The organism is Variovorax paradoxus, assembly GCF_902712855.1.
GTDB lineage: Bacteria > Pseudomonadota > Gammaproteobacteria > Burkholderiales > Burkholderiaceae_C > Variovorax > Variovorax paradoxus_Q.
This window is the reverse complement of record NZ_LR743507.1, coordinates 2,760,684-2,870,377: the sequence shown is the minus strand read 5'-3', so window position 1 is coordinate 2,870,377 and position 109,694 is coordinate 2,760,684. Positions and strand designations below refer to the sequence as shown.

109 protein-coding genes, 1 tRNA gene and 1 pseudogene (2 of these 111 cut by a window edge) are annotated in these 109,694 nt (G+C 68.3%); 42 read left to right on the top strand and 69 right to left on the bottom strand.

What is annotated here, in order from left to right:
• From tcuA to AACL56_RS13095, 9 genes are all read left to right on the top strand, one after another.
• Window positions 1-290: the end of an FAD-dependent tricarballylate dehydrogenase TcuA gene (gene tcuA, locus AACL56_RS13135; protein ID WP_339090253.1), read on the top strand. 1,138 nt of this gene lie to the left of the window's left edge; the window shows 290 of its 1,428 coding nt (coding positions 1,139-1,428); its start codon lies off the left edge, out of view; it ends in the stop codon at window positions 288-290.
• On the top strand, window positions 274-1,506 hold the full coding sequence (tcuB, locus tag AACL56_RS13130; RefSeq protein WP_425337010.1) for a tricarballylate/citrate utilization 4Fe-4S protein: 1,233 nt from the start codon (window positions 274-276) through the stop codon (window positions 1,504-1,506). The genes tcuA and tcuB overlap by 17 nt, the downstream gene beginning before the upstream one ends.
• A 34-nt stretch (window positions 1,507-1,540) precedes the next feature.
• Window positions 1,541-2,329 (top strand): class II aldolase/adducin family protein, encoded by a 789-nt coding sequence (locus AACL56_RS13125; RefSeq protein ID WP_339090252.1) that lies wholly within the window; start codon window positions 1,541-1,543, stop codon window positions 2,327-2,329.
• A gap of 40 nt (window positions 2,330-2,369) precedes the next feature.
• Window positions 2,370-3,335 (top strand): tripartite tricarboxylate transporter substrate binding protein, encoded by a 966-nt coding sequence (locus AACL56_RS13120; protein WP_339090251.1) that lies wholly within the window; start codon window positions 2,370-2,372, stop codon window positions 3,333-3,335.
• 15 nt (window positions 3,336-3,350) lie between these two features.
• Window positions 3,351-4,250 (top strand): amidohydrolase family protein, encoded by a 900-nt coding sequence (locus AACL56_RS13115; protein WP_339090250.1) that lies wholly within the window; start codon window positions 3,351-3,353, stop codon window positions 4,248-4,250.
• Window positions 4,251-4,315: 65 nt separating this feature from the next.
• Entirely contained in the window at window positions 4,316-5,275 is a 960-nt protein-coding gene (locus AACL56_RS13110; RefSeq protein ID WP_339092866.1) for a tripartite tricarboxylate transporter substrate binding protein, read from the top strand.
• Window positions 5,272-6,249, top strand: coding sequence for a D-2-hydroxyacid dehydrogenase (locus AACL56_RS13105; protein ID WP_339090249.1), 978 nt, complete (start codon window positions 5,272-5,274; stop codon window positions 6,247-6,249). The genes AACL56_RS13110 and AACL56_RS13105 overlap by 4 nt, the downstream gene beginning before the upstream one ends.
• 162 nt (window positions 6,250-6,411) lie before the next feature.
• Window positions 6,412-7,386 (top strand): tripartite tricarboxylate transporter substrate binding protein, encoded by a 975-nt coding sequence (locus tag AACL56_RS13100; protein ID WP_339090248.1) that lies wholly within the window; start codon window positions 6,412-6,414, stop codon window positions 7,384-7,386.
• An 82-nt stretch (window positions 7,387-7,468) separates the two neighbouring features.
• Window positions 7,469-9,757, top strand: coding sequence for a glycoside hydrolase family 3 N-terminal domain-containing protein (locus tag AACL56_RS13095; RefSeq protein ID WP_339090247.1), 2,289 nt, complete (start codon window positions 7,469-7,471; stop codon window positions 9,755-9,757).
• Window positions 9,758-9,797: 40 nt separating this feature from the next.
• Here AACL56_RS13095 and AACL56_RS13090 read toward each other — a convergent pair whose 3' ends face one another.
• From AACL56_RS13090 to AACL56_RS13065, 6 genes are all read right to left on the bottom strand, one after another.
• Window positions 9,798-11,549, bottom strand: a complete 1,752-nt coding sequence (locus AACL56_RS13090; protein ID WP_339090246.1) for a YadA family autotransporter adhesin — start codon at window positions 11,547-11,549, stop codon at window positions 9,798-9,800.
• A gap of 25 nt (window positions 11,550-11,574) precedes the next feature.
• On the bottom strand, window positions 11,575-13,827 hold the full coding sequence (locus AACL56_RS13085) for a phosphocholine-specific phospholipase C (RefSeq protein WP_339090245.1): 2,253 nt from the start codon (window positions 13,825-13,827) through the stop codon (window positions 11,575-11,577).
• 81 nt (window positions 13,828-13,908) lie between these two features.
• Window positions 13,909-14,115: a hypothetical protein gene (locus tag AACL56_RS13080; protein WP_339090244.1), complete on the bottom strand. Its 207-nt coding sequence runs from the start codon at window positions 14,113-14,115 to the stop codon at window positions 13,909-13,911.
• Window positions 14,116-14,273: 158 nt separating this feature from the next.
• Complete coding sequence (phnE, locus tag AACL56_RS13075) at window positions 14,274-15,272, bottom strand: phosphonate ABC transporter, permease protein PhnE (RefSeq protein WP_339090243.1); 999 nt, start codon at window positions 15,270-15,272, stop codon at window positions 14,274-14,276.
• The gene (gene phnC, locus AACL56_RS13070) at window positions 15,269-16,093 is read right to left on the bottom strand and encodes a phosphonate ABC transporter ATP-binding protein (RefSeq protein ID WP_339090242.1); all 825 of its coding nucleotides are present in this window, start codon (window positions 16,091-16,093) and stop codon (window positions 15,269-15,271) included. The genes phnE and phnC overlap by 4 nt, the downstream gene beginning before the upstream one ends.
• An 11-nt stretch (window positions 16,094-16,104) precedes the next feature.
• Window positions 16,105-17,043 carry a phosphate/phosphite/phosphonate ABC transporter substrate-binding protein gene (locus AACL56_RS13065; protein ID WP_339090241.1) on the bottom strand — a complete coding sequence of 313 codons (939 nt, stop codon included), beginning with the start codon at window positions 17,041-17,043 and terminating at the stop codon, window positions 16,105-16,107.
• 150 nt (window positions 17,044-17,193) lie between these two features.
• Here AACL56_RS13065 and AACL56_RS13060 point away from each other — a divergent pair, with 150 nt between their 5' ends.
• Window positions 17,194-18,054: an HAD-IIA family hydrolase gene (locus tag AACL56_RS13060; RefSeq protein WP_339090240.1), complete on the top strand. Its 861-nt coding sequence runs from the start codon at window positions 17,194-17,196 to the stop codon at window positions 18,052-18,054.
• Here the strand turns inward: AACL56_RS13060 and AACL56_RS13055 are convergent.
• Window positions 17,991-18,944: a MurR/RpiR family transcriptional regulator gene (locus tag AACL56_RS13055; protein ID WP_339090239.1), complete on the bottom strand. Its 954-nt coding sequence runs from the start codon at window positions 18,942-18,944 to the stop codon at window positions 17,991-17,993. The two genes, AACL56_RS13060 and AACL56_RS13055, sit on opposite strands and share 64 nt — an antisense overlap.
• Before the next feature lie 70 nt (window positions 18,945-19,014).
• Window positions 19,015-19,362: a hypothetical protein gene (locus tag AACL56_RS13050; protein ID WP_339090238.1), complete on the bottom strand. Its 348-nt coding sequence runs from the start codon at window positions 19,360-19,362 to the stop codon at window positions 19,015-19,017.
• Between the two features lie 182 nt (window positions 19,363-19,544).
• On the opposite strand from AACL56_RS13050, the gene AACL56_RS13045 reads away from it, so the two are divergent.
• The 3 genes from AACL56_RS13045 to AACL56_RS13035 are packed head-to-tail and all read left to right on the top strand — an operon-like array spanning window position 19,545 to window position 20,722.
• Window positions 19,545-20,024, top strand: a complete 480-nt coding sequence (locus AACL56_RS13045) for a hypothetical protein (protein WP_339090237.1) — start codon at window positions 19,545-19,547, stop codon at window positions 20,022-20,024.
• A 57-nt stretch (window positions 20,025-20,081) separates the two neighbouring features.
• A complete protein-coding gene (locus AACL56_RS13040) occupies window positions 20,082-20,375 on the top strand; it encodes a hypothetical protein (RefSeq protein ID WP_339090236.1) in 294 nt (97 codons plus the stop codon).
• Window positions 20,372-20,722 carry a VOC family protein gene (locus AACL56_RS13035; RefSeq protein WP_339090235.1) on the top strand — a complete coding sequence of 117 codons (351 nt, stop codon included), beginning with the start codon at window positions 20,372-20,374 and terminating at the stop codon, window positions 20,720-20,722. The genes AACL56_RS13040 and AACL56_RS13035 overlap by 4 nt, the downstream gene beginning before the upstream one ends.
• Before the next feature lie 15 nt (window positions 20,723-20,737).
• Here AACL56_RS13035 and AACL56_RS13030 read toward each other — a convergent pair whose 3' ends face one another.
• Window positions 20,738-22,036, bottom strand: coding sequence for an aspartate carbamoyltransferase (locus AACL56_RS13030; protein WP_339090234.1), 1,299 nt, complete (start codon window positions 22,034-22,036; stop codon window positions 20,738-20,740).
• Window positions 22,037-22,138: 102 nt separating this feature from the next.
• Window positions 22,139-22,489 carry an alpha/beta hydrolase gene (locus tag AACL56_RS13025; RefSeq protein WP_339092865.1) on the bottom strand — a complete coding sequence of 117 codons (351 nt, stop codon included), beginning with the start codon at window positions 22,487-22,489 and terminating at the stop codon, window positions 22,139-22,141.
• A 306-nt stretch (window positions 22,490-22,795) separates the two neighbouring features.
• On the opposite strand from AACL56_RS13025, the gene AACL56_RS13020 reads away from it, so the two are divergent.
• Together AACL56_RS13020 and AACL56_RS13015 are read left to right on the top strand one after the other, a co-directional pair.
• Window positions 22,796-23,566, top strand: coding sequence for a TIGR04325 family methyltransferase (locus AACL56_RS13020; RefSeq protein WP_339090233.1), 771 nt, complete (start codon window positions 22,796-22,798; stop codon window positions 23,564-23,566).
• 150 nt (window positions 23,567-23,716) lie between these two features.
• Window positions 23,717-24,541, top strand: a complete 825-nt coding sequence (locus AACL56_RS13015; RefSeq protein ID WP_339090232.1) for a substrate-binding domain-containing protein — start codon at window positions 23,717-23,719, stop codon at window positions 24,539-24,541.
• Between the two features lie 7 nt (window positions 24,542-24,548).
• On the opposite strand, the gene AACL56_RS13010 is transcribed toward AACL56_RS13015, so the two are convergent.
• From AACL56_RS13010 to AACL56_RS12985, 6 genes are all read right to left on the bottom strand, one after another.
• A complete protein-coding gene (locus tag AACL56_RS13010) occupies window positions 24,549-25,445 on the bottom strand; it encodes an alpha/beta fold hydrolase (RefSeq protein ID WP_339090231.1) in 897 nt (298 codons plus the stop codon).
• A 114-nt stretch (window positions 25,446-25,559) separates the two neighbouring features.
• Window positions 25,560-28,103, bottom strand: a complete 2,544-nt coding sequence (locus tag AACL56_RS13005; RefSeq protein ID WP_339090230.1) for a response regulator — start codon at window positions 28,101-28,103, stop codon at window positions 25,560-25,562.
• Window positions 28,096-28,554 carry a response regulator gene (locus AACL56_RS13000; RefSeq protein ID WP_339090229.1) on the bottom strand — a complete coding sequence of 153 codons (459 nt, stop codon included), beginning with the start codon at window positions 28,552-28,554 and terminating at the stop codon, window positions 28,096-28,098. The genes AACL56_RS13005 and AACL56_RS13000 overlap by 8 nt, the downstream gene beginning before the upstream one ends.
• Window positions 28,547-30,811, bottom strand: coding sequence for an ATP-binding protein (locus AACL56_RS12995; RefSeq protein WP_339090228.1), 2,265 nt, complete (start codon window positions 30,809-30,811; stop codon window positions 28,547-28,549). Before AACL56_RS12995 ends, AACL56_RS13000 begins: the two co-directional genes overlap by 8 nt.
• A gap of 100 nt (window positions 30,812-30,911) precedes the next feature.
• Window positions 30,912-31,571 (bottom strand): biliverdin-producing heme oxygenase, encoded by a 660-nt coding sequence (locus AACL56_RS12990; RefSeq protein WP_339090227.1) that lies wholly within the window; start codon window positions 31,569-31,571, stop codon window positions 30,912-30,914.
• Window positions 31,568-31,984: a response regulator gene (locus AACL56_RS12985; protein ID WP_339090226.1), complete on the bottom strand. Its 417-nt coding sequence runs from the start codon at window positions 31,982-31,984 to the stop codon at window positions 31,568-31,570. The genes AACL56_RS12990 and AACL56_RS12985 overlap by 4 nt, the downstream gene beginning before the upstream one ends.
• Window positions 31,985-32,178: 194 nt before the next feature.
• Here AACL56_RS12985 and AACL56_RS12980 point away from each other — a divergent pair, with 194 nt between their 5' ends.
• Window positions 32,179-32,928 (top strand): transporter substrate-binding domain-containing protein, encoded by a 750-nt coding sequence (locus tag AACL56_RS12980; protein ID WP_339090225.1) that lies wholly within the window; start codon window positions 32,179-32,181, stop codon window positions 32,926-32,928.
• 33 nt (window positions 32,929-32,961) lie between these two features.
• Here AACL56_RS12980 and AACL56_RS12975 read toward each other — a convergent pair whose 3' ends face one another.
• The 23 genes and pseudogenes from AACL56_RS12975 to alaS form a co-directional block, all read right to left on the bottom strand.
• The gene (locus AACL56_RS12975; RefSeq protein ID WP_339090224.1) at window positions 32,962-33,378 is read right to left on the bottom strand and encodes a hypothetical protein; all 417 of its coding nucleotides are present in this window, start codon (window positions 33,376-33,378) and stop codon (window positions 32,962-32,964) included.
• A 96-nt stretch (window positions 33,379-33,474) separates the two neighbouring features.
• Window positions 33,475-35,721 carry a M1 family metallopeptidase gene (locus tag AACL56_RS12970; protein WP_339090223.1) on the bottom strand — a complete coding sequence of 749 codons (2,247 nt, stop codon included), beginning with the start codon at window positions 35,719-35,721 and terminating at the stop codon, window positions 33,475-33,477.
• Between the two features lie 646 nt (window positions 35,722-36,367).
• Window positions 36,368-37,684 carry an MFS transporter gene (locus tag AACL56_RS12965; protein WP_339090222.1) on the bottom strand — a complete coding sequence of 439 codons (1,317 nt, stop codon included), beginning with the start codon at window positions 37,682-37,684 and terminating at the stop codon, window positions 36,368-36,370.
• Between the two features lie 42 nt (window positions 37,685-37,726).
• On the bottom strand, window positions 37,727-38,833 hold the full coding sequence (locus AACL56_RS12960; protein WP_339090221.1) for a porin: 1,107 nt from the start codon (window positions 38,831-38,833) through the stop codon (window positions 37,727-37,729).
• A gap of 44 nt (window positions 38,834-38,877) precedes the next feature.
• Window positions 38,878-39,846, bottom strand: a complete 969-nt coding sequence (locus tag AACL56_RS12955) for a PDR/VanB family oxidoreductase (RefSeq protein ID WP_339090220.1) — start codon at window positions 39,844-39,846, stop codon at window positions 38,878-38,880.
• Window positions 39,847-39,971: 125 nt separating this feature from the next.
• Window positions 39,972-40,994: an aromatic ring-hydroxylating oxygenase subunit alpha gene (locus tag AACL56_RS12950; protein WP_339090219.1), complete on the bottom strand. Its 1,023-nt coding sequence runs from the start codon at window positions 40,992-40,994 to the stop codon at window positions 39,972-39,974.
• Between the two features lie 11 nt (window positions 40,995-41,005).
• A complete protein-coding gene (locus AACL56_RS12945; RefSeq protein ID WP_339090218.1) occupies window positions 41,006-41,230 on the bottom strand; it encodes a recombinase-like helix-turn-helix domain-containing protein in 225 nt (74 codons plus the stop codon).
• A gap of 32 nt (window positions 41,231-41,262) precedes the next feature.
• On the bottom strand, window positions 41,263-42,420 hold the full coding sequence (locus AACL56_RS12940) for an FAD-dependent monooxygenase (RefSeq protein WP_339090217.1): 1,158 nt from the start codon (window positions 42,418-42,420) through the stop codon (window positions 41,263-41,265).
• A 10-nt stretch (window positions 42,421-42,430) separates the two neighbouring features.
• The gene (locus AACL56_RS12935) at window positions 42,431-43,426 is read right to left on the bottom strand and encodes a tripartite tricarboxylate transporter substrate binding protein (RefSeq protein WP_339090216.1); all 996 of its coding nucleotides are present in this window, start codon (window positions 43,424-43,426) and stop codon (window positions 42,431-42,433) included.
• Window positions 43,427-43,440: 14 nt separating this feature from the next.
• Entirely contained in the window at window positions 43,441-44,412 is a 972-nt protein-coding gene (locus AACL56_RS12930; RefSeq protein WP_339090215.1) for a VOC family protein, read from the bottom strand.
• Between the two features lie 348 nt (window positions 44,413-44,760).
• Window positions 44,761-46,239, bottom strand: a complete 1,479-nt coding sequence (locus tag AACL56_RS12925; RefSeq protein ID WP_339090214.1) for an aldehyde dehydrogenase — start codon at window positions 46,237-46,239, stop codon at window positions 44,761-44,763.
• A gap of 29 nt (window positions 46,240-46,268) precedes the next feature.
• Window positions 46,269-47,078: an aspartate dehydrogenase gene (locus AACL56_RS12920; protein WP_339090213.1), complete on the bottom strand. Its 810-nt coding sequence runs from the start codon at window positions 47,076-47,078 to the stop codon at window positions 46,269-46,271.
• An 18-nt stretch (window positions 47,079-47,096) separates the two neighbouring features.
• The gene (locus AACL56_RS12915; protein WP_339090212.1) at window positions 47,097-48,794 is read right to left on the bottom strand and encodes a thiamine pyrophosphate-binding protein; all 1,698 of its coding nucleotides are present in this window, start codon (window positions 48,792-48,794) and stop codon (window positions 47,097-47,099) included.
• Window positions 48,787-49,626, bottom strand: a complete 840-nt coding sequence (locus AACL56_RS12910) for an SDR family oxidoreductase (RefSeq protein ID WP_339090211.1) — start codon at window positions 49,624-49,626, stop codon at window positions 48,787-48,789. The genes AACL56_RS12915 and AACL56_RS12910 overlap by 8 nt, the downstream gene beginning before the upstream one ends.
• Window positions 49,627-49,640: 14 nt before the next feature.
• Complete coding sequence (locus AACL56_RS12905) at window positions 49,641-50,477, bottom strand: IclR family transcriptional regulator (RefSeq protein ID WP_339090210.1); 837 nt, start codon at window positions 50,475-50,477, stop codon at window positions 49,641-49,643.
• Window positions 50,478-50,515: 38 nt separating this feature from the next.
• Window positions 50,516-51,376 (bottom strand): alpha/beta fold hydrolase, encoded by an 861-nt coding sequence (locus AACL56_RS12900; protein WP_339090209.1) that lies wholly within the window; start codon window positions 51,374-51,376, stop codon window positions 50,516-50,518.
• 8 nt (window positions 51,377-51,384) lie between these two features.
• The gene (locus AACL56_RS12895) at window positions 51,385-51,933 is read right to left on the bottom strand and encodes a cupin domain-containing protein (protein WP_339090208.1); all 549 of its coding nucleotides are present in this window, start codon (window positions 51,931-51,933) and stop codon (window positions 51,385-51,387) included.
• Between the two features lie 39 nt (window positions 51,934-51,972).
• Window positions 51,973-52,770: an SDR family oxidoreductase gene (locus AACL56_RS12890; protein ID WP_425337059.1), complete on the bottom strand. Its 798-nt coding sequence runs from the start codon at window positions 52,768-52,770 to the stop codon at window positions 51,973-51,975.
• A gap of 38 nt (window positions 52,771-52,808) precedes the next feature.
• A complete protein-coding gene (locus AACL56_RS12885; protein WP_339090206.1) occupies window positions 52,809-53,792 on the bottom strand; it encodes a tripartite tricarboxylate transporter substrate binding protein in 984 nt (327 codons plus the stop codon).
• A 266-nt stretch (window positions 53,793-54,058) separates the two neighbouring features.
• The gene (locus AACL56_RS12880; RefSeq protein WP_339090205.1) at window positions 54,059-54,169 is read right to left on the bottom strand and encodes a hypothetical protein; all 111 of its coding nucleotides are present in this window, start codon (window positions 54,167-54,169) and stop codon (window positions 54,059-54,061) included.
• Window positions 54,166-54,842 (bottom strand): annotated as a pseudogene (locus AACL56_RS12875) (FAD-dependent oxidoreductase). Before AACL56_RS12875 ends, AACL56_RS12880 begins: the two are co-directional and overlap by 4 nt.
• Before the next feature lie 65 nt (window positions 54,843-54,907).
• Window positions 54,908-55,924 carry a 2-dehydropantoate 2-reductase gene (locus tag AACL56_RS12870; protein ID WP_339090204.1) on the bottom strand — a complete coding sequence of 339 codons (1,017 nt, stop codon included), beginning with the start codon at window positions 55,922-55,924 and terminating at the stop codon, window positions 54,908-54,910.
• 25 nt (window positions 55,925-55,949) lie between these two features.
• Entirely contained in the window at window positions 55,950-58,574 is a 2,625-nt protein-coding gene (gene alaS, locus AACL56_RS12865) for an alanine--tRNA ligase (protein WP_339090203.1), read from the bottom strand.
• A 254-nt stretch (window positions 58,575-58,828) separates the two neighbouring features.
• On the opposite strand from alaS, the gene AACL56_RS12860 reads away from it, so the two are divergent.
• Together AACL56_RS12860 and AACL56_RS12855 are read left to right on the top strand one after the other, a co-directional pair.
• Window positions 58,829-59,653: a ferritin-like domain-containing protein gene (locus AACL56_RS12860; protein ID WP_339090202.1), complete on the top strand. Its 825-nt coding sequence runs from the start codon at window positions 58,829-58,831 to the stop codon at window positions 59,651-59,653.
• A gap of 208 nt (window positions 59,654-59,861) precedes the next feature.
• Window positions 59,862-60,179 (top strand): hypothetical protein, encoded by a 318-nt coding sequence (locus AACL56_RS12855; RefSeq protein WP_339090201.1) that lies wholly within the window; start codon window positions 59,862-59,864, stop codon window positions 60,177-60,179.
• A gap of 396 nt (window positions 60,180-60,575) precedes the next feature.
• Here the strand turns inward: AACL56_RS12855 and AACL56_RS12850 are convergent, their stop codons facing one another.
• From AACL56_RS12850 to AACL56_RS12840, 3 genes are all read right to left on the bottom strand, one after another.
• Window positions 60,576-60,866, bottom strand: a complete 291-nt coding sequence (locus AACL56_RS12850) for a hypothetical protein (RefSeq protein WP_339090200.1) — start codon at window positions 60,864-60,866, stop codon at window positions 60,576-60,578.
• A 295-nt stretch (window positions 60,867-61,161) separates the two neighbouring features.
• A complete protein-coding gene (locus AACL56_RS12845) occupies window positions 61,162-61,524 on the bottom strand; it encodes a hypothetical protein (RefSeq protein ID WP_339090199.1) in 363 nt (120 codons plus the stop codon).
• 144 nt (window positions 61,525-61,668) lie between these two features.
• Window positions 61,669-61,839: a hypothetical protein gene (locus AACL56_RS12840; protein WP_339090198.1), complete on the bottom strand. Its 171-nt coding sequence runs from the start codon at window positions 61,837-61,839 to the stop codon at window positions 61,669-61,671.
• Between the two features lie 239 nt (window positions 61,840-62,078).
• Between AACL56_RS12840 and AACL56_RS12835 the strand changes: the two genes are divergently transcribed.
• A complete protein-coding gene (locus AACL56_RS12835; protein ID WP_339090197.1) occupies window positions 62,079-62,432 on the top strand; it encodes a hypothetical protein in 354 nt (117 codons plus the stop codon).
• 21 nt (window positions 62,433-62,453) lie between these two features.
• Here AACL56_RS12835 and AACL56_RS12830 read toward each other — a convergent pair.
• Window positions 62,454-62,527 (bottom strand) — tRNA-Gly (locus AACL56_RS12830).
• A 108-nt stretch (window positions 62,528-62,635) separates the two neighbouring features.
• On the opposite strand from AACL56_RS12830, the gene AACL56_RS12825 reads away from it, so the two are divergent.
• On the top strand, window positions 62,636-63,250 hold the full coding sequence (locus tag AACL56_RS12825) for a hypothetical protein (RefSeq protein ID WP_339090196.1): 615 nt from the start codon (window positions 62,636-62,638) through the stop codon (window positions 63,248-63,250).
• Window positions 63,251-63,261: 11 nt separating this feature from the next.
• Here AACL56_RS12825 and AACL56_RS12820 read toward each other — a convergent pair whose 3' ends face one another.
• Complete coding sequence (locus AACL56_RS12820) at window positions 63,262-64,161, bottom strand: LysR family transcriptional regulator (RefSeq protein WP_339090195.1); 900 nt, start codon at window positions 64,159-64,161, stop codon at window positions 63,262-63,264.
• Window positions 64,162-64,284: 123 nt separating this feature from the next.
• On the opposite strand from AACL56_RS12820, the gene AACL56_RS12815 reads away from it, so the two are divergent.
• The 4 genes from AACL56_RS12815 to AACL56_RS12800 all read left to right on the top strand — a co-directional run bounded on the left by AACL56_RS12815 (window position 64,285) and on the right by AACL56_RS12800 (window position 67,648).
• Entirely contained in the window at window positions 64,285-65,571 is a 1,287-nt protein-coding gene (locus AACL56_RS12815; RefSeq protein ID WP_339090194.1) for an SGNH/GDSL hydrolase family protein, read from the top strand.
• Between the two features lie 114 nt (window positions 65,572-65,685).
• Window positions 65,686-65,919 carry a hypothetical protein gene (locus tag AACL56_RS12810; RefSeq protein WP_339090193.1) on the top strand — a complete coding sequence of 78 codons (234 nt, stop codon included), beginning with the start codon at window positions 65,686-65,688 and terminating at the stop codon, window positions 65,917-65,919.
• A 35-nt stretch (window positions 65,920-65,954) separates the two neighbouring features.
• Window positions 65,955-66,551, top strand: a complete 597-nt coding sequence (locus tag AACL56_RS12805) for a 2'-5' RNA ligase family protein (RefSeq protein WP_339090192.1) — start codon at window positions 65,955-65,957, stop codon at window positions 66,549-66,551.
• A gap of 83 nt (window positions 66,552-66,634) precedes the next feature.
• Window positions 66,635-67,648, top strand: coding sequence for a phosphotransferase enzyme family protein (locus tag AACL56_RS12800; protein WP_339090191.1), 1,014 nt, complete (start codon window positions 66,635-66,637; stop codon window positions 67,646-67,648).
• A 46-nt stretch (window positions 67,649-67,694) separates the two neighbouring features.
• Here AACL56_RS12800 and AACL56_RS12795 read toward each other — a convergent pair whose 3' ends face one another.
• The 4 genes from AACL56_RS12795 to imuA form a co-directional block, all read right to left on the bottom strand.
• Window positions 67,695-68,429, bottom strand: coding sequence for a hypothetical protein (locus AACL56_RS12795; protein WP_339090190.1), 735 nt, complete (start codon window positions 68,427-68,429; stop codon window positions 67,695-67,697).
• A gap of 246 nt (window positions 68,430-68,675) precedes the next feature.
• Window positions 68,676-72,044, bottom strand: coding sequence for an error-prone DNA polymerase (locus AACL56_RS12790; protein ID WP_339090189.1), 3,369 nt, complete (start codon window positions 72,042-72,044; stop codon window positions 68,676-68,678).
• Window positions 72,037-73,395, bottom strand: coding sequence for a Y-family DNA polymerase (locus tag AACL56_RS12785; RefSeq protein ID WP_339090188.1), 1,359 nt, complete (start codon window positions 73,393-73,395; stop codon window positions 72,037-72,039). Before AACL56_RS12785 ends, AACL56_RS12790 begins: the two co-directional genes overlap by 8 nt.
• A complete protein-coding gene (imuA, locus tag AACL56_RS12780; RefSeq protein WP_339090187.1) occupies window positions 73,364-74,167 on the bottom strand; it encodes a translesion DNA synthesis-associated protein ImuA in 804 nt (267 codons plus the stop codon). The genes AACL56_RS12785 and imuA overlap by 32 nt, the downstream gene beginning before the upstream one ends.
• A 124-nt stretch (window positions 74,168-74,291) precedes the next feature.
• Between imuA and AACL56_RS12775 the strand changes: the two genes are divergently transcribed.
• Both AACL56_RS12775 and AACL56_RS12770 read left to right on the top strand, forming a co-directional pair.
• Window positions 74,292-75,413: an ABC transporter substrate-binding protein gene (locus tag AACL56_RS12775; RefSeq protein WP_339090186.1), complete on the top strand. Its 1,122-nt coding sequence runs from the start codon at window positions 74,292-74,294 to the stop codon at window positions 75,411-75,413.
• Window positions 75,414-75,627: 214 nt separating this feature from the next.
• Window positions 75,628-76,476, top strand: a complete 849-nt coding sequence (locus AACL56_RS12770; RefSeq protein WP_339090185.1) for an aldo/keto reductase — start codon at window positions 75,628-75,630, stop codon at window positions 76,474-76,476.
• Window position 76,477: 1 nt separating this feature from the next.
• On the opposite strand, the gene AACL56_RS12765 is transcribed toward AACL56_RS12770, so the two are convergent.
• Genes AACL56_RS12765 through AACL56_RS12755 form a run of 3 tightly spaced genes read right to left on the bottom strand, consistent with a single transcriptional unit; the run spans window position 76,478 to window position 79,101 of the window.
• On the bottom strand, window positions 76,478-77,017 hold the full coding sequence (locus AACL56_RS12765) for a cysteine hydrolase family protein (RefSeq protein ID WP_339090184.1): 540 nt from the start codon (window positions 77,015-77,017) through the stop codon (window positions 76,478-76,480).
• Window positions 77,018-77,043: 26 nt separating this feature from the next.
• Window positions 77,044-77,457 (bottom strand): hypothetical protein, encoded by a 414-nt coding sequence (locus AACL56_RS12760; RefSeq protein WP_339090183.1) that lies wholly within the window; start codon window positions 77,455-77,457, stop codon window positions 77,044-77,046.
• 51 nt (window positions 77,458-77,508) lie between these two features.
• Window positions 77,509-79,101 carry an esterase/lipase family protein gene (locus AACL56_RS12755; protein ID WP_339090182.1) on the bottom strand — a complete coding sequence of 531 codons (1,593 nt, stop codon included), beginning with the start codon at window positions 79,099-79,101 and terminating at the stop codon, window positions 77,509-77,511.
• 220 nt (window positions 79,102-79,321) lie between these two features.
• Between AACL56_RS12755 and AACL56_RS12750 the strand changes: the two genes are divergently transcribed.
• On the top strand, window positions 79,322-80,434 hold the full coding sequence (locus AACL56_RS12750; protein WP_339090181.1) for an MBL fold metallo-hydrolase: 1,113 nt from the start codon (window positions 79,322-79,324) through the stop codon (window positions 80,432-80,434).
• 60 nt (window positions 80,435-80,494) lie between these two features.
• Here the strand turns inward: AACL56_RS12750 and AACL56_RS12745 are convergent, their stop codons facing one another.
• From AACL56_RS12745 to AACL56_RS12725, 5 genes are all read right to left on the bottom strand, one after another.
• On the bottom strand, window positions 80,495-80,686 hold the full coding sequence (locus AACL56_RS12745; protein WP_339090180.1) for a hypothetical protein: 192 nt from the start codon (window positions 80,684-80,686) through the stop codon (window positions 80,495-80,497).
• The gene (parC, locus tag AACL56_RS12740) at window positions 80,686-83,094 is read right to left on the bottom strand and encodes a DNA topoisomerase IV subunit A (RefSeq protein ID WP_339090179.1); all 2,409 of its coding nucleotides are present in this window, start codon (window positions 83,092-83,094) and stop codon (window positions 80,686-80,688) included. Before parC ends, AACL56_RS12745 begins: the two co-directional genes overlap by 1 nt.
• Before the next feature lie 163 nt (window positions 83,095-83,257).
• Window positions 83,258-84,382: a Kelch repeat-containing protein gene (locus AACL56_RS12735; RefSeq protein WP_339090178.1), complete on the bottom strand. Its 1,125-nt coding sequence runs from the start codon at window positions 84,380-84,382 to the stop codon at window positions 83,258-83,260.
• Between the two features lie 14 nt (window positions 84,383-84,396).
• A complete protein-coding gene (locus tag AACL56_RS12730; RefSeq protein ID WP_339090177.1) occupies window positions 84,397-85,317 on the bottom strand; it encodes a lytic transglycosylase domain-containing protein in 921 nt (306 codons plus the stop codon).
• A gap of 17 nt (window positions 85,318-85,334) precedes the next feature.
• The gene (locus AACL56_RS12725) at window positions 85,335-87,332 is read right to left on the bottom strand and encodes a DNA topoisomerase IV subunit B (protein WP_339090176.1); all 1,998 of its coding nucleotides are present in this window, start codon (window positions 87,330-87,332) and stop codon (window positions 85,335-85,337) included.
• 167 nt (window positions 87,333-87,499) lie between these two features.
• Between AACL56_RS12725 and AACL56_RS12720 the strand changes: the two genes are divergently transcribed.
• From AACL56_RS12720 to AACL56_RS12695, 6 genes are all read left to right on the top strand, one after another.
• On the top strand, window positions 87,500-88,729 hold the full coding sequence (locus tag AACL56_RS12720) for an MFS transporter (protein WP_339090175.1): 1,230 nt from the start codon (window positions 87,500-87,502) through the stop codon (window positions 88,727-88,729).
• Window positions 88,730-88,746: 17 nt separating this feature from the next.
• Window positions 88,747-88,887 carry a hypothetical protein gene (locus AACL56_RS12715; protein ID WP_339090174.1) on the top strand — a complete coding sequence of 47 codons (141 nt, stop codon included), beginning with the start codon at window positions 88,747-88,749 and terminating at the stop codon, window positions 88,885-88,887.
• A gap of 26 nt (window positions 88,888-88,913) precedes the next feature.
• Complete coding sequence (locus AACL56_RS12710) at window positions 88,914-89,483, top strand: class I SAM-dependent methyltransferase (protein WP_339090173.1); 570 nt, start codon at window positions 88,914-88,916, stop codon at window positions 89,481-89,483.
• 78 nt (window positions 89,484-89,561) lie between these two features.
• On the top strand, window positions 89,562-90,452 hold the full coding sequence (gene dapA / locus AACL56_RS12705) for a 4-hydroxy-tetrahydrodipicolinate synthase (protein ID WP_339090172.1): 891 nt from the start codon (window positions 89,562-89,564) through the stop codon (window positions 90,450-90,452).
• Between the two features lie 139 nt (window positions 90,453-90,591).
• The gene (bamC, locus tag AACL56_RS12700; RefSeq protein WP_339090171.1) at window positions 90,592-91,671 is read left to right on the top strand and encodes an outer membrane protein assembly factor BamC; all 1,080 of its coding nucleotides are present in this window, start codon (window positions 90,592-90,594) and stop codon (window positions 91,669-91,671) included.
• A 5-nt stretch (window positions 91,672-91,676) separates the two neighbouring features.
• On the top strand, window positions 91,677-92,453 hold the full coding sequence (locus AACL56_RS12695; RefSeq protein ID WP_339090170.1) for an MBL fold metallo-hydrolase: 777 nt from the start codon (window positions 91,677-91,679) through the stop codon (window positions 92,451-92,453).
• A 69-nt stretch (window positions 92,454-92,522) separates the two neighbouring features.
• Here the strand turns inward: AACL56_RS12695 and AACL56_RS12690 are convergent, their stop codons facing one another.
• From AACL56_RS12690 to AACL56_RS12680, 3 genes are all read right to left on the bottom strand, one after another.
• The gene (locus AACL56_RS12690; RefSeq protein WP_339090169.1) at window positions 92,523-92,789 is read right to left on the bottom strand and encodes a hypothetical protein; all 267 of its coding nucleotides are present in this window, start codon (window positions 92,787-92,789) and stop codon (window positions 92,523-92,525) included.
• Between the two features lie 94 nt (window positions 92,790-92,883).
• Window positions 92,884-93,387 (bottom strand): hypothetical protein, encoded by a 504-nt coding sequence (locus AACL56_RS12685; RefSeq protein ID WP_339090168.1) that lies wholly within the window; start codon window positions 93,385-93,387, stop codon window positions 92,884-92,886.
• Window positions 93,377-94,519, bottom strand: a complete 1,143-nt coding sequence (locus AACL56_RS12680; RefSeq protein ID WP_339092864.1) for a cupin domain-containing protein — start codon at window positions 94,517-94,519, stop codon at window positions 93,377-93,379. Before AACL56_RS12680 ends, AACL56_RS12685 begins: the two co-directional genes overlap by 11 nt.
• A gap of 14 nt (window positions 94,520-94,533) precedes the next feature.
• Between AACL56_RS12680 and AACL56_RS12675 the strand changes: the two genes are divergently transcribed.
• A complete protein-coding gene (locus tag AACL56_RS12675; RefSeq protein WP_339090167.1) occupies window positions 94,534-95,058 on the top strand; it encodes an FKBP-type peptidyl-prolyl cis-trans isomerase in 525 nt (174 codons plus the stop codon).
• 66 nt (window positions 95,059-95,124) lie between these two features.
• Here the strand turns inward: AACL56_RS12675 and AACL56_RS12670 are convergent, their stop codons facing one another.
• The 4 genes from AACL56_RS12670 to coaBC form a co-directional block, all read right to left on the bottom strand.
• Entirely contained in the window at window positions 95,125-95,625 is a 501-nt protein-coding gene (locus tag AACL56_RS12670) for a glycine zipper 2TM domain-containing protein (RefSeq protein ID WP_339090166.1), read from the bottom strand.
• A 182-nt stretch (window positions 95,626-95,807) separates the two neighbouring features.
• Window positions 95,808-96,254 (bottom strand): dUTP diphosphatase, encoded by a 447-nt coding sequence (gene dut, locus AACL56_RS12665; RefSeq protein ID WP_081267218.1) that lies wholly within the window; start codon window positions 96,252-96,254, stop codon window positions 95,808-95,810.
• The gene (locus AACL56_RS12660) at window positions 96,255-96,716 is read right to left on the bottom strand and encodes a hypothetical protein (protein WP_339090165.1); all 462 of its coding nucleotides are present in this window, start codon (window positions 96,714-96,716) and stop codon (window positions 96,255-96,257) included.
• Window positions 96,716-97,939, bottom strand: a complete 1,224-nt coding sequence (gene coaBC, locus AACL56_RS12655; protein ID WP_339090164.1) for a bifunctional phosphopantothenoylcysteine decarboxylase/phosphopantothenate--cysteine ligase CoaBC — start codon at window positions 97,937-97,939, stop codon at window positions 96,716-96,718. The genes AACL56_RS12660 and coaBC overlap by 1 nt, the downstream gene beginning before the upstream one ends.
• Window positions 97,940-98,063: 124 nt before the next feature.
• Here coaBC and AACL56_RS12650 point away from each other — a divergent pair, with 124 nt between their 5' ends.
• From AACL56_RS12650 to AACL56_RS12620, 7 genes are all read left to right on the top strand, one after another.
• Window positions 98,064-99,743 carry a CTP synthase gene (locus AACL56_RS12650; RefSeq protein WP_339090163.1) on the top strand — a complete coding sequence of 560 codons (1,680 nt, stop codon included), beginning with the start codon at window positions 98,064-98,066 and terminating at the stop codon, window positions 99,741-99,743.
• The gene (locus AACL56_RS12645; protein ID WP_339090162.1) at window positions 99,740-100,027 is read left to right on the top strand and encodes a DUF1330 domain-containing protein; all 288 of its coding nucleotides are present in this window, start codon (window positions 99,740-99,742) and stop codon (window positions 100,025-100,027) included. Before AACL56_RS12650 ends, AACL56_RS12645 begins: the two co-directional genes overlap by 4 nt.
• 58 nt (window positions 100,028-100,085) lie before the next feature.
• Window positions 100,086-101,369, top strand: a complete 1,284-nt coding sequence (gene eno, locus AACL56_RS12640; RefSeq protein WP_339090161.1) for a phosphopyruvate hydratase — start codon at window positions 100,086-100,088, stop codon at window positions 101,367-101,369.
• Between the two features lie 21 nt (window positions 101,370-101,390).
• Window positions 101,391-101,669 (top strand): cell division protein FtsB, encoded by a 279-nt coding sequence (ftsB, locus tag AACL56_RS12635; RefSeq protein ID WP_339090160.1) that lies wholly within the window; start codon window positions 101,391-101,393, stop codon window positions 101,667-101,669.
• A 165-nt stretch (window positions 101,670-101,834) separates the two neighbouring features.
• Window positions 101,835-102,452, top strand: coding sequence for a nicotinamide riboside transporter PnuC (gene pnuC / locus AACL56_RS12630; protein WP_425337058.1), 618 nt, complete (start codon window positions 101,835-101,837; stop codon window positions 102,450-102,452).
• Window positions 102,449-103,123, top strand: a complete 675-nt coding sequence (locus tag AACL56_RS12625) for an ATP-binding protein (protein WP_339090159.1) — start codon at window positions 102,449-102,451, stop codon at window positions 103,121-103,123. The genes pnuC and AACL56_RS12625 overlap by 4 nt, the downstream gene beginning before the upstream one ends.
• A gap of 41 nt (window positions 103,124-103,164) precedes the next feature.
• Complete coding sequence (locus AACL56_RS12620) at window positions 103,165-104,130, top strand: hypothetical protein (protein WP_339090158.1); 966 nt, start codon at window positions 103,165-103,167, stop codon at window positions 104,128-104,130.
• Window positions 104,131-104,165: 35 nt separating this feature from the next.
• On the opposite strand, the gene AACL56_RS12615 is transcribed toward AACL56_RS12620, so the two are convergent.
• Window positions 104,166-105,164, bottom strand: a complete 999-nt coding sequence (locus AACL56_RS12615) for an Hsp33 family molecular chaperone HslO (protein WP_339090157.1) — start codon at window positions 105,162-105,164, stop codon at window positions 104,166-104,168.
• A 37-nt stretch (window positions 105,165-105,201) separates the two neighbouring features.
• Window positions 105,202-105,726: a gamma carbonic anhydrase family protein gene (locus AACL56_RS12610; RefSeq protein ID WP_339090156.1), complete on the bottom strand. Its 525-nt coding sequence runs from the start codon at window positions 105,724-105,726 to the stop codon at window positions 105,202-105,204.
• Window positions 105,727-105,776: 50 nt separating this feature from the next.
• Here AACL56_RS12610 and AACL56_RS12605 point away from each other — a divergent pair, with 50 nt between their 5' ends.
• The gene (locus AACL56_RS12605) at window positions 105,777-106,604 is read left to right on the top strand and encodes a ferritin-like domain-containing protein (protein WP_339090155.1); all 828 of its coding nucleotides are present in this window, start codon (window positions 105,777-105,779) and stop codon (window positions 106,602-106,604) included.
• 8 nt (window positions 106,605-106,612) lie between these two features.
• Here AACL56_RS12605 and AACL56_RS12600 read toward each other — a convergent pair whose 3' ends face one another.
• The 4 genes from AACL56_RS12600 to AACL56_RS12585 form a co-directional block, all read right to left on the bottom strand.
• The gene (locus AACL56_RS12600; RefSeq protein WP_339090154.1) at window positions 106,613-107,059 is read right to left on the bottom strand and encodes a MaoC family dehydratase; all 447 of its coding nucleotides are present in this window, start codon (window positions 107,057-107,059) and stop codon (window positions 106,613-106,615) included.
• 38 nt (window positions 107,060-107,097) lie between these two features.
• Window positions 107,098-108,231, bottom strand: a complete 1,134-nt coding sequence (locus tag AACL56_RS12595) for a thiolase family protein (protein ID WP_339090153.1) — start codon at window positions 108,229-108,231, stop codon at window positions 107,098-107,100.
• Between the two features lie 92 nt (window positions 108,232-108,323).
• Window positions 108,324-108,902 carry a TetR/AcrR family transcriptional regulator gene (locus tag AACL56_RS12590; RefSeq protein WP_339090152.1) on the bottom strand — a complete coding sequence of 193 codons (579 nt, stop codon included), beginning with the start codon at window positions 108,900-108,902 and terminating at the stop codon, window positions 108,324-108,326.
• A 44-nt stretch (window positions 108,903-108,946) separates the two neighbouring features.
• Window positions 108,947-109,694, bottom strand: partial view of a Bug family tripartite tricarboxylate transporter substrate binding protein gene (locus AACL56_RS12585; RefSeq protein ID WP_339090151.1) — the 3' portion only. 245 nt of this gene lie beyond the right edge of the window; only the last 748 of its 993 coding nucleotides appear in the window; its start codon lies beyond the right edge, outside the window; its stop codon occupies window positions 108,947-108,949.

Sequence of the window (109,694 nt, the reverse complement as noted above, 5' to 3'; positions counted from 1 at the left end):
TCGACACCGCGCCGTTCTATGCCTACCCGGTGCGCCCCGGCATCACCTTCACCTACCTGGGCCTGAAGGTGGACGAGACCGCGGCCGTGCGCTTCGGCGGCCGGCCCAGCCCCAACCTGTTCGTGGCCGGCGAAATGATGGCCGGCAACGTGCTCGGCAAGGGCTACACGGCGGGCGTCGGCATGAGCATCGGCACGGCCTTCGGCCGCATCGCAGGCACCCAGGCCGCGCGCGCGGCCCGGCATCTTTCGCAGCATTCCCCGGAGACCTCTCTTGCAGCAGCTCACTGATCTCGTCGCCCGCGCGCGTGCCGATGCGGACGGCATCGACGCCACCCCGTCGCGCGTGATCCCGATCCAGCCCGCCCTTCCGCTGACCGCGCCCGAGGGCGAGGTCGCGCGCATCCTGCAGATCTGCAACGCCTGCCGCTACTGCGAGGGCTTCTGCGCCGTGTTCCCCGCGATGACGCGGCGGCTCGAGTTCGGCAAGGCCGACACGCACTACCTGGCCAACCTCTGCCACAACTGCGGCGCCTGCCTGCATGCCTGCCAGTACGCGCCGCCGCACGAGTTCGCGGTCAACGTGCCGCAGGCCATGGCCCAGGTGCGCGTGCAGACCTACCACGACTACGCCTGGCCCGCCGCGATGGGCTCGCTCTACGAGAAGGCCGGGCTCACGGTCGCGCTGGCCCTGGCCGGCGGCCTCGCGCTGTTCCTGGTGCTCGCGGTCGCGATGAGCGGCTCGCTGCTGCACGCGCCCCTGGCCGGCAACTTCTACGCGATCTTCCCGCACAACTTCCTCGCGCTGCTGTTCGGCGCGGTGTCGCTGTTCGTGCTGCTCGCGCTGGCCCTGGGCGTGCGGCGCTTCTGGCGCGAGGTCTCGCCCGCCAACGACGACCCGGGCAACGCACCGGCCATGGCCGGCGTGCGCGGGCCCGCGAGCGCGGAAGCGGCGCACGACGCGCTGCGCCTGAAGTACCTCGGCGGCGGCCACGGCGAGGGCTGCAACAACGAGGACGACCGCTTCACGCTGTGGCGCCGGCGCTTCCACCACTTCACCTTCTACGGCTTCATGCTGTGCTTCGCCTCGACCTGCGTGGCCACGCTCTACCACTACCTGTTCGACATGCATGCGCCCTATGCGCTGACCAGCCTGCCGGTGCTGCTGGGCACCGCCGGCGGCATCGGCCTGGTGATCGGCCCGATCGGCCTGCTGTGGCTCAACCTGCGGCGCGACCCGGCGCATGGCGACGTCGCGCAGCGGCCCATGGACCGCGGCTTCATCGCGCTGCTGCTGCTGACCAGCCTCACGGGCCTGGCGCTGCTGGCCTGGCGCGACACGCAATTCATGGCGCTGTTGCTGGCGGTGCACCTGGGCGTGGTGATGGCGCTGTTCCTCACGCTGCCCTACGGCAAGTTCGCGCACGGCATCTTCCGCTGCGCGGCGCTGCTGAAGTTCTCGATCGAGAAGCGCCTGCCCAGCCGCCTGCAGCTCGGCGCCGATTGACCCCACACCCGATATTGAAGAAAGGACCCGTGCGATGACGAACCCTGGCGTGCTCCAGATCCCCTCCATGAAGGGCAAGTGCTCCGCCGCCGAATGGCAGGCGCGCATCGACCTTGCCGCCTGCTACCGGCTGGTCGACCTCTACGGCATGTCCGACATGATGGCCAACCACATCTCCTCGCACGTGCCCGGCGAGAAGGGCGCCTTCCTCATCAACCCCTACGGGATGATGTACGAGGAGATCACGGCCTCGAGCCTGATCAAGGTCGATCAGGACGGCAACATCCTGTCCTCGCCCGACTTCGGCGAGCTGAACTACGGCATCAACAAGGCCGGCTACGTGATCCACAGCGCGGTGCATGCCGCGCGGCCCGACGTGGCCTGCGTGATCCACACCCACAGCTGGGCCTCGATGGCAGTGTCGTCGCTCGAATGCGGGCTGCTGCCGCTCACGCAGACCGCGATGCGCTTCCTCAAGATCGGCTACCACGATTACCAGGGCGTGGTGCTCAACACCGCCGAGCAGGCTTCGCTGCTGGAAGACCTGGGCGACCGCGAGGCCGTGATCTTCCGCAACCACGGCGCGCTGGTGGTGGGCCGCAGCGTGGGCGAGGCCTTCAACTGGATGCACCGGCTCGAGCTGGCCTGCCGCGCGCAGATCGGCGCGATGTCGTGCAACACGCCGCTCAAGGCCGTGCCGCAAGAGGTGCTCGAGGAAACCTGGAACAACTACCAGCCCGGCACCCGCCGGCCCTACGGGCTCATGGAATGGCCCGCGCTGCTGCGCAAGCTCGACCGCATGGACCCGGGCTTCCGCGACTGACGCCGAAGCGCACACCGAAGAAACACAGAGACAACGCCCCATGAAGAGAAGATTCCTCCCCGCCGTGCTGGCGGCGGTTGCAGCCGCCTTCGCGCTGCCCGCGCTCGCGCAGAAATTCCCGCAGAAGCCGGTCACGCTCGTCGTGCCGTTCGCGCCCGGCGGCAACCTGGACGTCGTCGCGCGCACGCTGGCACCGGCGCTGGGCCAGATCCTCGGCCAGTCGGTGATCGTGGACAACCGCGCGGGCGCCGGCGGCGCCATCGGCGCGTCGTACGTGGCGCGTGCGCAGCCGGACGGCTACACGCTGCTGGTCAGCACGCCCAACGCGCTCGTCGTGCTGCCGCTGATGACGAAGACGACCTATGCGCTCGACAACTTCGCGCCGATCGGCCTCGCCGCCACCACGCCGCTGGTGATCGCGGTGCGCGGACAAGGCCCGTACAAGGACATCGACGCCGTGCTCACGGCCGCGCGCAGCAAGCCGGGCCAGGTCACGGCCGGCCATGCCGGCCCGGGCACCACCAACCACATCGCGCTGCTGCAGCTCGAACAGGCCGGCAAGCTGAGCCTGAACACCGTGCCGTACAAGGGCTCGGCCCCGGCGCTCACAGACCTGCTGGGCGGGCAGATCGACCTCGTGGTGGACCAGCTCACGAGCTCGGCGGCGCACATCCAGTCGGGCATGCTGCGTGCGGTGGCCGTGATGTCGAAAGACCGCGACCCCGCCTTGCCGAACGTGCCCACGCTGCGCGAAGCCGGCCTGAAGGATTTCGACGCCACCACCGCGACCGGCCTGCTCGCACCGGCAGGCACGCCGCCGGATGTGATCAACACGCTCAACGCCGCGCTGCGCAAGGCGCTGGCCGACGAGAACGTCAAGCGCCGCCTGATCTCCGTCGGCAGCCCCGGCCAGGCCTCGTCGCCCGACGAATGGCTCGCGACGCTGAAGAAGGAAGACGCGGGCGCCCGGCTGCTCGCCAAGAGCGGCAAGCTCAAGGTCGATTGAGGAAGCGCACGCACCATGACCCGCCCCTGCCTGCCTCCCCGCGACGCCTTCACGCCCGTGTCCTTCGCGCTGCCGCCCGGCGCATGCGACAGCCACGCGCACGTTTTCGGTCCCTACGACCGCTTTCCGCTGGCGGACGATCGCAGCTACACGCCCGCCGAATACCCTGGCGAAGCCTTCATCGCGCATCTCGACCGGCTGGGCCTCTCGCGCGGCGTGCTGGTGACCGGCAGCGCGAGCGGCACCGACAACGGCGCGGTGCTCGCCGCGCTTGCGCAGTACCCCGGGCGCCTTCGCGGCATCGCCGTCCCGCAGGCGGACACCTCCGATGCCGAACTCGACCGCTGGCACGCGGCCGGCATCCGTGGCGTGCGCTTCAACCTCTTCAAGCGCGACGGCCATGCCGTGTACCGCAACGGCGTGGGCATCGAGGTGCTCGAAGCGCTGGCGCCTCGCCTGGCCGAGCGCGGCTGGCATGCGCAGATCTGGATCCACGCGCCCGACCTCGCCGACCTGGCGCCGAGGCTGCTGCGTGCCGGCGTGCCGCTGGTGATCGACCACATGGGCCGCATGGCGGCCTCGCGCGGCATCGACGATGCGGGCTTTCGCACGCTGTGCCGCCTCGTCGCCGAGGGCACGGCATGGACCAAGATTTCGGGCGCCGACCGCAACACCGACATGGGCCCGCCCTACGCCGACATCGACCCCTTCGCCGCCGCGCTGCTCGAAGCCAACGCCGAGCGCGTGGTGTGGGGCACCGACTGGCCGCACATCAACTACTTCGAAGCGCGGCAGGTGCCCGACGACGGCGCCCTCGTGAACTTGCTGGCGCGCTGGCTGCCCGACGAGACGCAGCGCAGGCGCGTGCTGGTCGACAACCCGGCGGCGCTGTACGACTTTCCCCCGCCCGTTTAGAGCCCCAAAAAAGGATCAGAAAAATGAAACGAGACAAGCCTTCCTCCTCCCTCCTGCAGCAGCTCATGGGCTCGGCCTGCGCCGTGCTGCTGGCTGCAGGCCTCTGTGCCGCGCCGCATGCCGATGCGCAATCCGCATACCCGAACAAACCCGTGCGCGTCGTCGTCGCCTTCACCGCGGGCGGCACCACCGACATCCTCGCGCGCGCCGTCACGCAGCAGATGTCCGAGAAGCTGGGCCAGCCCTTCGTCATCGACAACAAGCCCGGCGGCGGCGGCAACATCGGCACCGAGTTCGTGGTGCGCGCGCCGGCCGACGGCTACACGCTCATCGTCAACTCGGTGGGCCCGATGGCGGTCAACCAGACGCTCTACAAGAACCTGCCCTACGACCCGCTGAGCGACCTGGTGCCCGTGGTGCAGATCGCCGACGTGCCCAACGTGCTGGTGGTGAACCCCGAGGTGCCCGCGAAGACGCTCGAGGAGTTCATCGCCTATGCCAAGGCCAACCCGAACAAGCTCAACTACGGCTCGACCGGCATCGGCACCTCCTCGCACCTGTCGAGCTACATGCTCGGCAAGCGCATCGGCGCCGACACGCTGCACGTGCCCTACAAGGGCGCCAACGCGCTCACCGACCTGCTCGCGGGACGCATCCAGTTCATGTTCGCGACCATTCCCTCGGTGATCTCGCACATCCGCGCGGGCAAGCTGCGCGCCATCGCGGTCAGCAGCCTCAAGCGCTCGCGCTCGCTGCCCGACGTGCCGACCGTGGCCGAGAAGGGCTTCGGCGATTTCTCGGCCGGCTCCTGGTTCGGCTTCTTCGCGCCCAAGGGCACGCCCGCGCCGGTGATCGCGCTGCTCAACAAATCGGTCAACGACGCGCTGCCCTCGCTCGAGGCGCAGATGATCCGCGAGGGCGCCGACCCGGTGGGCGGCACGCCCGAGCAGTTCGGCAAGTTCACGCGGCAGGAGTACGAGAAATGGAAGAGCATCGTTCGCGAGTCGGGCGCGACGGCCGAATGAGCGCGCCGCTGCGCATTCTGATGACCGAGGCCGCCGCGCTTCAGGCCGGCACAGGCCTGGCCGAGGCATTGGCCGGCCGCGCGCACGTGGTGGTGGCAGAAGGCGCCGATGCCGACGTGGCCTTCGTCTCGCGCGACGTCACGGGCCTGTCGACCAAGCACGAGTTGCTGCCGCACACCCGGCGCTTTCACGATGCGCTGCGACATGCGCCCTCGCTGCGCTGGGTGCATGCCCATTCCTCGGGCGCCGACCGGCCCGTGTACGGCGAGCTGCGCGCGCGCGGCGTCGAGGTGACGACCTCCTCGGGCGCCAATGCGGGCGTGGTGGTACAGACCGCGCTGGCCGGCGTGCTGATGCTCGCGCGCCGCTTTCCGCAGCTGCTCGCGGCGCAGCGCGACAAGACCTGGGCGCCGCTCGTGGGCAGCGGGCTGCCGCGCGACCTCGCGGGCCAGACCGCAGTGATCGTGGGCTGGGGTCCGATCGGGCAGGGCCTGGGCGCGCTGCTGTCGGCGCTCGGGCTGCGCGTGGTCTCGGTGCGCAGCAGCGCCGGAGCAGCGCTCGCGCCCGCCGTCGAGAGCGTGCGCTTCGAGGACATCGGCCGGGTGCTTCCGCGCGCCGACTGGCTGCTGCTCGCCTGCCCGCTGACCGAACGCACGCGCGGGCTGGTCGATGCCGCCGCGCTCGCGCTGCTGCCACCGGGCGCGCGGCTCGTGAACGTCGCGCGCGGCGAGGTGGTCGACGAAGCCGCGCTGATCGAGGCGCTGCGAGGCGGCGCGCTCGCGGGCGCCTACCTCGACGTGTTCGCGCACGAGCCACTGCCGGCCGACTCGCCCCTGTGGTCGCTGCCGAACGTCATCGTCACGCCCCACACGGCCGGCCATTCGGACGGCAACGAGGCGCGCGTGGCCGCCCTTTTCCTCGACAACCTGCGGCGCTGGAACGCCGGCCTTCCGCTGCTGAACCGCGTGGCCTGACCAGGTGTGAATAAACCTACTGCGCGCCCCGATCTCGCACCTGCGGTCCTCACCGTACAGAGTGCGGCTCCGGTCCTCGGCGCGACCTCGGGGCGCTCGCTACGGTTTCTTCACACCTTGTGAGCGCCCCCCCTTCACGACAACACCAAGACCCCCACGACCATGAAAAGACAAGCCTTCCTCCGCACCGCCCTCGCGACCCTGCTGCTGGCGGCGGGCACCCTGCCCGTGCTCGCCGCCGACTGGCCGAGCAAGCCCATCACCCTCGTCGTGCCCTTCGTGGCCGGCGGCACCACCGACATCGTCGCGCGCACCGTGGGCCAGAAGCTCTCGGAAGCACTCGGGCAGCCGGTGATCGTCGACAACCGCGGCGGCGCGGGCGGCACCGTGGGCGCGACCATCGCCTCGAAGGCGCCGGCCGACGGCTACACGCTGTTCCTGGCCACCATCGCTCATTCGATCGCGCCTGGCCTCTACAAGAAGCTGGCCTACGACTTCCAGCGCGACTTCGACCCGGTGGCGCTGGTGGCCTCCACGCCCAACGTGCTGATCGTCAACGACAAGGTGCCCGCACGGACCGTGGCCGAACTCGTGGCCTACATCAAGGCCAACCCGGGCAAGGTCAACTTCGGCTCGGCCGGCAACGGCAGCACCGAGCACATCTCGGGTGAGCTGTTCCGCGCGATGACGAAGACCGAGATCGTGCACGTGCCCTACAAGGGCGGCGCGCCGATGATGGCCGACCTGATGGGCGGCCAGATCCAGATGGCGGTCGAGACCAGCCCCTCGGCCTCGCCGCACATCAAGGCCGGCAAGGTGCATGCGCTCGCCGTGACCACGAAGACGCGCTCGGCCGCCTACCCCGGCGTGCCCACGCTCGACGAGGCCGGTCTCAAGGGCTACGACATGACGACCTGGTTCGCGCTGATGGCGCCGCACGGCACGCCGCCCGAGATCGTGCAGCGGCTCAACGCCGAGCTCGCGCGCGCGGTGCAGCAGCCCGACGTGGCCAAACGCTTCGAGGAACAGGGCGTGACGGCCGGGAACATGAAGCCGGCGCAGCTCGCGGCCTTCATCGGATCGGAGACCGCCAAGTGGGTCAAGGTGGCCAGGGAAGCGGGCGCGACCGCCGAATGAGGCGGCGTCGGACATAGCCCTACGGCCACGACGGAACCCTGCTTGCCCAGGGCCGGGGGCGTTGTCTGCAGAATAGCGGGCCATGCACGCCAGAAAAACCGCGCAAACCGCGCTCGTGGCCTTCCTTTGCCTCGTCTCCTGCCCTCCTCTTCCCGCTTTTGCAGCCTCCGTTCCGGGCGACCCCGCGCCCGCTGACGCGGCCGATGTGCGCATCGAGTCGCTGCTCTCGCGCATGACCGTCGAGGAAAAAGCCGGCCAGCTCAGCCTCTTCGGGCCCGCGGACATCAACGTCCCCAACAACCCGCAGGCCGGCTGGCGCAACGCGCAGCAGGAGACTGCCGACGTGCGCGCCGGGCGGCTCACGGGGCTGTTCAACAACGCGGGCCTCGAGGGCAAGCGCCGGCTGCAGCAGATCGCGGTGAACGAGTCGCGCCTGGGCATCCCGCTGATCTTCGGCGCCGACGTGATCCACGGCTTTCGCACCATGTTCCCGATGCCGCTGGCCGAAGCCTCGAGCTGGGAGCCCGCGCTGGCCGAGCGCACCGCGCGCGCGGCGGCGGTCGAGGCCACGGCCGACGGCTTCCGCTGGACCTTCGCGCCCATGGTCGACATCGCGCGCGACGCGCGCTGGGGCCGCGGCCTCGAGGGCGTGGGCGAGGATGTGTACCTCGCGAAGCAGTTCGCCGCCGCGCGCGTGCGCGGCTTCCAGGGCCCGGACCTGTCGCGCCCCGATGCCATGCTGGCCACGCCCAAGCACTTCGCCGCCTACGGCGCGGCCGAGGGCGGGCTCGACTACAACGTGAGCGACATCTCCGAGCGCACGCTGCGCGAGGTGTACCTGCCGCCGTTCCGCGCGGCGCTCGATGCCGGCGCACTGTCGGTCATGAGCGCCTTCAACGAGATCGGCGGCGTGCCCTCCACCGCCAACCCCGCGCTGCTGACCGGCGTGCTGCGCGACGAATGGAAGTTCAAGGGCTTCGTGGTGTCCGACTACACCGCCGACGAGGAGCTGGTGGAGCACGGCTATGCCGCCAACCCGCGCGAGGCTGCCAAGCAGGCGTTCATGGCCGGCACCGACGTGAGCATGCAGAGCGGCCTGTACATCCGCTACCTGCCCGACCTCGTGGCCTCCGGCGAAGTGCCCATGGCGCGGCTCGACGAGGCCGTGCGCCGCGTGCTGCACGTGAAGCAGAAGCTCGGCCTGTTCGACGACCCGATGCGCGGCCTCGACGGCCTGCCCGCCGCGCAGCGCGCGGAGAACCCCGAGTTCATCGCACTGGCCCGCGAAGACGCACGCCGCTCCATCGTCATGCTGAAGAACGAGCGCATGCTGCTGCCGCTGCCGAAGGCCGGCACGAAGATCGCGCTGGTCGGTCCGTTCGCCGAAGGCACCATCGACCTGATGGGGGCCTGGAGCCTGTTTCCCGGGCAGTCCGCGCCGGTGGGCATCGACCAGGGCCTGCGCGCCGCGCTCGGCCCCGGCTCGTCGGTGAACGTGGTGCGCGGCTCGGGCATCGAGAGCGCGCTGCCGGGCGGCATCGACGCCGCGGTGGCCGCCGCGAAGGATGCCGACGTGGTGCTGCTGGCCATCGGCGAGAGCCAGAAGATGTCGGGCGAGGCGCGCTCGCGCAGCGACATCGGCATCCCGCAGGCGCAGCAGGACCTGGCCGAGGCGGTGGCCGCCACCGGCAAGCCGGTGGTGGTGCTGCTGAGCAACGGCCGCGCCATGGCGCTGAAGGGGGCGGTGCGCAACGCGCGCGCCATCCTCGTCACCTGGTTCCTCGGCGTGCAGACGGGCAACGCCATCGCCGACGTGGTGTTCGGCGACTTCAACCCCTCGGGGCGCCTGCCCGTGAGCTTTCCGCAGACGGCGGGCCAGGTGCCCTACTACTACGGCCACAAGCGCACCGGCCGGCCCACGCCGGCCAACGCGCCCGAGACGGCCTTCAAAACGCGCTTCGTCGATGCGACCAACGAGGCGCTCTACCCCTTCGGCTTCGGCCTGGGCTACTCGCCGGTGCGCTACGACAGCGTCGAGCTGAGCAGCGAGCGCATGCCGCTGGCAGGCACGCTGCGCGTGCGCGCCACCGTCACCAACACCGGCCAGCGCGACGCCGAGGAAGTGGTGCAGCTCTACATCGCAGAGCGCGCCGCCAGCGTGACGCGGCCGGTGCGCGAGCTCAAGGGCTTCCGGAAGCTCAACATCGCACCGGGCGCGTCGGAGCAGGTCGAGTTCACGCTCACGGCCGACGACCTGCAGTTCATCGGCCGCGACCTGAAGCCGGTGGTCGAGCCGGGCGAGTTCGACCTGTGGGTCGCTCCCTCGGCCGCCAGCGGCATCCGCAAGCACTTCGTGCTGACGCGCGACTGAGCGCGGCCGCCCACCGCCGCGCGTTGCGGTGCGGCGCCGTTCAGTCGAACACGCCGGTCAGCGCCACTCGCGTCACCACGCCGGTGCTGGTGGCGCCCACGCCCAGCGTGACGCTGTAGCGGCCGTCCTGCGAGGTATGGCGCAGCGAGCCGCCCAGCGCGCTTTCGCTGCGGTAGTTGCCCAGGCCGACGGCATAGCTGAGCTTGCCCGGCACCATCGGCGCGGCTTCCATGGCGGCGACGCCCGCGATGCCGGCGTAGGCACGGCGCGCGTTGTCGTCGATCTGGCCCTGCAGCCGTGCGGCCGTGATGTCGGTGTAGGCCTTGCCCAGCGGCAGGCCCTGGGCAGCCACGGTGTCGGTGTAGGCGTTGGCCGTGGCCACGCCGTCCTTCACCATGCCCTGCACCTGGCCGACGTTGGTGGCGTCGGTGGCGGCGTTGCCCGGTGCAACGCCCGTCAGCTGGCGATTGCCCAGCGCCACCTCGCCCACGGACGACTGCACGCCCGCCAGCCCGATGGCCGTGTACGCGGCCTGCGCACCGCGCGTGGTCGCGCTGCCCGCGCCCAGCGCGACGCTGTTGGCATGCGCGGCCGTGGCGTTGCTCCCGAGCGCGATGGCGCTGTCCGCGCTGGCGCGCGACGCGGTGCCCAGCGAGATGCTCTGGCTGGCGTTCACGTACACGCCCGCGTCGTTGCCGATGGCGATGTTGCCGTCGCCGTTCACGTGCTGGCCGGCACCGTTGCCCTGCCCCAGGTTGCCGTTGCCGACCACCGCCTGCCCCGACGCATTGCCGAACGACAGGTTCTGGCTGCCCTGCACGCCGCCGCCGGCCGCCTGGCCCAGCGCGACGTTGTTGTTGCCGGCGACCTGCGCGCCGGCCATCAGCCCGGTGGCCTGGTTGCCCGAGCCGGTCACGCCCGTGCCCGCGCCCTGGCCCGATGCGATGTTGTTGCTGCCGCTCACGTTGCTGCCCGCGCCGTTGCCGTAGGCCTGGTTGGCGTTGCCCGTCACGTTGCTGCCGGCACTGGTGCCGTAGGCCTCGTTGTCGGACCCCGTGACGTGCTGGCCCGCATTGCTGCCGGTGGCGTCGTTGCGGTTGCCGGTGACGAACTGGCCGGCGGCGTAGCCGGTCGAGTTGTTGTAGTCGCCGGTGACGTTCTCGCCCGCACTGCGGCCCATGGTCTGGTTCCAGCCGCCGACCACGTTGGTGCCCGCGTAGTAGCCGATCGCCTGGTTGGCGTTCTTGCCCGACACGTTGGTGCCCGCGCCCTCGCCGATGGCGAGGTTCCAGTTGGTGCTGACGTTGTTGCCCGCGCCGTTGCCCAGGCTCACGTTGTTGCTGCCGACGACGTTCATGCCGGCGTTGGTGCCCATCGCATTGTTGTCGGAGCCCGTCACGCCGCTGCCCGCATGGAAACCCATGGCGTTGTTGTGATCGCCGGTGACGTTGTCGCCCGCGCTGCGGCCGATGGCCTGGTTCCAGCCGCCCTTGACGTTGTCGCCGGCCTGGAAGCCGATGGCCTGGTTGGCGTTGCCGCCGCTCACGCCCACGCCCGCGCCGTCGCCGATGGCCAGGTTGAAATTGGTGCTGACGTTGTTGCCGGTGCCGGTGCCCAGCGCCTGGTTGTTGGTGCCGGTGACGCCGGTGTTGCCGGTGCCCGTGCCGATGCCGAGGTTCGACTTGACCGGGTCCCAGGTGGTGGTCTGGGCGTGGCCGATGCCGGCCGCGGTGCCGAGCGCCGCGGCCAGCCCGAGCAGGGCTGCGCCGCGCCTTGCGCGCTTGTGTTTCATGGTGGTGTCGCGAAGAGGTTGGAACTCAGGCCGCACCGAGGTGCAGCGCCATGGCGGGATCGCTCACGCTCGGCTTGCCGTTCTCCACGCGGCCCGAGAAACGGCGCTCGAAGTTGGCGGCGCTCACGGTGAAGTCGTACCAGTGGCCGGTGTCGCCCAGGGCCCAGTGCAGCATGCCGGTGTCGCCGGCCGCCACATCGAGCGTCCAGGGACCGTCGGTGCGGTAGGCATTGGGCTTGACCGACACGGTGCCGGCCGCGGTGCCGGTGTTGTGCACCTTCACGTAGACGTCGCCCGCGGCCGGGTCGTAGCAGACCTGCACCTCCGGCTTGAAGGCGGCCGCGTCGGCGGCGAGCGCATCGCCCTTGAACACGCGCACGAAGCCGTTGCTGCTGTAGACCCACAGCTCGTACTTGCCGCCGTCGGCGGTGCCTGCGTTCCAGTAGTCGGAGAGCTGCTTGCCGGCCTCGACCGTGTAGCGTCGCGGAATGAGGTCGAGGTGCAGCTTGTCGTAGACATGGAACACCGCGCCCTGCTTGCCGGTGTTCGCGAAGATCAGCTGCACGAGACCGCGCGGCTCCACCCGCGCGCTGGTGTGCAGCTCGTAGGGCAGCGCACGCGAATAGCGCGTGCCCGTCTCCTGGTACAGCGGCTGCACCGTGGCGGGCGCGGTCGTGACCGGCGCCGTGGGCAGCAACCGCTGCTGTGCGTTGATCGCGGCGTAGTTGCTCGTGTCGGGCAGCGAGGGAACCACCGGGTTGTTCGGGTTGACGAAGTCGAAGCACGAGGTGAGGTCGCCGCTGACCGCGCGATGCCACGGGCTGATGGCGTCCACGGTGATGTCGAAGCGCTGCTCCAGGAAGCGCGCCATCGAGGTGTGGTCGAACACCTGCGAGTTGACCCAGCCGCCCTTGCTCCACGGCGACACCACGTACATCGGCACGCGCGAACTCAGGCCCCAGGGGCGGATCTTGCCGGTGGTGGTGTCGGCGGCGCTCAGGTAGCTGCCCACCGATGCGTCGAAGTACTCGCCATCCAGCGGCACGGTCGACTTGCCCATCAGGTTGCCGCTGGCGTCATAGGACGGCACCGCCGGCATGGCCGCGTGGTCGAAGAAGCCGTCGTTCTCGTCGAAGGTCACGAACAGCGCCGTCTTGCTCCACACCGCCGGGTTGGCCGTGAGCGCGCCCAGCACGTCGGAGATGAAGTCCGCCGCGCCCGCCACGCCTTCGCTGCTGCCGGGATGCTCGGCCAGTGCCTGCGTGGGCAGCACCCACGAGACCTGCGGCAGCGTGTCGTTCAGCACGTCCTGCCGGAGCTGCGCGAGGAAGTTGACGGCGCCGTCGGCCGCCGCGGGGCCGCCCGTCAGGCCGTGCTCGTAGATCGGCGAACCCGGCTGCGCGGTGCGGAAGCTCTCGAAGGCCAGGCAGCCGTTCATGGCGCCCGTCCAGTTGTTGTTCATGTTCTGGTAGATGTGCCAGCTGATGCCGGCCTTCTGCAGCACGTCGGGCAGCGTGTCCCACTTGAACGAGTTGTTGACGTACTTGTAGTTGTAGGCACCCGAGACCGGGTCCTTCTGGCCGGTGCCGTCCGCCTGCTGCGCCCTGCCTGCGACCCAGTTCGACGGGCTGGGCCAGCAGCGCGAGTTGACGGGCTCGGAATCGGTGTCCGTGCTGTTGATGCCCTTCTTGCGCAGCTCCGGGTTGAAGTTGGAGCCCGACCAGAAGACGATGCGGTTCGGGTCGGTGCCGGTGAGGATGGAGCAGTGGTAGCCGTCGCAGAGCGTGAAGGCATCGGCCAGCGCGAACTGGAACGGGATGTCGTCGCGCAGGTAGTAGCCCATCGTCACCTGGTTCTTGAACTGGATCCAGCGGTCCATCTTTCCCTGGTTCCATGCCGCCTGCTGGTCGGGGAAGTTGTGCGGTGCGCCCGAGCCGATCAGCGCATTGCTGACCCGGGAATCGCGGCGGAAGGGCTGGATGTCCTGGCCGCCCGCCGGATTCGCCTGGAAGAACACCGGCTTGCCGCTGGCCAGCGGGATCGGGAAGCGGTCGCCGAAGCCGCGCACGCCGCGCAGGGTGCCGAAGTAGTGGTCGAAGCTGCGGTTCTCCTGCATCAGGATCACGATGTGCTTAATGTCCTTGATGGTGCCGGTGTCGACGGCCGCCTCGACCGCGAGGGCCTTGCGGATCACGGGCGGCAGCATGCTGAGGGCCGAGGCCGCGCCGACGGCGCCGGCCGACTTGCGGAAGAAATCGCGACGGTTGGTGTGGTTCATTGGAATGCTTTCAACGCGAGGACTGGACGGTGAGGAAATGGAGGACGTATCGATGGGGCTGCAGTGCGTTCCGGATGCGGATCAGGGCGCGCACTTCAGTGCCGGCACCGCCGGCTGGTCGGGCTGCTGCGGCGCGGTGGCCGGCGGCGTGGTGCCGGTGGGCGGCAGCATCGGCAGGCCGCCACCGCCACCGCCGCCGCCACCACCGCAGGCGGCGAGGCTCAGGCACAGGAGGACGCCGGCCGCAGCCTTTGCGGCGAAGCCATTCCGGGAGGCACGTGGAGTCATGACAATTTCCTTTGATCGAAGAGAAGACGTGGGACGAACGACGGGCGAAGCGGGGCCGCGCAGTCCCCTCGGGGTTGCGCCGGCCGGCAGGAGAAACGAAGAATGCGGCGCGCCCGGCAGCCCGTCGTGCGGGCGCTTCGGCGCGGAGAGATCAGGGCTCAGGCATAGCGGCTGCGCAGGCGGGCTGCGAGGCGGTCGAGCACCAGCACGGTGAGGAAGATCGCGATCAGGATCGTCCCGACGTGCGCGTAGTTGTACATGTCGTACCGGCCCTTGAGTTCCTGGCCGATGCCGCCCGCGCCCACCAGGCCCACCACGGTGGCCATGCGCACGTTGCGGTCGAGCACGTACAGCGTGTAGGCGATGAACTGCGGCATCACCTGCGGCAGCACCGCGAAGCGCATCACCTTGAGCTTGTTGGCGCCGATGGCACGCAGCGCCTCCTGCGGCTTGTCGTCGGCGGTCTCGATGTCCTCCGCGTAGAACTTGCCCAGGAAACCCGCCGAGTGCAGTGCGAGCGCCAGCACGCCGGCAATGGGGCCGAAGCCGTAGGCCAGCACCAGGAACAGCGCGCTCACCAGCTCGGGCACCGCGCGGAACATGCCGACGATGCCGCGCGCCAGCCCGTACGCGGCACGGTTCGGCGTGTAGTTGCGCGCGCTGAACCAGGCCAGCGGCACGCTCAGCACGATGGCCAGCAGCGTGGCCCAGATGGCGATCTCGAAGGTCTCGAGCATCTTCACCGCCACGTGCCACAGGTAGCCCAGCGGCTCCACCAGCAGCTCGCGCGTGTCGACCACCTCTTCCATCTGCAGCGTCTGCGGGTTGAGCTTGGGCTCGCGCACCTCGACGGTTTCCAGGTGCGAGAACCACGGCAGGCGGTTGCGGTCGAAGTCCTCGATGCGCGCGGTCTCGGTGCGCTCAGAAATCTGCGGCGGAAAGAGCGAGCGCGCGATCGTGCCCAGGCCAGACAGCACCTGCGACTGCTCCCGCAGCCCCACCGCCGCGAGCACGCCTTCGCCGGTCAGCGAGAGCATGCGGCCCATCTCGACGCGCTGGCCGGCGAAGAAGCCGATCACCAGCACCGCGAGCAGCACCGCCAGGCTGCGCGCGCCGTAGGGACGCGGCAGGTTCCATGCGGAAGCCGGGCGGCTCATGGCGCAAGCTCCAGCACGCCGGTGTGCAGCGGCAGCACGGCCTCGGGCTCGGTCCCGTGGACCTCGGGGCGTCCGGGTGCCGCCGCAGCGGGCGCGCGGCCGTAGATCGCATCGAAGACCGTCGGATCGAAGGCGCCGGGCGCGCCGTCGAACACCACCTCACCGTGGCGCAGCGCGACGATGCGGTCCGCGAACTCGCAGGCCAGCTCGATCTGGTGCAGGCTGCACAGCACCGTGGTGCCGCGCTCGCGCGCCTGCGTGCGCAGGAGCGCGAGCACGTCGTGGCTGGTGCGCGGGTCGAGGCTGGCCACGGGCTCGTCGGCCAGCACCAGCGGCGGGTCGAGCATGAAGGCGCGCGCGATGCCCACGCGCTGCTGCTGCCCGCCCGACAGCTCGCTCACGCGGCGCAGCAGGTGCTGCTCCTGCAAGCCCACCGATTCGACGAGCTCGCAGGCCTTGCGCCGCGCAACGTCGCTGAAGAGGCCCAGCAGCGCGCGCCAGGTCGGCATGCCCGGCAACGCGCCCGCGAGCACGTTCTGGGCGACGGTGGAGCGCAGCACGAGGTTGAACTGCTGGTGGATCATGCCGATGCGCGGCCGGATGCGCGACAGCGAATCGGCCGCGATGCGCACGCCCTCGACCTGCACCGTGCCCTGCGTGGGCTTCACCAGGCCGTTGGCCATGCGCAGCAGCGTCGACTTGCCTGCGCCCGACGAGCCCAGCACCACGCAGAACTGGCCCGCGGGCACCTGAAGTGAGACACCGCCGAGCGCCTGCGTGCCGTCGGCATAGCGCATGGCGACCGATTCGAACTTCAGCATGGCGTGCGTGCTCAGCGCTGTGCGGCCTTGGCCAGGATGCGGCCCTTGACCTCGTCGGTGAGCAGCCCCAGCTTCTCGGCGGCGACGTTGAACTCGTCTTCCGAGAACCTGGTGTCGTAGCCGTCGATCTTGCCGCCGCCGTAACCCCGGATCATGTCGGGCGTGACGCCGGGCGCCTTGTTCACGGTCTGGAAGGCGTCCTTCAGCTTCGCCTTCAGCGGCTCGGGCAGCTTCGAGTTCAGCGCCAGCGGCGGGTAGGGAATGGCCATGCTTTTGGCAATGACCTTCACCGTCTTCGGATCGACGGCGCCCTGCTTCACGGCCTTCTCGTACGAATCGAACGAGAGCGAGGCCACGTCGACCTGGTCCTGCACCAGCGCGGCCAGGCTGCTGGCGTGGCTGCCGGTCATGCGGATGGCCGAGAGGTCCTTCGCCGGGTCCATGCCGGCGTCCATCAGCATCGCGACCTGGAAGGTGAAGCTCGAGGCCGAGTTGACGTCGCCGAAGGCCACGCGCTTGCCCTTCACGTCGTTGATGCCGGCGATCGGCGCGTTGGCCTTGGCGAACATGCCGGCGTAGTACACCGAGGCGCCCTTCTCCACGCCCACGGCCAGCAGCTGCGCGCAGCCGCGCTTGTGGGCCTGCACATACGAGACGGGGCCGAAGAAGGCGATGTCCGCGAGCTGGTTGCACATGCCCTCGACCACGGCGCCGTACGACTGGCCGACCTTCAGGTCGAAGTTGAGGCCCGTGGTGCGCGTGATGGCGTTGAACACCGGCGCGTAGTCGGCCTTGGTGCCCGACTCGGTGCCGCCGTCGGCCGGGATCAGCAGCACGCGCAGCGGATGTTCGCGCGACCCGTCGGCCACTGCCTGGGCGTGCGCCGGAAGCGAGAGTGCGGCGGCCAGCGACACGGCGGCTGCAGCAAGGGCGAGGAGCTTGTTCTTCATGGGGTCGGTTCCTTCGTTCGAAACGATGTTGGAGGGCGATGTTCGGGAGTCGATGCCCGGAACTTTAGAAACCAAAGATGACAAGCAAATGAAATTTGCTCATTTCAAAATCAACAAATCACTGAGCAATCTTCAATACAATCCGCCGCCATGAGCACGAACCACAAGACACCGGCGGTCACCGACGCCCGCCTGGCGCGGGCCCGCCATCTGCTCGTCGACCTCGACGGCACGCTGGTGCGCCAGCAGGAAGCCATTGCCGGCGCGGCCGAGCTGCTGAAGCATTTCGAAGGCCGCTACGCCATCGTCTCGAACAACTCCACCCACACTGCGCCGGGCCTGGCGCAACGGCTGCGCCGCCTCGGGCTGCGCGTGCCCGCGGAGCGCATCGTGCTGGCCGGAGAGCTGGCCGTGCGCCAGCTGGTGAGCGAGCAGCCCGGCGCGCGCGTGATGATGGTCGCGAGCCCTGCGCTGCAGCGCTATGCGCGCTCGCTGGGTTGCGACCTCGTGCAGTCCGGCGCCGACTTTGTGCTGCTCGCGCTCGACATGCAGTTCAGCCACGCGCGCCTTGCGCTGGCGGTGAACGAACTGCTGCGCGGCGCGCAGCTCGTGGCGAGCAATGCGGACGCCACCCATCCCGGCCCGCACGGACGCGTCGTGCCCGAGACCGGCGCGCTGCTGGCGGCCGTGGTGGCGGCCAGCGGCGTGCGGCCGTTGCGCGTCACGGGCAAGCCCGCGCCGCTGCTCTTCGAGGAAGGCCTGCGCTGCCTGGGCGCACGTGCCGAAGACACCGTGGTGGTGGGCGACAACCCGCTCACCGATGCCGAGGGCGCCGGGCGGCTGGGCATGGCCTGCGTGCTGGTGGGCCAGGCACCGGGTGCGGTGGCGCCGTCGGTGGCCGGGCTGTTCGCGTCTTCCGGTCCCGCGCAACCCGTGGAGGAGACCGCTCAGTACCGCTTGAGCGAAAGCACGTCGAAGGTCTGGCGCAGCGTGCGCACCGAGGTGTCGTAGTCCGACAGTGCGAGGCAGGCGATCAGCGCATCGATGATCGCCAGCTGCGCGAGCCGGCTCGTCATCGCCTCGGTGCGGAAGTTGGTCTCGCGCGCCATCGTGAACAGCAGCACGTCGGCGAAGGCCTGCAGCGGCGACTTGCCGAAGTTCGTGATGCACACCGTGGCGGCGCCCGCCTCCTTCGCGAGGCGCGTGGCCGTCACCGTCTCGTGCGTGCTGCCCGAGTGCGAGATGGTCAGCACCGCCGTGCGCGCGTCGGTCAGCGAGGCGCTGATGGCCTGCACGTGCGAGTCGACCACCACCTTGGCGTTCAGCCCGATGCGAAGCATGCGGTAGTGCGCGTCCTCGGCGATGGTGGCCGAGCTGCCGATGCCGTAGATCTCGATGCGCTCGGCCTTGCGGAACAGCTTCACCGCGCGCTCCATCGCCTTCGCGTCGAGCGTGGACTCGGTGTCGTGCAGCGTCTGCACGTTGCTCTGGAAGATCTTGCGGATCACCGCCGTCGTGTTGTCCTGCGGGTCGAGGTCTTCGTGGATGAACTGCACCGGCCGCACCAGCTCCTGCGCCAGCGCGATCTTGATCTGCTGGAAGCCGGTGGCGCCGAGGTTCTTGCACAGGCCGACGATGCTGCCCTCGCTCGACCCGGTGCGCTCGGCCACTTCGCTGACCGACATGTGCACCACCTCGCGCGGGTTCTTCACGATGAAGTCGGCGATGCGCTGGCCCACCGGGCCGAGCGAGGACCACAGCGTCTGGATGCGCGCGAGCACCGAGGAGACCTGGGCGTCGGGCGCCTCTGCAGCGGGTGCGCCGGATGCTGCGACGGGCGTCTTGCCGGCGGCTGCAGAAGCCTTGCCGCCGGCGGCTTTGGGAGTGCTGTTGCGCTTCATGGCCCGCGAGCTTACCCGCCCTCGATGGCGGTTTGATGCATCGCGGCGCCGCGCCGCAGCCCGCGTGCGTCTACTCGCCGCTGGCGCCGGACGGCAGGCTCGCCGACGCCACCGGCGGTGCGACCTGCGACTCGAGCACCTCGGTCGGATGCATCGCGTTGTTGGCGCGCACCGCTTCGGCCTGCACCTGCGCACGGTCCGCGCCGGACACCGGCTTGGCAACCTGCGATTCGAGCACTTCGGTCGGATGCATCGCCGTGTTGGCTTGCATTGCATCCGCTTCCACCGCGTCGCGCGACATGGTCGAGTGCGAGATCTGCGGATAGTCCGGATCGCCACGGCCGCCCGCGTGCGCGAACGAAGCCAGCGCCAGCATGGGCACGGTGGCGATGCAGAGGGTTGCCGAACGGAACTTCATGGCTGTCTCCTTGTGTGTGATGGTTTCTTCACTTTAGGACGCGGCACTTACCGGCCCGTGAGAGTTCGCTTACGCACGCGTGAGAGTCGGCTTATGCAGCGGTGAGAGGGCGCGAACGGCCTGCTGTCGAAGGCCTATATTCGGTCGATCCAAGTCCGCAGAAACAGGAGAGCCCCGCACCGATGAGCCGATACACCCTGACCGAAGTCGTGCCTGCCATCCCCGATGGCCTGCGCCGCCGCTTCCTGCTGGCCGATCGCAGGCAGACCGGGCGCGTGGCCGTGCTGGTGGTCGCCTTCGACGGCGACTACCCCGACGGCAGCCTCGGCAACGGCCATGGCGCCTTCATCGCGACGAGCGCACTGCAGGGCCTGCATGCCTTCGAACCCGACTGCGTGGTGCTCGACTTCCGCGGCATGAGCTACCGCTGGGGCAACACGCTGCTGCGCGTCTTCCAGGACATCTCGCAGTTCATGGACTCGGGCATCGAGCCCGGCGGCGTGCCGTTTCCGGTGGTGGCCGTCACATCGGAAAGATCGCGGGCGGCTTTCCTGAGCCTCGTCACGCCCGGCGGCGGTCCCGCGCCGTCCTGGCACTTCGACGACATCGATGCCGCCATTGCCCATGGCGCATCGAAGGCGAAGGAATGGCTCGAGTCCTGACGGGCCGCACACATCGCACACATCGCACACATCACACACATCACACGAACCGCACGCATGACCACGACGGCCCTTCCCCTCGACCGCCGCATCGAGCTCGTGTCCGACACGCTCGTCAACAGCTTCCGCTTCCACGCCAGCGGCAAGGTCGCCGCAACGATCGGCATGAAGGACGGCCCGCTCGCCGCACCGTTGTTCGACTACCGCGTGGTGTCGCAAGACAGCATCGAGATCGTCGGCCTCGACGGGCGCATCGAGAGCTGGACCGGCATCCGCATCGAAGGCGACCTGCTCCATGTGGAGCGCGACGGCCAGTGGGCCGTCTTCACCATCGGAAAGACTGCCCCATGAAAGTCAGACGCATCGTTGCCAACATCGCCGCTCCCGACCTGGCGCGCGCCGCGCTCTTCTACAAGGACGCGCTCGGGCTCGAACTGCTCATGGACCACGGCTGGATCCAGACCTACGGCACGCAGGCCGAGATGACGGTGCAGCTCAGCGTGGCGTCGGAAGGCGGTTCCGGCACGCCGGTGCCCGATCTGTCCATCGAGGTGGACGACGTCGACACGGCCTTCGAGCGGCTGAAGACCGCGGGCTTCGCCATCGAGTACGGACCGGTCGACGAGCCCTGGGGCGTGCGCCGCTTCTACGTGCGCGATCCGTTCGGCAAGCTGGTCAACATCCTCGCGCACGCCTGAGCACGTTGCGCCGGATCAGTCGGCGCCGTGGAACACGCTGTCGTCGGGGCCGATGTGCGAGGGCGGCGTCCATGCGGCGTCGCGCATCGAACGGCTCACGAGCTTGTCGACGCCCAGCAGCGTGGCGAAGATCGCCATTCGCACCGGAATGCCGTTGTCGGTCTGGCGGAAGATGGCCAGGCGCGGGTCGTTGTTGAGGTCGACGCTCAGGTCGTGCGAACCGGGGCGGCCGTCGCGCGGCAGCGGGTGCATCACCACCACCTCGGGCTTGCAGTCCGACTCGATCAGCGCGCGGTTGATCTCGAAGGCGTTGTCGAAGCCTTCGAGCACTTCGTCGTTCGCAAAGCGTTCCTTCTGGATGCGCGTGGCATAGATGATGTCCGCGCCGGCCAGCGCGCGCGCGGGCGTTGCCGCAGTCTCGACCACGTGGCCGTTGCGGCTCACGGCCTCGACGATCTCCGCCGGCATGGCGAGCGAAGGCGGCGAGACCAGCGTGAACTTCATGCCTTTGTAGAGCGCCAGCAGCTTGATCAGCGAATGCACCGTGCGGCCGTATTTCAGGTCGCCCACCATCGCGATGTGCGCGCCGTCCACCAGCTTGCCCAGCCGCGAGAACTCGCGCTGGATGGTGTACAGGTCGAGCAGCGCCTGGCTCGGGTGCTCGCCCGGCCCGTCCCCGCCGTTGATGACCGGCACGTTGGTGGCGCGCGCGAACTCGGCCACCGAGCCCTGCTCCGGATGCCGCACCACGATGGCGTCGACATAGCCGCTGATGACGCGGCTGGTGTCGTAGATCGACTCGCCCTTGGCCATCGAGGAAAAGGTGAAGCCCGTGGTGTCGCACACCGAGCCGCCGAGTCGGCAGAATGCCGCGCCGAAACTCACGCGGGTGCGCGTGCTGGCCTCGAAGAACAGGTTGGCCAGCACGGCGCCCTCGAGCACGCGGCTGACCTTGCGGCGGCGCGCGATGGGCTGCATGACGTCGGCCAGCTGGAACAGCTCGTCGATCGCGTCCCGGTTGAACTGGCTCACCGACAGCAGGTGGTGCGAGCCGTCCACGGCCGTGGCCTTGCGCAGAGCGCCTCCATGTGCGCTTTGCGTATATTCACCGCGCCGACCATCGGACGCCATGATTTCGCTCACGAAGCGCCGGGCCACTTCGGGCATGGCCCTGAATTCGTTGGATTCGTCGGGCAGCAGCCAGGCGTCGAGCGCCCTTCTTCGGCTGCCGATGCGCTCGGCGAAAGCGTCGCGCGTCATGTTGAGCTGACGCATCGCGTCGCGGAGGAGCACCTGTTGCGGCATGGAAGTCATAGGCCGCGAATATATACTCAATGCGTATATTTCGAAAGTGCCGTGGCTGCGGCCATGAAAAAACGGGCCCAAGGGCCCGTTGCTTTCTGCTGGTGCAGTGACTTACAAGCCGGCCTGGCGCGTGAACGACACGCTGGGCTTCTTGTAGGCTTGCGGCACTTCGTCGCGATAGAACGCGCGGCGGTCGAGGCTGGCCAGCGGGTCATGTGCCTTGGCGACGGCTTCGGCCTGCACGGTGGCGCGGTTGGCGGTCGAGGTGAAGCTTTGGGCTCCGGCAGCGGCAGCTTCGCTGTATTCGTTGCCGGCACGTGCGGCGGCCGCGCCTTGCGGTGCCACTTCGGCACGCGAGACCGACGAATTCACGGTGTGCACGCCGTCATAGGTTTCTGCGTGGGCTCCGGCAGCAGCCAGGAGCGAGAGAGCAGCAGCAGCGAGGATCTTCGAGGCATTCATTTCAATCTCCTTCAGGTGTTTGGTTGGTGAGGAGAAGTTTGCGGCCGCGGACGCACAAAAAACCGCGGCAAAAAGAACCGCGGCGTTCACGGTATTGAAACAATGCCGCCCTTGAAAATCGAAAGGGTCAATAGGGATTGCACCGAAGAACAGGGGCTGTGGCAGCCCGACGGAACGCATCGAGGGAATCGCCGCCTGCGCCCGGACGGTATGTACCCCGTGCGGGGTAACCGCCACCGCAGCACATGGTTTTACGTCTTCAACAGTTTGGTTGCGTTCAGAATGAACCAGCCATTGGAGACACAGATGCTCTCGACCCTGCTGCAGTTCCTGCCGCGCGAAAGCGCCTACCGGCGCAAGTTTCTCAACAACACCGACGAGAACCTCTTCATGGGTTCGTTCGACAGCTTCGCAGCCGCGGAGGCCGGCGCGCCGCCGAGCAAGGCCGTGGGCTATGCCAACGCCGATGCCGGCGAGCTCTACAGCCCGCAGATCTACTTCTACGACTACCCCGGCCTGTTCTGGCTCGGCCGCTCCATCGACGCGGGAATGACGCGCGTGTTCGACCTGGGCGGGCACGTCGGCATCAAGTACTACGCCTTCCGCCGCGTGCTGAGCTACCCCGAAGACCTGCACTGGACCGTGTGCGACGTGCCCGGCGTGGTCGACAGCGGGCGCGCCATGGCGATCAAGCGCGAGGCCACCGCGCAGCTCGACTTCACGACCGACTACCGCGATGCGAGCGGCTGCGACGTGCTGTACGCCTCGGGCAGCCTGCAGTACCTGCCCACGCGAATGGAGGAGATCCTGTCGGCGCTGCATGTGAAGCCGAAGCGGATCATCATGAACACCACCGCCGTGCACCCGGAGCGCACCATCTTCACGCTCAACAGCATCGGCGTGGCGGTGTGCCCGTACCGCATCCAGCACCACGACGACCTGCTGGCCGAGCTCGCGCGCGCCGGCTACAAGAAGCGCGACGTGTGGCGCAACGAAGGCAAGCCGATCGAGGTGCCCTTCGTCGCTGGCGGCGACAAGCCCTACTACGCAGGCTGCTGCTTCGACCTCGCGGCCTGAACCGGCCGAGGCCGGCCGCCCGGCGCACGACGGCGTGCCTCGCGTGTCCGCCACGAGGGAAAACGAAAGGCTTCGGTACTAACCCCGAATTTCCTGAGGGCTGAATGACAGCCCCGCTCCTACGATGGACCTTTGCCAAGGAGACATCCGATGAAGCCCCTTCTCGCACTCACCCGCCGCGCCGCCCTGCCCCTGCTCGCCGCGCTGGCGCTCGCCGGCTGCGGCGGCCTCGGCACCCCGAACGGCGGCATGCCTGCGGCCGCATCGGACGATATCCACGTCATGACATCGGGCGGCTTCACGGCCGCCTACAACGACCTGCGTCCGGCATTCGAGCGCAGCAGCGGCCGCACGGTGAAGACGGCCTATGGCGCGTCGATGGGCAATGCCACCGACTCGATCCCGAGCCGGCTCGCGCGCAACGAGCCGGCCGACGTGGTGATCCTGGCGCGGCCCGCGCTCGACGCGCTGGTCGCGCAGGGCAAGGTGGTGCCCGGCAGCCAGGTCGACCTCGTGCGCTCGAGCATCGGCTTCGCGGTGCGCAAGGGCTCGCCCAGGCCCGACATCGGCACGGTCGACGCGCTCAGGCGCACGCTGCTCGCCGCACCGTCGATCGCCTACTCGGCCAGTGCCAGCGGCACCTATTACGAGACCGAGCTGCTTCGCAAGCTCGGCATCGAGGAGCAGGTCAAGCCCAGGAGCAAGCGCATCCTGAGCGAACGCGTCGGCGCGGTGGTGGCGCGCGGCGACGCGGCGCTCGGGCTGCAGCAGGTGAGCGAGCTGCTGCCGATCGCGGGTATCGACTACATCGGCCCGCTGCCCGCCGAGGTGCAGCAGGTGACGGTGTTCTCCGCAGGCATCGCCACCGGCTCGAAGCAGCCCGACGCGGCACGACAGCTGATCCGCTACCTGAACTCCCCCGCCGCGGCACCGGGCATCGCGAAGACCGGCCTCGAGCCGCTGCCGGCACGCTGAAGGCGCGCTACAGGGTCCACCCGTCGCGCCGGAAGAACTCCACCAGCGCATTGCCGACCTTGAACGGCTGGTCGCCGTCGATCAGGTGGCCTGCATCGGGCACGAGCTCCACACGCACGTGCGGCGCGTGCGCCCTCACGCGGGCCCAGGCGTGCGTCGGGTCGTACAGCGCCTCGTCGCCGCCGAGCAGCATGAGCGTGTCCTTCGGCAGCACACGCAGGTCGTCGTCGCTCATGCGGCCGGATGGCCGCGGGTGGCCGCGCTGGCAGCGCGCGCGCACCAGCAGGTCGTCGAACGCCCAGGCCGGCGGCGGCGGTACCACCGGCGAGGAAAGCATGCCGCGCAGGCCGCGCACGGTGCGCTCGTTCGGCAAGAGGGCCGCCAGGCCCGCACGGACAAGGTAGCCGACGCCGGGCGACTCGATGTTGGGCGGCGCCAGCAGCGCGAGCTTCGAGGCGCGGCGCGAACTCTGGCGCAGGTAGGCCGCTGCGAGCCAGCCGCCGAACGAGACGCCGCAAAGACCCACCTTCGGCCGTCCGAGACCGATGAGGACGTCGTCCAGCCAGTTGCAGTACGCGTCCTCGGACGAAGGCCGGCGCCCCTCGCTGCGGCCGGCGTCGCCGATGACGTCGACCGCATAGACCTGCAGCGAGGCGGCGAGCCGTTCGATGACGTGGATCCACGCCGTCGAGTTCGCGCCGCCGGCATGCAGCAGCACCACGGGCGGCGCATAGGCCGGCCCGCAGGCCAGCACGTGCGCGCGGCCGCAGCGCGTTTCCACATAGCGGCTGTCGTACGGCACGGGCCAGCGCGCGAGCACGCGGGCATACGAATCCAGCAGCGAGGAATGGGCTTCCGGCGAGCGGAAATGCCCGGCGAAGAGACGTGCTTCGAAAGGGCTCATCGGCAGTGCGTTCTTTTGCGACACCCGCCATGGTGAGCCGCCTGCCTGAAGGTCTGCTGAAGATCCGGAAGGCCCCGGTGCAGGAGGCTCCCGGCGTCTTCTGGCACCTCGCCGCTACCGGCTCTCGATGAGCTGCTTCACGCGCCTTGCCAGCACGTCCATCTCGAAGGGCTTGGTCATCACGTGCATGCCGCGGTCGAGGTGGCCATGGCTGAGCACCGCGTTCTCGGCATAGCCGGTGATGAACAGCACCTTGAGGTCGGGGCGCGCAGTGCGCGCGGCGTCGGCCACCTGGCGGCCGTTCATGCCGCCGGGCAGGCCCACGTCGCTCACCAGCAGGTCGATGCGCTGGCGCGGCGTCTGCAGGATGCGCAGCGCCTCGGCGCCGTCGCCGGCCTCCAGCGTGGCGTAGCCCAGGCCCTGCATCACCTCGACGATGATCATCCGCAGCGCCGGCTCGTCGTCCACCACCAGCACGGTATCGCCCTGGTCGGCGCGCGGCGCGAGCACGGCCTCGGCAGGCGCGGAGGCGGCTTCCTCCTGCATGTCGTGACGCGGCAGGTAGATGCTCACCGAGGTGCCCTTGCCCACCTCGGAGTAGATGCGCACCTGTCCGCCCGACTGCTTGGCGAAACCGTAGATCATCGACAGGCCCAGTCCCGTGCCCATGCCGATCGGCTTGGTGGTGAAGAACGGGTCGAAGGCGCGCGCCACCACTTCGGGCGGCATGCCCACGCCGTTGTCGCTGACGGTGAGCGACACGTACTGCCCCATGGGCAGGTCGCGCCCGCGCGAGGCGCGCGCATCGATCCAGCGGTTGGCCGTCTCGATGACCAGCTTGCCGCCCTCGGGCATGGCGTCGCGCGCATTGATGCACAGGTTCAGCAGCGCGTTCTCGAGCTGTCCCGGGTCGGCGTGCACGTTCCACAGGCCCACGGCGGCCACGTTCTCCAGCGCGATGTGCGGGCCCAGCGTGCGGCGCAGCAGCTCTTCCATGTCGGTGACGAGCCGGTTGGCATTCAGCGGCTTGGGCTCGAGTGTCTGCCGCCGCGAGAAGGCCAGCAGGCGGTGCGTGAGCGAGGCCGCGCGCTTGACCGCGCCCTGCGCCACGCCGATGTAGCGCTCCATGTCGGTCGGACGGCCTTCGAGGCCGCGGCGACGCATGAGTTCGAGGCTGCCGCTGATGGCGGCCAGCAGGTTGTTGAAGTCGTGCGCGAGCCCGCCGGTGAGCTGGCCCACGGCTTCGAGTTTCTGGCTCTGGCGCAGCTGCTCGCGCGCCGCCTCGAGCTCGGCCGCGCGCTCCTTCTGTTCGGTGATGTCGCGCGCGGCCGCGTACAGCAGCCCGTTGTCGGGCACCGCGGTCCACGAGAGCCACCGGTAACCGCCCGCCTTGGTGCGGTAGCGGTTCTCGAAATCGATGGTGCGCGCCCCGCCGGCGAGCCGGACCAGCTCGGCCTCGGTCGTTTCGCGATCGTCGGGATGCAGCAGTTCGCGGAACGGCGTGGCGCAGACCTCGTCGGCGCTCCATCCCAGCACGGTCTGCCAGGCGGGATTGACGCTGACGAAGCGGCCGTCGTGCGTGGCCACGCCCAGCAGGTCCTGGCTCAGCGCCCAGGTGCGGTCGCGCTCCTGGGTCCGCGCGCGCACCTGCTGCTCCAGCGACGCGGCGAACGCCATCAGTTCGATCTGCGCCTCGCGCCGCGCGATGGCCGAGCGCACGCGGTCGCCGACCTCGCGCACGAAGTCGAGTTCGTCGCGCAGCCAGGGCCGCGCCTGCCCATGGTTCAGGTAGAGCAGCCCCACCAGCCCGCCGCGTTCGGTGAGCGGCATGTTCAGCACGGCGCGCGCGGTGATGGCGTCGAGCGCATCGGCGTTGTCGCGTGTGCGCGGGTCGGTGCGCGCATCGGCGAAGGCCACGGTCACGCCGCGGCGCAGGTCCTCGATATAGGAGCCATAGTCGCGGAAGTGCAGCACACCCGCCAGGCTCGCGATGCCGGGCGCGGTCCAGTCGCGGTCGATCGCGATGGTCTCGGCCGCGGTGTCGACCAGGCCGTAGCCGGCGCGGTCGACGCACAACTGCAGCCCCAGCATCTCGGACGCGGCATAGGCGATGTCCGTCGGCTCGTCCATGTCGCGGATGCGGTCGCCCAGCTCCATCAGCGCCAGGCGCCTTGCCTCGGCCCGCATGATGGACGTGTTCGCCGCGCTCAGGCGCTGTTCCGCCAGTGCCTTGGCGCGGCGGTCGGCGGCCTCGTTGAGCGCGCGCTCCACCACCACCGGCAACCGCGCGAGGCGGCCCTTGCTCACGTAGTCGGTGGCGCCGCTCTTCAGCAGCTCGACCGCGTTGTCCTCGCCGATCACGCCGGACACGAAGATGAAAGGCGTGTCGGGCACCGTGGCGCGGGCCAGTTCGAGTGCGTGCGCGCCCGAGAAGCCCGGGAGCTCGAAGTCGGACAAGATCAGTGCATAGGGCTGCTCGGCCAGCGCGCCGGTGAAGCCGGCCTCGTCGCGCACCACGCGCGGCCGGGCCGTCGGCAAGGCGAGCGCCAGCGCTTCGAGCAGCAGCTCGACGTCGAAGCGCGAGTCTTCGAGGATCAGCACGTCCAGCGGCGGTGCGTGCACGGCCGTCGCAGCGACTGTGACGCCCGCGTCACTCATGCTTGCGCGCCGCCTTCAGCGAGCCGGGCGGCGGCTCGTTGAGCACCGCCCAGAAGACACCGAGCTCGGCAATGGCCGAGACGAAGCGATCGAACGCCACGGGCTTGACCACGTAGGCGTTCACGCCGAGTTCATAGCTGCGCAGCACGTCCGATTCTTCCTGCGACGAGGTGAGCATCACCACCGGGATGCTGCGCAGCGCCGCGTCGCCGCGCACCTCCTGCAGCACCTCCAGGCCGGTGACCTTGGGCAGCTTGAGGTCGAGCAGGATCACGGCCGGGTTTCCCTCGTCGCGCTCGGCGTACTCGCCCTGCCGGTGCAGGTATTCGAGGGCCTGCGCGCCGTCGCGCAGCACCACCACTTCATTGGCAAGCTGGCTGCGCTCCAGCGCAATCAGGGTGAGTTCCAGGTCGCGCTTGTCGTCTTCGACAAGCAGGATCGGCTTAAGCATGTCCTTCTCCGTTCGCAGCCGGCGCCGCCGCCGCTGCCTGTTCAGGGTCCCACCGCGGGAGGATGAAGCCGAAGCACGCGCCGGCATCCACCTCTCCCACGGCCCGGACCGTGCCGCCATGACGCTCCACGATCCGCTTCACATTGGCCAGGCCGATGCCCGTGCCTTCGAATTCTTCCGCCTGGTGCAGCCGCTGGAACACGCCGAACAGCTTGTCCGCGTACTTCATCTGGAAGCCGACACCGTTGTCCTGCACCTCGAGCCCGTCGCCGAGCGCGTCGTGCGCGGCGCGCACCGCGATGCGCGCGGGGTGGCGCGTGCGCGAGTACTTGACCGCGTTGGCCAGCAGGTTGCGCACCGCCACCTGCAGCAGCAGCGGGTCGGCATACAGCGTCGGCAGCGCCGCGTCGATCTGCCACTCGATGTCGCGCTGCGGCTCCAGCCGCATGAGTTCGCGCACCAGCCCGTCGACCAGCGAGGCGGTGTCGACCGGCCGCTGCTTCAGAGCGGCGCGGCCCATGCGCGAGAAGTCGAGCAGCGCGTCGACCATCTGTCCGGCAAACGCCGCGGCATCCTTGACGTGCCCCAGGTAGCGGTGGGCCCGCTCGCTGAGTTGCCGGCCCTCGGTCTGCGCCACCAGGTCGACGTAGCCCGCGATGTGGCGCATGGGCGCGCGCAGGTCGTGCGACACGGTGTACGAGAACGCCTCGAGCTCCTTGTTGGCCCGGCCCAGCTCGGTGGCCACGGCCGCGAGCTCCTCGGCACGGCGCAGCACCACGCCGATCAGCGCCTGGCGGAGTTCGGACGCAGCGCCGGCCTCGGCGGCCGACCAAGGCAGCGACCGGCCCCGGATGTGCTCGACCCAGCTCGTGAAGCTCAGCCGCGGGTGCATGCGCCCGCCGTGCGCGCTCATCGGCTTGTGCGGATCGCCCGCCCAGCGCACGGTGCGCACGATCTCCGGCCGGAACCACAGGATCAGGTGGCGGTGCACCTGAGAGATGGAAATGGCGAGCACGCCTGCCGCCGTGCCGGCGAAGGCTTCCGCCGGCGCGAAATGCGCCGCCAGCGCGTCGCTGTCGTACACCTCCACGCCCAGCCCGGCGATCCAGCTCGCAAGGTCCTGCACCTGCGCGCGCTCGGGCACATCGCCCACGCTCCATACCTCGTCGTCGAGCACCACGGCGGCGCCGGTGGCACGCATCACGCGCAGCATCAGCGAGGCTTCGGACACCAGGTGCTGCAAGGTGGCGTCGCTTTCGGCCAGGTGCGAGACGATCTGCAGCGTGAGCTGGCGCAGCTCGAGCCGTTCGGCCACCTCGCCATTGGTCTCCTTCGACTGGATCTGCAGCGACAGCAGCTGCCCGAGGTGCTCGCAGGCCAGCCGCGTGCCGGTGTCGAGGAAACGCGGCGCGTGGTCGTGGCACGAGATGAGCCCCCAGAGCCGGCCGTCGATCACGATCGACACCGACATGGACGCCAGCGTGCCCATGTTGCGCATGTACTCCAGGTGGATCGGCGAGACGCTGCGCAACTGCGCCTGCGACAGGTCGATGTCGGATGCGGTGAGCGCCGCATCGGCGGCACGCAGGCGCACCGGCTGGTAGTTGGCGTCGGCAATCAGCCGGAAGTGGTTGACCAGGTAGAGCGCACGCGCCTGCTGCGGGATGTCGGAGGCCGGGAAGTGATGGCCGATGTAGCTGTCGTAGCCGGGCTCGATCTCCTCGGCCAGCACCTCGCCGTGTCCGGCCTCGTCGAAGCGGTAGACCAGGCAGCGTCCGAATCCGGTGAGCCGCTTCATCTCGCGCGCCGCGAGCGCCGCCAGCCGCACCAGGGTGTCGGCCTCCTGCAGTTGCGGGAGGAAGACCCGGCCGAGCGTGTAGATGGGCGCCTCGTTGCCGGCGGGCGGCAGGGCCGCCTCGAACTCGACGATCAGGTGGCGCTCGCTGCGATGTGCAGAGGCGTCGAACAGCTCGCCGCCCACCTCCACCGTGCCCAGCGAGACCGGCGAGCCGCCGGGCAGCAGCACCGGCATGCGCCGCGCGCCGAGAAGGGCCGGCATGGCGTTGAGATGCGCGTCCGGCCAGTTGTCGCTCCAGGCCACGAGCGCGAGCGATTCGGGCTCCAGCACCAGCAGACGGCCGTGCGGCTGGATCGAGCCGGGCACGCGGATCGGTTCGAGGTCGCAGGAGGACAGGTCGACCTGGGGCGGCTCGATGACCCGGGATTCGGCAATGGTCGCTGTGGTCGCGATGGGCATGGGCACGGTCAATCGGCGCGGCGGTGTCCGCGCGGGTTCATCGGAAGGTGGGTCGGATCGATCATGCCTGTGGGTCGCGGGGCGTTTCGTCGGCGGATTCCTACAGGCATTGCGGCTGCGGACTGCCCATGCCGAAGCGCGGCATCAGCGACTCGAAACCGGCCACCGCGCCGCGCTGCGCCGCGTCGACCGCGGCCGGGTCGTGCAGGGCCGAGGCCAGCTGGGCGACGAATTCCTTCCATTGCGCGGCCAGGCCCTCGGGCGCATCGACCGGATGGAAGTACCGCATCGGGTGCGGTGCCAGGCGCGGCCCGAGGCGCTTGAGCATGACCGCACCGCCGAGCTGGGAGCCCTCCAGCACATAGGCCAGGCCCCAGGCGAAGGCGGGGTCGCGCGAGGCATCGGCGAGCCGGCGGGCATCGCCCTCCCCGTGCGGCGTATCGAGCGGCTTGCCGACCGACGCGTCGTCATTCAGCCCGGCGTCGTCCAGGTCGAGCTCGAGTGCAGCCAGCCGGCGTCCGGCGCGGTGCGCCACGCGGTCCAGGCCCGGGTCGCCGGCGGCGGCCAGCGCCTCGCGCACCGACTCGAGCCAGGGACGCAACGCGCGCAGGTGCGCTGCGTAGTCGGCCAGGGAGGCGTTCTCTCGGGCGATGGGCAGGCTGCTGTCGAGCGCCTCGTGCAGCGCGTGGGTCGCGGTGCGCAGCGGGCGCAGCACTTCGGCCACGGATGGCGCGGTCGAAAGAGGAGCGGCCGCACTCATGGGGCCACCTGTTCCAGCGGCTCGTCGCCGCGAGATCGCGCCTCGCCGTCGAGGCCGGCGCACAGCGCGAAGAACTCGCCGAGGTCGGCGGCCTTGTCGAACACCGCATCGGCGCCGAGCTCGCGCGCCCAGTCGGCGATCTCGCCGGTGGCGTAATTGGTCAGTACCACCACCCGCTGGCCCGGACGGCACCTGCCGCAGCGCTTGACGATGCCCAGCCCCGACCCTTCCTGCAGGAACAGGTCGACCACGAGCAGGTCCCAGGCGGCCGGGTTCTCCTCGAGCCAGGCGACGGCTTCTGCTTCGGTGGTGGCGGTGCCGATGAGACGGATGTCGGCTTCGTCCTCCATCGCGGCGATCAGGTGGTGGCGGATGAGGGCGTTGTCTTCGACGAGGAAAGTGGAAAGCGGCACGGCTGCGGATGGTCGGTCTGCGAATGTGCCAAGCCTACGCGAACATGGCGCACGGCCGGTGAGCGTGCTTCCCTACATCCAGTAGGAAATTCGGCAAGAAGCACCCGTAAACTGGCATTGGACTTCCGCACCGACTTTCCTGCGAACTTCAGCCAACTCCTGCCAACTCTCGCCTTTGCTGGCGAACTACCGCCATGACTCAGCCCTCCGCCCCGGTCTCCCCTGCCCTCGTCGCCGCCTTCGCCCCGAACGGCACGCTGCGCGCCTCGATCAACCTCGGCAACCCGATCCTGGCCAACAAGGACGCCGCCACTGGCGCGCCGGTGGGCGTGTCGGTCGACCTGGCCCGCGAATTCGCCCGCCGGCTGGGCGTGGACATCGAGCTGGTGCAGTTCGAGAAAGCGGCTGCGTCGGTCGACGCGGTGAAGAACGAGAAGGCCGACATCGGCTTCTTCGCCATCGACCCGGCCCGCAGCGAGGGGTTGCTGTTCACCGCACCCTACGTGCTGATCGAGGGAGGCTACCTCGTTCCCGAATCGTCGGCGCTCACGGACAACGCACAGATCGACGCCAGGGGCCACCGCATCTCGGTCGGCTCGGGCAGCGCGTACGACCTGTTCCTCACGCGCGAGATCAGGGCCGCCGAGATCGTCCGGCTGCAAGGCGCAGGCCCCGCGCTGGCGGCGCTGCGCTCGGGCGAGGTCGAGGTGGCCGCCGGCATTCGCCAGATGCTCGAAGGCGAGGCGCGGCGCGCACCCGGCGTGCGCGTGCTGCCCGGGCGCTTCATGGTGATCCAGCAGGCCATGGGCACGCCGGCCAGCCGCGGCGCGCAGGCGCAGGCGCTGCTGGCGGGCTTCGTCGAGGAAATGAAGGCCAGCGGCTTCGTGGCGGACGCCCTGAAGCGCCACCGCATCGAGGGCGCCAGCGTGGCGCCCGCCGCCTGAGCCGCGGCCGGCCCTCGCAGCCGCGCTCCGGGCTCAGAGCTTGTACGCCTCGACCGGTCCCTGCGAATAGAACAGGAAGTAGCCGGTCGAGGTCTTGAAGCCGTTCTTCTGCCAGCCCGCCGGCACCTTGAAGATGCCGAGCTGCTCGCTCGCCACGCCCACGAAGGCGGTGTTTTCCTGGTCGGTGGTGATGCGGCTCCAGCGCTCGCGCGTCACGGGCCGCATCTGCATCTTCGGCTCGCTCCAGTCCGCCGTGCGCACCTTGTCGCGCATCACGTAGCGGTCGCCCTGCCGCTCGATCTTGACGAGCTCCCTGAGTGCGCCGTTCTGCTTCACGGCGTAGATGCCGACGAGGTCGGCTTCGGGTTCGCTGCGCGCGCCGCAGCCGGCCAGTGCCAGCGCGGCGGCAACGCCTGCTGCCGCGGCCAATGATCGGAATGAAGTCTTCATGGTGATGTTTCCCGGTGATCGTGAAAGGGACCGGGCACGCACCGCGGCGCTTCGGCAACCTGCGGCGCCGGCGACGCGTGCCCGCTCATTCAGGACTCAACGCTTCTCGTTGTCGCGCAGCTTCATGCTGCCCTGGAAGCGCAGTGCGTGCGGGTACGACTCCTTCTGCTCCCCGGTCGCCACCGCCGCCATGGTCTGCTCGCTGACCTCCGTCTTGGCCAGCAGCGGCGCCGGCAGGTTCACCACGCCCTTGATCTGGTCGTACTGCGCCTGCGTGATGCGGCCCACGCTCAGCAGCCGGAACGCATCGCGCTCGATGTTCAGCAGCAGCGGCTTGTTGCCCGCGAGGCTTTGCGCGTTGGCCAGCAGCGCGCTCCAGGAGGGCGCGCTGTAGTTGGTCACGTAGTAGTCCTGCCCCGTCGGCCCTGCCAGCACCGCGGTGCAGCCTGGCAGCTCGACCTGCGTGCTGTTGTTCGACATCACGAAGGTGGTGCGCTGCGCCAGCGCGTCGCCATACGCCAGCGTGACCGGGATGGTCCACGTCGAGGCCGGAAACTGGTTCTGATTGGGGAACGACTCCTGCGTGATGTTCACGTAGGTGCTGTTGCCCGCGCATTGCGCATCCACCGTGAGCAGCGGAATGCCGGTCTGGCGGATCAGGCTGTCGCCGATCTCGCTGACCTTCTTTCCGCCGCTGGCCTTCTCCAGCGAGGCCCACAGGCGCGACGGCGTGACGTTGCCGAACGCGTAGTCCTTCAGATAGATCTGCAGGCCCTTCTGCATCGCCTCCTCGCCGATGTAGTTCTGGATGGTCTCCAGCACGTGGCTGCCCTTGTTGTAGACGAAGATCGACGGGCTGATGAAGCCGAACGAGCCCGCGTCGTTGAGGTTGCGCTGCACCGGCACGGCGGTGTTTTTCAGGTCGGCCACGATCACGTTGTGCTTGTCGAGCACGTAGTCGGAGAAGCTGTAGTACTCGGGGTGGAACTTGATCGTGGTGCGCCGTTCGAACCAGCGCGCGAACGACTCGTTGAGCCACACGTTGTCCCACCAGTCGAGCGTGACCAGGTCGCCGAACCACTGGTGCGCCACCTCGTGCGTGACCACCGTCACCGAGTACAGCGTGGGCGTGTCGCCCGGCTTGGTTAGCACCGCGTCTGCGAATTCGAAGATCGAACCCCAGTTCTCCATGCCGCCAAAGCCGGTGTTGGGCTTGTTGTCGTAGCTGTCGTTGGCCGCCACGGTGTCGAACTTCTTGAACGGCAGCGGGATGCCGGTATACCTGTAGTAGTAGTCCATCGACACCTTCGTCCACTCCATCGCGAACTTCGCCCAGTCGGAGCGTCCCGGCGGGGTGAACCAGCGCAGCGGCATGTCGGTGCCGTCGAGCGGGCTCTTGAAGGTGTCGGCCAGCACGTCGAATTTGCCGCCGCCGAAGAAGGTGAGGTACATCGGCATCGACGGCGTCTTCTCGAACGACACGCGCTGGTAGCCGTCGGGCAGCTTCACCGCCTCGGTCTGCGCGCCGTTCGACACGGTCTTCCAGTCGCCCGGCACCTCGGCCGAGATCTCGAAGGTATGGCGGAACGCCGGCTCGTCCCAGCCCGGGAACCACTGCCGTGCGTAGTTCGTCTCGCCCTGCGTCACGATGGCGTCGCTGCTCACGCCTTCGGGGGTCGACAGGCCCACCTTGAAGATGCCGGTGGCGGCCGAGCAGAACGGGTTGCGCGCCACTTCGGCCGGCGGGCAGTACTCCGCATCGGAGAACTGGATCTTGCCGTCCCACTCCATGTGCAGCAGGTACTTGCCCTTGGCGATCTGCCCGTCGTTCAGCCGCAGCTGCACGAAATCGCCCAGTGTCTGCGGCGTGGGAATGAGCGCGATCGCCTCGCCCGGGTTCGACACCTTGCGCAGCGTGGTGCGGCCCTTCGCGAAGTTCAGGTTGTGCGCCGCCACAACGATGGCATCGACCGGCTTGAGCACCTCGATCTCCACGTCGCCGCGGCCGGTGAAGGTCTTCAGCGCCGCATCGGGCCGGAACCACAGCTTGTAGTTGCTCGGCCAGACGGTGTCGGGCAGTTCCATCGGCCTTGCGGATCGATCCACCGCGGCCACGGCCGCGTCGGCGACCGAAGGCACGCCGTCGTCGGGCGACTTCTTGGTCGCGTCGGACGACGGCGCGAAGGCCACCGGGTCCGACGGCGCACCGAGCGCGACGCCGCCGCCGCCGAGCGATGCGCCACCGCCGCTGTTCCCACCGCCGCCGCAGGCCGTCAGCACGGCAAGGGTCACCGCGGTGATGGCAAGATGATTGAAGGCCACGGGTGCACTGAATTTTTTCATGATCGCCTCTGGGTACTCTTGGTAAGAACATGCGCCGCCCTGCACGCACCGGCGGATGGCCGGCGATGCGCATGACGCGCGCGGTGATGGAAAGAAGAACAACCGACGCAGCGGCGGGCAGCACGGCACCCTCCCGGCGAACCATCGGTTCGTCAGGACGAAGCGGCCACCCGGAATTCATCGCGGCAATTCAGGCGGTCCCAGGATGCGCGGCGCGAGCGGCGCCATGCCCGTCGTCATGCGGGGTCTCGAAGAAAACGGAAAACGCGGGGGTGCTGGCTCAGTGCCCGTGCAAGGGCGCGCAGCGTCGGCGCGGCGGCGTGCGGACAGCATCGGCGCGGACGTGCTTCGTCGCCGCCGTGGAAGGAATTGCTGCGGCTCTTGTCGTTGGTTTCACGCGCGCCCCTCGTCCATTGAAGTGCGCCAGTTTTAGCTGAACGATTGCGTCAGCTCAACGACTCGCGGAACTTTTCCCTCTCAAAATGTTCGCGCGCCATAGACCGAATGGCGTCATGGCACGCAGTGCGTGCCACGCCATACGAAGATGGTTCTGCCGCCGAAACACCTGCTCACGCAGGTGATGGAAATCGGCTGCACACACTGTGACCGCGCGGCCACAGTACGAAGGTACAAGCCTCGAGGATCGCTACGAAAGCTGCGAACCGGAGACCGCAGTGGCGCTGCGCGAGCGGTCGCGCAGCCACAGCAGCAGGCCGCAGGCGAACACCACCGCCTGCGTACCGATGAGCAGCGCAAAACCCGCGAAGAAGCCCGAGGCCGATGCCGCCGAGGTGGCGGCACCCGCAGTGCCCGAACCGTGCGACACCGCGGCGATCACGCCACCCATCAGCGCCGGCATGAAGCCCGCCACGAGGCTGCCTGCGCCGTTGGTCACGCCGAACGCACTGGCCGTGTGCTCCGGCCGCGAGCAGTACTGCACCGTGCTCGGGATGGCCGGGCTCTGCAGGCCCCAGAAGAAGTTGGCTGCCACCAGGCAGCAGGCGGCCGCATACGGGTCGCGTGCGCTGATCGCCATCAGCACAGACAGCGCCACGCCCACGCTCGCGCCCATGAAGATGAAGGGCACGCGCTCGCGTCCCACCTTGTCGATCAGCACGCCGCCCACGAACACCGCGAGCACCGTCGCGTACTGCGGCAGCGAGGCCAGCCAGCCCATCTCGCGCAGCGAGAAGCCGCGCGCCTCGCGCAGGTACGTGGGCAGCCAGTTGCTGCTGCCCCAGAGGTAGGCCAGTGCCGCCGAGGTCAGCAGCGTGATGAGAAACAGGTGCCGCGTGTGCAGCGCTCCCTTCACGATGCCGCCCACGCGCGCCATCGCCTCGCCGAACGACGAAGGCCTGACGCCGTTCTCATGCGACACGGGCATGCGCACGAAGGCCAGCACCAGCGGAATGCCCAGCACGATGTTCATGATGCCGAGCACATGGAACGAGGTGTCCCAGGCGAACTGCGTGAGCAGGTAGCCCACCAGCGGATAGCCCACCGCGAGGCCGAGCCCCGTGCCCATGTTGACGAAGGCGTTGGGCTTGCCGTTCTCGTCGCTGCGGAAATGCGCCTTGATGTACGCCGATGCCAGCGAGAACAGCGGGCCTTCCGACACGCCCAGCAGGATGCGCGATGCCAGCAGCATGCCGTAGCTGTCGAACATCGGCGAGGCCCATGTCACCACGCCCCACAGGATCAAACCGTAGATCAGGCTGCGCCGCACGCCGAACAGCGCCGAGCAGAACGGCGTGAGCACGAAGGCCGACACGCCGTAGCCCAGCATGAAAGCCGTCGCCAGGAAGCCCTGGCTCACGCGGTCGTCGGCCGCGAGGCCCACGTGCTCGAGGAAGGCCTTGTCGGTGATGAGCACCGCAATGTTGATGCGGTCCACGTAGGAGATCGCGACGATCACGAACAGCGTGATGACGCCGTACCAACGGAAGTTCTTGCTGCTCTGCATGGCGTGTCCTGCGGGTGTTGGGTGATGAGGCGCCGCTGCGCCCTAGAAAGCATGGCGCATGCCGAACTCGGCGCCGCTGGAAGCGCGGTTCACCGCGGTGATCGCGCCCGTGAGTGCGGCCGATGCACCGTTGCTGTTGGTGATCCGCGCGATGGTGGCGTAGAGCGCGGTGCGCTTCGAGAGGTTGTGGACGTAGCCGATGGCGAGCTTCGTCGACGTGGGCTTGCGCAGCGCGCCGGCCGGCTCCAGCCGGTAGCGCGCGTACGAGGCCTTGATCTCGCCGGGCCCGATGGGCAGCTGGAAGCCGACGAGCGCCCCCTTGGCGTCGGTGGTTCCTTTCGACTCCTTGTACAGCTCGCTCGTGAGCTTGAGGTTCATGAGCGACGGGCCGAAGGTGTAGGCCGCGCCCAGGTTGGTCACGCGCAGGTCGCCGCTCGCATAGCGTGTGCGGCCCGTGGCCAGCGCGACGTTGATGCCGCCGGACTGGTAGCCGAAGCGCGCGCCGGTGTGGTCTCCGTCGTGGCGGTTCGGCACCAGCGTGCCGGGCAGCACCGAACTGGAGTCGTTCTCGCCCATCGCATACATCACCTGGCCATAGAAACCGCCGAGGCTGGCCGGCAGCAGGTAGCCGATGCTGTTCGAGGCGCGCGTGCCCGTGGGTGCCACCAGGCCGCCCAGGCCCGAGAAATAGATCTGGTTGGCGCCAATGCCGCTGCCGGTGCCGAAGGGGTCGAAGATGGCGGTGTTCCAGAAGGCCGGCACGTAGTCGCGGCCCAGCCGCAGTTCGCCGAATGCGCCGGCCAGGCTCACGGTGGCGCGGCGGTTGAAGCTCAGCAGGCCCGCCGTGCCGTTGCCGCTGGCCTGGTTGTTCGAATTCGACGGGAAGCCGGTGGCATTGTCGTTCTGCAGGCCCATCTCGAGCCAGAAGTTGGCCGAGTAGCCACCGCCCAGGTCTTCGGTGCCGCGAAAGCCCAGGCGGCTGAACATGTTGCCGCTGTTGGTCAGCTGCGTCTTGTGCGCCGAGCCGTCGCCGCTGCCCCTGGTGTAGGTGACGGCGGCATCGACCACGCCGAACAGCGTGAGGGAAGACTGGGCCAGCGCTCCGCCAGCCGCGCTGATCGAAACCAGCGTGAGCAAGTACTTTTTCATTGAATGTCTCTGTGGTTCTGCTTCTGGCCGGAGGCCCCGGGGATTCAGATGTCGAGCACCAGGCGCTCGCCCTTGCAGCGCGAGACGCAGATCATCATGGTCTTGTTGGACGCACGTTCGATCTTGGTGAGGATGCCGTCGTGGTGGTCGACCTCGCCTTCGAGCACCGCTGTCTCGCAGGCGCCGCACACGCCTTCCTTGCAGCTGTGGTCGGGGTTCAGGCCGGCATCCAGCAGGCTGTCGAGGATCGACTTGCCTGCCGGCACCTCGACGCTCTTGCCGCTCTTCGCGCACTCGACCGTGCATCCCTGCGTGGCGCTCGGCGCTTCCACGTGCACCGCGGCAAAGCGCTCGATGTGCACGTTGGCGTAGCCGAGCTGCTCGCAGCTTTTCTCGAACGCATCGAGCATCGGCGTGGGGCCGCAGCAGTAGTAGTGGCTGGCCTCGCCCTTGCCTTCCAGCAGTTCCGCGAGCCGGGGCGGCGAGCCCTTCTCGTCGTCGAAGTGCCAGGTGAGCTGCACCTGCTTTTCCTTCGCAAGCGCCTCGATGGCTTCGCAGAAGGCCGCTTCCTTGCGGGTGCGTGCGCAGTACACGATCTCGACCGGTTTGCCGATGGCCACCAGCCGTTGCAGCATGCACCAGATGGGCGTCACGCCGATGCCGCCGGCCACCAGCACCGAGCGTTCGGCGCCCTCCTCGAGCTTGAAGTTGTTGCGCGGCGCGGAGATGGGCAGCGTCATGCCCACGCGCAGCTGCTGGTGCACGTAGCGCGAACCGCCGCGGCTCTTGCGGTCGTTGAGCACGCCCACCACGTAGCGCTGGCGGTCGCTCGAAGGGTTGCACAGCGAATAGCTGCGCACCAGGCCGTTGGGCAGGTGCAGGTCGATGTGGGAACCGGCCTCGAAGGCGGGGAAATCCACGGCCGGCGTGGCCGGGCGGAACTCGACGCTCACGATGCCGTCGGCTTCATAGCGCATGGTGTGCACAAGGGCGTTCAGCGTGGGGGAAGACATGGGTAACTACCTCTTCAAAGATCCGGAATCAGTCCGGAAACACCGCGGAACCGGCTTTGCCGGGCCGCTGGTGTTGCCCCTTGCAAGGGGGTGGGAGGCCACACGAAGTGGGCAAGCCTTGGGGGTCAGCCAATTTGCGCCGCTGCCAGGTTGCGCATGTGGCGGCGCAGGCGCACGATGCCCAGGTCGTGCTGGTACAGGTTCTCGTGCTGGTTGGCGTCGGCCTCCATCTCCTCGAGCATCACGCGGTCCTGCTCCAGCACGTGCCAGTGGCGCGCCTCGAGGCGGTTCCGGTACAGGAAGCGCCAGGTGTCGCGCTGCCAGTCCTTCGGCAGCTTGCGCACGCGCCAGAAGAAGGTGGCCGTCATGCCGTTGGCCATGGGCGAGAAGGCACCGATGATGATGAAGTTGCCGCCGGGGCCGCCGGTCTTCGGATATGGAATTTCAAGCCGCATCCAGTGGATGCCGGTGTCGGCCCATTCGGTCCAGTCGAAGTTGACGTTGCGCTGGCCTTCCTTCTCGAACACGAAGCCGATGTCGGTCTGGCGAATGCCGAACTTGGCGCTGGAATCGCCCTCCGCCATCGAGTGCGACTGCTTGTGCAGATACGTGCCGTGCATCGGGTCCATCACGTTGTCGAGCACGTAGCGGTAGTCGCCCTTCCACTCGGTGTAGCAGAGGAACGAGGAGTATTCGGCGTCGTCGGTGAGCTGCTCGGGCAGCACCAGCGGCGGCGGCACGTCGACCGATTCCTTCGCGTTGTAGAGGAACACCGCGCCCGCGCGCTCCTGCACATGGAAATGCCGCGTGGCCTGCGAACCTTCGAGCTTGCAGCCGGGGCTGCCGGGCACGCGCGTGACCACGCCGTCGTGGCGCACTTCCACGCCGTGGTACGGGCAGGAGAGCCGGTCGCCCAGGATCACGCCCTGCGACAGCGGCGCACCGCGGTGCGGGCAGCGATCTTCCAGCGCATGCAGCACGCCTTCGCCGTCGCGCCACAGCGCGAGCTTGCGGCCGAGGCGGCGCAGGGAGACGGGGTTCTCCTTGATGAAATGCGAGGGGCAGATCGGATACCAGAGGTCCTTCAGGCCGATCTCGAGCAGATGGTCGACCGGGTCTGCGGCGACGGGTTGGATGGCGATGGTCATGATGATTCCTCTCAGCCGGCCAGCGTGGCCATTTCCTTGCGATACAGCGCCTCGGTCCAAGGCTGGCCGCCGGGGGTGGCAAGGCCGCTGTCGTTGAGTCGCTGCACGAGGCCGGGCAGATCGTGGATGCCGTCTGCGAAGGCGCGCTCGATCACGTCGCCCAGCAGGTCTTCGTAGGTGGTTGCGGGGCGCTGGCGCGCCTGGTGCGGTTGCAGGTAGCGGTCTTGTGTTTGCATCGTGTGCCTCCGTTGGAACGAAGTGGAATGGATCAGGCGGCGGCCGTGGCCGGCGTGCCGAGCGGCGCGGTCCAGGCGTCGTAGCCGTAGACCCAGTCGGCGTTGCCGCCATCGCGCAGCCAGTTGTTGCCGCGCGAGCCGAGCTGCACCTGACTGGCGCGAGCCATGCGCGCGGTCTCGAAGTCCTTCAGCGCCGCCGGCACGTCGTCCATGGCCACGCCGTCGAGGTGGCGCGACAGCACCACGGCGTCCTCGATCGCCATGCCCGCGCCCTGCGCCATGAAAGGCAGCATCGGGTGCGCGGCGTCGCCCAGCAGCGCCATGCGGCCCTGCGCCCATGCGGGCATCGGGTCGCGCTCGTACAGCGCGGTCTTCAGCACCGTGTCGCAGGCGTCCAGCAGCGCGCGCGCCTCGGGGTGGTAGGCCGCGTACTGCTCGCGCAGTTCGTCGACGCTGCCCGGCGCGGTCCACGACTCCAGGTGCCAGGTGTCCTGCGGCGTGGTGGCGAAGATGAAGATGTCCTTGCCGCGGTTCAGCGGGAACGTGACGATCTGGCTCTGCGGGTTCGGGCCCCACCACTTGGTGAAGGCGCCCAGGTTCGGCACGTCGGCCACGCGCTCGGCCGGCACCACGGCGCGGTAGGCGACGATCCCGGTGAAGCGTGGGCTCTCGGCGCCGAACATGGCCGTTCGCACGCACGAGTGGATGCCGTCGGCACCGATGAGCGCGCCCACGCGGGCGCTGGTGCCGTCGGTGAAGGCGATGGTCACGCCGGCGCCGTCTGGCGTGATCTTCTCGGCGCGCTTGCCCAGCGCCACCTGCTCCGCCGGAAACATGTCCGCGAGCGCGGCCAACAGGTCGGCGCGGTGAATGGTGAGCTGCGGCGCGCCGTAGCGCTCCTCGGCCGATTCGGCCATCTCGAGGCGCGAGGTTTCCTCGCCGGTGTCGTAGGTGCGGCTGATGCGATGCGACGGGCGCGCCGCCGTCACGCGGGCCGCGTCGCCCACGCCGAGGCCGTCGAGCGCACGCACCGCATTGGGTGTGAGGTTGATGTCCGCGCCGACGCGGGCGAACTGCTTGGCCTGCTCGAACACGATCACGTCGTGGCCGGCGCGCCGCAGCGCAATGGCGGCGACCAGCCCGCCGATGCCGGCGCCCACGATGCCGATGGTCGATTCGCTTGTCTTCATGGCGCTGTCCTTACTCGGCAACGATGTTGCGGGCCTTGATGATCCGGGCCCATACGGCCGTCTCATCGCGGATGTAGGCAGCGAACTCCGCGGGCTTCATGGCCGCGTCCGTCATGCCCTGGACCTTCAGGCGCTCGCGCACTTCGGGCGTCGACAGCATCTCCGCCGCGTCCTTCGCGAGTTGCTCGACCACCGCGGGCGGCGTGCCCTTGGGCGCCATCAGGCCGTACCACGAGGTCACGGTGACGCCCTGGATGCCCTGCTCCGCCAGCGTCGGGATGTCGGGAGCGGCCGCGCTGCGCTTGGCCTCGGTCACCCCGATGGCGACCAGCTTGCCCTGCTTGAGGAACGGCAGCGTCGCGGGCAGGTTGCTGAACATCAGCGGCACCGAGCCACCGAGCACATCGTTGAGTGCGGGTGCGGTGCCCTTGTACGGCACGTGCAGCATGTCGATGCCGGCCTGCTGCTTGAACAGCTCGCCCGCCAGGTGAAGGCCGCTGCCCACGCCCGGCGAGGCGTACGACAGCGTGTTGGGCTTGGCCTTGGCCTGCGCCACCAGCTCCTTCGCGTTCTTGATGCCCGAGGCGGGCGAGGCCACGAGCACGTTGGGCGCCTTGGCCAGCATGGTGACGGGCACGAAGTCCTTCGCCATGTCGAACGGGAAGTTGGGCATCAGCGTCGGGTTGATGGTCACGTTGCCCGCCGGGATCACCAGCAGCGTGTGGCCGTCGCCCTTGGCGCGCTTGACCTTGTCCATGCCGATGTTGCCGGCGGCACCCACCTGGTTGTCGACCACCGCCGCCTGGCCGTAGCGCTTGGCCAGGCCGTCGGACAGCACCCGGGCCAGCGTGTCGACCGGCCCGCCGGGCGGGAACGGCGAGATGATGGTGAAGCGCTCGCTCGAGAGCTGCTTCTGCGCCTCGCTCTGCTGCGCATGCACCGGCGCGCCCAGGGTCAAGGCCGCGAGCGCGGCGAACAGGACGGAAAAGGAAAAACGTCTTTGCATGATGGTCGGGTGGGTCATTTCTTCTCGGTCAGGAAAGCACCTTTCGGGCCTTCTGCGTTCTTCTGGCGGCGCGTGTGGCCGTCGAGGCCGCCATCGACCGCCCATTCGGCGAACACCGTGGGGCCGGGCTCGAACTCGCGCGGCTGCCAGTCGGCGGTGAGCTGGTCCTCGTCGGCGTAGTACTCGATGAGGCCGCCGGCCGGGTTCTTGAAGTACCAGAAGTACGCGGACGACACCGGGTGGCGGCCCGGGCCGAGCTGGGTTTCCCAGCCGCGGCGCGAGAAGTGCAGCCCGCCGCCGAACACCTCGTGGATGTCGCGCACCGTGAACGCCACGTGGTTGAGCCCGCGCTTGCCCGACGGAATCTGCAGCAGGAACAGGTCGTGGTGGCCGCCCTCCGGTGCGCAGCGCATGAATGCGCCGCGGTTGGGATAGCTGTCCGAGGCGACGAAGCCGAAACGCTGCGCATAGAAAGCACTGGTGGTCTTCACGTCGTTCACGAAGAACACGACGTGGCCCACCTCGATGGGCGTCGCGCGTTCGTAGATCGGCGCGGGCTGGTTGACGCGCGGTTTCGCGTTCCAGGTGTTCATGGCGCCGCAGTCGACCTGCACCGCGTGCTTGCGGCTGACCTGCAGACGCACGGCGAGGCCGTTGGGATCGATGCAGCCGATGCGGCGCGCGCCGTCGACCATGGTGTCGAAAAAGGCAGGGTCGTGCGCGATGGCCGCGGCGTAGCGGTCGAGATCGGCCTCGCCATGCACGCCCCACACCACTTCGCGCAGCGTCGGGCCGTCCTCCATCGCAGGCGGCAGGCCGGGCTTGTCCGACGCCGCGACGACCACCCTGCAGCCGTTGAGGCATTCGAAGACGAGTTCGTCAGCGGCCTCGGATTTCAACGCGAGGCCCCAGTCCTCGAAGAACTGGCGGCAGGCGGGCAAGTCGTCCGCGCCGTAGGTGATCTGGTCGATGCCAAGTACGCTCATTTCAATCTTCCTTTCATGCGGACCGGAACACCCGCCGCACCGAACGGCTCGCTCCAGGAATACCGCGGAACCGGCTTTGCCGGGCCGCAGGTATTGCCCCCTGCAAGGGGGCGGCGAAGCGACACGAAGTGCGCGAAGCCTGGGGGTGTGCTCCAGTCCTCCGCGGAACCGGCTTTGCCGGGCCGCAGGTATTGCCCCCTGCAAGGGGGCGGGCGAAGCGACACGAAGTGCGCGAAGCCTGGGGGTGTGCTCCAGTCCTCCGCGGAACCGGCTTTGCCGGGCCGCAGGTATTGCTCCCTGCAAGGGGGTTGGCGCAGCGACACGAAGTGCGCGAAGCCTGGGGGTTTTTCATGGTGCTGCCCACGGGAGCGGTTGTTCGTTCGTGCCCCAGTACATGCTCTTCTGCTCCATGTACTGGAAGATGCCTTCGCGGCCCTTCTCGCGGCCCAGGCCGCTGTCGCGCCAGCCGCCGAAGGGCGTGGACACGGAGAACTGCTTGTAGGTATTCACCCAGACCGTGCCGGCCTGCACCGCACGGCCCAGCTTCCAGGCGCGCTTGAAGTCGCGGCTCCACACGCCGGCAGCCAGCGCGTAGACGCTGTCGTTGGCCTGGGCGATCAGCTCTTCCTCGTTGTCGAAGGGCATCGCGACCAGCACCGGGCCGAAGATTTCTTCCTGCGTGGTGCGCGCGCCGTTGCTCAGGCCTTCGATGATGGTCGGCTTGTAGAAATAGCCGTTGTCGTAGCCGACGCCATGCGGGCGCACGCCGCCGGTGCGGATGCGGCCGCCCTCGGACACGCCGAGGTCCACGTAGCGCTCGATGCCTTCGCGGTGCTTCGCCGTGATGAGCGGGCCCATCTGCGTGCGCTCCGAAGCGGGGTCGCCCACGCGCAACGCATTGGCGCCTTCGGCCAGCCGCGTGAGGAACTCGTCGTAGATGCCGCGCGCGACGAACAGCCGCGAACCTGCGATGCACGATTCGCCCGACGAGCTGAAGATGCCGTACAGCACGCCGTTCACCGCGTGGTCGAGGTCGGCGTCGTCCAGCACCATCGTGGGCGACTTGCCTCCGAGCTCCAGCGACACCGGCATCATCTTGTCGGCCGCGATGTGGGCGATGTGCCTGCCGGTGGTGGTGCCGCCGGTGAACGACACGCGCTTGACCAGCGGGTGCTTGGTGATGGCGTCGCCGATCACCGAGCCCCTGCCCGGCAGCACGCTCACGATGCCCCTGGGCACGCCGGCCAGCTCGCAGATGCGGGCCAGCTCCAGCGCCATCAGCGGCGTGACTTCGGCGGGCTTGACGACCACCGCGTTGCCCGCGGCGAGCGCGGGCGCCAGCTTCTGCGCCTCGCTGGCGATCGGCGAATTCCATGGCGTGATGGCCGCGACCACGCCCATGGGCTCGTGCACGCTCATCGTCACGAAGGCGCCGCGCGACGGTGTGATGGTTTCCTCGAGCGTCTCGAGCGCGGCTGCGAAGAACTGGAAGGTGCCCGCGGCGCTGGCCACGAGGTTGCGGGTTTCGCTGATGGGCTTGCCGTTGTCCAGCCGCTGCTTCTGCGCGAGCGGCTCGGCCTCTTCGCGGATCAGTTGCGCCACGCGGTGCAGCACGGCCGCGCGCTCATGCGGCAGGCGCTGCGCCCAGCCGCTGGTGCGGAATGCGCGGTCGGCGCCGGCAATGGCTTCCTCGACGTCGGCCAGGCTCGCGGCCCGCAGGCGCGCGATGGGCTCGCCGGTGGCCGGGTACAGGCTTTCGTAGACGTCGCCGCCGCCCAGGCGCCATTCGCCGGCAATGCAGATCGGAAGGAGTTTGGAGGAAATCATGGGGTGGCTCTAGGGTCGGGCTCGACTGTTCAGATTGCCAGCGCGGCCACGCGGTTGCGCAGCGCACGCACGGCGCTGTACACGGTCAGCGCGGAGGTCTTGGGATTGGCCGCGAGCGGCTTGTTGCGCATGGTCAGCTCGAAGCTGCCGAACGCGCCGTCGGCTTCGACGGTGTGCACGTTCTCGGCGGTGGCGGGGTCGGCAATGAGGCGCACCAGCGTGCGGTCGAGCCCGAGTCCGGCGAGCGACACGGTGGCCGCGACGTTGGCGTTCTTCGGGTACAGCAGTGCCGCTTCGCGAGCGCTGCCTTCGAAGATCACGGTTTCGCTCGACAGCGCGTCGAGGTCGCGGCCCTGCTCCGCCGGCGTGCCTTTCCAGGCATGCGGCGGCTTGCGGCCGGTGTAGCGCACGCTGTCGAGGCCGCCGATGCGGGCCGCGGCGAGCGCGTCGATGGCACCGATAGCGCCCGGGATCAGCTGCACCTGCGTGCCGCCGGCCACCGCAGCGGCCTCGAGCTTTTCCGCGAAGCCGGGCGCAGACAGCGCACCAACCGAGGCGACCACGCAGGGTGTGCCGCGCGCCAGTGCCGGCAACACGTGCTGCTCGATGGCAGCATGGCCGGCGGTCTCGACCACGAGGTCGATGCCTTCGGCGGGCACGGCAGTGCCGGGCTGCGCATCGGGCGCCAACCTCTGTGCGATCGGCCGTGCGGCGGCAATGCCGTCCGCGGGCACGACGACGGCCACCACCTTCAGGGCGGCATCGCCGCGGAGCAGTTCGAGCACGGAGGTGCCGATGGCTCCGCAGCCGACGAGTGCGATGCGCGTGGGTGCGGTCATGGAACGGGCTCCGCTCACTTAACTGGCCGCGCCAAGCGCCGGGATCTGCGTGACCGTGTTGGTCGGCGGGCCGGCAAAGGTGGTCTTGAAGCTGCCGATCGACAGCATGTCGATCTCCAGCAGGAACGGCCCTTCGGCGGCCAGCGCCTCGCCGAGGCGCTCCGGCAGGTCGGCCAGGTTCTGCACGCGGGCGTGCGGCAGCGCGATCGACTTGCACAGCAGGTCGTAGTCGGGCGTGTGCAGCTCGGCATAGCACTGGCGGCCGCCGTACTGCGCGTCCTGGATGTTCTTGATGACGCCGTAGCTCTTGTCGTTCATGAGCACGATCACCATCGGCGCCTTCTCCTGCACCATGCAGGCGAGCTCGCCCAGGTTCAGGATGAAGCCGCCGTCGCCGGCCAAGCAGAAGGTCTTGCGACCCGAGCCCGTCACCGCAGCGCCGATGGCCGCCCCGATGGCCATCGGCATGCCCTGACCGATGCCGCCGCCCGTGGCGTGCACGCCGGCGCTGGGCTCGAAGATGCGCAGCTCGCGGTTGCCCCAGGTGCTGTTGGAAACGGTGACGTCGCGCACCCAGTTGAACTTGCGACCCGCCGCCGACTGGAGCTGGCGCACGAGTTCGGCGTACGGGCCGAGGCCGTCGCGCAGCGTGGCCACTGCCTGGTCGTGCGCGGCGCGCAGGTCGGCCAGCAGTTGCGCATCGGCCTTGTAGCCGGCGGCTTCGAGGCGATCGGCCAGGCCTTCGAGGGCCAGCGCCGAGTCGCCGCAGACAAAGGCCTCGGAGGCATAGCAGCGGCCTTCGGCGGCGGCATCGGCGTCGATGCGGTACAGCGGGCGCGGCAGCTTCAGTTCGTACTTGAGCGTTTCGTTGCCGCGCAGGCGCGAGCCGACCACGAGCATCGCATCGCAGGTTTGGTAGAAGGCCTCGACCGGCTTCTGGATGTTGTAGGCGCCGAGCGAGCCGGCATCGTCCTCGGGCACGGTGCCGCGGCCCTGCGTGGTGGTGACCACGCCGAAGCCCAGCTTCTGCAGGCGCTGGATCGCGGCGCGGGCGTGGCGCGCACCGCCGCCGACCCACAGCAGCGGGCGCTTGGCTGACGCGAGGCGCGCGGCCAGCGCATCGAGACCGGCAGCCGAGGGCACGGGGCGCTCGATGGGCAGCGGCGAGAGGTCGGCCGGCATCGTGGTGAGCGCCGACTGGATGTCGATCGGGATCTCCACGCTCACCGGCCCGGTCGGCGCCGTCAGCGCAAGCTGCACCGCGCGCTTGAGCGTGCCGAGTGCGGTCTCGACGCTGCGCACGCGCAGCGCGGCCTTCGACACGGCCTTGAGCATGGTGAGCTGGTCGGGCGCCTCGTGGATGTACGACATGCCCTTGTCGAGGTATGGCGTCTCGATCTGCCCGGTGATGTGCAGCAGCGGCGCGCCGGCCGTGAGCGCCTCCACCATGCTCCCCGCGATGTTGCCGGCCGCCGGGCCGGTGCTGGTGATGCACACGCCCAGGCTGGCGGTGGAGCGTGCATAGGCGTCGGCCATGTTGCCCGCGCCGGCCTCGCCGCGCGCCGAGATGAACCGCACCGTGCCGCGCTGAGCGAAAGCATCGAGGATCGGCATGTTGTGGATCGAGATCACGCCGAAGGCTGCCTTGACGCCGCACTGCTCGAGGAAGGCAGCGACGACCGCGCCGACGGTGACGGTGTTGTTGGGGTTATGCATGACGTGACAGGCCTCCGGAGATGTCGATGTGGCTGCCCGTCGTGTACGACGCGAGGGGCGAAGCAAGGAAAAGGATCGCGCGTGCGGCTTCTGTCGGAAGCCCCAGGCGACCCAGCGGAATGTGTTTGTTCTTCGCGAGCTGGCCGCTCCAGGCAGCCCAGCCGAGTGACTTGTCCTCGCGTGCCTCGAAGCGGCGGCGCCACTGGCCCGACTCGACCAGGCCGATCAGGATGCCGTTGACGCGAACGCCCTGCGGCGCGAACTCGGTGGCCATGGAGCGCACCAGATTCAGCAGGCCGGCGCGCGCGGCCGAGGTCGCGACCATGTGCGGCTCGGGCTGGCGCGCCAGCAGCGAATTCGCGCAGACGATCGATGCATCGCCCAGGGCCGCGCGCTGTGTTGCCAGCTGCGGCAGGAAGGCACGCGTCGGATTGATCACCGAGAAGAACTTCAGATTGAGCTCTTCGGTCCAGGCCGCATCGTCGGTGTCGGCGAAGGTCGAGACACGGCCCTGCCCTGCATTGTTGACGAGCATGGAAGCCGGGCCGAGCGCCGCTTCGCTGGCGGCAGCGAAGGCGCGCACGGCGCCGGCGTCGAGCACGTCGCAAGGCTGCGAGAAGAGCCTGGCGCCGGGGTGCTGCTTGCGCAGGCCGGCAACGGCCGCATCGAGCCGCTCGGCATTGCGCCCGCACAGCGCCACCGAGGCGCCGCAGCCCAGCAGCAGTTCGACGGTGGCGAGACCGATGCCCGACGAGCCGCCAGTGACCACGGCCACGCGGCCCGCCAGCGCGTCGGCGGAGAAGAACGCAGGGGAAGAGAAAGCTTTCGTCATGGGGCGCAGGTGTGTCAGGCGCTGCGAAGCGGCACCACCTTGGCGGCGCGCGACGGCGAGTAATTGAGCAATCCCGAGATTTCGTCGGCGGTACCACGCACGCGCTGCACCATCTCGTCCATGCGGCTCTCCTCGATGTGGCCGGCGGTGACGGTGGCGCCCAGCGCCGCCACGATGTGGCCGCTGTGGTCGCGCACCGGCGCGGCGATGCTCGAGATGTTCGACTCGAAGAAGCCCTCGCCCAGCACATAGCCGCGCTGGCGGTCGGCCTGCACCATGTCGAAGAGTTCGTTCACGGTCTTCGGCGTGCTCGGCGAGAAGGTCTCGAGCTTCTCCTCGGGGTAGAGCGCGCGCAGCTGCGGCAGCGTGAGGTCCTCGAGCAGGATGCGCCCGAGCACCGTGGCGTGGGCCGGCAGCCGCGTGCCCACGGTGACCGAACTGGCGAACGGCGTGGGCGGCGCCACCTTGGCCACGTACACGATGGAGCGCCCGTCGCGCACCACGAGGTTGCATGGCGTGCGCAACTCGTCGCACAGGCGGTTGAGCAGCGGCGTGCCCAGCTGCGTGAGCTCCAGCGACGCGAGGTACTCGAAGCCCAGGCGCAGCACAGCCAGGCCCAGGCGGTAGTCGCGCCCGCCTTCCGCGCGCTCGAGGAAGCCCATGTTCTCCAGCGTGGTGAGCAGGCGGAAGACGGTGGAACGCGGCAGGTCGAAGCGGCGCGCCAGCTCGGGCGCGGAGAGCGTGCGGTTCTCGCGGCTGAACTCGCACAGCACGCGCAGCCCGCGCTCCAGCGCGGGCACGTTGTAGCGGTCGGCGCCCTCTTCCATCACTTCGTTGTCGTTGTTGGCCATGCCTGTTGTTTCCTTGGATGTCTTGTGTTCGTTGCGTGTCAGCCGGCGAGCGATTCGCGCAGCAGCGTGGCGACGGCCTGCGGTTGCTCCACATAGCCGGCGTGCCCCGCATCGTCCAGCAATTCGAGCGGCACGCCACACCGGCTCGCCACCTCGGCGCACGAGGCCGGCGGCGTCACCACATCGAGCGCGCCGCAGGCCACGCGCACCGGCATGGTCAGCGGCAGGTCGGCCAGCAGGTCGGCGTTGCACAGCAGCTCGACGGCCTGGCGGTAGCCGCGCTCGTTCAGGCGCGCCATGTTCCAGCGCACCCACTGGCGCGCGTGGTCGCTGGCCTTGTCGGACACCAGCCGGCCCGCGCGTTTCGCGGCCATGCCGGCGATGCCGAGCTCGTCGAGCGTGGCCAGGCGCTCGGTGCGGACCCTGGCGCGCGCCTCGGCGCGGTCGGCCGCGCCGTAGCCGATGGCCGGGCTCACGAGCACGAGCCGGCGAATGCGCTTGTCGGTGCGCGCAGCCGCCGCGGCGGTGATTGCACCGAGCGAGTGGCCTGCGAGCACGCACGAATCGATGTCCAGCGCATCGAGCAAGGCGCCCAGCCGTGCCGCGTAGTCGAGGGCCTTGGGCGCTGCGGCGTCGAGCGGCGTCGAACTGCCGTAGCCCGGTGCATCCCATGCGATGAAGCGCGCCTGCGATGCGAGCAGCGCCGCGGTATCGATCCACGAGGCCGCACCCGAGCCGATGCCGTGCAGGCACACGACGACCGGACCCTTCCCGCACTCGCGCACCGACACCACGGCACCGCCGCCCACGGCCACATCGCGGGCCGGAAAGCGGGCGTCGAGCCGCGCCAGCTCGGAGGCCGGCAGCGACAGGGCGTCGGAAGCGTCGATGTTGCTCATCGCCGGGCTCAGCGCTTGATCTTCGCCAACGGATGATCGGCGGGGTACGTCGGCGTCACGGGCTTCTTCGCGCCCAGCATCACGCACATCAGCGCATCTTCGTCGCCGATGTTGATCTCCTCGCGGTACACGCCGGGCGGCACCGAGATCAGGTCGCGGTCGGTCATGATGGTCTCGAAGCGCTCGCCGTCCTTCTCGATCACCACCTTGAGCTTGCCGCGGATCAGGAAGAACACTTCTTCCACATCGGTGTGGAGGTGAGGCGGGCCTTCATGCCCGGCGGGAATCACCATGGTGGAGAAGGTGAAGTGCTCGGCAGGAACCGTGTTGACGTCCTTGGCGACGCCGGTGCCGCCCGTGCCCACGTAGCGCATCTGCGCGCGGCGGAACTTGGGATCGAAGTCGGCCTGGAACTTCAGCGCGTCCCAGTCGTACTTGCGGGTCTCGTAGCGCGCGATGCGGCTGTTCATCCATTCCGCGAGGCTCGAGCCTTCGGGCTGCGCCAGCGTGGTGGCGGGCGCAGCGTTGATGTTTTGTTGTTCGGACAGATCGCTCATCGGGAAACTCCTTGGTCGGAAAGTTGGGTCGCTCGTTGGTCAGTGCATCGCGAAGCCGCCGTTGACGGCCAGCAACTGGCCGGTCACGAAGCGCGACAGGCCGGACAGCAGGAACAGGGTCGCGCCGCAGACGTCGGCCGCCTGCTGCTCGCGCGGAATGGCACGGCCTTCGAGGTATTTCTGGTGGCGCGCCATCGGCACGTATTCGGTAGCCTCGACCAGCGTGAGACCGGGTGCCACGGCATTGACGGTGATGTTGTCGCCGCCCCATTCGCGCGCCAGCGAACGCGTCATGGAGATGACGGCACCCTTGCTCGACGCGTAGGCCAGCAGGTTGGGCGCGCCCCACAGCGCGGTGTCGGACGCGAGGTTGACGACGGCACCGCGCCCGCTGGCGGCCAGTGCGCCGCGGCAGGCCCGGCCCATGAGCCAGCTTCCGCGCACGTTGACGTTCATCACGCGGTCCCACATGTCGATCTCGAGCTGGTGCGCATCGCGGCCGCCCGAGTTGGTGATGGCGGCGTTGTTCACCAGTCCGTCCAGTCCGCCGAGCAGCCGGATGGCTTCGTCGGCACAGCTCGCGATGGCCTCGGGATTCGACAGGTCGACCGGCAGCGCGTGCGCGGTGTGGCCTGCGTCGCGCAGCGCCTGTGCCTCGCCGTGCGCGAGATCGCCGAGGATGTCGGCCAGCACCACGCGGGCACCTGCTGCGGCAATGCACTGCGCAAACGCCAGCCCGAGGCCGCGCGCGCCGCCGGTGACCAGGACGCGCCGGCCGGCCAGCAGGTTGGCGGGCAGTTCGGCGAGCAGCGCCTGCAGGCTGGACGGATCGGGCATGGCTTTGAGTTCGGTCATGGGAATGTGTGGCGTTCGGATCAGTCGGCCTGGATGCCGAGCTCCTTGATGACCTTGCCGAAGCGCGTGTAGTCGGCGGCGTTGGTCTTGCCGAGCACGGCGGCTTCGCCGCCCACGGGCGTGGTGCCGAGCACCGCCATGCGCGCGCCGATGTCAGGCATCCGGAGGATTTCGTTGAAGTGGCCGTTGAGCGTCTTCACGGTCTCGGCCGGCAGGTTGCGCGGGCCCCAGAGGCCGTTCCATGCGGTGACCTCGACGTCCTTGAAGCCCAACTCGGCGAGCGTCGGCACGTCGGGCGCGAGCGGCGAGCGCTGGGCGGAGGCCACGGCCAGCGGACGCAGCTTGCCATTGGCGAAGTACGGCGCGACGGGGCCAAGTGTGATGAAGGTCACCGGCACATGGCCACCCAGCACGTCGTTGACGGCCGGTGCGACGCCCTTGTACGGCACATGCGCCAGGCTCGCACCCGAGGCGCGGGCAAACATCTCGCCGAGGATGTGCATCGGCGATCCGCTGCCCGGGCTCGCGTAGCTCAATGTCTTGCCGCCCTTGGCCGCTGCCACGACGTCCTTCACGCTGGCGAGGCCGCTGCCTCCGCCGGCCACGAGGAACAGCGGCTGGCTGCCGGTCTGCACGATGGGCGTGAAGCCATTGAGCACGTCGTAGCCCGACGAACCGTTGGTCTTGAGCACCAGTTGCGCGATCGAGAAGGTGCTGGGCGCGAGCAGCAGCGTGTAGCCATCGGGCGCTGCCTTCGACACGTATGCGCTTCCGATGATGCCGCTGGCACCGGGCCGGTTGTCGACCACCACGGGCTGGCCGAGTCGCGTGGCCAGCTTTTCAGCGAAGAGCCGTGCCAGCGCATCGGTGTCGCCACCGGCCGGATAGGCGACGACCAGCGTGATCGGCTTGCTCGGGTAGCTGTCTGCCCAGGCGAGTCCGGAGGCGCAAGCGGCGGCCAGGGACATGGCAGCGGCGATGGCATGGCGGCGTGTGTGTTGCATCGTTTCCGTGGGTCGCTGTTTGTTTCTCTAATGAAACATCGATTTATTAATGGAACGAAACGAAGAATACCGACGAAGACAACTTCGTGACTAGGTAGAAACCCTAGTCGACTTCGCGAAGTGGTAACGCGCTGAAAACGAGCGGACTTCCCGGAGACCGCTCGTCGGAATCGCAGAAGAACGCACGCGCGATCAGGCGCCGTAGCGGGCCAGCGCGAGGCCGTCGATGTCGATCTCGGGCGCCCGGCCCGCTAGCAGGTCGGCCATCAGGCGCCCGTGCCGGCGGCCATGGTCCAGCCCAGGGCGCCGTGGCCGGTGCTGAGCATCAGATTGGGACCGCGGGTGGCGCCGACCACGGGGGGGCCGTCGGGCGTCATGGGGCGCAGGCCGGTCCAAAAGGAAGCATCGCGCACGTTGCTGCCGCGGGGAACAGGTCCGTCACGACGTGCTCCAGCGTGTCGCGCCAGCGCGCATCCAGCCGCAGGTCGAAGTCCGAGAGCTGCGCCGTGCCGCCCGCGCGAATTCGATCGCCCAGGCGCGTGACGGCCACCTTGAATGTCTCGTCCATCACGGTGGATTCGGGTGCGCCGCCCGCGTCGGCAATGGGCACGGTGATCGAGAAACCTTTAAGCGGATACACCGGCAGGCCGATGCCCAGGGGCCTGACCAGCGCAGGCGAATGGCCGCCGAACGCGACCACATAGCGCTCGGCGGTGAAGCGGCCGGCATCGGCGCGCACTGCCGCCACGCCGCGCGCCGCTTCATCTCGATAGCCTGGATGTTCACGCCGAATCTGAAGGTGACGCCTGCAGCCCACGCAAGCGTCGCCGGCGCGTGAGTGAACTTGAAACAGCCGCCCGTCTCGTCGCCCGGCAAGCGCAGGTCGACGAAGAACTTCTGCTTCACCCCGGCGAGCGCAGGTTCGTGTTGCACGCAGCCTTCGCGGTCGAGCAGCTGGTACGGAACGCCCGACGCCTCGAGCACTTCGACGTCCTTCGCTGTGCCGTCGAGTTGCTGCTGCGTACGAAAGAGCTGCAGCGTGCCCTGCATGCGCTCGTCACAGGACAACCCTCCAAGCCACGCCAGTGAGGCTGCCGAAGGTGCAGGGCCCGGCGCTAGAGGCCCAGCGCGTCCTGCAGCTGGCGCGCCGTCCAGCGTTTCGGCTGCTGCGGCCACGCCTCGAGCAACGCAACCATGCGCGCGTTGCGCGGTGCACTGAGGCCGTGGGTCTGCGCGAGCCGCACCACCTCGCCGCTGAGCGCATCGATTTCGGTGCGACGGCCCAGCGCGAGATCGTCGGCCATGCTGGAGCGGGCCTTGGCGTCGATGCGCAGCATGCGCGCCGCGACGATGCGAAAGAGCCAGTCGGGCAGCCGCAGCAGGCCCGGCAGGCGCCGTGCAGGCACAGCCGCGACCTGCGCCGGCGCGATGCCCGCGACGTTGAGCACGCCCAGTGCCTCGTCGATCAGCGAGGCGAAGCAGCGGCGGTAGCCGCGCAGCATCAGCTCCTCGCGCAGCGGCAGGCCCGAGAGCGCGTTGACAGGGTTGTTGAGGTTGAGCATCAGCTTGCCCCACTGCACGGGCAACAGGTCGGCGTGCAGGTCGAGCGGCACGCCGGCGCGAGCGAACACGGCCTGCCACGAGCGCAGCGCCGCATCGTCTTCGGCGGCCAGGCGGCCGGGGGTGCCGCGGTGGAAGGCCCCGGGGCCGATCTCGGCGACGTTGTACGGCACCATGCCGGCCCGGACATTGAGCGACGGACCCGTCCGCGAGGCCGCCGCGCAGTTGGAGATGCCGTTCTGCAGCGAGACGACGGTGGTGCCTGCCGGCAGCGAGAAAGCCAGTTCGCCGGCCGCCTCGGCGGTGGCGCCGCTCTTCACGCACAGCAGCACCAGCGCGGGCTGGTTACCGTTGGGCACCTGCTCGCACAGCCGCAGCGAATCGGCGGGCAGCCTGTGCGTGGCGCCGTCCATGTCGGTGACCGTCAGGCCGTGCACCGCGAGCTTCTCGAGCACGCGCGGACGGCCGACGAAGGTCACGGGCACGCCGGCGGCCGCCAGGCTTCCACCGATGAAGCACCCGATGGTGCCCGCCCCCATCACGAGCACTTCACCGGGAATGTCTTCTGGCATGAAGTGCGGGTCCTTCGGAATGTCGTCAGGCGCGTTCGGAGACCCAGGCCTGCACCGATTGCAGCGCAGCCGGAAGGCCCGCGGCGTTGGTGCCGCCGGCCATGGCCATGTCGGCCTTGCCGCCGCCCTTGCCGCCGACCTGCTGGGCCACGAAGTTGACCAGCTCGCCGGCCTTGATCCTGCCCACGCTGTCGGCGGTGACGCCGGCCGCGATCTGCACCTTGTCGCCCTCGACGGCGGCCAGCACGATGGCGGCGGTCTTGAGCTTGTCCTTGAGCTTGTCCATGGTGTCGCGCAGCGTCTTGGCATCGGCGCCGTCGAGCTTGGCGGCCAGCACCTTGATGCCGTTGACGTCCACGGCCTGCGACACCAGCTCGTCGCCCTTGGACGATGCCAGCTTGCCCTTGAGGCCGCCCACTTCGCGCTCGAGCGCCTTCACCTGCTCCAGCACCTGCGCAAGCCGGCCCTGCAGCTCGGCGGCAGGCGACTTGAGCGTGGCAGCCACGCTCTGCACGGTCGACTCGAGATCTTGCAGGTAGGTCAACGCATTGGCGCCGGTGACGGCCTCGATACGGCGCACGCCCGCAGCCACGCCGCCTTCGCTGACGATCTTGAACAGGCCGATATCGCCCGTGCGGTTCACGTGCGTACCGCCGCAGAGTTCGCGGCTGGAGCCGATGTCGAGCACGCGCACGGTCTCGCCGTACTTCTCGCCGAACAGCATCATGGCGCCGGTCTTCTGGGCCGATTCCATGTCCATCACGCGGGCCTGCGTGGGCGCATTGGCCAGCACTTCGGCGTTCACGCGCTTCTCGATCTCGAGAATCTGGTCGCGCGTGACGGGCGCGTTGTGCGCGAAGTCGAAGCGGGTCTTGTCGGCATCGACCAGCGAGCCCTTCTGCTGCACGTGGTCGCCGAGCACCTCGCGCAGCGCCTTGTGCATCAGGTGGGTGACCGAGTGGTTGCGCATGGTCGCGTTGCGGCGCTCGATGTCGACCGCTGCCTTGACCGCATCGCCCACCTTCAGCGTGCCCTGCGTCTGCGTGCCGTGGTGGCCGAACACGTCGGCCTTGATCTTCTGCGTGTCCTCCACGCCGAACTGAACGCCTTCGGCAACGAGCACGCCCTGGTCGCCGACCTGGCCGCCGCTTTCCGAATAGAAAGGCGTGGTGTCGAGCACGACGATGCCGGGCTGGCCTTCCTTCAGTTCTTGGACGGCAGCGCCTTCGAAGTACAGCGCCACGACCTTGGCGTTTTCCTCGAGGTGCTCGTAGCCGGTGAAGGTGTTGCCCGCGCCGGCGTATTCGACGTTGCGGTCCATCTTGAACTTGCCGGCAGCACGGCCTGCCGCCTTCTGCTTTTCCATGGCGGCGTTGAAGCCGGCCTCGTCGACGCTCACGCCGCGCTCGCGGCACACGTCGGCCGACAGGTCCAGCGGGAAGCCGTAGGTGTCGTGCAGCTTGAAGGCCACTTCGCCGGGCAGCGTCTTCGCGCCGCCGGCGAGTGCCGCGTCGAGGATTTCCATGCCGTTGGCCAGCGTCTCGAAGAAGCGTTCTTCCTCGGCCTTCAGCGTGTCGGTGATGCGCTTTTCGTCGGCCACCAGCTTCGGATAGGCGTCGCCCATCAGCTTCACGAGGTCGGGCACCAGCTTGTGGAAGAACGGCTTCTTCTGGCCCAGCTTGTAGCCGTGGCGGATGGCGCGTCGGACGATGCGGCGCTGCACGTAGCCGCGGCCTTCGTTCGAGGGGATGACACCGTCGGCCACCAGGAACGACGTGGCGCGGATGTGGTCGGCGATCACGCGCAGCGAGTTGTTCGACAGGTCCTGCGTTCCGGTCTCGCGCGCGGCGGCCTTGATGAGTGCATCGAAGATGTCGATCTCGTAGTTGCTGTGCACATGCTGCAGGATCGCGGCCAGGCGCTCCAGGCCCATGCCGGTGTCGACGCAGGGCGCGGGCAGCTTCTTGACCGAGCCGTCGGGCTGCATGTCGAACTGCATGAACACGTTGTTCCAGATCTCGATGTAGCGATCGCCGTCTTCGTCAGGCGAACCGGGCGGGCCGCCCGGAATCTCGGGGCCGTGGTCGTAGAAGATCTCGGAACACGGACCGCAGGGGCCGGTGTCGGCCATCATCCAGAAGTTGTCGGACATGTAGCGGCCGCCCTTGTTGTCGCCGATGCGCACCACGCGCTCGGGCGGCAGGCCGATCTCTTTCGTCCAGATGTCGTAGGCCTCGTCGTCCTCGATGTAGACAGTGGCCCAGAGCTTCTCGGCCGGCAGCTTGTAGACCTTGGTGAGCAGCTCGAAGGCCCAGGTGAGCGACTCGCGCTTGAAGTAGTCGCCGAAGCTCCAGTTGCCCAGCATCTCGAAGAAGGTGTGATGGCGCGCGGTGTAGCCGACGTTCTCGAGGTCGTTGTGCTTGCCGCCGGCGCGCAGGCAGGCCTGGACCGACGCGGCGCGCACGTAGTTGCGCTTGTCTTCGCCGAGGAACACGTCCTTGAACTGGACCATGCCCGAGTTCGTGAACATCAGCGTCGGGTCGTTGCCCGGCACCAGCGAACTCGAGGGCACCACCGTGTGGCCCTTGGAGGCGAAGAAATCGAGAAAGGTCTTGCGGATGTCCGCGACCGTGAATGTGGGCTGGCTCATCTTTGGATTTCGTCTTCTGTCGAGGCGGCGCGGCGATGGCGACCTCGTGTCGAACCCACTGCGGCGAACCGGCCTAACTGCTTGATTTGCTTGAACAAACCATTATAGGTTTGGCCATGATGCCCGCGCCGCCCCGAGACCGGACTGCATGAACCCGGTACCGAGGCTAATATGTGTCCGGGCGCAAAAGACGAGAACCAAACAAGGGTTGCGCCATCCGTACTTCTACGGACATAAAAGCTCAAGGAGTTCGCATGGCAAGCCAAGAAGCCGAACGGCACTGGAAGATCGAAGACCTGGACTTTTCGCGCATTGCGCTCGACAAGGTCCGCCCTGACGAAAACCTCTTCAACCTGGTGGCGTGCGCTTCGTTCATCGAAAGCGGCTCGGATCTGTATACGCACAATCTGGTCGACTTCTTCAAGGGTGACGACGAAGTCACCGAATGGCTCTCGAACCATTGGGAACAGGAGGAACTGCAACACGGCAAGGCCCTTCGCGCCTACGTCGAGTACGTATGGCCCGAGTTCGACTGGGAGACGGCGTACAAGGGCTTCCTCGAGGAATACGCGACCTACTGCAAGGTCGAGCTGCTGGCACCGACCCGCGCCCTGGAAATGACCGCGCGCTGCGTGGTCGAGACGGGCACCGCCACCTACTACCGCGCGATGGCGCGCAGCACCGACGAGCCCGTGCTGCACGATCTCGCCACCCGCATCGCGACCGACGAGGTCAATCACTACAAGCACTTCTATCGCTACTACCGGCGCTACCGCACGCAGGAGAAGCTCAGCCGGTTGCGCGTGTTCCGCACCATCGGGCAGCGCACGCTCGAACTCAAAAGCGAGGACGCCGACTGCGCCATCCGCCACGTCGTGCAGACGCGGTCGCCCGAGCGCGCGAGCGACACTGCCTACGTGCAGGCCCTGAGCGCGCGCATGAACAGCACCATCCGCACGAACCTCAGTGCCGCCACCACGCTCAAGATGCTGATGCGGCCGCTGGAACTGCCCGCGAGACTGCAGGCGGTCATCCAGTACCCGATCAGGCAGTTCATGCAGCACGTGTTCCTGCGCTGACGCGGGCCGGCCTGCCTACCGCGTCCGTGACTGGCGCGCAATCGGGCCCGCCTAAAGCAACAAACCGGAACCACCGTCCCGAATTCTGCAACGCGCAACTCGCTACCATCCGGCGCTCACACCTTTCGCGAGGCGAGGCCTGAGACCTTCGGAAGAGCGGTATCGCGCTCCTGGCAAGCTGGCTCGCAACCTCTTGCATGCGAGCCCGATGTTTGAAGACACAGCCCACCGCGAGCAACCCTACACCGTGCGACTGGAAGGCAACGACCTCTCCATTCGCGACCTGATGGAGGTCCGTTTCACCTTCCTGAGGCTGCTCGAGCAACGCATCGGCGCACCGACCCACGTGGTGAAGTGCTACCGGGCGTGGGCGAACCAGCTCGAATCGGGGTCTGGTGCATTGACGCAGGCGCAGGTCGCGCTGGCACGTGCATGGCGCGAGGCTTGGGACCACGCCACCGAACAGACCGCCCCGCTGCTGAGCAATCCGCGTACGACGGAGTTTCAGTTCGAGCTTTTGAGATGAATAAAAAAAACCCAGCACGAGGCTGGGTTGTGAACCTCTTGAGTGCTGTCACACACAGAGAACTCGCACGTAGAGCGAGTCCGCAAAATCTAGGGCTTCGTGCGACAAGACCGTGTCGGACGGGACCGACACTTCCCGCGTGCACGGTGGGCGCAGCCACGAGATGCGCGCGACGGGAGCCCTAAAAACTGCCAATTAGTTCACGCTTTAATGAGTGTCCTACGGCGGCTGACTGTTTCTGACTGACAGCCGCCTACGGGATACCCGTTGACCATGCAAATGCTGTCACGCAACAGGGCCGTACAAAAGAAGAGCTCTCTGTATTGTTCTTAGAGCGCCCGCCAGGGCTCCTCGAAACCCGCTTCGGCGGGTATTTTTTTGCTTGCTGCGCGCCGGTCACGTGGCCGAAGTCAGGCCCGGTTTGCGGTTCGCATCCAGCGAGTACAACTGGGGCCGCTCCTCGGCGGGGACGGTGGCGTCTGACGGCGGATGCTCGACGTTGCGCGGCTGGCGGTAGAGCTCGTTCTCCAGGCGCCTGACGCGCTCGGCATACATCCGCGCCAGCGCACTGTGATGCTCCGCTGCGGCCTGGTGCTCGATGCGCGCCATCTGCGCCTCCTCGAGCAGCGCGGCGGCACGCCGGAGGTACGCGGTGTGGGACGGGCGAAACAGGAAGTCGAACGTCATCTCACGCTCCTTCTGCGCGACTGCGCGCAAGCCTGCATGTTCCTCGCGCCGGTTCGCCGCGTCTATCGGCCGCTTGCCTACCTTACGGCTACCTCCTCCTGGCCGATCGGCTTCTTGAGATGCTTCTCCCTAGCACACAGCGGCGATGCGTTGTCCCTTTCCTATGGGGACAACGCTGTGGAAAACCTTGTGCGAAGCGCCGCAACCCGTTGCCTGGCGAGGCCTGCAACACGATGCCCACGAAAGAGGCAGCGAGAGCAGTTTTTTTACGCGCTCCCGAAAAATAAACCTGGAATCAATCGCGGTCTTCGTGGTAACGGCGATAGTGCTCGCGGCGCTCCCACTCGCGACGGCGCCATTCGCGGCGCTCCTCGTGGCCCCAGCGCGGGCCGGGCTCGTAGTACACAGGTGCCGGCTCGTAGACGGCCGGCGGACGGTAGCGCACCGGTGGCGGCTGGTAGTAGACAGGTGCCGGCGGCGAATAGACCGGAGCCGGTTCGTAGTACACCGGCGCGGGCTCGCTCACCACGACGCCGGGGATGTTGACGCCGATGGACCAGCTCGTTGCCGCGCTGGCCGAACCAGCGGCGAACAGCGCGCCGGCTGCAACCGCGCCCGCGGCGGCGATCCTGAGAATGTTCCTGCGATGAATGTCCACGTCGTCTCCAGAAGTGCGGGAAAAGTCCCGATGGGTAGACAACGGCGCACGGCGCAGGCCCGCGCACATCGCTTCTGTGAAGAACGTTCCGAGATGTCACGCCGCGCGCGCATCGCGGCGGCGGCGTCGGCCGACCTGACCGGGTCAGTCGCGCGGGCTGGCGGCCCATTCCCTGACGAAATGCGCGGCGCGAACGCGGGCGCGTTCGAAGGCGCCGTCCCATGTCAGCTGCTGCGTGATCACCAGCGCGCACTTCTGCACGCCTTCCAGGCTCAGCTTCGCGATACCGGCATAGGAGCCGTGGACCGTCCGCATGATCTCGAAATCCGCGGACCATCCGTCGGGCAATTCAAGAAGAGATGAGGGAGCTCTCATGGGGCCGAGCATAGGCGCCGAAACCACACGCCCCCAGGAATTAATTCACAAGTATTAACAATCAATTTGGGAGCATGAGCAGAGTGTTAATTTGTGTCGTAACTCCTGCGCCGCAAGCTACCATCCCGCGAAACTACATTGAGGCGGAGATGTCGGGCGTAAGCGAGATGGAGCGGGTCGTGGCAGCGTTGAAGACGCTCGCGGTCCAGCCGTGGCCTGAAGGCGCACGGTTGATTTTGAGATGGAACGAGGTGGCGAAGATGCTTCCGGGCGTCGGCTACGAGGCTTTCTTCCATGCCCACCGGCTGGCAAGCCGCAACATCTACAACGGTGCGGGCCTTGACCTGTCCGTCGTCGAGCGGCTGCGCGAACGCGGCTTCACTGTCGTGGTGGCCGACGGCCAGGAGGACGCGACGATGCCGGACGTGAAGATCGAAGTCGGGCTCGCGTGGCTGGACCTGTCGAAGAAGAAGCCGGGGCGCGCCGCGCGCGTGGGGATGTACGAGCTTCCGGAGGACGACTCTCACGCATGAGAAGAGAAGCGGCCGGGTTGCTGGAGCGGGTGAAGGGAATCGAACCCTCGTATGAAGCTTGGGAAGCTGCCGTTCTACCATTGAACTACACCCGCATCTGGTGGCCGACGAACGCGGCCAGAAAGATGACAGGCGCGAGTATATAGGCGGTCGTGCGGCATGATCCGTTGCACGCCAACCCTTTTCTCCCCCTGGAGCCGGCCATGAAACTGCTCTTCGCCCTGCTTCTCTGCGCCTTCCTCGGCGCTTGCGCGACGGCGCCCGGCACGCCGCCCGGCACGGCTGGCAATGCGATCGCCGAGGAGGCGTCGGCAGCCAGGCCCACCGGAGTCCAGTGGCGCTACATCGACTCCAGGTCTTACGAGGCGGCGAACCCGGGCCTGGGGCGCAGCCACCGCTTCGAGAGCAGTGTCGGCTGGATCGACGTCTATGTCTACGACATGAAGCGCACCGACTGGCGCACCGGTGTGGATGACCCGAAGTTCGACGAGCAATTCAGGAACACGATCGCCGAGGTGCAGCGCGCCACGGCGCTGGGCTTCTACACCAGCGCAAAGCCCGGCCCGACGCGCGACGTTCGCATCGAGGGACTGACGTTCCGGTCGATCTCATTCCGGCTGGTGAATGCGCGCGACAAAAAGACCTACGACTCCTTTGCGTACCTGACGGCACGCGGCGGGCGGCTGCTGAAGTACCGCATGTCCTTCAACGGGCCGGCGCCCGCCAACGCGGAAGCCATCGCGCGCGAATTCATCGAGCGCAACGTGCGCACCGGCCCCGACACGCCTGTCGGCACGCGCGAGCTGCGCAACACCTGAACCCTTCGCTGCTAGTTGCGCGTGGCACCCGGAAGCTTCGCCACCCGCTCGGCCAGGAAGTCCACGAGCACACGCACCCGCAACGGCAACTGGCGGCGCGGGGCATACAGCAGGTGCACTTCCTGCGCAGGGCCGCTGTGTCTCGGCAGCACGCGCACAAGGCGGCCCTGAGCCAAAGGTTCGGCCACCATCCACGTCGGCTGCAGCGAGATGCCCGCACCGCCGAGAACGCTGTCCAGCATGGCCACTGCGTTGTTGACACGGTAGCGGCTGCGAACCGGAACCGTGAGCGCACCATCGGGTCCTTGCAGCAGCACGCCGTCGTCCCCGGCGCCGTAGCGCAGGTAGTCGTGCGCCAGCAGGTCCTGAGGCTTGCGCGGCTTGCCGCGTGCGGCCACATAGCCGGGCGACGCGACCAGCACGCGCGGCCAGGTGCCGAGGTGCCTTGCGACAAGGTCGGGCGGCAGCGGCCCGCCGACGCGCAGTGACACGTCGATGCGCTCTTCCAGCGGATCGACGAAGCGGTCGTCGAGCAACAGCTCGAGTTCGATCCCGGGGTACAGCGCGAGGAACTCCAGCGCCATCGCATTGAGATGCCGCTGGCCGAGCGTGACGGGCGCGCTCATGCGCAGCAGGCCGCGCGGCTGGTGGAGGCCCTCGCGAGCGTCGGACACGGCATCGCCGTAGTCCTCGAGCACGCGCCGCGCGCGCTCGTGAAAACGCTGGCCCTCCTCCGTCAGGCTCAACCCGGCCGCGCTGCGCCGCAAAAGCCGCACGCCGAGCGAACGCTCGAGCCCGGCGACCAGCTTGCTGACTGTGGGCTGTGTGGTGTCCAGCGCACGCGCCGCGCCCGACAGGCTGCCGAGTTCCACGCTGTGCACGAAGGCTTCGAGTGCGCGCAAGGTGTCCATGGTGCGTCTGGTTTTATTCGATTCTGGAATGGTCTGGATGCCATTCTGCCTTCTACCTGTCCAGACTCGAATACGGAAAAGTCGAGCCCTCGCTTCAATTTCCCCCGCTCGAAGGAACATCTCATGACCACATCGACATTCGCGACGCTCGCCCGCCACGGCGCCTTGGCACTCACCCTGGCAACCTCTGTTGCCGCATCGCAGGCCGAACCGCCCGGCACCGCGGGCACGTACTGGAGCCCCAGTTGGATGGCCAGCACACAACCCATCTGGAGCGGCGACTTCGTGCTGCCATCGGGCCTGCCCTTCCAGTTCAACCGGCAGACGATCCGCCAGGTTGCGCGCCTGAGCATCGGCGGCACGCGCCTGCGCGTGGTGATCAGCAACGAAGGCGGCACGACGCCGCTGCATGTGGGCGCGGCACGCGTGGCACGGCATGCCGGAGGCTCGGCCATCGTCGAGGGCAGCGGCCGCGCGCTGCGCTTCGGCGGACAAGCCGAAGTCACGCTGCCGCCCGGTGCACGGCTGGTCAGCGATCCGGTGGATATCCCGCTGCCCGCGCTCGGCGAAGTGGCCGTGTCGCTCTATCTGCCGCAGCCAAGCCAGCCCGCGGGCTTTCACTTCGATGCACGCCAGGTCGCCTACGTGGCCGACGGCGACCTCACCTCCGCCGCGCGCATGCCCGAAGCCGCCACGCCATGGAGCACGCGGGTCTATGTCAGCGAGCTGATCGTCGAGACGCCTCAGCCGCCCGTCACCGTCGTCGCGTTCGGCGATTCGCTGACCGACGGCAACGGCTCCACGCCCGGCGCCAACACCCGATGGCCCGACGCCCTGGCCGAGCGGTTCGCCGGGCGCCATGTGGCTGTGCTGAACGCCGGCATCTCCGGCGGCCGGCTGCTGAAGGACGGCATGGGCCGCGCTGGCATCGAGCGCGCGGGCCGCGACGTGTTCGCGCAACCCGGTGTGCGCGCCGTAGTCGTGCTGCTGGGCACCAACGACATCGGCTGGCCCGGCGGCCCGTTCGCACCCGGCGAGCCCGCGGTGCGCGCAGAGCAACTGATACAGGGCTTCCTCCAGCTGATCGAGATGGCGCATGCCCACAACGTGCGCATCATGGCGGGCACCATCGCGCCGACCGAACGCGCGCTGGAAGGCACGCCGCTCGAAGGCCACTACGCCCCTGCCAAGGACCAGGTGCGCCAGGCCGTGAACCGCTGGATACGAGAGAGCGGCGCGTTCGATGCCGTGGTCGACTTCGATGCGCTGCTGCGCGACCCTGCACACCCCTCGCGCCTGGAAGCCTCGATGGACTCGGGCGACCACCTGCACCCGGGCGACGCGGGCTACAAGGCAATGGCCGCGGCGATCGATCTGGACGCGCTCCTGGGTACGTCCGTACCGCGTTGAAACGGCACGGCCTGCAACACGCAGGCCCAAGGTTTGACACTCCGAAAATACTGTACATCCATACAGCATTTCCTTAAGATGGGTCGTCTCCAAGAACACCACCGAGGCGACACCATGACCACCGCCAACCCTCCTGCGCCCGTCCCGGCGCAGACCCTTTTCTTCTCCAACCTGCAGCAGATGCAGACCCGCACGCGCACAGGGCGCATCTCGTCGTGGCCCTTCAAGGTGGCCCGCGAGCAGGACCACGGGAATCTCATCGGCAACGACGAAAGCAACGACGTTCGCGTTCAGGCGGCGCGCGTCATCCGGACGACCACCGAGCACTGGTGGCCTGCCGGTTCCTGAACCGCCTTCAGCTTCACCTTCACCGGGAGAACAGCATGGACGACTTCACCCGCGGCAACGACTATCCCCAAGAACCCGATCCGGATGACGGCCCCGCCCCTTCGCTCGGACCGTCCCACCTTCTCATCGCTCTCTTCCCCGACCGCGGCGTGCAGCGCGCGATCGAAGCGCATCGCAAGGACTGGATCTGGACGAAAAGCAGCCGCTTTCCGCCGAGCCAACGGCTGCACCTCACGCTCCATGCGTTGGACGACCAGCGCGACGCCGTCCTGCAGCGGCTCGACGAATCCCTGTCCGACATCCCGATGCGCCCGCTCGATCTCGTGCTGGACAGCTCGCGCACCTGGAACAACGACATCGCGGTGATGCAGACTGCGGAACACGACGGCTTGCGTGCGCTGCACCGGCGCATTTCGTTCGCGGTGGCGCACGCGGGCATCGCAACGCGGACGCCGAGGCTCACGCCCCACATCACCATCGCGCGCAAGACAACGGGCGCAGCCTGTCCGCGCAATCCGCTGTCCATTCGCTGGCCGGTGAACAACTTCCTGCTTGTGCGGTCCTGGCCGTCGCATCCGGCGCGCCATGAAGTGCTGGCGTCCTACGGGCCGGGGGAAAACGACGGCGTCTGACACGGCGCCCCGGGTTTTCGTGGCCTGATCGCAGGGCGGTCACTTCCAGTCAACTGCCGAGGTCCGCCCTACGAAACGCCCTCATGCCGACGCCATCCGATATCGACCACGCCCTCATCCAGCATTGCCTGTCCGAGGCCTACGGGCCGAGCAAGGCGCCAGTGCGGCTCACGGCCCTGCATGCCGACGCGAGCTCGGCAGCCTTTCGCATCGATGCCGACGACGGTGCAGCGTATTTCCTCGAGCTGCACCGCAAGGGTTTCGATCCAGCGGTCCTCGCGATGCTGGCCTTTCTTCGCCATGAGCAGGGCATCGAAACCGTCATGGCACCACTGCCCACCACGAACGGCCAGCTGAGCGTGCGAAGCGGCGATTTCGACTGCGTGCTGTACGCCTTCTTCGAAGGCGCCAACGCACTCGCCCGCGCGCTGAGCGACGCGCAATGGACGGCCTTCGGTGCCGCCATGGGCGCCATCCATCGCTCCACCGTGCCCGAAGCGCTGTCGGCCAGCCTGCCCAAGGAACGCTATGCGCACCATTGGCGCGAAGGCGTCCGGCGCTACCAGCGGCGCTTCATCAACGGCCTGACTGGCGACGACGTCGTCAAGCGCTTCTTCGCCTTCTGGGAAGAACACGCCGAGGACATCGACACCGTGGTCTACCGCAGCGAACAGCTTGCCTCCATCCTGCTCGAGCGCCCGCCGCTACGGGTGCCCTGCCATGCGGACCTGCATGCGGGCAACGTGCTCGCAGGCGACGACGGCCAGGTGCGCATCGTCGGCTGGCGCACGCTCATGCTCGCGCCGAAGGAGCGCGACCTGATGTTCATCGGCGGCGGTGTCGGCCATGTGTGGAACCGGCCTGAAGAAGAGGCCCGGTTTTGCGAAGGCTACGGCCGCGCCGAGATCGACGCCGTGGCGCTTGCCTATTACCGGTACGAGCACATTGCCAAAAACATTCTCGAGACCTGCGACCTGATGTTCGACGCCGCGGCCAGCCTTGAAGACCGCGAGGAAGCCTTGCGCCGGATGAGGAACGGGTTCGAGCCGAACGACGTCGTCGCCATCGCGCACCAGAGCTACGACGCAGTCACCTGAGCGGGCGCCGTCGGCGCGGCCTCGGATCTGATCAGATCAGATCAGATCAGATCAGCATGTCCTGCGCGTCGTCCTCGAAGCCCGCGATGGGCTGGGCCTTGGCCAGCGCGAGCCACACCGCGAAAGGGATGCGTTCGAACGCGCGGTGCACCGCCGCGCGGGCCACCACGAGGCGTTCGCCCTCGACCACCATCACGCCGCACTCCGGCGGTATCTCCTCGGGCGCGGCGATGCATCGGCCTTTGGCGTCGTTGCCCAGCACGTACCAGCACTCGCCGCCAAGGTCGAGGTAGGCCGCACGCTTGTCGGGCTTGCGCAGGTCTCCCAGCAGGTCGGCGCGGCTCACCTTCACTTCGTGCACGATGGGGTGCGCATAGGCCTCCACGCTGGTGTTGCGGATCGAGAACACGTCGGGCCGTGCCATGCACCAGCGCGACTTGCCACCCTCTTCCAGCGGCGGAAGCCGCGCGCGCAGGCCCAGGCCGCGCCATGCGATGCGGCCGCCGCGCGTCATCTCGCGCGCCACGCGCTCCACCAGCGCCTCGTGCGGCGACAGCGCGGCACGGTTGATGGTGAGCGTGGTGGCGATGCGCGCAATGCCCGCATCGGTGACGCGCAACGTCTCGTGGCCCTGCACGGTGCGCACGCGCTCGAGAAACCCGCCGGCGAGCAGTTCGACCTCGATGCCGTCGCAGCAAGGCCAGCCGGCCGAGCGGTAGATCTCGCGAAGGCGCCGTGCATGCAGCTTGCCGAACGGCACCTCCGGTACGGCTTGCTGCATCGGCGGCGGCTCCACCACCGGCGGGGAAAGCCCGGGTCGGTCACGGGCGGCAACGCAGGCGGCGGATCGCCCTCGGGCGGGGGCATGTTCGGCGGCGGAGGTGGCATGGGCACCGGCACGTCGGGTGCGGGCGGCGGCGGGCCGATGGGCGCGGCAACGAGGGGTCGGCAAGAACGAGTTCGGTCATGGCTCAGGCAGGTTAGCGAAAAGTCGTTCGCTGCGCGAGGCATGGAACGATCGGTTGCATCAATGAAAGTCCCGGCTCGTATTGCTCTGCGCAAGCCGGCCCATGAGCGGCGTCAGATCCTTGAAGCCCGTGGCCACGAGGTGCTGCACCTTGCCGCCGCTGTCGTCGTCGCGCTGCCACGTGCCCTGCACCGCAAGCAGGTGCGACTTCAGCAGCGGCTCGCGCCAGGCGTCGATGACATGGCTCCACACGATCACATTGACGTTGCCGGTCTCATCCTCCAGCGTGACGAAGATGGTGCCGTTGGCGGTTCCCGGCCGCTGTCGGCCTTTGACGATGCCGCAGGCGCGCACTGTCTGACCTGTCTTCATGGCCCGCAGTTCGGTGGCGCTCAGCAGGTTCATGCGCGAAAGGCGCGGGCGCAGCAAGGCGAGCGGATGGCGGCGCAGCGTGAGGCGCAGCGCCGCGTAGTCGCCCACGATTTCCTCGCCCTCGGGCGCGGCCGGCAGCAGCAACGCCTGCTCGTTGATCGGCACGCCCTTCAGCAGGGCCGGTGCGCGGCGCTGCGCCGTGGCGTCCCACACCTGCTGGCGCCGGTGGCCCGAGAGCTGCATCAGCGCATCGGCGGCCGCCAGGGCGGCCATGTCCTTGCCGTCGAGCTCGGCGCGCAGTGCGAGGTCCTCGGTGCTGGTGAAGGGCGCCTGCGCGCGGGCCTCCAGCAAGCGCTCCGCACCGCCCGCGCTGAGGCTCTGGATGCGGTTCAGGCCCAGACGAACAGCGGGCTGGTTCTCGCGGCCCAGCCGGTCGAAATAGCGCGCGTCGGTGCCTGGCGGCGCGCGCGGCGCATCGGGGGCACGCGCTTCGAGCGTGGTGTCCATGTCGCTCCACATGACATCGACCGGGCGCACCTCCACGCCATGGCGGCGTGCGTCCTGCACCAGCTGCGAAGGGCTGTAGAAGCCCATCGGCTGCGAATCGAGCAATGCCGCCAGGAAGCAGGCAGGCTCGTGGTTCTTGAGCCAGCTGCTGACCGTGACCAGCAGCGCGAAGCTCGCGGCGTGGCTCTCGGGAAAGCCGTAGTCGCCGAAGCCGAGGATCTGTTTGAAGATGGCTTCGGCGAAGCTGGCCTTGTAGCCGTTGTCGGTCATGCCCTTGACGAGCTTCTCGTGGAACTTGTCGAGGCCGCCCTTGCGCTTCCAGGCCGCCATGGCGCGGCGCAGCTGATCGGCCTCGTCGGCCGAGAACTTCGCCGCGATCATCGCGATCTGCATCACCTGCTCCTGGAAGATCGGAATGCCCAGCGTGCGCTCCAGTGCGGGGCGAAGCTCTTCCTTCTCGTAATGGATCGGCAAGCCTTTGCGCACCCGCTCCCGCTGCTTGAGGTACGGATGCACCATGCCGCCCTGGATGGGCCCGGGCCGCACGATCGCCACCTCGATCACCAGGTCCTCGTAGCAGCGCGGCCTCAGCCGCGGCAGCATCGACATCTGCGCGCGGCTCTCGATCTGGAACACGCCGACCGTGTCGGCGTCGCAGATCATGTCGAACACCTCCGGGTCGTCGCTGGGCACGTGATGCATCTCCACCATCGAGCCCCGCCAGCGGTTCATGTGGTCGAGGCCACGGCGGATCGCGCTGAGCATGCCGAGCGCGAGCACGTCGACCTTGAGCATGCCCATGGCCTCGAGGTCGTCCTTCTCCCACTGGATGACGGAGCGGTCTTTCATGGAGGCCTTTTCCACCGGCACCAGCCGCGTGAGCTTGGTGTGCGTGAGCACGAAGCCGCCCACGTGTTGGCTCAGGTGGCGCGGAAAGCCCTTGAGCCGCTGCGTCATCTCGATCCAGTGCGTGAGCTTGAGCTCGTCTTCCTTCACGCCGGCGCGTTCGCATGCCGCGTTCAGCTGTTCGCCGAGCAGGGCATCGTCGAACCAGTAGTGGTCTTTCGCGAATTCGTCGACCAGCCGCTCGTCGATGCCGATGGCCTTGCCCACGTCGCGCAATGCGCTGCGCGACCGGTAGCAGATGACGACGGCCGCGATGGCCGCGCGCTCGCGCCCGTACCTTTCGTAGATGTACTGGATGACCTCTTCGCGCCGCTGGTGCTCGAAGTCGACGTCGATGTCGGGCGGCTCCTTGCGTGCGCGGCTCAGGAAGCGCTCGAACAGCAGCGTGCCCCTGGCGGGGTCGATGGCGGTGATGCCGAGGCAATAGCACACGGCCGAGTTGGCCGACGAGCCGCGGCCCTGGCAAAGGATGTTGCGCGACCTGGCGAAGCTGACGACGTTCTCCACCGTAAGGAAGAACATCTCGTATTCGAGTTCGACGATCAGGTCGAGCTCTTTCTGGACTTGCGCGCGCACCTTGTCGGGAATACCTTGCGGGTATCGGCCCTGCGCGCCTTCCCACGTCTTGCGCGCCAGTGTCTGCGCCGGCGTCTCTTGATGGCCCACGGTCTCGAGCGGGTACTTGTAGTTCTCCCGGATCACATCGGGATCGAACCTGCATCGCTCGGCCACGACGAGCGTGTTGGTCAGCATGTCGGCCAGGTACAGCTGGGCCAGCCGCATGCGCGGACGAAGATGCCGTTCGGCATTCGACTGCAAGGCGAAGCCGCACTCGGCCACGGTCTTGCCTTCGCGCACGGCCGTCAGCACGTCGTGCAGCGGCTTGGTCCCGCGCGAGTGCATGTGCACGTCGCCGGCGGCCACCAGCGCAACGCCTGCCTGCTCGCCCGCCTGCATGAGCGTGACGAACCAGAGGTCGTCGTCCATCTCGTTGAACAGCTCCACGGCCAGCCAGAGCTTGTCGCCATACAGCGCCTTGGCCGCCGCCAGGTCTTCGTGCAGCGAGGCCGTGTCGACGGTTTCGCCAGGCACGCGATGCGGCACGAAGAGCACCTGGCAGTGCTGCAGCGAAGCCACCCCGCCGACACCATCGCCGTCGTCCCAGCTCACACGGTATTGGCCCTTGGGCAGTTCCGTGGTGCGTGCGGCGGTGATGAACTCGCAGAGGTTGCCCCAGCCCTCGGGATCGTTCGCGATCGCCACCAGCCTGAATCGCTCGAACCGGAATTCGCTGCCGAACAGCAGCCGGAAATCGGGGTTGCGCGGAATCTTCGGCTCATCGGGGTGCTCGCGCTCGTATTCGTCCAGCTTGGCAGGCAGGTCGCGCAAGGCCACATGCGCCCGCACGATGCCCGCCACCGAGCACTCGTCGGTGATGGCCAGCGCCTCGTAGCCGAGCTGGTAGGCGCGCTCGACCATCTGCTCCGGCGTCGATGCGCCGCGCTGGAAGCTGAAGTTGGTGAGGCAGTGCAGCTCCGCGTAATCCGGCAGCATGCGCGCGAGCTTCCTGCGCATCGGCAGCGGCAACGCATGCACCTTGGCGAGCTCCCGCCTGCGTTCCTGCTTGTCGCTGAGCTCAGGCATAGAACCCCTGCAGGTACCAGCGCACCTCGCCGGAAGAAAACCGCGCGGAAGGCCGCTCCCGGAAGATCCACACCAGCCCGGCCTCGGGGCTTTCGGCGACGTAGTAATCGCGCATGGCGGGCTGGCCGCCCTCCTCCTTGTCGCCCCACCAGCCGGCCTCCACGCGCTGCGGCCCGACCAGCTTGCTCAGCGGGCCGCGGTAGCACGGACGCTCGCCGTCCATCTCGAGCAGCAGCGGCTCGGGCAGCAGCCACGGCGGGTAGATGGCATCGGGTTGCGAAGCCGCAGCCCGATCGTTCCTGGCGCTTTTGGCGGGCTGCGAGCTGTTCATGTGCAGCGCCGGCCGCCACGCCTGCTTGCGCTCGGGCCGGTGGTCGGCCTGCGCCGAGGGCACCACCACCTGCTGCGCGCCGAGCCGCACGCTGAGCCGCTCGACCATCTCGTGGAGCCTGTCGCCCTTGCGGTTGTCTTCCGGCAGGAAGCTGGTGCTGGCGCCGGCCCACGGGTCGGTCTCGAGCGTGCGCAGCCTCAGCCAGCTCGCCGGCGCGGCCAGCGTGGCGAGAGCGAGCTTTTCGGACAGCAGGCGGCGCAGGTGCGCCATGTCCTGCGTGGGCTCTGCCGTGCGCACGGTGAGCTGCTGGTGCGGCGGCAGGTTCACGCCGTTGAAGCGCTTGAGGTCGAGCGTCCATTGCAGCTCGAGCGAGCGCGCGCCGCGCTGCCGCGCACGCAGCCAGATCTGCAGGGCCGACAGCAGCCGGTTGGCCGACCACATGAGCTCGGGCCCGGTCTCGGCCAGCGCCGGGAGTTCTAGCTTCTGCTCGAACACGTCGGGCAGCGTGAGCCAGGCGTGGCTTTCGGGACGCAGGCCCCAGGCGGTGTCGAGCGCCGCGCGCAGTTCCGCGCCGAAGCGCCGCGTGAGGCCGCCGCGTGGCAAGGCTGCCACGTCGCCCCAAGTGCGGCAGCCCAGCCGCGCGAGCAGGTCGAGGTGTTCGCGCGCCGCGCTCAGCGTGTCGAGCGGCAGCCCGGCAGGCATGTCGACGGGCCGCTTTTCCTCGCGCACGAACAGGCGCAGCCGCGCCAGGGCGATCAGGCTGGTGGCGCCCTGCGTGCCCAGCATGCGCACGTCGGGCGCGGGATTGGCGGCGACCAGCTGGCGCATCAGCTGCAGCCGTCCGCCCCACAGGCGCTCGCAGGCCGAGACCTCGAGCATCAGCGCCTCGTCCTGCCACGCGACATGAGGGGTGTACTGCAGCGCCCACCAGCCAAGGGCCTCGGGCGTGGGCAGAGCCTGGGGCTCGGGGGAGCCGGAGGTGATCGCCTCAGGCAACCACCGCAAGGCGATCCAGTGCATGCTGGCCTCCTTTCCAGGCGTCGATGCGCACCACCCGGGCACCGGCCGTTTCGCCCGCAGGCACCGTGCCCTGCTGCTGGTGGCGCAGCTTTCGCCGAAGCCGGGCCGCGGCCAGCAGCGCGGCCATGCGCTCGTTGCGGGCCGGCAGCAGCACCGGCGCAGCCAGCGGTGGCCCGCGGCGCTTGAGAATGTGCAGTTCGATCTGCGACGCATCGGCTTCGCAGCGTTCCGCCCGCAGCCGCAACCGCGCGGGAGAAGCCGACAGCGCGACCGATTCGGGCCGGCACACGAACAGCAGCAGCTCGTGCTGCGCCGCCGCCAGTTGCAGCCGCCGCAGTTCGCCCACCCTCGCCTGCGGCAACCAGGCCACGACGGCGGCGACGTCGGCGCAGCGCAACGCCTGCTCGCAGGCCCACAGCCGCGCGGCCGGCGCCTCGCTCCTGACGCACATCAACGATTCCACCGGCAGCCCCTGCGCCGCCAGCGACGCGCCGCAGGGTTCGTAAGGCGCGCCGACCAGCACCACCGGGCCGCCGCGCGCCTGCACCGCCCGGGCCAGGCCGGGCAGCAGCAATCGCCAGACATGGGCTTCGGGTGCGGCCTGCAGCAGCTCCGTCATCGCGCCCACAGGCCAGCCGCCGCCCGGCAACTGGGCGTCGAGCGCGGCGTGGCCGGTGGCGATGACCTGCGCGTCGGCGAGGCCGAGTTCGTCGGCATGCCAGACGCCGCGGCCCGCAGCGTTGGAGAAGGAATCGAGGAAAGGAAGGCCCATGGCGAAGACTGTTAACTGTATTTTCATACAGTATTTCATGGCGCCGCAAGCAAAGATCGGTTTACCCGCAGTGGACCGCGCCGTAAGATCGATCGATTAACACTTTGTGACTTCTATCCACAAAATGATTCGCCTGATCGCCGCTGCCGTCACCGCCTTCACCCTGGCGCTGGGCCCCGCCTCTCCCGCGCTGGCGCAGGCCAAGCCGATCGTCATCGGCCAGACCTACGTGAAGACCGGCCCGCTGGCTTCGCTGTCGACCGAGCCGCTCGTCGGCATCCGCGCCATGTTCACGGCGCTGAACGCCAGCGGCGGCATCAACGGCCGCCCGGTGGAGCTGCGCCAGCTCGACGACGCCTACGACCCCGCCAAGGGCGCGGAAAACGTCAAGACCTTCGTCGGCGAAGGCGCGGTCGGCATCCTGATGCCCATCGGCACGTCGTCGTCGGTGGGTGCGCTGAAGGCCGCGAACGAACTGAAGATCCCGGTGGTCGGCCCGTACACCGGCGCGGGTCCGGTGGTGAAGTTCACCGATTACGGCTTTCCGGTGCGCATCAGCTTCGACGAGGAATACAGCCGCATCGTGAACCACCTGTTCACCATCGGCCTGTCGCGCATCGCCTTTGCGCACAACGACAACCCGGGCGCGCGCTCGGCGATGGAAAGCACGCAGAAGTTCATTGCCGAGCGTGGCGACAAGATGGTCGGCAGCGTGGCCATCAAGAACGACGGCTCGGACGCCGCGGCCCGGGCAGCCGAGCTGGTGCAGCTCAAGCCCAAGGCGGTGGTGCTGTCGGCCACCAACGACGTGGCGGCGAAGTTCATCACCGCCTACCGTGCGGCCGGCGGCGAGACGGCGTTCTATTCGTTCTCGTTCCTCAACGGACAGAAGCTGTTCCAGGACATCAAGAAGGACGCGGCCGGCGTGGTCATCTCGCAGGTGGTGCCCTATCCCTGGAACAGCGCCATGCCGGTCATCGCCGAATACCAGGCGGCCATGAAGAAGATCGGCGCCACCGAGTTCAGCTACGCAAGCCTCGAGGGCTACGTCACCGCCAAGGTGATGGCCGAGGGCCTGAAGCGCGCGGGCCCCAACCCCACGGCCGACTCGCTGCAGAAGGGCCTGGAGTCGTTCAAGACGCTCGACCTCGGCGGCATTGCGGTGGCCTACCGCCCCGGCGAGCACCGCGGGCTGACATTCTCCGAGCTGTCGATGCTCAAGGCCGACGGGCGCTACCTGCGCTGAGCCTGCGCGCCGGGCCTTCCTGCGAGAGGCCTGCGAGCGCAGAATTTCGTTCGTGACCCTTTCCAGGACGACCACGAACACGAGCGCGACGGAGGCAGGACCCGGCACGTCGCGGCTCCCCTCCCTCACGCGCGCCCGGCTGCTGCGGCTCGGCGCCGCCCTCTGCGCGGGCGCGGCGCTTCCGACCCTCGCACAAACCCAGGGCACGCCCGCGATGCCCTTGACGCAGATGAACTCCCGCCCCATTCCCTCCTCCGTCTCCGCGCAGGAAACGCTGCCGATCATCGGCTGCGGCACCTGGATCGGTTTCGACCAGCGCCCCGGCACCGACGAATACCAGCGCCTGCCCGGCGTGCTCGACGCGCTGTTCGCCGCCGGCGGCAAACTGATCGACAGCTCGCCGATGTACGGCCGCTCCGAGGAAACCACCGGCGAACTGCTGGCCGCGGCCAGGAAGCAGCAGGCGCAGGCCTTCCTCGCCACCAAGGTCTGGACCTCGGGCCGCGAGGCCGGCATTGCACAGATGGAGCAGTCGTTCAGGCGCCTGCGCACGCAACGCATCGACCTGATGCAGGTGCACAACCTGGTCGACTGGCGCACCCACCTCGCCACGCTGCGCGGCTGGAAGGAACAGGGCCGCGTGCGCTACATCGGCATCACGCACTACACCGCCTCGGCCTACGCCGAGGTCGAGGCCGTGCTGCGCGCGGAGAAGCTCGACTTCCTCCAGATCAACTACTCGGCCGACGCCCGCGAGGCCGAGCAGCGCCTGCTGCCGCTGGCAGCCGAGCGCGGCGTGGCGGTGATCGCGAACATGCCCTTCGGTGGCGGCGGCCTGCTGCGCCGGCTGCGCGACAAGCCGCTGCCGCCGTGGGCGGCGGACATCGGCTGCACGGGCTGGGCCCAGGTGCTGCTGAAGTTCGTGCTGGCGCATCCGGGCGTGACCTGCGTCATTCCGGGCACCAGCCGCGCGCAGCACATGGCCGACAACGCGGCCGCCGGTGCGGGCACGTACGGCGACGCGGCCTTCTGGCGCTCGCACGCCGCCGGCCTGACGGGCTAGCTCAGCCGGCCAGCGCGATGTCGGCGGAGGGCTCTGCGCGAATCGGCACGCCGAAGCTCGTGATGTCCGCGAGCGTGGCGTTGTGGTGCGCGCGGATCTGCGCACCGGTGGCATGCGGCTTGTCGTGCGAGGTGTGCGCGTCGGCCGCCAGCACCACCTCGTAGCCCAGCGCCGCGGCGCGCCGCACGGTGGTGTCCACGCAGAACTCCGACGAGTAGCCGCACACCACCACACGCCGCGCGCCGTGCTCCATGAGCCATGCCTCCAGCGGCGTGCGCAGGAATGAATCGGGCGTGGTCTTGCGGATCTTCGCGTCGCGCACTTCGGTGTTCAATGCGCCGGCGAGCTGCCAGCGCTCGGAATCGAACTCCAAGTCGACCGCATTCTCGTGCTGGATGAAGGCCACCGGCACGCCTGCCGCACGGGCGCGTGCGGTGAGCGCGTTGATGCGCTGCATCACCGCCCCGGCTTCATGCGGGCGCGGCGGATCGTCGCAAAGGCCACGCTGGACATCGATCACGAGGACGGCAGTTCTTGTCATGGGCGGATGGGATGGAAGGGTTCAGGTCAGAAGGAGAAATTCCTGACCGACCAGAGTATGGCGCCCGACAGCAGCGTCGAGACCAGCGCCACCACCGCGCTGGCACCGAACGAGGTGCCGATGCCCAGCTGGAAACCCAGCGTGTAGGCCACGAACAGCCCCGCGAGCAAGGCCGCCGCGGGCCAGCCCTCGATGTGGTGGATGCCCGTGCCGCTCGAGAAGCTCATGGCGCCCAGCAGCGCCAGCGCCACCAGCAGCGAGGCGTAGAAGACAGCGCGGAAGGACTCGCCCAGCGTCGGCGACACACCCGCTACCACCTGCGCCGACACCTTGACCACCAGGGTCACGGACAGCACCAGCGCCCCGACCGCCACCGCGACCTTGACCGGCGTCATGAACGCGAAGAACAGGAGTGCGCCGATGAAAAGGAGGTAATGCATGGTGGGCGCGATTGTGAGCGCCCCAATCTGACCCCGGCCTTACCCCGAACCCTAGCTCCAGGCGCTGACCTCCAGCCGCACCTTGCCGCTGATGCCCGGCGCCGACGGCGCGGCGCCCAGGCTCGACAGCGGCACCACGAACTGCAGCTTGCCGCTGGCGAGCTGCTTCGGGCTCATGGGCAGCGAGGCCTGCCCCGCCGTGTCGGTCTGCCAGCCGTACTTGACGTTCCAGTTCTGCGCCGGGTCCCCGGCCTGGGGCGGCGCGATCTCGATCACCAGCGTGTCGCGGAACAGCGAACTGCCCTCGTAGTGGCCGTCGAGCCAGAACTTGTTGTCGACCTGGTAGTCGGGCACGCGAACGCCCAGCGTCATGGCGTAGGCCAGCGTCGGGCGGTCCTGCTTCACGCGCGCCCGGTTGGCCAGGAACACGGTCGACAGGTAGATGGCGCGACGCTCGGCCCTGGCGGGGTCGGTCAGCTCCTTGTGCGTGCGGCAGGCGGGCGAGTCCTCCTCCGCCACGCGCCGGCTCAGGTACCAGCGCTTGCCGCGCGGCGCGGCCAGCAGCTCGACCTGGTAGAGCGCATCGACGTCGGCCCCGGCGGGAAGGTCGGGCGGCAGGGTGACGCCGTCGACGTCGAACCACAGGTCCACCCGCACGTCCCCGAACAGGAAGCGCACGAGGTTCTGGTAGGCCTCCTCCGAATTGACGATGCCGAAGAAGCCCGAGTGCGATCGGTAGGTGTAGGCGGTGGCCACCGGCTGCGTCCTGCCGGCGGCGTCGGTCGACCAGAGCGAGGCGTTCTCGATGCGCACCAGCCCGTCGCTGCCGTGGCCAGCGAACATGCGCGCGAGGCCCTTGGCGCTTTCGTAGTCGCCGCGGTTGGAGCCGACCATGCAGAAGACGCGCTCGGCCGGAAACGCCGTGGCCGGCAGGTAGTCCATGCGGCCGTTGACGGGCGCGGTGTCCAGGAACTCCGACATCTTCTCGCGGTTGAAGGTGTTCATCTCGGCGGCCGTGAGCCAGGCCGGCACGTTGATGCCGCCCATGTCGATGCCGTTGTGCGGCGTGGCGTAGGTGAACACCTTGTCGACGCAGCGGCGGGCCTCTGCGTCGCCGAGCCCCGCGTTCTGCAGGAAGGCACGCACCACCAGCCCGCCCATCGAATGCGCGACGAGGTAGCAGCGGAAGTCGGCGGCCGAATAACCCGGCCCCTCGCGCTGCACCACGAGGTCGCGCACGCGCAGGATCAGCTGGCTCAGGCCCTGCGCGTACACCTTGACGTCCTTCGACTTGCCGTCGCCGAGCAGCTCTGAACCCGAGTCGTAGTAGCGGTAGATGATGATCGAGGCCGACGGCAGGCCGTCGACGTCCTTGCCGGTCTCGTCGGGCGAGGGCTTCCAGTCGGGGTCGAGGATGTCCAGGCCGTTCTGGTAGACGCTCTGGTACTGGTAGTCGGCCAGCAGACGTACCACCGGCGACTCGAAGACGAACTTCTGCGCGGGCGCATCCTTCTTGACCGTGGCGCGGTACACGGTGGAGCCCAGGTTGAAGCCGCAGAACGGATCGGCCGCGGTGTCGTCCCGCTCCGACTCGGTCATCGCGTAGCCGCGCACATAGATGATGGGGTACCGGTTGCCGCTCATGTCCGTGCCGCCTCGTCCAAGCCGATGAAGCCGGGCAGTTTGCCGGGCCGCCGCAGGGAGCGCCATACCGCGCATGGCATACGACCGCACGCCATGGCACGCGCCCGCCGGAGGCGCCGGAATGCCCCTGCCGGGCGAATGTTTCTGCGGCTGAAACCATTGGAATGCGCGTCGTCGCTAGTCTCGCGCCATCCGACAAACACAATCCAGAAGGTTCCCCATGGCTGACGAACAGGGCTCCTACCTGCCCCAACTCCTTCGCCGGAGCACCGCGCTGGCCGCGGCCGGCTGCGCGTTCATCGCGGGCTGCGGCGCCGCCGGCGGCAGCGAAGCGCGCTACGACAGTTCGCCGCAGTTCCGCGACGGCGGCTTCCACAACATGGCCAACCCCGACCTGCCCGCGCAGGCCAGCGCCTGGCGGATCTGGTCGCGCTTCATCGTGGGCAGCAAGGTCGACAGCGTGCCCGTCGACCCCATCCCGGTGAAGCCGCTGGACAAGGCCACGCTCGATGCGCTCGACGCCGGCACCAACCACGTGGTGCGCCTGGGCCATTCGTCGCACCTGCTCAAGCTGCGCGGCAAGTACTGGCTGATCGACCCGGTGTTCAGCGAACGGGTGTCGCCGGTGCAGTGGGCCGGGCCGAAGCGCTTCCACCAGCCGCCGATCGCGCTCGAGCAGCTTCCGCCCATCGAGGGCGTGATCCTCTCGCACGACCACTACGACCACCTCGACGTCGCCACCATCGAGTACCTGTCGAAGACGGTGAAGCACTACTTCGTGCCGCTGGGCGTGCGCACGCGGCTGGTGGTGATGGGCGTGCCGGTCGAGCGCGTGAGCGAGCTCGACTGGTGGCAAGGCGCCGAGCACGACGGCGTGAAGCTCACCGCCACGCCTGCGCAGCATTTCTCGGGCCGCACGCTGGGCGACCGCGACCGCACCCTGTGGGCCTCCTGGGTGATACAGAGCGGGGACCAGCGCATCTTCTACAGCGGCGACTCGGGCTACTTCCCGGGCTTCAGGCAGATCGGCGAGCGCTTCGGCGGCTTCGACATCGCGCTGATGGAGAACGGCGCCTACGACGCCATGTGGCCCGCCGTGCACATGACGCCCGAGCAGAGCGTGCAGGCCTTCGAGGACCTGCGCGGGAAGGTGTTCTTCTCGGTGCACAACAGCACCTTCGACCTGGCCTTCCACACCTGGCACGACCCGCTGGACCGCATCGCGGACCTCGCCGAGGCGAAGAAGATCGAGCTGGCGACGCCGGTGATCGGCGAGGTGGTGACGGTGGGACAGGCGCGCACCAACACGCGTTGGTGGGTGGGGCTGAAGTAGCCCCTTCGAAGACTGCAGCCCTTGCGCGCCGCAGGTGCAGCTGCCCGCGGCTCGCTGCGCCTACTCGCCGCGCTCCTTGCGCTCGCGCGCCCGGCGAACCTGGCGCGTCTCGCCGGCCTGCGCGGCGATGCGGTCCTTCTCGCGCCGCCTGGCAGCACGCTTCTCGCGGAAATGCTTGCCCAGCACGTAGCTGCCGAGGCCGGTGACCACGGCAATGAAGATGCCGATGACGCTGATGTCGATGCCGCCCATCAGAGCACCCGCACGATGCCCGACGGCTTGAAGCCCAGGTCGGCCGCCTTGCCCTTGCGCGCGCGGCTGCCGCGGGCGTTGTTGAGCGTGCGGATCTCCAGCGTCTCCTCGCGCTCCTTGCCGCCGCGGCCGATGCCCTCGATGCGCACGCTGCGCGTGTAGGCCGCGGCACCGGCCAGGGTGTCCTTGGGCTCGAGGTCGATCAGCGTGAGGCCGCGCCCGCCCTTCGGCAGGCTCTTGAGCTCGGCGATCTCGAAGGTCAGGATGCGCCCGCCCGTCGATGCGCAGGCCACGTGCGTGGCCGCTGGCATGGGTTCGGCGCCGCTCGCGCCGCCCACCAGCGACGGACGGCAGAGCTGCTCGCCCTCGCCCACGTCGATGAAGGCCTTGCCGCCGCGCTGGCGCGACATCATGTTCTCGACCGTGGCGATGAAGCCGTAGCCGCCGGTGTTGGCCAGCAGCACGCTCGCGCCCACCGGGCCGGCGAAGAAGTGCGTGACGTGCGTGCCGGCATCCAGATCGATGAGCGTGGTGACCGGCTGGCCGTCGCCGCGCGCACCGGGCAGCGAGGCCACGGGCACGGTGTAGACGCGCACGCTCTTGTCCTTGGCCGAGCCGAACACCAGCAGCGTGTCGACGCTGCGGCATTCGAATGCGCCGTAAAGCGAGTCGCCCGACTTGAAGCTGTACTCGGGAACGCCCTTTTCACCGTTGGCGCCGTTGGCCGCGGCCTTCTCGCTGGCCCAGCCCTTCTGCGCGCGCACCCAGCCCTTCTGCGACACGATGACCGTGACGGGCTCGTCGACCACCTTGACCTCGGCCACGGCGCGCTTCTCGGCCTGGATGAGCGTGCGGCGCGGGTCTTCGAAGGTCTTGGCGTCGGCTTCGATCTCCTTCACCAGCAGGCGGCGCAGCGCAGCGGGGCTGGCGAGGATGTCCTCGAGCTTCTTCTGGTCATCGCGCAGGTTCGACAGCTCCTGCTCGATCTTGATGGCCTCCAGCCGGGCCAGTTGGCGCAGGCGGATTTCAAGGATGTCCTCGGCCTGCCGTTCGCTGAGGTTGAAGCGCGCGATGAGCGCGGCCTTCGGGTCTTCAGCGGCACGGATGATCGCGATCACCTCGTCGATGTTCAGCAGCACCAGCTGCCGGCCCTCGAGGATGTGGATGCGGTCCATCACCTTGCCCAGGCGGTGCTGCGAGCGCTTCTCGACGGTGACGGCGCGGAACGCGATCCATTCGTTGAGCATCTGCCGCAGCGACTTCTGCGTGGGCTTGCCGTCGATGCCCACCATCGTCAGGTTGATCGGCGACGAGGTTTCCAGCGAGGTCTGCGCGAGCAGCGTGGTAATGAATTCTTCCTGGCTGATGCGCGAGGTCTTGGGCTCGAACACCAGGCGCACCGCGGCGTCCTTGCTGGACTCGTCGCGTACCACGTCGAGCACCGACAGCATCGCGGCCTTCAGCTGGGTCTGGTCGGCGGAGAGCGCCTTCTTGCCGGCCTTGACCTTGGGGTTGGTGATTTCCTCGATTTCCTCGAGCACCTTCTGCGTGCTCACGCCCGGCGGCAGCTCGTTGACCACCAGCTGCCACTGCCCGCGCGCCAGTTCCTCGATCTTCCAGCGCGCACGCGCCTTGAGCGAGCCGCGGCCGGTGCGGTAGGCGTCCGCGATGTCGGTGGCGCTGCTGATGATCTGCGCGCCCCCCGGGTAGTCGGGGCCGGGCACGATGGCGAAGAGTTCTTCTTCGCTGAGCTGGCCGTTCGACTTGATCAGCGCCACGCAGGCATCGGCGATCTCGCGCAGGTTGTGGCTCGGGATTTCAGTGGCCAGGCCCACCGCGATGCCGCTTGCGCCGTTGAGCAGCGTGAACGGCAGCCGCGCGGGCAACAGGCGCGGTTCTTCGGTGCTGCCGTCGTAGTTGGGAATGAAGTCGACCGTGCCTTCGTCGATCTCGTCGAGCAGCAGGCTGGTGATGCGCGCCAGGCGCGCCTCGGTGTAGCGCATGGCCGCGGCGCCGTCGCCGTCGCGCGAACCGAAGTTGCCCTGGCCGTCGACCAGCGGATAGCGCTGCGAGAAGTCCTGCGCCATGCGCACCAGCGCGTCGTAGGCGGCCTGGTCGCTGTGCGGATGGAAGCGGCCGAGCACGTCGCCGACCACGCGCGCGCTCTTGACCGGCTTGGCGCCCACGGTGCCGTTGGTGCCGCCGAAGCCCAGGCCCATGCGCGACATCGAGTAAAGGATGCGGCGCTGCACAGGCTTCTGGCCGTCGGACACATCGGGCAGCGCGCGGCCCTTGACCACGCTGAGCGCGTACTCGAGGTAGGCGGTCTGCGCGTAGTCGGCCAGCGTCAGCGTCGTGTCGCCGTCGGTGGGACCCTGGAGATCGAGCGGGGGTTGGGAGTCGTCCATAAGCAATAGAAGAAAGAAAAAAATGGGATGCCGGCTCAATCCTGCGCGTGGCCGCGTTCGCTTCTGAAGCCGCCGTGGAACCGGCGTCGGCGGTCCCCTGGCGCAGCGCCCCGGAAGGGAGCCGGCGGATCGGCGCGAAGTGCGCAAAGACTGGGAGTGAGCGTCATCCTTCCAGCGTGAAGGCCTCGTGCACCGCGGACTGCACCGCGCCGCCAAGCACCGCGCCGCCGCCCGCGACGTAGATCCAGTCGCCGATGACGGCCGCGCCCACGGCGTGGCGCGGCGTTGTCATCGGTGCATGGCGTTGCCAGGTGTCGCCCACGGGATCGTAGCTTTCCATCTGGCCGAACACCCGGGCCTGGCGCGGCACGCCGCCCACGAGGATGCCGCCCTCCCCGCCCATGGCGAAGAAGCGGCCGCGGTACACCACGAGGCCATGCCCCGAGCGCGCGGTGGGCAGCGGCGAGCGCAGCTCCCAGGTGTCGCGCGCGCTCAGGTAGACGTGGTGCAGGTCGGTGTTGTATTCGAAGGTGTTGAAGCGCCCGCCGATTACGTGGATCTGGCCGCCGTGCGACACGCAGCCGACATGGTCGCGCGCGCCGGGCAGCGGCTTGCGTGGCGACCAGCGGTCGGCCTTGGGGTCGTAGACCTCATGCCAGCCGACGCTCGCGCGTTCCGCCGCGGGCTCGGACGCGCCGCCGATCAGGTGCAGCGCGCCGTCGAGCATCACTGCCGCCGCGGCGCCGCGCGGGCGCGGCAGCGGCGCGATGGCGCTCCAGCGGTTGGCCGCGATGTCGTAGACGTAGGCGTGGGTGTCGGAGCGGCGGTTCTGCTCGACGAAGCCGCCCAGCGCGTAGACCCGGCCGCCATCGGCCGTCACGGCCACGTGGTTGGCGCCGCGCGGCAACGGTGCGCCGTCGAGCCAGCGGTCGGCCTTCGGATCGTAGATGTGGTGGTAGTCGCGGTTGACCTTGCCTTCGCCGTAGCCGCCGACGACGTGCATGCGTCCTTGCGCAGCGGTGGCCCAGGCCATCTCGCTGCGCGGGATCGGCAACGCCGCGCGCGGCACCCAGCGGCCCTGGGGTCCGGCCGGCGCGGGGCTGTCGGTGAAGCGCTGCGACTCCTGCTCGGGCGTCATGTGGTGCGGCACGCCGCCCTGCAGGCGCGCATAGGGTTCGGCCGACAACGGCACGGCCGGCAGGGTGTCGTGCGTGGCCGCGTGCTGCGCGCGCGCCGCGCCCGTCATGGCGCAGGCGGCGGTCGCGAGGACGAATCTTCGGCGGTGCATGGCGGCGGCCTCCATCAGGACAGCGGTGCGGCCGACGAAGCGCCGCCGGCCCCCACCGGCGTGGCGGGATCGGCAGACTCTTCGGGGATCTCGGGCATCGCCGGCAGGCTGCGCGGGCCGTCGGAAGGCATGTTGCCCCGGCCGATCGCACCGCCCTGCGGCACCGTGAGCTCCATGCGGATGCGCCCCGGCACCTTGCCGCCACGCGCTCCGCCGCTGCGCCCGCCCGTGGCCGCGACCGAAGGCTTCAGGTACGCGTAGAGCTGCAGCACGGTCTGCACGTAGTTCTGCGTTTCCTTGTAGTTCGGGATCTTGTTGCCCGCGCGCTGCACCGCGCCCTCGCCCGCGTTGTAGGCGGCCAGCGCCAGTTCGATCTGGCCCGGGAACATCGCGATCAGGTCGCGCAGGTAGCGGGAGCCGGCGGCGATGTTGATGCGCGGGTCGAACAGCTTCTTCTCGATGGTGGCGCGCTTGTCCGCCGCCACGCCGTAGCGCTGTGCGGTGGCGGGCATGAGCTGCATCAGTCCCATGGCGCCCTTGGGCGAGACGGCCTGCGCGTCGAAACCGGACTCGGTGGCAATCAGCGCCTGCAGCAGCTCGTAGTCGATCGAATGCTTGCTCGACGCATCGCGCAGCGCCGCCTTGGCGGTCTTGTAGCTGGGCGAGGCCTCGAACATGGCCAGCAGGGTCTGCGAGGCCGGCGGCACCTTGCCGTCGAGCTTGCGGCCACCCCGGCCCAGCGGCGACAGGCCCTGTGCCGTGTCGAAGCTCTGTCCGCCGCGAAAGAAGATCTGGTAGCGCTCGTCGATCTTCTCGGAAGCGAAGTGCGCGACGCCCTTGCTGTCGACGTAGCCGTAGATGTCAGCGGCGTGCGCCAGCCCCTGCTGCGTACACAGCAGGAAGGCAAATAGCAACGAACGCTTGAAAACTGACATGCGTGGCGTGAAGGGGGTCAGACATCGATGTCGACGTCGTCGGCGCGAAGCTCCATCAGTTCGCGGCGCGCCGCCGCTTCGCCCTTGCCCATGAGCTTGGTGATCTCGCCCTGGGTGGACGTGAAGTCGAACCGTCCCAATTGGACCTGCATCAGGCGACGGGTGTCCGGATTGAGCGTGGTTTCCCACAATTGTTCCGCGCTCATTTCGCCCAGACCCTTGAAGCGGCTGATGCTCCAGGCGCCTTCGCGCACGCCGTCCTTGCGCAGTTTGTCGAGCGTGGCGGTCAGTTCGCCCTCGTCCAGCGCATAGACCTTGGAGGCCGGCTTCTTGCCGCGCGCGGGCGCGTCGACCCGGAACAATGGCGGCTTTGCGACATACACGTGGCCGGCTTCGATCAATTTCGGGAAGTGCCGGAAGAACAGCGTAAGCAGCAGCACCTGGATGTGCGAGCCGTCCACGTCGGCGTCGGACAGGATGCAGATCTTGCCGTAGCGCAGGCCGCTCATGTCGGGCGTGTCGCCGGGGCCGTGCGGATCGACCCCCACGGCCACCGAGATGTCGTGGATTTCGGTGTTGGCGAACAGCCGGTCGCGCTCGACCTCCCAGGTGTTGAGCACCTTGCCGCGCAGCGGCAGGATGGCCTGGCTTTCCTTGTCGCGGCCCATCTTGGCGCTGCCGCCGGCGGAATCGCCCTCGACCAGGAACACCTCGTTGTGGCTGATGTCCTTGCTCTCGCAGTCGGTCAGCTTGCCGGGCAGCACGGCCACGCCGGAGCCCTTGCGCTTCTCGACCTTCTGGCCGGCGCGCTGGCGCGTCTGCGCGGCCTTGATGGCGAGTTCGGCGAGCTTCCTGCCGTAGTCGACGTGCTGGTTGAGCCACAGTTCGAGCGCAGGGCGCACGAAGCTCGACACCAGGCGCACGGCGTCGCGCGAGTTCAGGCGCTCCTTGATCTGGCCCTGGAACTGCGGGTCGAGCACCTTGGCGCTGAGCACGTAGGAAGCACGCGCGAACACGTCTTCCGGCAGCAGCTTCACCCCCTTGGGCAGCAGTGAATGCAGCTCGATGAAACCCTTCACCGCAGTGAACAGGCCGTCGCGCAGGCCGCTTTCGTGCGTGCCGCCGGCGCTGGTGGGAATCAGGTTGACGTAGCTTTCGCGCACCGGCTGGCCGTCCTCGGTGAAGGCCACCGCCCAGTCGGCGCCCTCGCCTTCGGCGAAGTTGTCGGCATTCTTGTCGGCATGGCCGCTGCCTTCGAACAACGGGATCACGGGATCCCCGTTGAGCGTCTGCATCAGGTAGTCGCTCAGGCCGCCCTTGTAGAGCCACTGCTGCGTGTCCTTGGTCTTTTCGTTCACCAGCGTGACGCTCACGCCGGGCATCAGCACCGCCTTGCTGCGCAGCAGGTGGGTGAGTTCGGCCATGGGGAGCGCGGCGGTCTCGAAGTATTTGGCATCGGGCCAAGCGCGCACCGTGGTGCCCTGCTTGCGCTCGCCGGCCTCGAGCTTGCGCACCTCGAGCGCTTCGATCACGTCGCCGCCGCCGAAGGCGAGCCTGGCGATGGAGCCTTCTCGGTGCGAAGCGACTTCGAGCCGCTTCGACAGCGCATTGGTCACCGACACGCCCACGCCGTGCAGGCCGCCCGAGAAGCTGTAGGCGCCGCCGGAGCCCTTGTCGAACTTGCCGCCCGCGTGCAGCCGGGTGTACACGAGCTCGATCACGGGCGCCTTCTCTTCGGGATGCAGCCCGAACGGGATGCCGCGGCCGTCGTCCTCGACGCTGACCGAGCCGTCGGCGTGCAGCGTGACCTTGATCTTCTTGCCGTAGCCCGCGAGCGCCTCGTCGGCGGCGTTGTCGAGCACTTCCTGGATGATGTGCAGCGGGTTGTCCGTGCGGGTGTACATGCCCGGGCGCTGCTTGACGGGCTCGAGGCCCTTGAGCACGCGGATGGAGCCTTCCGAATAGCCGGAAGCAGCGGACGATGAACTGGGGGGAGTCTTGGGGGGAGTCGCCATGGGGGCGGATTGTAGTCAGTCGCGGCCAAACAACTGGATACCCATACAGGAGCGGCCCATCCTGCGGCGTTGATGCGTTCGGCGCATCGAAGCACCGCCTATAAATCATCAATGGCTTTGGCCGCTGCGCCGGTTGCCGCAGCACGCAAGTCGCTACATTCGACGCCATGCAAGCTCCCGCCTCCGCGCCCGCCCTCTCGATCAAGCAAGTCCTGTTCTGCGGGGCAATGATCGTCACGCTGTCCATGGGCATCCGCCACGGCTTCGGCCTCTGGCTGCAGCCCATCACCCAGGCGCAGGACTGGAGCAGGCAGACTTTCTCGTTCGCGCTGGCGATCCAGAACCTGTCCTGGGGCATCTTCGGCGTGTTCGCGGGCATGCTGGCCGACCGGTTCGGCGCGTTCCGGGTACTGATCGGCGGCTCGGTCTTCTATGCGCTCGGACTCTTCGGCATGGCGCACTCGCCGACGCCGCTGCTCTTCACGCTGAGCGCAGGCATCCTGATCGGCGCGGCGCAGGCAGGCACGACCTACGCGGTGATCTACGGCGTGATCGGGCGCCAGATTCCGGCCGAGCGGCGTTCCTGGGCAATGGGCGTGGCTGCCGCCGCGGGCTCGTTCGGCCAGTTCCTGATGGCACCGATCGAAGGCCGGCTGATCGGCCATCTCGGCTGGCAGACCGCGCTGGCCGTGGTCGCGGTGCTCGTGCTGGTGATCGTCCCGCTCGCGTTCGGCCTGCGCGAACCCAGGACCGCGGCACTGGCCGGACACCGTGAGCAGTCGGTGCTGCAGGCAGTGGGCGAGGCATTCCGCTACCCCAGCTTCGGGCTGCTGATGGCGGGTTACTTCGTGTGCGGCTTCCAACTGGCCTTCATTGGCATCCACATGCCCACCTACCTGCGCGACCGCGCGCTTCCGGCCGAAGTGGCGGGCTATGCGCTGGCGCTGATCGGTTTGTTCAACGTGTTCGGCACGTACACGGTCGGGCTGCTGGGGCAGAAGCTGGCCAAGCGCAAGATACTGGCGGCGATCTATTTCGCGCGGGCGGTGTCGATCGCCCTGTTCCTGCTGGCACCGCTCTCCCCGATGAGCGTGTACGTGTTCTCCGCCGCCATGGGCTTCCTGTGGCTGTCGACGGTGCCTGCCACCAATGCCATCGTGGCGGGCATCTTCGGCGTGGCGCACCTGTCGATGCTCAGCGGCTTCGTGTTCCTGAGCCACCAGGTGGGCTCGTTCCTGGGCGTGTGGCTGGGCGGCTACCTGTACGACACCACGGGCAGCTACGACATCGTCTGGTACATCTCGATCGCGCTGGGCGTGTTCGCGGCGCTGATCAACCTGCCGGTGAAGGAAAGCGCCATCGTGCGCGCCCCCCGCCCGCTGGGCGCGGCGGGCTGACCGAGGTCACAGGCCCCATGTCGCCGCAACGACGCCGATACATGGTCCATGCCGGCTGGCTTGCCGCGGCGGCAGTGGTGCTGGGCGGGGTGTTCGCGATGTACGTGCACCCGGCGTTCCTGGTGACGCTGGTCGACCAGATCTGGTCGTGTTTCTAAAGCCCGAGCCCCGAGGTCCGTCCGGAATGAAAGAACCTGCGCCGATGCATGGCCTGTCCGCCCCCTCCCTATGGGTGGTCCGCTGGTCGCACCTTCTGGCGCCCCGCACGACGGTACTCGACGTGGCCTGCGGTGCCGGCCGCCACATGCAGTGGTTCGCCGCGCAGGGCCACGAAGTGACGGGGGTGGACCGGTCGGCAGAGGCGCTGGCAACGGCGGGCGCCTTCGGGCGCACGCTCGAGGCGGACATCGAGTCCGGGTCCTGGCCATTTGGCGGCCGGGCCTTCGGGGCGGTGATCGTCACCAACTACCTCTGGCGGCCGCGCCTGGCCGACATCGTGTCCGCAGTGGCGCCCGGCGGCGTGCTGCTTTACGAGACCTTCGCGGCGGGCAACGAGACCGTCGGCAAGCCTTCTCGGCCCGACTTCCTTCTGCAACCCGGCGAGCTGCTCGCGGCCTGCGCCGACCTGCGGGTGGTGGCGTACGAGGACGGTTTCGAGCCTGCGCCGGAGCGTTTCGTCCAGCGCATCGCCGCCGTCCGGCCCGCCCCGGGCTCCGCCGGCGCGCCGCGGCGCCACCTGCTTAAGGGAAACTGAGGGGGCTGGGGACGCTGTCTGGCGGGGCGCCGGAGTAAGTAGAATCGGCGCTTTCGTCCACCGACAAAGAGATTCCCCTTGGAGCAACTGACAGGCAGCATCGTCGCGCTCGTCACGCCGATGCACGACGACGGCAGTGTCGACTACCCCGCCTTGCGGCGTCTCATCGACTGGCACATCGAGGAAGGCACCGACTGCCTCGGCGTGGTAGGGACCACCGGCGAATCGCCGACGGTCGATGTCGAAGAGCACTGCGAAATCATCCGCGTATCCGTCGAGCAGGCCAAGGGCCGCGTGCCGGTGATGGCCGGCTGCGGCGCGAACTCGACCAAGGAAGCCATCGAGCTCGCCAAGTTCGCCAAGGGCGTGGGTGCCGACTCGCAGCTGCAGGTCGTGCCCTACTACAACAAGCCGACGCAGGAAGGCCAGTACCAGCACTTCAAGGCCATCGCCGAGGCCGTGGGCGACCTGCCCATCGTGCTGTACAACGTGCCCGGCCGCACCGTCGCCGATATGGCGCACGACACCGTGCTGCGCCTGGCACAGGTGCCCGGCATCATCGGCATCAAGGAAGCCACCGGCAACATCGAGCGGGCCCAGTGGCTCATCCGCGACGTGCCGAAGAACTTTGCCGTCTACTCCGGCGACGACCCGACCGCGGTCGCGCTCATGCTCTGCGGCGGTCAGGGCAACATCAGCGTCACGGCCAACATCGCGCCGCGCAAGATGCACGAGCTGTGCGTTGCCGCGCTCGCAGGCGACGTGAAGCGGGCCATGGAGATCCAGTTCGAACTCATGCCGCTGCACCGCAACCTGTTCGTCGAGCCCAACCCGATCCCGCTGAAGTGGGCAATGGCGCGGCTCGGACTGTGCGGTGGCGCCCTGCGCCTGCCCCTGACCGAACTCGGCGAAGCAAGCCGTCCCGCAGTCGAAGGCGCCCTGCGCGCCACCGGCCTGCTCAAGGGCTGAACGCACGGGCTTCCCGCTCCGGACTGCCATTTCCCTGGCCGCAGCAAGGTTAAGCAACCTTTTGACAGAACCGTGCTCAGAGATGGCGGGCACTGCGGCCCCTCTGATTGACCGAACCATTCCAACAAGGAAGAAGACGTTGAAGAACCTTTCGCGACTTGCACTGCTGGCCCTCGTTGCCAGCCTCGCCGCCTGCTCCGTCCTCGAGGGCGACAAGATCGACTACAAGAGCGCGGGCAAGGCCCCGACGCTCGAGGTCCCGCCCGACCTGTCCCAGCTGTCGCGCGACAACCGCTACGCCGTTCCCGGCGGTGCCGTGACCGCGAACGCCTACCAGGCCGGCGTCGCCAACGCACCGGGCGTGCCCACTGCCGTGAGCAATCTCGGCGACGTGCGCATGGAGCGCTCCGGTACGCAGCGCTGGATCGTCGTCAACCGTTCGCCCGACCAGCTCTGGGATCCGGTGAAGGACTTCTGGCAGGAAAGCGGCTTCCTGCTGACCACCGAGCAGCGCAACCTGGGCATCATGGAAACCGACTGGGCCGAGAACCGCGCCAAGCTGCCGCAGGACATCATCCGCGGCACCCTCGGCAAGCTGGTCGATTCGGTCTACTCGACCGGCGAACTCGACCGCTTCCGCACCCGCCTGGAACGCACCTCCACCGGCACCGAGATCTTCATCAGCCATCGCGGTATGCAGGAGGTCTACAACAACTCGCGCCAGGACCAGACCGTGTGGCAGCCCCGCCCGAGCGATCCCGAACTCGAGACCGAATTCCTGCGTCGCCTGATGGTCAAGCTCGGCGTGTCGCAAGAGCAGTCGAAGATCCTCGCGGCCACCACCGCCCCGACCAAGACCGCCACCGTGGCCAACGTCGGCGGCCAGCCGGTCGTGCAGATCAGCGAAGGCTTCGACCGTGCATGGCGCCGTGTCGGCCTGGCGCTCGACCGCACCGGCTTCACCGTGGAAGACCGCGACCGCAGCGCCGGTCTGTACTACGTGCGCTACGTGACGCCGAACCCCGACAAGAAGGAGCCCGGCTTCTTCGGCAAGCTGTTCAGCAGCTCGAACAAGGATGAAGCGCCGCTCAAGTTCCGCATCTCGGTCAAGAGCCAGGGCGAAGCGACGACGGTGTCGGTGCTCAACGAGGCTGGCGCGCCTGTCGCATCGGCCAACGCCGAGCGCATCGTCAAGGTCATTGCCGACGACCTGAAGTAACCCGCATGCTCCGCTTCCGAAGCCTCGGTAGCGGCAGCACGGGCAATGCCGCGCTGGTCGAAGCGACCAGCGCCGGCCGCACCTCCCGCCTCCTGGTCGACTGCGGCTTCGGCCTCAAGCAGCTCGACCTGCGGCTCGCACAAGCGGGCCTCGTCGCCGGTGACATCGATGCGGTCTTCGTGACCCACGAGCATGGCGACCACATCGGCTGTGCCCATTCGCTCGCACGCCGCAACCGCGTTCCCGTCTGGATGAGCGAAGGCACATGGCTTGCCACCGGCGGGCGCGATTTCGAAGGCATGCTGAACCTCGCGCGCGACGATGCGGAGTTCGCGGTCCGAGACATCGGCGTGAAGCCCTTCACCGTGCCGCACGATGCGCGAGAACCCCTTCAACTGCGCTGCACCGACGGCAACCGCACGCTCGGCGTGCTCACCGACCTGGGCCACGCCACGGCCCATGTGCTGTCCCGCCTTCAAGGGGTGCACGCGCTGCTGCTCGAGTTCAACCACGACAGCGACCTGCTGGCCAACTCCGCTTACCCGGCGTTCCTGAAGCACCGCGTTGGCGGCAACTACGGGCACCTGTCGAACGCGGCGGCAGCCGAGATCGCGCGCGCCGTTCTGCATGACGGCTTGCGCCATGTGGTTGCAGCCCATCTCAGCGAGCAGAACAACCGGCCCGAGATCGTGCGCCGCCTGATGGCCGAGGCGCTCGGCGGCCAGGAAGCCGAGATGATCACCGCGACGGCCGCCGAAGGTTCGCCCTGGCTCGACGTCTGAACAGCTGATCTGCGCCCAAAAAAAAGCCGCCTCGGGGCGGCTTTTTCATGGCGAATGCCGAGCTGCGGTTTACTGCTTGGGCGCTTCGTTCTTCTTTGCGGCTTCGGTCGCAGCGTTCGCGGCATCGAGCGCCGACGAGGCGCCCGGTGCGGGCGCTGCAGCGCCCGAATCGGTAGAGGGTGCGGGTGCCGGCGCTGCAGCGGGTGGCGCGGGCTCGGTCACGGGCGCAGGAGGCGGCGTCACAACCGCCGGCGCGGCATCCTCCTTCTTTCCGCAAGCGACGAGCGCTGCAGCGGCAATCAGCGAGGCGACCAGGACGGACGATGACTTCTTCATGGAATCTCCTTTGGCAATGAAGGTCTGGAATGAAAAAATTCTAGACCTGCATCCAGGGAGGAATGTGTCTGCGCGCCGCATTCGCGGCATTGGCTTACAAGCCGAGCGTCGATGCCGGAAAGGCCGGTCGCGCCAGGCGCCAGCACTCGTCGATGGCCTCGCGCAACGCGCGGCGCGAGGCAGCATCGGTGCCGCTCACGCCCCTGCTTCGTTCGGGATCGATGCGATGCACGAACCACGCGGGCGTCCAGATCGCGCTGGGCACTTCGGCACCCGCGGCCTTGCCGGTGGCGCGACACTCGATGATGTGGTCCCACATGCGGCGCCACGGCACGAAGCGCGCATGCGCGCGCTCCAGCACGTCGAAGCGCTGTGCCAGCAGCACAAGCCGCCGGCCGCTTGCGGACCAGGCCTGCAATGCTTCGATGCTCGCGCGCTCGCCCAGCGGCCAGTCGGCGAAATCGGGGTCGCTGAAGACGATCTCCTTCCAACCGTGCTGCGCCGCAGCCGACAGCGCGGCGCGAAGGATGGCATCGAACTCCGCGCGACCGTCGAAACGGCCTTCGCTCAGCGACGCGGGTCGCACGTCATCGGGCATGGAGCCACCCTGCTTCGCACCACTCGGCCAACAGCGCGAGCGCACCCTCGCTCGCGCGTGCCAGTTCGCGCGCACCCAGCGCGCGCCGGTCGGCCAGCTTGCGCATCAAGGTGGCGTCGGCACCGCCCGCGCGGAAGCTCTCGCCGTTGATGAAAATGTGGCGCGCGTCGTAGAGCATGCGCGTGCGGCGGTCCAGCGCCACGTGTTGTGCCGTGCCGGGCATTTCGCCGCCCTCGCCGAACCACACGTTGGCCTTGGGTTCGGTCAGGGATTCGCCGAGCGCACGATCGACCGCATCGGCGTCGCGCAACGCGGCCTCGATGGCCTTGCGTGCAAAGCCTTGCAATGCATCGGGCATTCGGGCCGGCGCATCGACGGCCGGCTGCGTCGGATCGCGATAGCGTGCGAGTTCGGCCGGGCCCGCGTCCTCGAGGTCCTCCGAATAGGCCTGTGCCATGCGCGCGAGCAGATCGGCACCGAGCTCGCCCAGTGCCGAAGAGCGCAGGCCGATGGAATACGTCATGCAGTCGTCGCCCACGGCCACGCCGTCGTGTGCATAACGCGGCGGCAGGTAGAGCATGTCGCCGGGCTCTAGCACGAACGTCTGCTCGGGCTCGAAGTTCTCGAGAATCTTCAAGGGCACGCCAGGCTGCAGGCGCAAGTCGCTCTGCTTGCCGATCGACCAGCGGCGGCGCCCATGCGCCTGCAGCAGAAACACGTCGTAACTGTCGAAATGCGCGCCGACCCCGCCGGTGTCGCTCGCATAGCTGATCATGAGATCGTCGAGACGCGCGTCAGGCAGGAAGCGGAACTGCCGCATCAGTTCGTGAACGCCCTCGTGGTGCAGGTCGACGCCCTGCACCAGCAGCGTCCACGCAGGCTGCTTCAACGAGGGCAAGGCGCGGCGCACCAATGGGCCGTGCCTGAGCGACCACCCGGACTTGCCGTGGCGAATCAAGCGCGACTCGACATCCTCGCGTTCGGCCAGCGCGAACAACTCACTGCGTTCGATCGGTGGCACCATGTCGGGTATCGCCTGGCGGACGAGCAAGGGTTTCTTCTGCCAGTACCGCCGCATGAACTGCGCGGCACTCAGGCCGCCGAGCAACGGCAGCGGTTGTGTAATCTCCATGGGAGAATTCTGCAATGGAAATCTCTGAACAATGCGTGGTCGGCTTGACCTGGACGATGAAAGACACGCTCGGCGATGTGCTGGACGTGCTCGACGAACCCGTTGAATTCCTGATCGGCGGCGACGATCTCTTCGAGGTGATCGAGGCTGCCCTGCGTGGCCACGAGCCCGGCGCCCGCGTGCAACTGCAGATCGAACCCGAGCAAGGCTTCGGCGACTTCAACGACCAGCTGCTTTTTCTCGAACCTCGCTCGCTCTTCCCCGAAGGCACCGAGGAAGGCATGACCTTCGATGGTTCTGCCCTGCCCAAAGGCGTGAGCGACACGATCCCCAAGGACACGATCTACACGGTGGCCGAAATCTATCCGGACCACCTCGTGCTCGACGGCAATCACCCGCTCGCGGGCATCGCGATCCGGCTCGACATCACGGTGCGTTCGGTGCGCGAGGCGACCGAAGAGGAAGTGGGCCGCGGCTCGGCCGGCACGGGATTCTTCAAGGTGGCGCCGATGGCGCCCGGCAACCAGACGCTGCACTGAAACGCGCTGTGCCTTCCAAACAAAAAGCCGGGCAGTGCCCGGCTTTTTCATGCATCCAAGGTCGGCTTACATGCGAGAGATCTGGCCGTTGTCGATGCGCACGCGGTCGCCGATGCGCAGGTCGCCGGGGCTCTGCACGTCGAACGCACGGTAGCCGCCGCGGTCGGTCTGCACCGACACTCGATAGATTTCGTAGGCGCGCGGTCCATTCTGCTGCGCCTCGATGGTGTTGCCCAGCAAGGCACCGCCCACGATGCCCAGTGCAGTGGCTGCCGCCCGGCCGTTGCCTCGGCCGAACTGATTGCCGACCACGCCACCGATGACGCCACCGGCAACGGCACCGCCGCCGGTCGTGCCGGTGCCGGCCGTTTCGCTGCGCAGGACCTCGATGTTGGCCACATGGCCGTATTCGACGTAGGAAGCTTCCTGGTACTGAATGGCCTGCGGCGGCGCCTGGTATGGATAGCGCGATGTCTGGTAGACCGGCGCCGGCGCCACGCAGGCCGTGAGCGTGGCCACGGCCAGCACGGACGCGGTGACGGAAACGAAGCGCATTGAGATCTTCATGTTGAGAGGCTCCTCGGATAGAACGGTGCAGAAGAGTGCACCCGCGTGTGCCTAACGCGGCAGCACTCGCCGCGATGACGCAAAACACACACTGAAACCTTCGAGGCTTCCAGCCGGCCCGCAGTTCCGATCTTTACCGCCTGGAAACTCAGGTTCTCCTCAGGCTCGCAGTCATAAAAGGCTTAGTGCTTGCCGGTCGAGCCGTAGCCACCCTCGCCTCGTTGCGTGGGTGCAAATTCTGTGACCACACGAAACTGCGCCTGCACCACCGGCACGATCACCAATTGCGCCAGACGCTCCATCGGATTCAGCACGAAAGGCGTGTCGCTGCGGTTCCAGGCACTGATCTTGAGTTCGCCCTGGTAGTCGCTGTCGATCAGGCCCACCAGGTTGCCAAGCACGATGCCATGCTTGTGGCCCAGGCCCGAGCGCGGAAGGATCATCGCTGCATAGGCAGGGTCCGCGAGGTGGATCGCGATGCCTGTGCCCACCAGTTGCCAGCCGTTGGGCTCCAGCGTGATGGGGGCGTCGAGACACGCCCGCAGATCGAGGCCGGCGCTTCCGGGGGTGGCATATGCGGGCAATTGATCCACCATGCGCGGATCGAGGATACGGACGTCGACTTTCACTTATTTGCTGCCTTGCTTCTGTTGCTGTTCTCTTTGCCTGCGTGCCGCGTCCTCGAGCACCTGCTGCCATTTGGCGATGCCCGGAGTGAGCTTCACGCCCTTCAGTTTCCTGCCGAACCAGACGGCCACGCCCGCGAGCAGCGCCAGCACGCCGAAAGGCACGCCGGCCGCCCACAGGACCAGGAAGACCACTGCGCCCACGGCACCCATGACCTTGAGCAGCACCGGATCGAAGGAGCCGGGCTCACGCTTCGGAACTTCGCCGTTGGGCAGGGAAATCTGTTCGGCGCGCTGCATGGCGGCCGACACCGGTCCCTGTTGACCGGGGGACGGCGTCATGCCGACGTCCAGGCCGGGCTCGCCCTGGTTCGCCCCGCGTTTCGGCAGTGCGGCCTGGGCGGACAGCCTCTCGACATAGCGGGCGAAGTCGCCGTTGGGCGGCGTGTTCCATTGCGGATTCATCAGACCCTCCAGTCGGGAAGTCGTGCGGCGATCTCGGTCATGAGCTCGCGCGCGAGCGTGAGCTTGGACGCGCGCGGGAGCTCACGCACGCCATTGGCATCCACCAGCAACAGCGCGTTGTCGTCCTGCCCGAACGTCAGCGGGCCGATGTTGCCGACCAGCAGCGGAATCCCTTTGCGCTGGCGCTTGGCCTTGGCATGCTCGACGAGGTTCTCGCTCTCGGCGGCGAAGCCCACGCAGAAAAGCTTCTTCGACTGTGCGCGTTCGCTGCGCGCCACGGTCAGAAGGATGTCGGCGTTCTCGACGAACTCGAGCACCGGTGTCTTGCCACTGCCGTCCTTCTTGATCTTCTGATCGCTCTGGGTCGCGGGGCGCCAGTCTGCCACTGCGGCAGTTGCTACGAAAACGCTAGCAGATTCCGCAGCCCGGGTGGTCGCCTCGAGCATGTCCTGCGCGGAAAGCACATCGATGCGGTTGACACCCCGCGGCGTCGGCAGGTGCACCGGACCGGCCACCAGCGTGACCTCCGCGCCCGCCTCGCGGGCCGCGCGGGCGATGGCGAAGCCCATCTTCCCGGACGAATGGTTGGTGATGCCGCGGATCGGATCGAGTGCCTCGAAGGTCGGACCGGCGGTGACCAGCACCTTCTGCCCCGCCAGCAGCTTGGGGCTGAAGAAGGCGGTGATGTCCTCCAGCAGTTGCGCCGGCTCGAGCATGCGGCCGTCGCCGGTCTCGCCGCAGGCCTGCCAGCCGCTGCCGACGCCGAGCACGATCGCGCCGTCGTCCGCGACCTGCATCAGGTTGCGCTGGGTGGCCGGATGGGCCCACATCTCACGGTTCATGGCCGGCGCGATCAACAGCGGAACACGGTCCATCGGACGGGCCAGGCACATGAGGCTCAACAGGTCGTCGGAGCGCCCCTGCACCAGCCGCGCGACGAAGTCGGCGCTGCAGGGTGCCAGCACAATCGCATCGGCCTCCCGGCTGAGGTTGATGTGAGGCATGTTGTTGGGTTCGCGGGTATCCCACTGCGAGGTGTATACGGTGCGCCCCGAAAGCGCCTGCATGGTGACCGGCGTGATGAACTGCTCGGCAGCCTCGGTCATCACGACCTGGACGGTCGCGCCCGCCTTGACGAAAAGCCGGCAGAGTTCGGCCGACTTGTAGCAGGCGATACCGCCGGTAAGGCCCAGGACAATGTGTTTTCCGGCGAGGTCTTGCATAGGGCGTATTGTTGCTCACATGCCATCGGCCCCAAGGCAACAAGCCCTTGGCGGAAGGTGTCGCGAAGGGCACACCTATAATCGCAATTTCCCACTGCCCGGATTCACAGCGTCCGGAACTGGCATGACCAAATTTGTCTTCGTCACCGGTGGTGTCGTATCTTCCCTTGGCAAGGGAATCGCCTCCGCCTCGCTCGCCGCGATCCTCGAATCGCGCGGCCTCCAAGTCACCCTCATCAAGCTCGATCCGTACATCAATGTCGACCCCGGCACGATGTCGCCCTTCCAGCACGGCGAGGTGTTCGTCACCGACGACGGCGCAGAAACGGACCTCGACCTCGGCCACTACGAGCGCTTCATCAACACGCGGATGCGCAAGGCCAACAACTTCACGACCGGCCAGATCTACAAGACCGTGCTCGAGAAGGAACGCCGCGGCGACTACCTCGGCAAGACGGTGCAGGTGATCCCGCACATCACCAACGAGATCCAGGAATACATCAAGCGCGGTGCCGGCATCGGCACGGCGCACGAGGTTGACGTGGCCATCGTCGAGATCGGCGGCACGGTGGGCGACATCGAGTCGCTGCCCTTCCTCGAAGCCGTGCGCCAGATGAGCCTGCGCATGGGTCCGAACAACTCCGCCTTTGTGCACCTGAGCTACGTGCCCTGGATCGCCGCCGCCGGCGAACTCAAGACCAAGCCCACCCAGCACACCGCGCAGAAGCTGCGCGAGATCGGCATCCAGGCCGACGCGCTGCTGTGCCGCGCCGACCGCCCGATCCCCGACGACGAGCGCGCCAAGATCTCGCTGTTCTCCAACGTGCCCGAATGGGGCGTGATCTCCATGTGGGACGTGGACACCATCTACAAGGTGCCCCGCATGCTGCACGAGCAGGGCCTCGACGGCCTCATCTGCGACAAGCTGCGCATCAACACGCCGCCTGCCAAGCTGCAGCGCTGGGACGAGCTGGTGTACGAGGTCGAGCATCCGCAAAAGGAAGTGTCGATCGCCATGGTCGGCAAGTACGTCGACCTGTCGGACAGCTACAAGTCGCTGAACGAAGCACTGCGCCACGCCGGCATGAAGAACCATGCCCGCGTGAAGATCGACTACATCGATTCCGAGACCATCTCGGCGCAGGACGTTTCGCGCCTGGCCAAGTACGACGCCATCCTGGTGCCCGGCGGCTTCGGCCAGCGCGGCGTCGAAGGCAAGATCTCGGCCGCCCGCTTCGCCCGCGAAGGCAAGGTGCCCTACCTCGGCATCTGCCTGGGCATGCAGGTCGCCACCATCGAGTACGCCCGGCATGTGGCCGGACTGAAGAACGCCAACAGCACCGAGTTCGACCCCGAGACGCCCACCCCCGTGATCGCGCTGATCACCGAGTGGAAGGATGCCGACGGCACCGTGAAGACGCGGGACGAGAAGTCCGACCTCGGCGGCACCATGCGCCTGGGCGCGCAAAGCTCCGACGTGTCTCCCGGCACGCTGGCGCACAGCATCTACGGCGACGTGGTCACCGAGCGCCACCGCCACCGCTACGAAGCCAACGTGAACTACCTCGACCAGCTGCGCAGTGCCGGCCTCGTGATCTCGGCGCTCACCCAGCGCGAGCATCTGACCGAGATCGTCGAGCTGCCGCAGAACGTGCACCCGTGGTTCATGGGCGTGCAGTTCCACCCCGAGTTCAAGTCGACCCCGTGGGGCGGCCACCCGCTGTTCAATGCGTTCATCAAGGCCGCGCTCGACCACAAGGAAAAGGGTACGGGCAACACCAAGGCATTGAAGGCGGTCGCATGAGCGGCTACGTCATCGCTCACGTCGAGGTGACCAACCCGACGCAGTACGAGGAATACAAGAAGTGGTCGAGCGCCGCCATGCAGGCGCACGGCGCCGAGGTGTGCGTGCGCGGCGGCCAGGTGCAGCCGCTCGAGGGCGACTGGAAGCCCACCCGCGTGGTCGTGCTCAAGTTCGCGAGCTTCGAGCAGGCCAAGGCCTTCTACGAGACGCCCGAATACCTCAAGGCTCGCGAAGCGCGTGCCGGCGCCGCGATCATGAACATGATCGCCGTCGAAGGGCTCTGAGCCCCCTGCCCCATTTTTTATTCATCCGCCAAAGAGAACCGAAAGAGAAAGACAAAAGATGAGTGCAATCGTTGACATCGTCGGCCGCGAAATTCTCGACAGCCGAGGCAATCCCACCGTCGAGTGCGACGTGCTGCTCGAGTCGGGCACCATGGGCCGCGCGGCCGTGCCTTCGGGTGCGTCGACCGGCTCGCGCGAAGCCATCGAGCTGCGCGACGGCGACAAGGGCCGCTACCTCGGCAAGGGCGTGCTGAAGGCCGTCGAGAACATCAACACCGAGATCTCGGAAGCCGTGCTCGGCCTGGATGCCAGCGAGCAGGCCTTCCTCGATCGCACGATGATCGACCTGGACGGCACCGACAACAAGGGCCGCCTGGGCGCCAACGCCACCCTCGCCGTCTCGATGGCCGTGGCCCGCGCCGCCGCCGAGGAATCGGGCCTGCCGCTGTACCGCTACTTCGGCGGCATGGGCGGCATGCAGCTGCCGGTGCCGATGATGAACGTCATCAACGGCGGCGCACACGCCAACAACAGCCTGGACCTGCAGGAATTCATGATCATCCCCGTGGGCGCCAAGAGCTTCCGCGAGGCCGTGCGCTACGGCGCCGAAGTGTTCCACGCGCTCAAGAAGATCCTGGGCGACCGCGGCATCAGCACCGCGGTGGGCGACGAAGGCGGCTTCGCTCCCAGTGTCGAGAGCCACGAGGCGGCCATCCAGCTGATCCTGGAAGCCATCGACAAGGCCGGCTACACCGCCGGCGAACAGATCGCCCTGGGCCTGGACTGTGCGGCCAGCGAGTTCTACAAGGACGGCAACTACGTGCTGTCCGGCGAGAACCTCACACTGTCGGCCGGCAACTGGGCCGACATGCTGGCGACCTGGGTCGACAAGTACCCGATCATCAGCATCGAGGACGGCATGCACGAAGGCGACTGGGACGGCTGGAAGCTGCTCACCGACCGCCTGGGCAAGCGCGTGCAGCTGGTGGGCGACGACCTGTTCGTCACGAACACCAAGATCCTGCAGGAAGGCATCGACAAGGGCATCGCCAACTCGATCCTGATCAAGATCAACCAGATCGGCACGCTGACCGAGACCTTCGCCGCCATCGAGATGGCGAAGCGCGCGGGCTACACCGCCGTCATTTCGCACCGTTCGGGCGAAACCGAGGACAGCACCATCGCCGACATCGCCGTGGGCACCAACGCCGGCCAGATCAAGACCGGCTCGCTGTCGCGTTCGGACCGCATCGCCAAGTACAACCAGCTGCTGCGCATCGAAGAAGACCTCGGCGACATCGCCGTGTACCCCGGCCGCGGCGCGTTCTACAACCTGAAGTAACGCGCGTCGAACGCCCGCGTCATGCGCGCCCGTCTCGTTCCACCGATCATCCTGCTGCTCCTGCTGGCCATCCTGCAGTGGCAGTTGTGGAACGGGCGCGGCAGCGTGCGCGACGTGGCACAGCTGCGGACCAAGCTGGCCGACCAGAAGGATGCCAACGCCAAGGCCGCGCTGACCAACGAGCGCCTGACTTCCGAGGTCAACGACCTCAAGGACGGCCTCGAGATGGTCGAGGAACGCGCCCGCGCGGAGCTCGGCATGGTCAAGCCGAACGAAGTGTTCGTGCAGATCGCTCATTAGGATGACCCCCCGTCTTCGCGCACTTCGTGTCGCTTCGCCAACCCCCTTGCAGGGGGCGATGCCTGCAGCCCGGCAACGCCGGTTCTGCGGTGTCCCACGAACAGACTGCGGCGGTGCCCTCCGGGGGCGAGTCTGATCCTGGAACTTCTCTCGGCCCCGGCATTCCTGCTCTGGGGCTCTCCTGTGAGCTGGCTCGAATTCGTCGCCGCGCTGCTGGCGCTCGCCATGGTCGGCTGCAACATGCGCGAGATCCACTGGGGATGGCCGCTGGCCATCGTCAGCTCGCTGCTCTATGTGGCGGTGTTCGCCAAGGCGCGCATCTATGGCGATGCCTCGCTCCAAGTCTTCTTTGCCTGCGTCGCCCTGTGGGGCTGGGCGCAATGGCTTCGCGGCCATCGCGCCGATGGCAGCGCGCTGCAGGTCAGCCGGCTCTCGCCGCGCGGCCTTGCACTCACGCTGGCAGCCTGCGCCTTCGCATGGCCGGCCGTCGCTCTCTTCCTGCGGCGCTTCACCGACACCGACGTGCCGTGGTGGGACGGTTTCGCCACCGGGCTGAGCCTGGTCGGGCAGTTCCTGCTCGGGCGCAAGTTCATCGAAAACTGGTTGATCTGGCTGGCGGTGAACGTGGTGAGCGTGAGCCTCTTCATCCACAAGGGCCTGTGGCTCACGGTAGGCCTGTACGCGGTGTTCGCGGTGCTGAGCGTCGCGGGCTACCTGGCTTGGCGGCAGCGCATGCCGAAGCCGGCGGATGCGTCCGATGCGGCCAAGGCGGTGCGCGCATGACGCCCACCCTGCCCACCGGCTGCGTGATCGCGCTCGTGGGCGCCGAGAGCACCGGCAAGACCGAGCTCGCGCGCGCCATCGCGCAACGCCTGCAGGACCGCGGCACACCGGCCACGTTGGTGAGCGAGTACCTGCGCGAATGGTGCGAGCGAGAACGCCGTACGCCGCGTCCCGACGAACAGCAGGCCATCGCCGACGAGCAGACCCGCCGCATCGACGCCGCAGCGCGCTCGGGCGTGGTGGTGGCCGACACCACCGCGCTGATGACCGCGGTCTACAGCGAGCAGCTCTTCGCCGACACCTCGCTCTACGACGACGCGCTGGCCGCGCAACGCCGCTACGCCATCACGTTGCTGACCGCGCTCGACCTGCCCTGGGTGGCCGACGACATGCGCGACGGCCCGCACGCACGCCAGCCGACCGACACGCTGCTGCGCGCCGCACTCACTGGCGCCAGGCTCTCGTACGCCGTGGTGCACGGCACCGGCGGCGAACGCCTGGCCAGCGCCTGGAACGCCATCAATTCCATCGCGAGCAACGAAGGCCGCACGCGCGGCTCGCGCGGCCTGTCCGAATTGAAGCCCGTCTCGTGGTCATGGCCTTGCGAGAAATGCTCCGATCCGGAATGCGAACATAAGCTCTTCAGCGACCTGATCGCGCGCCGCGACTAGCGGCCAGCGCGCCCCGTCGCTTCCCCTTCACCGGAGACCCGATGCCCCTGCCGACCGTCGCACTGCTTCCTGCCGCCTTCGCCGCCCTGCTGCTCGCCGCCGCGCCTGCCTTTGCGGCCCCCGTGGCCGCCACCGTCGAGAACGGCACCACCACCACGGCGTGCGCCGAGGAGGACAACGTCTCGCTGACCCTGCGCGGCGACGGCATCCGCCACATGCGCATCGAAGCCCTGCAGCCCGACTACCTCGACAAGATCGGCAACGACGTCACCAAGCCCGACTTCTCGGATTGCAACTTCGACGGCGGCGAGCACCCGACCGATCCGGCGCACCGCTTCCGCAAGCGCACCGTGGTGCTGATGGACAACGCGCAGTGGCGCATCGTCGGCATGACGCTGCCGACCTTCTGGCGCCCGCAGCGCGTGCCGGTGCAGGTCGGCAAGCGCAAGGACCGAGGCTTCCATCTGCTGCAGGTATTCAGGAAGGAGAACGGCAAGACGCTCGAGGCGATCGTGCTCTATCCGTCCGACGGCTACTGGCGCCTCAAGCCGCTGCCCGATGCGCGCTTCGGCGACGGCGTGTACGGCTCGTCCTTTTTGCTCGGTCCGGTCGAGGCGGCTGCGCGGCCCGTGGTGAACATCGCGTCGATCCGCATCGTGCCGCGTCCGCTGGCGATCCACGTGCGCTTCACGGATGGCGGCAGCGCAGTGGCGCGCGTCGACGAGATCAGCCGCCAGCGCACCGCGCTCGACGTGACGCTTTCCAAGCCCACCACCGGTGCGCAGCCCTTCGCGGTGCTGCGCTCGATGTACGTGACGCCCGACAACGCCGACGTGAGCGAGGTGCGTTGGCAGGTGTCGCCGCAGGCCGCACAGCAGGTGCTGCCGCTGCCCGAGGTGAAGTCGCTGCAGGCCACGCAGGTGCGCTTCGGCCGCAGCCTGCCGTCGAAGCACAACACCAGCGCGCCGGACATCGCGTTCAGCGGGTTCGACGACGCTGCCCGCTAGCAGCGGCAAGCTGCGCGCGAGCGCAGCGCCCGCCCTTACTGAACGACCGGGCTGCCCGGAATCTGGTCGCCCAGCGGCGTGAACAGCTGCGCCGCATCGACTGCGTCGAAGCGGTACTGCTTGCCGCAGAAATCGCAGCCGACCTCGATGTCGCCGCGCTCGGCGAGGATGCTCTCCGCTTCTTCCACGCCGAGGCCGCGGATCATCTGCGCCACGCGCTCGCGTCCGCAGGTGCAGGCGAAGTGCGGCCCTGCCGCACCGGTCTGCGGCTCGAAGCGCAGCAGCTTCTCTTCCCAGAACAGGCGACGCAGGATGGTCTCGACGTCGAGCGTCAGCAGCTCATCGCGCTTCAGGCTCGATGCGAGGATCGAGATGCGGTTGTAGTCCTCGTTGCGGCCGATCTGGTCTTCATTGGCCTGGTCGTGGTCCTTGTCCGCCGTGCCTTCGAGATTGCCCTCGCCCTTCACCGGCAGGCGCTGGATCAGCAGCCCTGCGGCCACCTTGTCGTCGGCGGCCAGCACCAGCGTGGTGTCGAGCTGCTCGCTCTGCAGCATGTAGTGCTGGAGCACGTCGCTGAGCTTGCCGAGCTTCTCGCCGTTGTCGCCGAAGAGCGGCACCACGCCCTGGTACGGCGTCGTGCCCGGCAGCTTGTCCTTGGGGTCGAGCGTGATGGCGCAGCGGCCCTTGTTGTTCACGTTGACCATGTCGGGCAGGCGTGCGTCGGCCGGCAGGTCGCCGATGACCTTGGCCGTGGCGCGCAGGCTCAGGTCAGGCTTGGCCTCGGCCACCGCCACCTTCACCGGACCGTCGCCGAAGATCTGCAGGATCAGCGCGCCGTTGAACTTGATGTTGGCCTGCATCAGCGTGGCCGCGGCCGTCATCTCGCCGAGCAGTTCGGCCACGGGCGGCGGGTAGGCGCCGGTGGCGGTGTTTGAGGCGCGCCGAGCAAGGATCTCCTGCCACGCATCCGTCAGGCGCACGATCATGCCGCGCACCGGCAGGCCATCGAACAGGAATTTGTGCAGCTCGCTCACAACGTTTTCTTTCTTCAGGTGCCTGCAGCGCCGGGGCTCAGGCGATCTTCTTGAGGCCCTTCGCGAAGCGATGGGCGTTTTCCACATAGTGCTCCGCACTCTGGCGAAGGCGGGCGGCCGCTGCGTCGTCGAGGGTGCGCACCACCTTGGCCGGCGAGCCGATGATGAGGGAGTTGTCGGGAAACTCCTTGCCCTCTGTCACGACGCTGCCGGCGCCAACGATCGAATTGCGGCCGATCTTCGCGTTATTCAAGACCACCGCCTGGATGCCGATCAGCGAGTTGTCGCCCACGGTGCAGCCGTGCAGCATCACCTGGTGGCCCACGGTGACGTTCTCGCCGATGGTCAGCGGGCAGCCGACGTCGGCGTGCAGCACCGAGAGGTCCTGGATGTTGCTGTTGCGACCGATGCTCAGCGTCTCGGTGTCGCCGCGCAGCACGGCGCCGAACCACACGCTGGCGTTCTCCGCCAGCCTGACGTTGCCCATGACCTGCGCGCTGTCGGCCACCCAGGCACCTTCACCCAGCTGCGGGGCCACACCGTCGAGTTCGTAGAGCGCCATTGTTCTTGTCTCCGGAAATGTCAAAGAAGGTCAAAACTAGAATTGTAGGGATGCACCCCCGTTTGAGCGCGCTTGCCGCGCTGCGCCTGACAGATCCAGATGAAAAAGTGGCCGCCACGCGCGCTGCTGCTGCGCAAGGCGCTACCGATTCCATAGCAATCGATCCCATTCGCACGCCAGGCGACGACACCGGCGTTCCGGGCCGCCCCGACAGGCCGCTGCGCGTGGCCGCGACCGCGGTGCAGAAGCGCTCGCCGTTCACGCCGGAAGGCCGCGCCGCGCTGATCCATTCGATCTGCCACATCGAGTTCAACGCGATCAATCTCGCGCTCGACGCGGTATGGCGCTACGACGGCATGCCCGAGGCCTACTACCGCGACTGGCTGCGCGTGGCCGACGAGGAAGCGCTGCATTTCACGCTGCTGCACGCGCACCTGCAGGACATGGGCTGGCGCTACGGCGACTTCCCCGGCCACGACGGCCTGTGGAACATGTGCGAGAAGACCAAGGACGACGTGCTCGCGCGCATGGCGCTGGTGCCGCGCACGCTCGAGGCGCGCGGGCTCGATGCCACGCCGTTGATCCAGGGCAAGCTCAAGCGCGTGAACACACCGGATGCGCTGCGCGCGGTCGAGATCCTGGACATCATCCTGCGCGACGAAGTCGGCCATGTCGCCATCGGCAACCATTGGTACCGATGGCTGTGCGACGGCGCGGGGCTCGATGCCGAGGCGACCTATCCCACCCTGGTGGCGCGCTATGACGCGCCCCGCCACAAGCCGCCGTTCAACTTCGAGGCGCGCGGCCGCGCGGGCTTCAGCGCGGAGGAATTGCGCCAGCTCGCAGCCACGCAGGCTGCCCCTGCGGACAAAGGCTGAAGCGCCCCCTAAGCGGGCCGTGCGTGCACCACCAGCTTCGGCGAGAAGTACTGGAGCACCTCGCCGCGCTGGTTGCGCGTCTGGCAGCGCATCGTCACCATCGCCCGGCCGGGCTTGGAGCGCGACGGCGTGATGTCGATCACCTCGGCCACCACGTGCAGCACGTCGCCGGGCCGCGTCGGCTTGGGCCATTGCAGTTCCCCGCCCGAACCGATGATGCCGTCGGCCAGCGGAATGCCGCTTTCCACCAGCAGCTTCATGGTGAGCGCGGCCGTGTGCCAGCCGCTCGCCGCGAGGCCCGCGAAGAAGGTGCCTTCGGCCGCTTCCTCGTCGGTGTGGAAGGGCTGAGGATCGAACTGCTGCGCGAAGGCCTTGATCTGCGCCGCGTCGAGCGCGTGTTCGGCGCTCTGGAAACGGTCGCCGACCTTCAGGTCTTCGAGGTACAGCTTGGCCATGGGGGTCTCCTTGTTGTGACGAGCGCCATTCTCGGGCGTCAGACGCGCTCGAGGATCGTCGCGATGCCCTGCCCGCCGCCGATGCACTGGGTGGCCAGCGCATAGCGGCCGTTCTCGCGCGCCAGCAGCGACGCCGCCTTGCCGGTGATGCGCGCGCCGGTCGCGCCCAGCGGGTGGCCGATCGAGAGGCCGCCGCCGTCGAGGTTGATCTTCGCGGGATCGAGCCCGAGGTCGCGGATGCAGGCCAGCGCCTGCGACGAGAAGGCCTCGTTGATCTCGATCACGTCGAGGTCGGCCGCGCTCAGGCCGGCGCGCGCCAGCGCCTTGCGGGTCGCGGGAATCGGGCCGATGCCCATGATGGCCGGGTCGACGCCGACGGTCGCGAACGACCTGATGCGCGCCAGCGCCTTCAGGCCGTGCTTCGCGGCGAACGCATCGCTGGTCACCAGCACCGCGGCCGCGCCGTCGGTCAACGGCGACGAGGTGCCTGCCGTGACCACGCCATCGGGGCGGAAGGCGGGCTTCAGGTTGGCCAGCGCCTCGGCCGAGGTGGTCGGGCGGATGCAGCCGTCGGCATCGACGATGTCACCCGAGGCGAGGCGCACCGGCACGATCTCGCCGGCCAGCCGGCCTTGCGCGCGTGCCTCCGCCGCCTTGCGGTGCGACTCGACGGCCAGCGCCTCCTGGTCGGCGCGGCTCACGTTCCAGCGTTGCGCCACGTTCTCGGCCGTCTCGCCCATCGAGATGTAGGCGTCGGTGGTCTCCTTGAGCTCGGGATTCGGCGAGAAGTTGAAGCCGCCCTGCGGCACCATCGACATCGACTCCACGCCAACGCACAGGAAGGCCTCGCCCATCCCTGCCTCGATCTGCGCGGCGGCGATGTGCACGGCCTGCATCGACGAACCGCAGAAGCGGTTGACCGTCATCCCGCCCACCTCGTGCGGCAGGCCGGCCAGCAGCCCGACGATGCGCGCGAGGTTGTTGCCCTGCGAGGCCTCGGGGTAGGCACAGCCCAGGATGATGTCCTCGAGCAGCGCGGGGTCGAGGTCGGTACGCTGCAGCAGCCCGCGCACCACGCCGGCGGCGAGCGTGTCGGGACGGACTTCGGCAAGGGCGCCCTTCTTCGCGAAGTGGAAGGGAGAACGGGCGTAGGCGGAAATGACGGCTTTCATGGAAGACTCCAACAGGTTGACTACCATCCAATCGGTAGGCTGAAACGGCAAAAAATAGGCACGCCGCGGCGTGCCCGTGTCCGGCCCGGCATTCAGCCGGGCAATGAACTCCTCAGTTGCGCGACGGCTTCGTCGAAGTCGTCCACACGGCCCGTCATGCGCGCCGAAAGCAGCGCGCCCTGACAGACGGAAAACACATAGGCGGCGAGCGCCGCAACCGACGTGCCCTTCCCGGGCACGGGCATCAGCGCACCCAGAACGCCGGTGAGCCACGTTACCTGCGTGTTGCGCAATTCCCGCACGGCCTGGCGCAGGTCGTCGTTGATGACGTCCCAGCCCGGCGTGAGCGCGCCCGCGGGGCACATGCCCGAACCGGCTCTCAAGGTGTTGCGGTACATGCGGAAATACGATTCGAGCGCGTCCTTCGGCTCGCGCGAACGGGCGGCATCCCAGTCCTTGAAGCCTTGCGTGGCCGCGTGAATCACCGCAATGCCCAGCGCCTCCTTGGTCGGGAAGTGGTGGTACAGGCTGGCCTTGCGGATGCCGACGGCGTCGGCCACGTCCTGGAAGCTGAAGCCCAGGTACGAGCGCGTCTCGATGAAGCTGCGCGCCACCGCGAGGATCTGCTCGCGGGTGTTGCCTGGGGCCAGGGATGCGGTCGTGCTGGACATCTACCTACTATAAGGTAGGCAAATTCGAACCGCAAGCCTCAGGGTCAATCGGCCTTGATGCCCGCCGCCTTGACGATCCGGCCATTGGCCTCGAACTCGCTCGCGATCTCCTTCGCGAACGCTTCCGAGGTGCCGCCGGTGGGAACGTTGTCGGTGGCGGTGAGCTTGGCGCGCAGTTCTGGGCTTGCGAGCGCCTTGTTGATCTCGGCGTTGTAGCGCGCGACCAGCGCCGCCGGCGTGGCGGCTGGCGCGAACACGCCGAACAGCGAATTGATGTTGGCCGCCTTGTAGCCCAGCTCGCCCAGCGTGGGCACCTGCGGCAGGCTTTCGAGCCGCGCCGGCGCGCCCACGGCCAGCGGGCGCAGCTTGCCCGACTGGATGTGCGACGACAGCGTCGGGCTGGCGTTGGTCGACAGGATCTCGAACTGCCCGCCGATCGCATCGTTGAGCTGCTGGCCGCCGCCCTTGTAGGGTACGTGCGTGATGTCCACGCCGGCCGCCGCATGCAGCTGCTCGAGCACGATGTGGCCAAGCGAGGCCGAGCCCGAGGTGGCCCAGCGCACTGCGCCAGGGCGCGCCTTGGCGTCTTCGATCAGCGCCTTGAAGTCCTTCGCCTTGCTGGCCGGCGTGGCGATCAGCAGCACGGGCGAATACATCACGCTGGCCACCGGCGTCACGTCCTTCATCGGGTCGAAGGGCAGCTTGCCGAGGTGCGGGCTCAGCACCAGCGGGCTGATGGCCGAGAAGCCCAGCGTCGCGCCGTCGGGTGCGGCCTTGGCGACGGCGTCCATG

Excerpts from the sequence above, each read along its gene's own strand:
- AACL56_RS13125 (WP_339090252.1), top strand. The coding sequence starts at position 1,541 with ATGACGAACCCTGGCGTGCTCCAGATCCCCTCCATGAAGGGCAAGTGC.
- AACL56_RS13120 (WP_339090251.1), top strand. The coding sequence starts at position 2,370 with ATGAAGAGAAGATTCCTCCCCGCCGTGCTGGCGGCGGTTGCAGCCGCC.
- AACL56_RS13115 (WP_339090250.1), top strand. The coding sequence starts at position 3,351 with ATGACCCGCCCCTGCCTGCCTCCCCGCGACGCCTTCACGCCCGTGTCC.
- AACL56_RS13110 (WP_339092866.1), top strand. The coding sequence starts at position 4,316 with ATGGGCTCGGCCTGCGCCGTGCTGCTGGCTGCAGGCCTCTGTGCCGCG.
- AACL56_RS13105 (WP_339090249.1), top strand. The coding sequence starts at position 5,272 with ATGAGCGCGCCGCTGCGCATTCTGATGACCGAGGCCGCCGCGCTTCAG.
- AACL56_RS13100 (WP_339090248.1), top strand. The coding sequence starts at position 6,412 with ATGAAAAGACAAGCCTTCCTCCGCACCGCCCTCGCGACCCTGCTGCTG.
- AACL56_RS13095 (WP_339090247.1), top strand. The coding sequence starts at position 7,469 with ATGCACGCCAGAAAAACCGCGCAAACCGCGCTCGTGGCCTTCCTTTGC.
- AACL56_RS13090 (WP_339090246.1), bottom strand. The coding sequence starts at position 11,549 with ATGAAACACAAGCGCGCAAGGCGCGGCGCAGCCCTGCTCGGGCTGGCC.
- AACL56_RS13085 (WP_339090245.1), bottom strand. The coding sequence starts at position 13,827 with ATGAACCACACCAACCGTCGCGATTTCTTCCGCAAGTCGGCCGGCGCC.
- AACL56_RS13080 (WP_339090244.1), bottom strand. The coding sequence starts at position 14,115 with ATGACTCCACGTGCCTCCCGGAATGGCTTCGCCGCAAAGGCTGCGGCC.
- phnE (WP_339090243.1), bottom strand. The coding sequence starts at position 15,272 with ATGAGCCGCCCGGCTTCCGCATGGAACCTGCCGCGTCCCTACGGCGCG.
- phnC (WP_339090242.1), bottom strand. The coding sequence starts at position 16,093 with ATGCTGAAGTTCGAATCGGTCGCCATGCGCTATGCCGACGGCACGCAG.
- AACL56_RS13065 (WP_339090241.1), bottom strand. The coding sequence starts at position 17,043 with ATGAAGAACAAGCTCCTCGCCCTTGCTGCAGCCGCCGTGTCGCTGGCC.
- AACL56_RS13060 (WP_339090240.1), top strand. The coding sequence starts at position 17,194 with ATGAGCACGAACCACAAGACACCGGCGGTCACCGACGCCCGCCTGGCG.
- AACL56_RS13055 (WP_339090239.1), bottom strand. The coding sequence starts at position 18,944 with ATGAAGCGCAACAGCACTCCCAAAGCCGCCGGCGGCAAGGCTTCTGCA.
- AACL56_RS13050 (WP_339090238.1), bottom strand. The coding sequence starts at position 19,362 with ATGAAGTTCCGTTCGGCAACCCTCTGCATCGCCACCGTGCCCATGCTG.
- AACL56_RS13045 (WP_339090237.1), top strand. The coding sequence starts at position 19,545 with ATGAGCCGATACACCCTGACCGAAGTCGTGCCTGCCATCCCCGATGGC.
- AACL56_RS13040 (WP_339090236.1), top strand. The coding sequence starts at position 20,082 with ATGACCACGACGGCCCTTCCCCTCGACCGCCGCATCGAGCTCGTGTCC.
- AACL56_RS13035 (WP_339090235.1), top strand. The coding sequence starts at position 20,372 with ATGAAAGTCAGACGCATCGTTGCCAACATCGCCGCTCCCGACCTGGCG.
- AACL56_RS13030 (WP_339090234.1), bottom strand. The coding sequence starts at position 22,036 with ATGACTTCCATGCCGCAACAGGTGCTCCTCCGCGACGCGATGCGTCAG.
- AACL56_RS13025 (WP_339092865.1), bottom strand. The coding sequence starts at position 22,489 with ATGAATGCCTCGAAGATCCTCGCTGCTGCTGCTCTCTCGCTCCTGGCT.
- AACL56_RS13020 (WP_339090233.1), top strand. The coding sequence starts at position 22,796 with ATGCTCTCGACCCTGCTGCAGTTCCTGCCGCGCGAAAGCGCCTACCGG.
- AACL56_RS13015 (WP_339090232.1), top strand. The coding sequence starts at position 23,717 with ATGAAGCCCCTTCTCGCACTCACCCGCCGCGCCGCCCTGCCCCTGCTC.
- AACL56_RS13010 (WP_339090231.1), bottom strand. The coding sequence starts at position 25,445 with ATGAGCCCTTTCGAAGCACGTCTCTTCGCCGGGCATTTCCGCTCGCCG.
- AACL56_RS13005 (WP_339090230.1), bottom strand. The coding sequence starts at position 28,103 with ATGAGTGACGCGGGCGTCACAGTCGCTGCGACGGCCGTGCACGCACCG.
- AACL56_RS13000 (WP_339090229.1), bottom strand. The coding sequence starts at position 28,554 with ATGCTTAAGCCGATCCTGCTTGTCGAAGACGACAAGCGCGACCTGGAA.
- AACL56_RS12995 (WP_339090228.1), bottom strand. The coding sequence starts at position 30,811 with ATGCCCATCGCGACCACAGCGACCATTGCCGAATCCCGGGTCATCGAG.
- AACL56_RS12990 (WP_339090227.1), bottom strand. The coding sequence starts at position 31,571 with ATGAGTGCGGCCGCTCCTCTTTCGACCGCGCCATCCGTGGCCGAAGTG.
- AACL56_RS12980 (WP_339090225.1), top strand. The coding sequence starts at position 32,179 with ATGACTCAGCCCTCCGCCCCGGTCTCCCCTGCCCTCGTCGCCGCCTTC.
- AACL56_RS12975 (WP_339090224.1), bottom strand. The coding sequence starts at position 33,378 with ATGAAGACTTCATTCCGATCATTGGCCGCGGCAGCAGGCGTTGCCGCC.
- AACL56_RS12970 (WP_339090223.1), bottom strand. The coding sequence starts at position 35,721 with ATGAAAAAATTCAGTGCACCCGTGGCCTTCAATCATCTTGCCATCACC.
- AACL56_RS12965 (WP_339090222.1), bottom strand. The coding sequence starts at position 37,684 with ATGCAGAGCAGCAAGAACTTCCGTTGGTACGGCGTCATCACGCTGTTC.
- AACL56_RS12960 (WP_339090221.1), bottom strand. The coding sequence starts at position 38,833 with ATGAAAAAGTACTTGCTCACGCTGGTTTCGATCAGCGCGGCTGGCGGA.
- AACL56_RS12955 (WP_339090220.1), bottom strand. The coding sequence starts at position 39,846 with ATGTCTTCCCCCACGCTGAACGCCCTTGTGCACACCATGCGCTATGAA.
- AACL56_RS12950 (WP_339090219.1), bottom strand. The coding sequence starts at position 40,994 with ATGACCATCGCCATCCAACCCGTCGCCGCAGACCCGGTCGACCATCTG.
- AACL56_RS12945 (WP_339090218.1), bottom strand. The coding sequence starts at position 41,230 with ATGCAAACACAAGACCGCTACCTGCAACCGCACCAGGCGCGCCAGCGC.
- AACL56_RS12940 (WP_339090217.1), bottom strand. The coding sequence starts at position 42,420 with ATGAAGACAAGCGAATCGACCATCGGCATCGTGGGCGCCGGCATCGGC.
- AACL56_RS12935 (WP_339090216.1), bottom strand. The coding sequence starts at position 43,426 with ATGCAAAGACGTTTTTCCTTTTCCGTCCTGTTCGCCGCGCTCGCGGCC.
- AACL56_RS12930 (WP_339090215.1), bottom strand. The coding sequence starts at position 44,412 with ATGAGCGTACTTGGCATCGACCAGATCACCTACGGCGCGGACGACTTG.
- AACL56_RS12925 (WP_339090214.1), bottom strand. The coding sequence starts at position 46,239 with ATGATTTCCTCCAAACTCCTTCCGATCTGCATTGCCGGCGAATGGCGC.
- AACL56_RS12920 (WP_339090213.1), bottom strand. The coding sequence starts at position 47,078 with ATGACCGCACCCACGCGCATCGCACTCGTCGGCTGCGGAGCCATCGGC.
- AACL56_RS12915 (WP_339090212.1), bottom strand. The coding sequence starts at position 48,794 with ATGCATAACCCCAACAACACCGTCACCGTCGGCGCGGTCGTCGCTGCC.
- AACL56_RS12910 (WP_339090211.1), bottom strand. The coding sequence starts at position 49,626 with ATGACGAAAGCTTTCTCTTCCCCTGCGTTCTTCTCCGCCGACGCGCTG.
- AACL56_RS12905 (WP_339090210.1), bottom strand. The coding sequence starts at position 50,477 with ATGGCCAACAACGACAACGAAGTGATGGAAGAGGGCGCCGACCGCTAC.
- AACL56_RS12900 (WP_339090209.1), bottom strand. The coding sequence starts at position 51,376 with ATGAGCAACATCGACGCTTCCGACGCCCTGTCGCTGCCGGCCTCCGAG.
- AACL56_RS12895 (WP_339090208.1), bottom strand. The coding sequence starts at position 51,933 with ATGAGCGATCTGTCCGAACAACAAAACATCAACGCTGCGCCCGCCACC.
- AACL56_RS12890 (WP_425337059.1), bottom strand. The coding sequence starts at position 52,770 with ATGCCCGATCCGTCCAGCCTGCAGGCGCTGCTCGCCGAACTGCCCGCC.
- AACL56_RS12885 (WP_339090206.1), bottom strand. The coding sequence starts at position 53,792 with ATGCAACACACACGCCGCCATGCCATCGCCGCTGCCATGTCCCTGGCC.
- AACL56_RS12880 (WP_339090205.1), bottom strand. The coding sequence starts at position 54,169 with ATGACGCCCGACGGCCCCCCCGTGGTCGGCGCCACCCGCGGTCCCAAT.
- AACL56_RS12870 (WP_339090204.1), bottom strand. The coding sequence starts at position 55,924 with ATGCCAGAAGACATTCCCGGTGAAGTGCTCGTGATGGGGGCGGGCACC.
- alaS (WP_339090203.1), bottom strand. The coding sequence starts at position 58,574 with ATGAGCCAGCCCACATTCACGGTCGCGGACATCCGCAAGACCTTTCTC.
- AACL56_RS12860 (WP_339090202.1), top strand. The coding sequence starts at position 58,829 with ATGGCAAGCCAAGAAGCCGAACGGCACTGGAAGATCGAAGACCTGGAC.
- AACL56_RS12855 (WP_339090201.1), top strand. The coding sequence starts at position 59,862 with ATGTTTGAAGACACAGCCCACCGCGAGCAACCCTACACCGTGCGACTG.
- AACL56_RS12850 (WP_339090200.1), bottom strand. The coding sequence starts at position 60,866 with ATGACGTTCGACTTCCTGTTTCGCCCGTCCCACACCGCGTACCTCCGG.
- AACL56_RS12840 (WP_339090198.1), bottom strand. The coding sequence starts at position 61,839 with ATGCGGACGGTCCACGGCTCCTATGCCGGTATCGCGAAGCTGAGCCTG.
- AACL56_RS12825 (WP_339090196.1), top strand. The coding sequence starts at position 62,636 with ATGAAACTGCTCTTCGCCCTGCTTCTCTGCGCCTTCCTCGGCGCTTGC.
- AACL56_RS12820 (WP_339090195.1), bottom strand. The coding sequence starts at position 64,161 with ATGGACACCTTGCGCGCACTCGAAGCCTTCGTGCACAGCGTGGAACTC.
- AACL56_RS12815 (WP_339090194.1), top strand. The coding sequence starts at position 64,285 with ATGACCACATCGACATTCGCGACGCTCGCCCGCCACGGCGCCTTGGCA.
- AACL56_RS12810 (WP_339090193.1), top strand. The coding sequence starts at position 65,686 with ATGACCACCGCCAACCCTCCTGCGCCCGTCCCGGCGCAGACCCTTTTC.
- AACL56_RS12805 (WP_339090192.1), top strand. The coding sequence starts at position 65,955 with ATGGACGACTTCACCCGCGGCAACGACTATCCCCAAGAACCCGATCCG.
- AACL56_RS12800 (WP_339090191.1), top strand. The coding sequence starts at position 66,635 with ATGCCGACGCCATCCGATATCGACCACGCCCTCATCCAGCATTGCCTG.
- AACL56_RS12795 (WP_339090190.1), bottom strand. The coding sequence starts at position 68,429 with ATGCAGCAAGCCGTACCGGAGGTGCCGTTCGGCAAGCTGCATGCACGG.
- AACL56_RS12790 (WP_339090189.1), bottom strand. The coding sequence starts at position 72,044 with ATGCCTGAGCTCAGCGACAAGCAGGAACGCAGGCGGGAGCTCGCCAAG.
- AACL56_RS12785 (WP_339090188.1), bottom strand. The coding sequence starts at position 73,395 with ATGCACTGGATCGCCTTGCGGTGGTTGCCTGAGGCGATCACCTCCGGC.
- imuA (WP_339090187.1), bottom strand. The coding sequence starts at position 74,167 with ATGGGCCTTCCTTTCCTCGATTCCTTCTCCAACGCTGCGGGCCGCGGC.
- AACL56_RS12775 (WP_339090186.1), top strand. The coding sequence starts at position 74,292 with ATGATTCGCCTGATCGCCGCTGCCGTCACCGCCTTCACCCTGGCGCTG.
- AACL56_RS12770 (WP_339090185.1), top strand. The coding sequence starts at position 75,628 with ATGCCCTTGACGCAGATGAACTCCCGCCCCATTCCCTCCTCCGTCTCC.
- AACL56_RS12765 (WP_339090184.1), bottom strand. The coding sequence starts at position 77,017 with ATGACAAGAACTGCCGTCCTCGTGATCGATGTCCAGCGTGGCCTTTGC.
- AACL56_RS12760 (WP_339090183.1), bottom strand. The coding sequence starts at position 77,457 with ATGCATTACCTCCTTTTCATCGGCGCACTCCTGTTCTTCGCGTTCATG.
- AACL56_RS12755 (WP_339090182.1), bottom strand. The coding sequence starts at position 79,101 with ATGAGCGGCAACCGGTACCCCATCATCTATGTGCGCGGCTACGCGATG.
- AACL56_RS12750 (WP_339090181.1), top strand. The coding sequence starts at position 79,322 with ATGGCTGACGAACAGGGCTCCTACCTGCCCCAACTCCTTCGCCGGAGC.
- AACL56_RS12745 (WP_339090180.1), bottom strand. The coding sequence starts at position 80,686 with ATGGGCGGCATCGACATCAGCGTCATCGGCATCTTCATTGCCGTGGTC.
- parC (WP_339090179.1), bottom strand. The coding sequence starts at position 83,094 with ATGGACGACTCCCAACCCCCGCTCGATCTCCAGGGTCCCACCGACGGC.
- AACL56_RS12735 (WP_339090178.1), bottom strand. The coding sequence starts at position 84,382 with ATGCACCGCCGAAGATTCGTCCTCGCGACCGCCGCCTGCGCCATGACG.
- AACL56_RS12730 (WP_339090177.1), bottom strand. The coding sequence starts at position 85,317 with ATGTCAGTTTTCAAGCGTTCGTTGCTATTTGCCTTCCTGCTGTGTACG.
- AACL56_RS12725 (WP_339090176.1), bottom strand. The coding sequence starts at position 87,332 with ATGGCGACTCCCCCCAAGACTCCCCCCAGTTCATCGTCCGCTGCTTCC.
- AACL56_RS12720 (WP_339090175.1), top strand. The coding sequence starts at position 87,500 with ATGCAAGCTCCCGCCTCCGCGCCCGCCCTCTCGATCAAGCAAGTCCTG.
- AACL56_RS12715 (WP_339090174.1), top strand. The coding sequence starts at position 88,747 with ATGTCGCCGCAACGACGCCGATACATGGTCCATGCCGGCTGGCTTGCC.
- AACL56_RS12710 (WP_339090173.1), top strand. The coding sequence starts at position 88,914 with ATGAAAGAACCTGCGCCGATGCATGGCCTGTCCGCCCCCTCCCTATGG.
- AACL56_RS12695 (WP_339090170.1), top strand. The coding sequence starts at position 91,677 with ATGCTCCGCTTCCGAAGCCTCGGTAGCGGCAGCACGGGCAATGCCGCG.
- AACL56_RS12690 (WP_339090169.1), bottom strand. The coding sequence starts at position 92,789 with ATGAAGAAGTCATCGTCCGTCCTGGTCGCCTCGCTGATTGCCGCTGCA.
- AACL56_RS12685 (WP_339090168.1), bottom strand. The coding sequence starts at position 93,387 with ATGCCCGATGACGTGCGACCCGCGTCGCTGAGCGAAGGCCGTTTCGAC.
- AACL56_RS12680 (WP_339092864.1), bottom strand. The coding sequence starts at position 94,519 with ATGGAGATTACACAACCGCTGCCGTTGCTCGGCGGCCTGAGTGCCGCG.
- AACL56_RS12675 (WP_339090167.1), top strand. The coding sequence starts at position 94,534 with ATGGAAATCTCTGAACAATGCGTGGTCGGCTTGACCTGGACGATGAAA.
- AACL56_RS12670 (WP_339090166.1), bottom strand. The coding sequence starts at position 95,625 with ATGAAGATCTCAATGCGCTTCGTTTCCGTCACCGCGTCCGTGCTGGCC.
- AACL56_RS12660 (WP_339090165.1), bottom strand. The coding sequence starts at position 96,716 with ATGAATCCGCAATGGAACACGCCGCCCAACGGCGACTTCGCCCGCTAT.
- coaBC (WP_339090164.1), bottom strand. The coding sequence starts at position 97,939 with ATGCAAGACCTCGCCGGAAAACACATTGTCCTGGGCCTTACCGGCGGT.
- AACL56_RS12650 (WP_339090163.1), top strand. The coding sequence starts at position 98,064 with ATGACCAAATTTGTCTTCGTCACCGGTGGTGTCGTATCTTCCCTTGGC.
- AACL56_RS12645 (WP_339090162.1), top strand. The coding sequence starts at position 99,740 with ATGAGCGGCTACGTCATCGCTCACGTCGAGGTGACCAACCCGACGCAG.
- eno (WP_339090161.1), top strand. The coding sequence starts at position 100,086 with ATGAGTGCAATCGTTGACATCGTCGGCCGCGAAATTCTCGACAGCCGA.
- ftsB (WP_339090160.1), top strand. The coding sequence starts at position 101,391 with ATGCGCGCCCGTCTCGTTCCACCGATCATCCTGCTGCTCCTGCTGGCC.
- AACL56_RS12625 (WP_339090159.1), top strand. The coding sequence starts at position 102,449 with ATGACGCCCACCCTGCCCACCGGCTGCGTGATCGCGCTCGTGGGCGCC.
- AACL56_RS12620 (WP_339090158.1), top strand. The coding sequence starts at position 103,165 with ATGCCCCTGCCGACCGTCGCACTGCTTCCTGCCGCCTTCGCCGCCCTG.
- AACL56_RS12610 (WP_339090156.1), bottom strand. The coding sequence starts at position 105,726 with ATGGCGCTCTACGAACTCGACGGTGTGGCCCCGCAGCTGGGTGAAGGT.
- AACL56_RS12605 (WP_339090155.1), top strand. The coding sequence starts at position 105,777 with ATGCACCCCCGTTTGAGCGCGCTTGCCGCGCTGCGCCTGACAGATCCA.
- AACL56_RS12600 (WP_339090154.1), bottom strand. The coding sequence starts at position 107,059 with ATGGCCAAGCTGTACCTCGAAGACCTGAAGGTCGGCGACCGTTTCCAG.
- AACL56_RS12595 (WP_339090153.1), bottom strand. The coding sequence starts at position 108,231 with ATGAAAGCCGTCATTTCCGCCTACGCCCGTTCTCCCTTCCACTTCGCG.
- AACL56_RS12590 (WP_339090152.1), bottom strand. The coding sequence starts at position 108,902 with ATGTCCAGCACGACCGCATCCCTGGCCCCAGGCAACACCCGCGAGCAG.